An 84,435-nucleotide genomic window follows, 5' to 3' on the forward strand; every position below is an offset into this window, starting at 1 on the left:
GCGCCAGGACTCATCGATTCCGCCGGCGTCGACGGTGTCGAAACCGAGTTCCTCGATGAGCGCCATGACCTTGCGCTTCGCCTCCTGATCGTCGCCCGCCACGGGCAGCGCTATACGGTCGGCGGCGCCCTCCGGTCGGGCGCGATCCAGGATGTCCTGGGCGTAGGTGCCGTTGAACGCCTTGATGACGGGGTGCCCGATCTGCCGCTCGGTCCAGCGGCTCTCGGTCAGGCCCTCGTCCTCGATCCCGGCGATCCGCCCGTCACGCTGCTGGGGGTAGTAATTGCCGGTGTCGATGACCGCGACGCCCTCGGCCGCCGTGTCCAGCAGCCCGGACGGCAGGTTCGGCACCGCCTTCAAAGGGACGGTGACGACGACGATCTCGGCACCGTCGGCCGCGTCCTCCACTGGGACCGGCGAGGCGCCCGTTTCCTTGGCCAGGTCGGTCAGGGTCTGCGGGCCGCGTGAGTTGGCCACCGAGACGTCATGCCCGAGCGAGGTGAGACGGCGCGTGAGGTTGCCGCCGATATTGCCGGCACCGATGATGCCAATCTTCATGACAGGCCTTTCGGATCAGAGAGCTCGTGACCATGGCTGCAACCTGCGACCGGGCAGCGCTATTCCGAGCCGGAGACCTGGGGCTGGGCCTGAACAGATGACCTTGATTGCTCTTCACCGACGCGGCGAGATTTCGTAGGGTCCGATCCGTGGAAACTGAAAGCGGGGGGCGTGTGGCTGTTCCAGTGGCTCGGAGTCATGTCGTTCGTGTGATACGCGGCGTCGGCTCGTTTCTGAAAGAACTCGTGGAGGAATTTGCCGGAGAGGCAGCACTGACGCTGCTTGCGTGCCTTACTGCGCTGGGGCTGGCTGTGGCGTTCTTCTGGGGATGGGAGCGCAGCTCGCTCATTACTGGAGGCGTAGGCGGTGCCTTGCTGGCTTTCCTGGCCTATGGCGCCTGGGAGCTGATGCGTCCCGAGCGGACAGGACGGCGAATGCGACTCGCCGGAGCGGCGGCCGCCACGTTTGCCGTAACGGCCGTTCTTTTCGTCTACGCCCTGTCCTGCAATTGCTCGTGACCGTACGGACGACGACACCCGTATCCGCTCGGCATCGAAGCCGTAGTCGAGCGACAGGCGGGCTCAAGGCTTGCGGGCCAACCCGGCCGTGATCAGGTGCTCCCAGACGGTGAGTTCCCGTCCGCCGCAGCCGGTCCACTGAGTGTCGACCGCTTCCGGACGCCACAAGGGCGCGGGCACAATGCCGGGGTCGAGGATCTCCAGGCCGTCCAGCAGGCCCTCGATCTCCTCGTCGCTGCGCCACCTGCCACGGCCGAAGGTTCGTTGAAGGACCTTCTCCGCTTCCCTCGTCTCCGAGTTGTCGCCGGAGCGGAAATGACTGACGAAGAAGCAACTCCCGGACGGCACATGGTCACGCCAGTAGCGGACGATTCGCGCCGGGTCCTCGTCATCGTTGACGTGGTGGAGGATGGCGCTGAACATGACGGCCACCGGGCGTTCGAAGTCGATCAGTTCCCGGGTGTCCGGGTGTTGATAGACGTCCTCGGGATTGCGTACGTCGGCGGCGACGACGCGGGTCCGGTCGTTCTGCTCCAGCAGTGCGCGGCCGTAGACCAACACTTGGGGATCGATGTCGACGTAGACGACCCTCGATTCCGGAGCGTGTCGCTGTGCGACCTGGTGGACATTGTCGGCCGTCGGCAGACCGCTGCCCAGGTCGATGAACTGCCGTACGTCGGTCGTCGTCACGATCTCCTTTACCGCCCGCGTCAGCGCCGCGCGGTTGGCGAAGGCGATTCCCACCGAACCGGGTAGGTCCCGTTTGAACACATCGCCGATCTCCCGGTCTACGGCGTAATTGTCCTTTCCGCCCAACAGATAGTCGTAGACACGCGCGATACTGGGCGTGGTGGAGTCGATCGAGATGCCCTCATCCGTCATGACCACCATCTTCGCCCGGGACAGGGCCTTCTGACCACCTGGATGGGCGGGAACGGAAGGACCGTCAGGGGGCATCGGCGCACTGTCTGTTCGGCCGACCAGGCTCACTCCGTAGGGGTTAGTACTCCAGTCTGGTTTCGCGATCTTGTGGCGTCTTGACAGTGGCCAGTTGAGATTCCCCACTGGCGGCCAGTTGGCGGGGAGCGACCTGGCCGCCGATGATCACTCCGAGTAATCGCGACCCATGTTGGTTTGCTGTGGTGGAGTCCCGGTTTCACCGGCCCGGTATGTGCGCTGCCTCGAACAGGCGCTTGGTCATGCCGAGGTGTTCATACGTTGCGATGGCTGGTGCGTTGCCGGTAAGCACCATGAGCGCGGCGCGGCCGTGGCGGCGGACGAGGGCATCCAGGACGAAGCCGCAGACGGCTCGCGCCAGACCGCGCCCGCGGGCGGCGGGATGGGTGACTACCCCTGCCATGAATCCGCACCCGGCCGCAGACCACGCATCCGCCGCCACCGCCAGCGGCTCCGCCCCGGCGCCGCCGTTCACCGCGCCGACGACCCCGGCCCAGCGGCACACGCCAGCGCGTCCCGGCTGGGCGTAGGAGTCGGGGAAGAAGCGGTCGAACAGCGACGTCGCCTCTTTCTCGTGGCTGGCGTCCAGCCACCGCACGTCCGCGGCAGCAGCACCACAGGGGGAGGCGGTCTCCATCCAGAAGAAGGTGTGAACCGGCACCAGGCCGGGCAGCTGCCGCACCAGCGCATCGATCAGGGGAGCCTCCCCCAAGAGCCGGTAGGACGGGCCGACTTCGTCCAAGACCCGTCGCACCAGCACGACTGCGTCGGCACTGTCACCCCGGACCGCGAGCCGGTCCTGTTGCGGGCTCGGGCTTGCCACCGCCAGCGCCGCGCCATGGCTCCAGGCTCGCACCCCCGGGCCCAGGCTGTCGCCGCCCTGTCCCTGAGCGGCCCAGATCGGCTGCCCGTCGCCGGCCGCGGTCTGCTCGATGTCGCTGAGTCGTTCAAGTTCCTCCACGCCCCGTGCCTACCAGACATTCCCGGAGGCACGTTGTGACCCAATGCTCATCGAGAACGGACTGTGATCATGTATCTGGCCGTACTTGGGGAAATTCGAAGTGGCCGCCGACAGCGCCCCCGGCCGAGAACGGGTACGGCCACCGCGTGATCATCGGTTGGTGTGTGGACAAACGAAGATCTTGCGGTGGCCGCGGGCCATAGCGTAGACCCTGCCCGCTGGCGGGTGATGTTCGACCAGGTCATGGCCCGGATTGCGGGCCGCTTCGGTCGGGTTGAGCCGAGGGCGAGTGCCCGTGCCTATCTGCTCGGGCTGCTGTCGAAGGCGGAGCGGAAGAACTGCTGGCAGCTGGCCGAACAGGCCGGTCACATCCGGCCGGGGCCGATGCAGCGGCTGCTGCGCTACGCCTGCTGGGACGCGGATGCCGTCCGCGACGACATCCGCATCTACGCCGTTGAACACCTCGGCACCGAGGCAGGCGTCCTCATCGTGGACGAGACGGGCTTCGTGAAGAAGGGCCGCGCCTCGGCAGGCATCCAGCGGCAGTACACCGGCACTGCGGGACGTATAGAGAACTCCCAGGTCGGCGTCTTCCTCGCCTACGCCACCAGCCGGGGACGGACACTGATCGACCGCCGGCTCTACCTGCGCGAGCACTCCTGGTGCACCGATCCTGAGCGTCGCCAGGCGGCCGGGATACCCGACGAGATCGAGTTCGCGACCAAGCCCCGCCTGGCCTGGGAGATGATCAGCGCCGCCCGTCTGACGACTCCCGTTGAGCCCGCCGTCGCGCCGCATACCGAGCGATGAATGCCCCCCCCGCCGGCCCACCCGGCCGGTTCGCGAGGCGAGATGCGTCTATAGCGCTACCGCCTGCAGCAGGCAAGCACCGCTCACCCGAAGGTGTGACAACGTAGGGCAGACTCGGTAGCAGCCGCTGAACGGCGTACTGTCATATGCCGGTTGCCTGCGGCAAAGAGGCAATCGGCATCATCAGTCCAGGGGAGAGGACGGCATCACAGATGGCGGGCACCGACTGGAGTGAACGTGGACTGTGCCGCACTGCCGACCCTGACGACCTGTTCGTCGAAGGGGCGGCACAAAATCGAGCCAAGGCACTCTGCGGCGGCTGCGGCGTACGAACCGAATGCCTCGCCCATGCCTTGGACGAGCGCATCGAGTACGGCGTGTGGGGTGGCATGACCGAGCGGGAACGCCGGGCCCTGCTACGGCGGCGGCCGACGGTCCGCTCCTGGCGACGCCTCCTGGAAACGGCCCGTAGCGAACACGAGCGCACCGCTCGTGCAACGACCGTCACCCTCAAGGCGAGTTGAGCTGACCCCGAAGGGTCCGTATCAGGACGGGGCGAGGACGCAGAACTCGTGCCCCTCCGGATCGCTCAGGCACGTCCACGCGACGTCGCCCTGACCGAGGTCGAGGTTCGTCGCCCCCAGGGTCCGCAACCGTGCCACCTCCGCCGCCTTGTCGTCATCGGGATACGGCAGCAGGTCGAGATGGACGCGGTCCGGCACCGTCTTCACCCCGGGGGTGCGGAGGAACTCCAGATACGGGCCGACGCCCGCCGCGGAACGCAACACCGCCTGATCGCCGCTCACTTCGTGCACGGTCCAGTCCGTCGCCTCGCCCCAGAACCGGGCCATGGACCGAGGATCCGCGCAGTCGACCACGATCGCGGCGATCGGCCCCGTGTCCCGGTAGACCTCCCGGGGCTCCAGCACACAGAATTCATTGCCCTCCGGGTCGGCGAGGACCGTCCACGGAACATCGCCCTGCCCCACGTCGACCGGCTTCGCACCAAGAGCGCTCAGGCGCGCGACCAACTCCGTCTGATGGGCCTCGGAGGAGGTGGCGAGATCGAGGTGTATACGGTTCTTCGTCGCTTTCTTGGCCTCCGGGACAGGAACGACATCGATGCCGAGGAAGACCGGGTCCGGCCAGACGAACCCGCCGACGGGACCGACGTAGGTGGTCACCCCGGCGCTGTAGGCACTCCAGCCGAGCGCCTCCGCCCAGAACCGGCCGACCGCCGAGGCATCAAGTGCCTTGATGTTCACATGAACAGGTCGCAGTGCCATGCCGGTGATCCTATGGGCCCGCACAGCCGCCCGGCGGGCCGCCGACACGCACACGACACACCACCATCGGCTCGATCCCTGGCAGTGGTCGGACGGGTCCGGACGGGCCGAGCCGGACCAGCCCCGGCTCGGGCCCGTCGGTGCTGCGGGCCTTGCAAAATCCAGTGGACCTTCCGGTGCGGTCGAGGCACGATCCCCGAGGAACCGGGGCGAAGGGGAGCTTGTTTGGATGTGTTCGTGTGTGCAGGGTGTGGTGCTGAGTTGACCGCGCCGGTGTCGCGGGTCGCTCTCCCCGTCCACACCCACCACGGAGGTTGGGAAGAACTGCATCCTCCGCTGATGGAGCCCGCGACGTACGCCGTCGATCCCCGGCCCACCGGACCGCCCTGGCGACTGTGGGACGAGGTCGGAGAGGACGCGGCCGCCCAGCAGGACGTGTACGCCCGTGTGTACTCCGTCTCCTTCGGCGCGCGGAACAGGATCGTCATCGCTCCGGGAGACGCCCGGTCCATGGCCCTGATCCTCGAGAAGTGCGAGGGCTACTGCCGGGGTGTGGACGGCCGGGTCGGACCCAACCTGGCGTGCGAGGGGTGCGGGCGGGCCGTGGCGACCCGCATGGACGACTGCGGATTGTGGCAGACGGTGTGGCTGGAACCCGACGCGGTCGAAAAGCGCCCGTCCGGGCTTGCGGCAGGTCCGACTTCCGACTGGGACGACCTGGAACGCACCGAGCACCGAGTCCCGCCCGTCGACCCCGACGGGTCGTGGAGCCGCCGCTGGGAGGCGGCGGTCGGGGTCGCGATGGCCCACCTCGTGGCGGTCACCGAGGGCAGCCCTGTGACCCTTCCCGCCGGCCCCGTCGCCGAGTTGTTCGGGCACGCCGTCGACCGGTACCTCCCCGCCGGGCCCGCGGCCCGGTCGGTGGGGCTGGCCGGCCCGGGGATCCGTACGCCACGGCCCCGTCCCGACGTCCTGCTCGTACCCCGCCACCCCGTCACAGGTGGGCCCTGGCGCCCACCCGGCGACGACGGGGCCGTGGTGCCGTTGGACAGCGGCGTCTGGGCGTACCTGGCTCATCCGGGCGAGACGTCGCCGATCCCGGCGACCGGGGTGCTCCCGGAGGGCGTCCTGCGCGACGACTACCCTCTGCCGCCACGCCCCTGGCGCCCGCTGACTCCCCACCACCACGCCTTCGAATACACCCTGGTCGGGCTGCCCGCTGTACGTGCTCCTCGGTTGCGGAGGTATCGCGAGGCGTCGGCCGGTGGATAGATCTTGCCGCCGGGTGTTGACCGGGTGATCCCGGTGCGCCGCCGCACCGGCACCCCGGGCCGGTTTTCGGCCACGTCACCGAGGGCGAGAAACTGTTTCGTCGCTGCACTGCTGTGTGAGGTTGGTGAAAGTGGCGTCCCGCCCCGACTCCCTCGGATGACCCTTCTTCCTCTGGGCTACGGCTGACGCGCGGTCAGAAGCGTCTCGTCACTCGCTGGGGGAGAGTTGAGGAACCGGACCACACTGCGCGGGCGGCGTCGGCCTCGTACACAGGAGCCGACGCCGCCCGAGCGGTCGGAGCCGTGGTGGAAGAGGCATGCGCGGGTGCTCTGGCTCGGCGCGGGCATCCCGGTGATCGGGGCCGTACTGACCGCTGTCGCCCTCCAGTTGCTCGGCCTGGCCGGTGAGTCAGAGCCGAACCCGGCATCGGACAAGGCCGGCGTGTCCTCCGGGAGCCCTTCGGCGGCTCCGTTCGTCGTGACCGCCAGACAGGAGAACGAGGCCGGCTGCACGGCACTCCCACGGCAGGTCTCGTCGCCGGAGGACCGCGCCGAACTCGTGACCGGCGGCGATGTGAGCGCCGTCATCCGGCGTAATCAGGGCGCGCGGGTCGGAGAGTTGAACATCGGCCTGACCCTTGAAGGGGGCCCGGCCTCCCTCACGATCACGTCGATCGAGATCGACCCGAAGTCACCCCGCGCCGCCGAGCCGTTGGCCGGGACGCTGGTGTGCGAACCGGGCGCCGGGGGAGAGGACAAGATCCAGCTCTTCGCGGATCTGGACAGCCTGGAGCCCGCCTTTCGCACCGGACGGCACACCACCCAGAAGTACTTCAAGGACAAGGTCATCACGCTCGACCCCGGAGAGCAGGTCAACCTGTCGGCGACCTTCCTGGCCGAGAAGGGCTCCCGCGAATTCGGACTGCTCATCCGCTATGTACGCAACGGAGAGGACGGCACCGTGCCGGTGCCCGCTCCACGAGGCGGACGGTACGCGGTGACCGGCTTCGCGGAGCGGTACGGGGCCGTGTACGAGGGGTCGGCCGGGGGCGTCTACCGCCGGCTCGATGATCCTCGCCCTTGCCCATGGCTTCCCGCGTCACGGGGATGCTGACCGATCTCGACGAACGGGTGAGCGCAATGGTTTCGACGCATGCACGAATCGCCCGGCGCATCACCTGCGCAACGGTGGCGACCGCCAGCCTGGTGGCGCTGCTGGTGAGCGACGCGGGCACGTCGGGAAGGCCCCTCGAACGACCCAACACGCTTGACGTGGCGTGGTCATTGCGAACCTCCGGACGGGCGCTGGACGTGTCGGAGCAGCCGGCAGTCGTGGGTGACAGGCTGCTGGCGATCCCGCAGGGCGGCAAGGTGGCCATGGTGGACACCCGCGACGGGCGATTCCTCTCCACTGCGAGGAGTTCCGCGGACCGTTTCAGCCCCGTCGGGTTCTCCGGCGGTGTGATGCTCGCTGTGGAGGAGTGGTTCGGGCAGAACACCAAAGCCGTCCTCAACGCCTACGACCCCGCGACCGGACGCAAGCTGTGGCACAAGGCCGCGAGTTCGACGCCGCGCGAAGGAGAGGAGGACTCCTGGCTGGGACAACCGCCCTTCCTCCTGGAATCCGGACCTGTCACCCAACTCTCCGACGGCCGTCTCGTCGGCCTCGTGCCCCGGACCGGCGCGGTCCGCTGGAGCAGACCGACGCCGGAGCTGCCGCCCTGTGAGCGATCGGGCGCCGACGACATCACCCCGCCGGCCTCTCCTTTGAACGCGGCCGCGGCGGCACAGCACATCGCCCTGCTCCGGGGCTGCCCCGGGGAGACCGCGGAGATCGAGGTGGTGAACGGGGAAGACGGCCGCAGTGTGTGGAAGAGGTCCATGGGACGGGTGCGCGAGTCCGTCGGGGTCAGCGCGGCCGGCGGCGTGATCGGTGTGGGCCTGGACCACGACGTACGGCTCTTCGCGGCGTCGGGGAAGGAGATCCCGCGGCGTGGCGCCGACTCGAAATCCGGACTGTGGCCCGTGGGAGAGGCCGACGGCGTCGTCTACCTCTCGGAAGGCCACCCCGGCGTCCCGGCCGACGCCGGTTCGCTCCAGTCCCGCACCGTGCATGCCGTACGCGAGGACACGGGGCGAACCCTATGGAAACGCCCCCAAGGACCTCAGGCCCCCAGCAGTGTGACCGGCGAAGCCATCATCACCGAGGCCTACGTCGCCGGCGCATACGGCGGCGACCTGCGCTGGTCCCCCGGAGACGCCCGCCTTCAGGGACCGGGGGCGAGCAGCCTGCGGGACTTCGCCGGGCGGCAGAGCGCCACCGTCCCCTGGCCGGTGGCGGGGACGTACGTGGGAAGCAGCGGCGACCTGCTCATCGTCCGCAGCGAGGAGAAGGACGGCACCCGCTACACCGCCCTCCGGCCCGGCCACCGCACGGCGGACGCGGAGAGGCCGGTGGCGCTGGGCGGAGTCGAGCGGCGGGACTGGCCGAACGCCTGCGGCCTGGTCAGCGACGACTTCCTGGCCGAACTCGGCGAGAACTACGTCAAGTTGCCCGTGAAGGCCAGCCGTAAAGTCATGGGCACGAAATTGCCGAGTCCGAGCGTGTGTCGCTACGCCACGGAATCCGGATCCGACGACGGCATCTTCTCCGTCACCGTGCGCTGGGTGGCCACGGACGAAGCAGCCGCCGAGACCTACGCGACGAGCGTCCTCCCCTGGGGCTGCGACCCCGCGCTGGGCGGCTGCGTGACGGCTCGGATCACGCAGCCGCAGCGCGGCGTCCATCTGTACACCTACAGAACGGGATTGCAGCAACTCCCCGTCGCCCACGCGACCGTGGTGTCGGGCCGGTATGTCTTCGGAGTCAGCGCGGGCAACGACAAGACACGAACCAAGCAGCTCATACGACGTCTGGCCACGCATCTGACCGAACGATCCTGGGATGCCACTGACACTGCGAGTTCGCCGCTCAGGGCATCAACTTCACCATGACGCCGACGGGCAGTGAGGGGTTCGCCGCTGCCGCCTCCGCCACCTGATCGTCGTTGTCGGTGAGGAGTTCGATGATGACAGGTTGAGGCAGGTTCGGATGGGCGGCGGCCAGGGGACGGGCTCGTTGCTCGGTCAGGCAGACAAGTAGTGCGGGCGCCGGGGCGAGGGGGTGGCGGGTGACCTCGCGGAAGACCTTCCGTACCGGTGGCTGATGCCGGGTCAATTCCTCCAGCAGGGCGGGGGAGGCGTCCGGGTTGGCCGCCACCTTGGCGATCACCTGAACTGCGTGTCGGGCCACCATGGCGCGCAGGTGCGTGTCGGACAGGCCCGGGTGGGACGCGACGGACTTGGCCACCTTGGCGTCGGGGTCGGCGGCCAGCGTGTCCCGGATCTCGCCCGGCAGGTCGCGTCGTTGGGCCACGAGCATCCGTACGGCCGGGTCGGGCGACGCGGCAAGCTGTGCCGTCTCCTGCGGAGAGGCGGCGGCGATACGCGGCAACAGGGTGGCGCCGATCCTGGTCGCGTGCGCCAGGTCGGCCAGCACGTCGAGCGGCACGTTCGGATTGTGGGCCAGCCGACGCTGCACGTCATGTCCGCGGTCGGCCGCCAGCGTACGGATCACGGTGTCGTCGATCGCCGGGTTCTCGGCGAGTTCGGCCCGGACGCCAGGGATGGGGTCCACGGCCAGACGGGCGCTCACGGCCGACGGCAGGTCGGGGCGGGTCGCGAGGGCGCTGCGCAGCAGCATCGACGGGGCGTCGGCGAAGCGGACCGCGGCGTCGATCGGGGTGGCCGGGTTGAGCAGCGCCACGCGCTGGATCTCGTGCACGGTGGACTGGTGGGAGCCGTCACAGGCGGCGCCCAAGGGGAGATCGCAGTCGGGCCGCGGACAGGACCCCTCGTGCACGAACGGCGTCTCCTCCCGGTCGCAGACCAGGCACCGCCGCGCCGGTGGCAACCCTTCACCGGAGATCAGCATCTCCAGCACGTCCGATGGCGTCGAGTCGTTGGCCGCCGCCGCGAGGCGGACCTCGGCGTGCGGATGCCGCGCGAGCCCGGCCGCCGTATCGGGGGCGGCCCACAGCGCGAGTTCCGCGACCACCTGTATGTCCGGGTCGGCGGCGAGTGTCCGTACGACGTCCGGTGGCAGGCCGGGGCAGGCGGCGAGCTTCTCCCGGCACCGGGGGGTCGGGTGGGTTGCGAGGAGGGGCATCCACTCCTGCCGGCCGGCGCCTTCGTCGAGGAGGGCGAGCGCGGCGCAGGGCTGGGTGGCGGGGTCGATGTCGGCGGCGGTCAGTCGGCCCGCGTATGCGAGTTGGACGGCGATCTCCTCGCCGCGGGCGGCCAGCGTGGTCAGCTGTGCGGGAGTGAGGTCGGTGCGTTCGGCGAGTTCGCCGCTGAGGTCGGTGTCCGCGCAGCCGATGAGCTGGTCGAGCAGTTCGGGTGGGAGGGACGGGTTGGCGGCGAGTCCGTGCAGGACATGGTTCACGGGCACATCCTGCTTGGACTCCGGTCGGATGGCTCGTGGATTTCGAGGTGGAGGCGCGCCTACGGCCGTGCAGGCGCGCCCCCTTCCTCGCGGTTCTGGTCCTTTCAGTTCAGCGGTTCGACCCAGATGTTGCGGTACCGCACCTTGTTGCCGTGGTCCTGGAGGCGGATGGCCCCGGCTGACGGACCCTCCGGTCGGCCCCCTCCGGTCGGACCGTCGATCGTGATGTCGTCGTGGACCTTCTTGCCGTTCCAGACGACGGTGACCCGCGCGTCGGCCGTCTTGTTGCCGTCGGCGTCGAAGCGGGCCGCCCGGAAGGTGATGTCGTACGTCTGCCAGGTCTCCGGTGCCGTGGCCGCGTTGATGTCCGGAGCCTTCTTCAGGTAGATCGCTCCGGCTTCGTTCGTGTCGAGTGTCGTGTCACCGAAGGAGTCGAGGATCTGGAGCTCGTAGCGGTCCTGGAAGTAGACGCCGCTGTTGCCGCGGTCCTGGCCGGTGACGTCATCGGGCAGGAGTGGCACGCGGAACTCCACGTGCAGTTTGAAGTCCTGGTAGGCGTCCTTGGTGCGCAGGTCGCCGCAGCAGACCTCCATCGACTGCTCGTCGGTCAGCGGCCACTCCACGGCACGTCCGTCCGTGTGCTGCCACTGACCCTGCGACGCGGCGGTGCCGTCGAAGAGGGTGACGCGGGTGCCGTGCGGGCGGACGGTGATCAGATCCAGGTTGACGTGGCCGGTGTCACCGGCGTCGAAGCGGTAGGCGAGGGTGTTCTTGCCTTCGCGCAGGGTGACCCGCTCGGTCTGGGTGGACCAGGTGTCCCAGTCGCCGGTCGAGGCGAGCTTGGTCTGTCTCAGTTTCTGTCCGTTGGCGTACAGGGAGAGGGACTTGGTGCCCTGGAAGGGGTTGGGCCCGTTGGAGTAGCGCAGGTTGACGTCGTAGTCGCCGGCCTTCGGGACGGTGACCTCGAAGGTGGTGGCGGCCTTGCCTTCGGTGCCGTAGCGGTCGACGAACCCGCTGCCCGAGTAGCCGGTGTGGTCCCTGTTGATTCCGGCGGTCCCGGTCAGCCGCGCCTCCTCGGCCTCGTACAGCGTGGCGGGTGGCGGTTGCTTGCCCGGCAGGGCGTTGAGCGTGTACCAGGCCTCCGTGCTCCACAGCGTCTCACCGGACGTGGACGCGAAGGGGCGTGGTGAGCGGACGTGTACGACGCGGCCCGGCTTGAGGCCGTCGAGGCGCAGGGCGACCGTGCGGCCGTCGTCGGAGAGGGTGGCCGAGCGGACGGCGAGGCGCTCCTCGGCGATCTTCGGCCCTCCGTAGTCCGTGGTGGGGGTGTAGCGCCACTGTTCGGCCTGGTAGCGGGAGGCCAGCTTCTCCGCGGTGGCCTCGGACAGCGGCTGGGTGTATTCGAGGTCGAAGCCGCCGGGGACGGCCCGCATTTCCTTGATGTCGAAGGTGTTGCCGCCGTTGGGCATCAGTTTCTGGAGGCCGAACTTCAGCTTTCCTTCCTGGCCCCAGTTGCCGTCCGCGCCGAGCCCGCCCGCGTAGACGGCGCCGTCGGGACCCATGGTGATGCGGTTGACGCCGGCTTCGAGTCCCTGCGTGTAGCGGAACACGGCGCCCTGGTACTGGCCCTTCACCTTCTCCAGATAGGCACGCTGGAGTCCGCCGTAGGTGACGTCACCGATGAGCATCTGCCCGGCGAAGCGGCCCTTCTTCAAGTACAGAGGCGTGCTGGGGGAGTTGGCGATCTCGTTCTGCGGCAGCCACAGCACCGGCTCGGTCACCGAACGGTCGTCGAAGGGGCCCGACGGCTCGGTGTAGTGGTTGAAGAAGCGGTCCTGCTTGATGTGGACGAGCTTGGACGCGGGCAGCCAGCCGCCCTGGTTGTCGGTGGTGAAGATGTCACCGCCGGGGCCCCAGCCGATGCCGTTGGGCGTGCGCAGACCGCCCGCGACCGGCTGGATCTTCCCGGTCTTCTTGCTGACCTTGTACGTGGTCCCGCGGCCGGGCGCCGGCTGCGGAGTCGTGGTCGCGCCGCCGTAGTTGATGGCGACGGACAGGTTCACGTAGAAGTAGCCGTCGCGGTAGAGCAGCCCGAAGGCGAACTCGTGGAAGTTGCCGCCGTACGGCCAGGTGGCGACGGTGCGGTACTCGTCGGTGACGAAGTCCCGGTTGCTGTCGACGAGTTGGGTCAGCTCGTGCTTCTGCGACACATACAGCGAGCCGTCGACGTACTTGATGCCCATGGGCTCGCGCAGCCCGCTCGCCACCTTCTTCACGGTCACCTTGTCGCGGCTGGTGTCGCCGGTGACGTTGTCGAGGAGGTACACCTCGCCGGTGGTGGTCTGTGAGCCGCCCCAGGTGGTGATCGCCAGACGTCCGTCGGGCAGCCAGTCCATGCCGGTGACCTGGGGCTCGAAGCCGTCCGGGCGGAGGTCGGTGAGGGTGAGGTCGGGGCGTACGTCGGTCAGCGGGAGTCCGTCACCCGGGCTGTCCGCTCCCGACTCGCACTCCTTGCGTCCCGGAGCGGTGACCCGTACCACCCCGGCGTCGGTGCTCAGTGCCTCGCTCGGCACGGTGGTGAAGTCGCTCGCGGACGGTGGCTTCCAGGCCAGGGCGAGGCGCTGCTCGCCGCCGCGTTCGAAGTAGTCGATGCGGAACGGGTGGGATCCGGCGGTGAGTTGGACGGATCCGTCCTTCGGCTCGGCGCCGTGCAGTCCGTCGTGGTCGATGACCGTCCGGTCGTCGATGGTCAGACGGGAGCCGTCGTCGCTGGTCAGGCGGAATGTGTAGGAGCCGTCCTCGGGGATGACGAGATAGCCGGACACCTCGGCGGAGAAGTTGTCGGCGAAGCCGCCGAAGTCGCCGGTCGTGGACCAGTCCACGGTCGGCATCAGCTTGTCGTGGTTGGGGGTCTGCCCCGGCTTGAGCGTGCACAGCTTGCTGAGCGGGACCTGGGTGTCGAACACCCGCAGGGTCACTCCGGGTTCCTGGGGCGGGATGTCACCGGGGGCTGCGGAGGCAGGCGGCGCTGTCCACACGCCTCCGACGAGGAAGCTTCCGAGAAGCAGGGGGATGAGTCGTCTTCGGGCACGGCGGAACAACCGTTGATGCATCGGTCCTCCAGAACGGACCGGAGGCCGCCGGATCGCACTCCGGTCGAGTTACCCACTGCGCCGGGAGTGCGCAGAGGTGGTACTCGTGCGGTTGCGCCGATACCGTAGGGGACTTTCGTCGAGCGCGTCCATACTTTGTCATCAGTGAGTTCAAAGTCCTGTGGGTGACCAGGTCATGCACAGGATCGCCGCCGGGTGCAGACTGTGCCTGCCGTTCGCGCGCCGGCGGGTGCGGTGGCCCTTGGACGTGCACGGACCCGACGGAGACGCGATGGAACGACGTCAGCTGGAGTACTTCATCGCGGTCGTCGAGCACGGCGGATTCACGGCCGCCGCCAACGCACTCCATGTCGCGCAGCCTTCGCTGTCGCACGCGATCCGTTCCCTGGAGCGCGAATGCGGCGGGAAGCTGTTCCACCGGCTCGCGCAGGGCGTCAGTCTCACCCCGGCCGGTGAGGCCCTGGTGCGACCGGCCCGGCAGGTCCTGCGGGACCTGTCCACCGCCAGTTCCCTGGTACGGGAAGTCCTCGGGCTCAGCGGCGGACGGCTCGACATCGTTTCGCAGACGACGCTTTCGGTGGACCCCCTGGCCCATATGCTGGGCCGCTTCCATCGCGCGCATCCGAAGGTCAGCGTGCGCGTGGTCGACCCGGAGCGGGGACCGGCCGTGGCGCTGATGGTCGCGGCCGGACAGTGCGAACTCGGTCTGGTGGACGCCTCGGTGCCCACGGCGGACCTCAGCGGGATCGACCTGCCGGAACAGGAGATGCATGTGGTGCTGCCCGCCGACCACCCGCATCCGGCCGGCGACACCATCACCTCGCGTCAGCTGGCGGCGCTGGACCTGATCGTGACACCGCCGGGCACCGAGACCAGGGCGGCGGTCGACGACGTGTGCACCGCACTGGGTGTCGCACCGCGCATCGCGGTGGAGACCGCGCACCGCGCGATGATCGTGCCCCTGGTCCTCTCCGGCGTCGGCGCCGCCGTACTGCCGGCCTCCATGGCCAGGGACGCCGCGCTGCGCGGGGCGCGGATGCTGTCGCATCGTCCACGGCTGCTGCGCCATGGCCGGCTGGTGTGGCGTTCGGGCCAACTGTCCCCGGCCGCCGAGGCGTTCGTGGACCTGGCGTCCGCGCCCGACCCCGACGGACATGTCCAGTAGGTATAGAAAATCTCTACCGCCTTCATTCAAAACCGGTTCACGTCAATTCAAGCCCTCTCGTTGACCGGCCCGGCAGTGGCTGACACCTTGGCTGCATCGCAGGTCGGGGCATTTTCGAAGGTCCACCGATACCACCCGGCGGCGCCCGTATTCGCGCTGCGGAAAGGGTGTGGAGAGGGTGTGGATTTCCCCGCCGGCCATCGAATCGGAGAATTGAATGACTGAGTTCGACGCGGGACGGCACATACTTCCGCGGCCGGATAACCACCGGTCGCCGACGGTCGCGATGGACGTGCACGACCAGGAGACCGCCTTCACCCCCATCGGCCCGGTCCCGGCGCCCGAGGGCGCCCCGAACGTGGTGATCGTGCTCGTCGACGACCTGGGGTTCGGCACCTCCAGCGCGTTCGGTGGACCGTGCGAGATGCCGGCCGCGGAGCGACTCGCGGACAACGGGCTGCGCTATAGCCGCTTCCATGTGACGGCCCTGTGCTCGCCCACCCGCCAGGCCCTGCTGACCGGACGCAACCACCACTCGGTCGGCATGGGCGGCACCACCGAGATGACCACCGCGGCCCCCGGATACAACGGGTTCCGGCCGCGCAGCGCGGCGACCATGGCCCAGATCCTCCAGGGCAACGGCTACAGCACGGCCGCCTTCGGCAAGTGGCACCAGACCCCGCCGCGCGAGATCAGCCCCGTCGGCCCGTTCGACCGCTGGCCCACGGGGGAGGGGTTCGACACCTTCTACGGCTTCATGGGCGCCGAGATGAACCACTGGTACCCGCTGCTCTACCAGGGCACCACCCCCGTCGAGCCGGATCGCAGGCCCGAGGATGGCTACCACCTCTCCGAGGACCTCGTCGACCACGCCATCGACTGGGTGCGCACCCAGCGCACACTGACTCCGGACCGGCCGTTCTTCACCTACCTGGCACTGGGCGCCGCCCACGCCCCGCTGCACGTCGGCCAGGAGTGGCAGGAGAAGTACCGCGGACGGTTCGACCACGGCTGGGACCGGCAGCGCGAACTGACGCTGGAGCGGCAGAAGGACCTCGGGGTGGTGCCTGAGGAAGCGGAGCTCGCGCCCTGGGCCGAGGGCGTGCCCCACTGGGACGAACTCAGCGACAACCAGCGCCGGTTGTCGGCGAGGTTCATGGAGACGTTCGCCGCATTCACCGAACACGCGGACGTGCAGGTCGGCAGGTTCCTCGACGCGCTCGAAGAACTCGGCGAGTTGGACGACACGATCGTCCTCTACATCCTGGGTGACAACGGCGCCTCGGGCGAGGGCGGCATCGAGGGGACGATCGTCGAGCACCGGCTGGGGCACGGCGTGGTGGACGACCCCGACGAGATGATCGACCACATCGACGAGATCGGCGGCCCGCTCAGCTACCCGATCGCACCGGCGGGATGGGCGCTGGCCCTGAACACCCCCTACCAGTGGACCAAGCAGGTGGCCTCGCACTTCGGCGGCACCCGCGACGGCATGATCCTCCACTGGCCGCGCGGGGTCCCCGAGCGCGGCGGGCTGCGGCACCAGTTCTCGCACGTCATCGACGTACTCCCGACGATCCTGGACTGCGCGGGAATCCCGGCGCCGTTCAGCGTGGACGGGGTGCCGCAGCAGCCCATCGAGGGCACGAGCATGCAGCACACGCTCACCGACCCCGACGCTCCCGAGCACCGCCGGACCCAGTACTTCGAGATGTGTGGCAACCGGGGCATCTACCACAACGGCTGGATGGCGGTCACCCGGCACGGCGTCCCCTGGGAGATGGTGCCGGACAAGGACCGCCGGTTCGCCGACGACGTCTGGGAGCTCTACGACATCGACCACGACTGGAGCCAGGCACACGACCTCGCCGACGAACACCCGGAGAAGCTGCGCCGGTTGCAGGACCTGTTCCTGATCGAGGCGGCGAAGTACCAGGTCTTCCCCCTGGACGACCGGGTCACGGAACGGGAGAACCCCGCCGTGGCAGGCCGTATCGATCTGCTCGGCGAGCGGACCTCCATCACCTACCGCGCCGGGATGCGGCGGTTCACCGAGGAGACCACCCTCAACGTCAAGAACCGCTCGCACAGCATCACCGCGGACGTGGACCTGCCGGAGGCGGACGCCGAAGGCGTGATCATCTCGCAGGGCGGCCGCTTCGGCGGCTGGAGCCTGTATGTCACCGGCGGCAGGCCGGCCTACGCCTACAACTACTTCGGCATGAACCTGTACACCGCGCGCGGTGAACGGCCCCTGCCACCCGGACGGCACGAGATCCGGCTCGAATTCGGCTACGACGGCGGCGGACTCGGCAAGGGCGGCACCGCCGTACTCCTGGTCAACGGCGAGAAGCACGCGACCGGACGGGTCGAGCAGACCATCCCGTACTACTTCTCCTTCGACGAGACCCTCGACGTCGGCGTCGACCTGAGCACCCCGGTCACCGACGACTATCCCGCCCTCGACAACGAGTTCACCGGCACCATCCACACCGTGCGCATCGACCTGGACGACGAGAGCGCCACGTCGTCCGAGTTCGACGGAGGACTGCACCGGCGCGTGATGGGGGCACAGTGAACTGCTGCACGCCGTCCGGCGGCCGGGACACGGACCGGGCGCGGCCCCGGCCGACCGCCGTCCGGCAGGCCACGCCCGAGGGCATGGTGGCCGTCCCCGCCGGGCCATTCCTCATGGGCAGCCAGGACGAGCTCGCGTATCCGGCCGACGGCGAGGGCCCGGTACGCACGGTCCACGTCGACGCCTTCTGGATCGACGCCCGCACGGTGACCAACGCACAGTTCGCAAGCTTCACCGCAGACACCGGGTACCGCACCTCCGCCGAGCGCATCGGCTGGTCGTTCGTCTTCGCCGGGCTGCTCCCGGACGACTTCCCGCCCACCCGGGCGGTGGCGGCCGCGCCCTGGTGGCGGCAGGTCGAGGGCGCCGACTGGCGCCGTCCCGACGGACCGCACTCCACCTGGGAGACCCGGCCGGACCATCCCGTCATCCACGTCGACTGGGACGACGCCCGCGCCTACTGCGCCTGGGCCGGCAAACGACTGCCCACCGAGGCGGAGTGGGAACGCGCCGCCCGAGGGGGCCTGCACGCGAAGGTGTTCCCCTGGGGCGATGAGTTCGAGCCCGGTGGACGCCCCCGGATGAACGTGTGGCAGGGCGATTTCCCGAACCGGCACCCCACCGCCGACGGCTGGTACGGCACCTGCCCCGTCGACGCCTTCGAACCCAACGGCTTCGGCCTGTACAACACCACCGGCAACGTCTGGGAATGGTGCGCGGACCCGTTCTCCCCCTCCCACGGCGGACAACAGCGCGTCACCAAGGGCGGCTCCTACCTGTGCCACGCCTCCTACTGCCGCCGCTACCGGGTCGCCGCCCGGCAGGGCCTCTTCCCGGACTCGGCGACCGGCAACGTCGGGTTCCGGTGCGCCCTGGACGTGACCTGATGCCCCTTCACCCCACCATCCGCACGGCGCCAGGCGCCCGGCCCACAAGGAGCAGGACCATGCCACAACCAGTACGAAGGTGGCGCTCCGGCGTCGCGGCGACAGCCGTCCTCGGCCTCACCCTCACCGCGTGCGGCGGGGCGAAGGTCGGCGAGGACACCGGCGCGGCGGGCGGCGGTCCAGGGAAGTGCGGCACCTTCAACCTCGCGGTCAGCCCGTGGGTGGGCTACGAGGCGAACGCGGCCGTCATCGCCCACGTCGCCGAGAAGGAACTCGGCTGCGAGGTGGTCCAGAAGGATCTGAAGGCGGAGATCGGCTGGCAGGGCTTCGAGTCCGGCGAGGTCGACGCCATCGTGGAGAACTGGGGCCACCCCGACCTGAAGAAGAAGTACATCACCGAGCAGAAAACCGCCGTCAATCTCGGCCCGACCGGCAACAAGGGAATCATCGGCTGGTACATCCCGCCGTGGATAGCGAAGAAGTACCCGGACATCACCAACTGGAAGAACCTCAACAAGTACGCCTCGAAATTCAAGACGTCCGAGTCGGGCGGCAAGGGCCAGCTCCTCGACGGCGACCCGTCGTACCAGACCAACGACGAGGCCCTGGTGCAGAACCTGAAGCTGGACTTCAAGGTGGTGTACGCGGGCAGTGAGACCGCGCTGATCCAGGCCTTCCGGGACGCCGAGCAGAACAAGAAGTGGGTGATCGGCTACTTCTACGAGCCGCAGTGGCTCTTCTCGGAGGTGCCGCTGGCCCATATCGACCTGCCCAAGCACACGGCGGGTTGCGACGCCGATCCCGCGAAAGTCGACTGCGACTACCCCGTGTTCGACCTCGACAAGATCGTCAGCACCCGTTTCGCGAAGTCCGGCAGCCCGGCCTACGACCTGGTGAAGAACTTCAACTGGACCAACGACGACCAGAACACCGTCGCCAAATACATCGCGCTCGACAAGATGACGCCGGAAGCGGCGGCGAAGAAGTGGGTCGAGGCACACCCCGACAAGGTGAAGGGCTGGCTCGGATAGCGCCCACGGCCGATGCCGCTTGCCTTGTAGCCGCCGAACGGGCCGTACTCGGAGTCGTCGGCGAACATGGTCGGGGTGACGTAGTTGCCCTGTTTCAGGCGGGCGCCCTGGATGACGTACGCCGCCGTCAGGTGAGCAAGACACCCGTCTCTTCGCCCAGCACGCGCAGCAGGCGGTCCTGGAAGTTCTCGTTGTGCACTGCGGCGTGCGGTCGTTGGCGTTGCCGGTGGTACCAGTAGCCGCCGCTGGTCAGTGCCTGTGGGGCATCGGTGGAGGCGAGCCATGTCTGTGTCCGGTGGCCGAGTTCGAGATCGTCCGGCGCGCCGGGGCCACCCATCCTGGTGGGCACCCAGCCGGGGTCCACGGCGTTGCTCAGCACTCCGGGCCGCAGGCGGGCCACCGTGGCCGTGAGCGTCGTGACGAACAGCTTGCTGTCGGCGTACGACCCGGGCTTGTCTCCCCGCCAGTCGACGCCGTCCAGGGAGGCCCGCCCCTGGTAGTGCGAGCCGCTGCTCAGATAGACCAGTCGGCTTGGTCCGGGCAGCAGGGCCGTGAGCAGGTACGGCGCGATGATGTTGACCGGCATGACGGCGGGCCCGCTCCACACGCCCGCGTTGTGGATCACGGCGTCGAGCGGCGCGGCGTCGCTCAGCTCGGCGGCGATGTGGCGCACCGCGTCACGGTCGGTGAAGTCGCCGAGGACGATGTCGGCCCCGCGGTCGACCAGGTCCTGGACGGCGGCCGCGCGCTCCTCGTTGCGGGCGTGCACCACGACCTCGTGGCCCGTGGACAGCAGTTCGTCCGCCGCGGCTCTCCCCAGCCCGTCCGCGGAGCCCGTCACCAGGATCCGGCTCACGGTCACTCCGTTCCCTTCATGACCGCAGCTCCTCGCCGGCCGTGGCCTCGTGGGTGGCGGCCCAGGACGCGAGCAGGCGCAGGCTCTCCTCGGACGCCGAGCCGGGCTCCGCGGCGTAGATGGTCAGGGTCAGGCCGGGCTCGGCGGTCAGTTCCAGGCCTTCGTAGGCGAGGGTGACCTCGCCGACGACCTCGTGGTGGAAGCGCTTCGTTCCGGTTCCGTGGCGGCGGACGTTGTGGGCGCCCCACCGGGTACGGAACTCCTCGCTGCGGGTGGACAGTTCACCGACGAGGTCGTGCAGTTCCTTGTCGTACGGATTGCGGCCCGCCTCGGTGCGCAGGATGGCGACGGCTATGTCGGCGAACAGGTCCCAGTCGGGGTAGAAGCGCCGGGAGGCGGGGTCGAGGAACTGGAACCGGGCGAGGTTCGCCTGGTTGCCGGGGGTGGCGTAGATGTCGCGGTAGAAGGCGCGGGCGAGCTGGTTCGTCGCGACGATGTCCATACGGCCGTTGCGCACGAAGGCCGGTCCCGCGGTGATGGCATCCAGCGTCCACTGCAGGCTGCGGTGGGCCTTCCACTGCCCCTTGGCGCGCCGGTGCCTCGGGCGGCTGAGGGCGTCGGAGCCGTCGGCGGCCTGCGCCAGGTTCAGCAGATGGGCGCGCTCGGCGTCATCCAGCTGGAGCACCCGGGCGACGGCCTCCAGGACGGCGGGGGAGACACCGGCGAGATGACCGCGTTCGAGTTTGGCGTAGTACTCGACGCTCATGTCGGCCAGGGCCGCGACCTCGCTGCGCCGCAGGCCGGGCACGCGGCGGCGGGAGCCCGCGGGCAGTCCGGCCCGCTCGGGGCTGATCTTGGCGCGCCGCGAGGTCAGGAACTCGCGGACCTCGTCACGGTTGTCCATGCCTCGACGGTACGGCCCGCTGGCGGCCGGAGCGATGTACTGCCAGTACACCCCTCACCGGTGACTCGCTGCCCGCGCGAAGTGGCGGTTTCCTGGATGACGTGGCGCCCGGCGTCCGCTCCCCGGGGCGGACGAGGCGCTCGGCCCGGGACCGCGGCGCGCGACGCGTCGCCCGCACCGGGTCGGCAACCGCATCCGGCGGCTGTCGGCACACCGATCCGTGCGTCGGCCGCAACAGTACGTAAGGAACTCTTTTCATGCGCGGAGCAGTGATCCACGCCCCCGGTGACGTGCGTTTCGAGACCGTGGACGATGCGAAGATCCTCAAGCCGACCGACGCGGTCATCCGGACGGCCGTGACCTGCGTGTGCGGCTCGGACCTGTGGCCGTACCGCGGCGTGGTGCCGACGGGGCACGCCCACCCGATGGGGCACGAGTACGTCGGCTTCGTGGAGGAGGTCGGGTCCGAGGTCACCGCGGTCCGGCCGGGCCAGTTCGTCGTCGGCTCCTTCGCGACCTCCGACAACACCTGCGCGAACTGCCGCAACGGCTTCCAGTCCAGCTGTCTGAACCGAGAGTTCATGAGCACCTGCCAGGCGGAGTACGTGCGCATCCCCAACGCGCAGGGCACGCTCGTCGCCACCGAGGACATCCCGGACGAGCGGCTCTGGCCCGGCCTGCTGGCGGTCTCCGACGTGCTGGGCACCGGCTGGTGGGCCGCCGACGCCGCCGAGGTCAAGCCCGGCTCCACCGCGGTCGTCGTGGGAGACGGCGCGGTCGGCCTGTGCGCGGTGATCGCGGCCAAGGAACTGGGCGCGGAGCGGATCATCGCGATGTCGCGGCACGAATCCCGGCAGAAGCTCGCCCTGGAGTTCGGCGCCACCGACATCGTCAGCGAACGCGGCGAGGACGGCGTCGCCCGCGTCAAGAACCTCACCGACGGCATCGGCGCCGACTCCGTCCTGGAGTGCGTCGGCACCGAGCAGTCCATGCGGCAGGCCCTGCACTCCGCCCGCCCCGGCGGCAACGTCGGCTTCGTCGGCGTCCCGCACGACGTCGCCGTCGACGGACAGGAACTCTTCTACTCCCACGTCGGCCTGCGCGGCGGCCCCGCCCCGGTGCGCCGCTATCTGCCCGACCTGATCGACCGCGTCCTGACCGGGAGCGTCGACCCCGGCAAGGTCTTTGACCTCACCCTGCCGCTGGAGCAGGTCGCCGAGGGGTACAGGGCCATGGACGAGCGCCGCGCGATCAAGGCACTCCTCAAGCCGTGACCGCCACGGCCGGGCATCGCCCGACCGGGCACTTCCCCATCTCGGAAGGACTCACTGTGACCACGTTCGCTCTCGTCGGCGCGGGCTCGGGGCTCGGCCTCGCCAGCGCCCGCCGTTTCGGTGCCGCCGGCCACGAGGTCGCGCTGCTGTCGCGCAGCCCGGAGCACCTCGACCGGCTCGTCGCCGACCTCACGGCCGACGGCGTTCGGGCCCGCGGCTACACCGCCGACGTCCTCGACCCCGCCACCCTCACCACGGCACTCACCAATGCCGCCGAGGAACTCGGCCCGGTCGAGATCCTCCAGTTCAGCCCGGTGCCGCACGCCGACTTCATGAAGCCGGTCCTGGACACCACCGCGACCGGCCTCGACGATCCGCTCGCCTTCTCGGTCAAGGCGCCCGTCACATGCGTCCACGCGGTCCTGCCCGGCATGCGGGCCCTGGGACGCGGCACCCTGCTGTTCGTCAACGGCGGCAGTGCCGTACGACCGCACCCCGAGCGCGCCGGCACCTCGATCGCGTTCGCCGCCGAGAGCGCGTACGCCGCGATGCTCCACGAAGCGCTCGCCCCGGAGAACATCCACGCCGCCCAACTGATCGTCCCCGGCGCCATCCGCCCCGACTCCGAGCACTCCAGTCCCACCGCCCTGGCCGAACGCCTCTACGCCCTGCACACCCACCGCGACGGGTTCCGGCACTACGCCGAGCCGATGCCGGCCGCTTGATGCGGCGAGGGGCCGTAACCCGTACGGCCCTGTCCATCGCCGTGTTGTCGGCGGGGGTGACAGCCTGCGGCGGCACCGGCGCGGCATCGGCGACGCAGCGCCCCAGCGCCGAGCAGCCCGCGGCATCGGCATCGACGCCGCGAGCGCCGTCGGCGCCGTCCACGAGGAGCACGTACATGAACATCCGGCTGACCGTCGACGGCCGCGTCATCGAGGCCACGCTGAACGGCAGCGCCGCCGCGCGGGACTTCGCCGCGCTGCTTCCGCTGACGCTCGACCCGGACGACTTCCAGCAGACCGAACGCATCGCGGACCTGCCGAAGCGGCTGTCCACCGCCGACGCGCCGCCAGCAGCCGACCCCAATGCCGGCGACCTGGCCTTCTACGCCCCCTGGGGCAATCTGGCCCTCTTCTACCGGGACGGCCACCGCTCTCCGGGCCTGGTGATCCTCGGCCGCCTCGACCGCGGCGCCGACACAACACATCTCGCGCGGGCCGATCAGGTCCGTATCGACACCGTCTGATCGGGCCGCCCCGGCGGACGACCACCATCCGAACCGACAGGAAATCCAATGGAGTTCATCAAGTCCCAGCCCACCAGCAAGGCGCCGGCCGACTGGTTCACCGGCGACGTCTGGTGGGACGTCATCGTCGCCGGTCAGGAACCCTCCAGGATGCGGGCGAACCTCGTACGTTTCGCTCCCGGCGCCCGCACCAACTGGCACGCGCACGCCGTGGGCCAGACCCTGCACGTGGTGTCCGGCATCGCCCTGATCGGCACCCGCGACGGCACGGTCCTCGAAGCCCGCCCCGGGGAGACCGTCGGCTGCCCACCCGGCGAGGAGCACTGGCACGGTGCCGTCCCCGACCGCTTCATGGAGCACATCGCCCTGTGGGAAGCCACCGGTGACGGATCCCCCGAGACCCGGTGGGCCGAACCCGTCACCGACTCGCAGTACAACGGCTCTCGTAGCCGCAGCCGGTAACCCCCGGGCGGGGGCCACGAACGTCGCTACCGCTTCGGTCCCGCTATGGCGTACGCCGCGGTGCCGGCGGTCGCCAGGGCCAGGGCCGTCCAGGTGCCCGCCGCCGTGCCGGGTGGCAGCAGCATCCAGGTGGCCACACGCATCGGCGTACTCGTCGGCGGCGGGGCGAAGAACACGAACGAGAGCCAGGCGAACGGCGGCGTCCACGCGTACTGGCCGCCCGAGACCGCCGCGCCCAGGGCGACCAGTCCCATCAGGCCCGCACTGTCCCGGACGACGAACGCGGTGGTGGCCATGTCCTCGCCCACCGCCTGCACGGCCAGCAGCACCACGGCGACGACCGTGCCGGCGAGCAACACGTGCGCCGCTCTGCGGGGCACCCAGCGGATCGCGGCCGTCCGGTCCAGCGCGAGGTCCTGCCCGCTGAGTCCCGTCGAGGCCGCCATCGCGCCCGCGGCGAGGACGAGCACGGGCAGCCGCGGATCACCGGCCCCCGCGCCCCCGTCCCGGGCGAGTGCCCACACCGCCACCGCGCTGATCACCACGGCGGCGAGCGACGCGGGTACCTGACGCGAGCGCGCGTACAGCGTCAGCCACCTCACCGGGACTTACCGCCGTTCAGCGCGTCGAAGGCGTCGCCCTCGCACGAGTGGGCGGCCGCGCGTGCCGCGTTGATCCGCCTGTGCTGTTCGGCCGGCGCGAGCGCCTTGAGTTCCCGCCACACCGCTCGGGTTTCGGCGTCGACCTCGCGGCGCAGCTTCTCCGACAGCGTGCCGGGCAGCGGCTTGAAGTCGCCGAGGACCCAGCTCGCCGCGACGGTCTGCGCGTACAGGTCCCCTCCCACGCTGGTCCAGCCGACGGGGGTGCAGTCCGGCACCATGCCCTCGGCGATCAGGGACCGGGTCAGTTCCTCGTCCTTCGCAGCGGCGACGATGTCGTCGTCGAAGTCGAGGAGCACGGTCTCGGCGGACCATCGTGGTGTGGTGCCCTCCGGCAGTACTGCGGTGTTCTCGCGGACCGAGACCGGCGCCCGCTCACCCAGGGCACTGTGCAGCAGGTGCAGCGCCTCTTTGCCGGGACCCGCCAGGTCGGTGAGTCGGTCCTGGTGCGTCTTGGCCACGCACACCGGGCCGTCGCACACCAGCTCCGCGGCGGCCTCGTCGACGACGTACATCCGGCGCGGGTCGGAGGGGAGGACCAGCAGGGCGAGCACCGCGCCCGCCACGACGGGCGTCAGGGCGATCAGCCGGGCGCGTGGGGTCACGGCGACCAGCAGCGCGAAGCCGGTCGCGGCCATGCCGAGCAGCCAGATCGTCTGGCCGACGTGCACGGACGCGGAGAGCGTGAGGAGCACGTTGCGGACCTCTTCCACTTCCGGTGACAGCAGGGAGATCTGGTTCGGCTCCGTGCCGGGGAGTCCTTCCGCCATGGTCGTCCGCGTCCGGCCCAACGACATGTGCATCAGTGCCGTGAACACGAAGGCGCCCATGGCGAGCGCGGGCGGCGTGAGCACGGACGGCAGTGCCCGCGCGGCGCCCATGCCCAGCACGGCACCCGCGACCAGGAAGAGTGCCCCCACCAGCGAGATCGGCAGCCACCCGAGGTGCGTGTACTCGCTGTGGGCGAGCACCTGGACCCCGCCCACGAGGACGAGCAGCCCAAAGGCGGCGGCCAGGGTGATCGCCGTCGTGCCCGACAGCGCGGCCGCGCGCTGCCATGCGGGACGCGATGTGGTCGTCAGCAGCTCGGACATCTTCGAGCGGTGGTCGCGCAGGCCCTGAAGCGCGCCGAGCCCCACGGCCAGCGGCCACAGATAGAACAGCAGGGAGCGGGTCCACATGGCCAGGGACGTCCACTGGGCCGTCCACGCCGTGGTGCCGCTCCACCAAGCGCCGTTCAGCGTGTACAGGAACGCCAGCGCGGTCGTCAGGACGACGGCGCCGGCCCACGGGGCGACGGAGCGGCGCAACTCGATGCGAAGGACACGGAGGTTCACCAGGAGCCCCTTCCCTGGCGGGGGTTGAGCAGCATGGCCGAGTAGCCGCGCTCCAAGGGGCTGTCACCCTCGTGCTCCGGGCCGCCCACCGAGGCCAGTTCGTCCGGTGGGCCCTGGAAGACCAGCCGGCCCTCGGCGAAGAGCACCACGTCGGTGCAGGCGGCGGCGACGTCCTCCACCAGATGGGTCGACACGACCACGCAGGTGTCCGTGCCCAGCTCCTGCAACAGCTCGCGGAACCGCAGCCGCTGGGCCGGGTCGAGCCCGACCGTCGGCTCGTCCAGCAGCAGGATCAACGGGTCGTTGACGATGGCCTGCGCGATGCCGACCCGCCGGATCATGCCGCCCGACAGGGCCTTCATCCTCTCGTCCGCGCGGTCGGCCAGGCCCACGCGCTCCACGGCGCGCTGCACCGCCGCGGGGATGTCCGCCTTGGGCACCTCCTTCAGCCAGGCCATGTACTCGACGAACTCGCGCACCGTGAAGCGCTTGTAGTAGCCGAACTCCTGCGGCAGATAGCCGATACGGCGGCGCAGCGCACGGTGCTCGCCCCTGCCGCCGACGGACTCGCCGAGCAGCTCCAGGGTGCCCTCGGCGGGGCGCAGCACGGTGGCCAGCGCCCGGATGAGGGTCGTTTTGCCCGCCCCGTTGGGGCCGAGCAGGCCGTGTACGCCGGTGCCCAGCGACAGATCGAGCCCGTCGACGGCCATCCGTTTCCTGCCGACCCTGACCTTCAGGCCGGTGGCCCGGATCTCCCAGGCGTACGGCGTCGGCGCGAGGTCGGCCGCGGTCACCGCGGACATCATGTGGTGTTCCTTTCCGAGGGTCATCGATGGGCTCCCAGCACGGAGTACGCGCCCCTGCGGGCGATCACGACACCGATGCCGAGGGCGAGGATCAGCGCCCACACGGGCAGACCGTCCGCCTGGAGGGCGAAGGTGATACGGCGGGTGGCCAGCGTCGGCACGACGACCACCGCGGCCCACACGGTGGCCAGTCCAACGGCGGCGCGGGTCACGCCGACGACGCCACCGAGCGCCAGTGTCGTGGCGGTGAAGGCCAGGCAGGGCAACAGCCACTGAGCCACCATCACCCCCGTCGCCCATCCGCCCACCAGCAGAGCCGGGACGACCACGGCGAGTACGGACGCGGTGCGCCGCAGCACCAGATGGAGCCCGGCCCTGGGCACCGAGGCGGTCAGTTCGTACGCCGGGTCCAGCTCGCGTGACCACGACGCCGCGACGCCGAGCACCGGCAGGACCGGCGCGAACAGCAGCACCAGCGACACCTCGCCGGTACCGGTGCCGACCAGGTCGAGCAGCAGGGCCAGCAGCGTCACACCGACGACCATGGCGAGCCACGGCACCATCGCGGGCGTCATCCACCTCGACAGACGCGCCGACCAGGGTCGTCCGCGCGGCATGGTGGCGGTGACCGCCAACTGGGGTTCGAGGCCGGACCACACGGTGTCGACCAGCGACACCACGGCGGGCACCCCGGCGTCGACGGCGGCGGACAGCCGGTCACGACACCCCCGGCACGTCTCCAGATGGGCCTCGACGGCCCACACTTCGTCGGCGGCCAGGTCGGCGCCGCCACGCGCGTAACCCTCGATGATCCGCCTCGACGCGTGTTCCACACTCATGCCAGCGCCCTCCGCATCGCGATCCGGGCCCGGCGGGCACGGGTCTTGACCGTGCCCTCGGGCAGCCCGAGCAGGACCGCGGTCTCCCGGACCGACAGCCCGTCGAGCACCATGGCCTGCAACACCTGTCTCAGTTCCGGCGCGAGGCACCGCAACGCGTCCCCGACGTCACCGCCGACGGTCGCCGCGAGCGCCTCCTCCTCGGCGGCGGGCGCCGCGTCGGCCACGGCGGCGGCCGGCGGCGGCTCCGCGTGGTGGGCCCGGCGCCGGAACGCGTCGACCAGACGACGCGCCGCGATCGTCCACAGCCATCCGGTGGCCGTCCCGCCCACCGCGGCCCCGGCGAACGCCCCCGCCGCACGCCACACCGCCAGATAGGTCTCCTGCATGACCTCCGCGACGATCTGCTCGTCCCCGCACCGACGCCGCAGCCGCACCGCCAGCCACGGCGACGTCCGCCGGTACAACTCCTCGAACGCGGCCCGATCACCCCTCGCCACCAGCCGGACGAGACGCTCCTCGTCCACCTCGTGCACCGCTGCTCTCACTGATCTCACACCCGCTAGACGCCGGAGCCGGGCGGCAGGTTTTCGCGCTGATGTGATCCCCGCCACATGAGGGCGACGGCGGCGCCCGCTGGAGTTCCCGTCTGCTCAAGGCAGTTCGAGGAGAGGGCCGAGCGTCACTTCACACCACGAAGACGCCACCATCAGGCGAGGCCACGCGGCGTGACGAAGTATTACCGGGTTCCTTGCAGAAAGCCCCGGCGTTCACGCCGGGGATGAATGCATCTCAAGAGTGCTCTGACGTGCACTTCAGAGCGGACGTTTCTGCTGCTCGATGTATTGGCGGACGATCGCCATCGGTGCACCGCCGCACGACGCGGAGAAGTAGGAGGGCGACCACAGGTGCCCGTGCATGATGGCGCGGTTGATCCGGCCGGTGAATTCCTGCCGTATCCGCCGGGCAGAGACGCCCTTGAGGCTGTTGACCAGCTTGGAGACGGCGACCTTCGGCGGGTAGTGCACCAGGAGGTGGACGTGATCACGTTCGCCGTTGAACTCCTTCAGCTCCGCTTCGAAGTCCTCGCAGACCTTGCGCATGATCTCTTCGCAGCGCGTCAGCATCTCGTCGTCGAACACTCCGCGCCGGTACTTCGTCACGAAGACCAAATGCACGTGCATCGCCGAAACCACATGTCTGCCACGCCTGTGGTCGTCCAGCTCACCCATGAGACCAATCGCATTAGGATCTTGGTCATGCAGCTCCGCTACAACTACCGGGCCTACCCGGATGCCTCCCAGCGCCGTGCGCTGGCGAGGGCGTTCGGGTGTGCCCGCGTGGTGTGGAACGACTGCCTGCGTGACCGCAAGGAAGCGCACGCGGCAGGGCTGCCGTATGTGAAGTCGGCGGATCTGTCCCGGCTTCGCATCACCCAGGCCAAGCGCACCGCCGAGCGCGCCTGGCTCGCCGACGTGTCGGCGGTCGTCCTGCAGCAGTCCCTTCGGGACCTCGATGCCGCCTACAAGAACTTCTTCGACTCGGTCAAGGGCAAGCGGCAGGGCCGCAAGGTGGGGCCGCCCCGGTACAAGTCGAAGAAGGACACCCGGCAGCCGATCCGCCTCAACACCAACGCCTTCTCCGTCCAGGACAACGGCACGGTGTACGTGGCCAAGGTCGGCAACCTCAAGGCCAGGTGGTCGCGCCGGCTTCCGGCAGCCCCGACTTCTCTGACCGTCACCAAGGACAGCTCCGGGCGGTACTTCCTCAGCTTCGTCGTGGACACCGAGCCGGACGTCCTCCCCGAGGCGGAGACCGACGCCGGTATCGACCTCGGCCTGTCCGCCTTCGCCGTCCTGTCCGACGGCCGCAAGATCGACAGCCCACGCTTCCTGCGCCGGGCGGAGAAGAAACTCAAACGCTGTCAGCGGGAGCTGTCCCGCAAGGTCAAGGGATCGAAGAACCGGGCCAAGGCCCGCATCAAGGTCGCACGCCAGCACGCCAAGGTGACGGACCGGCGCCGGGACTGGCACCACAAGGCATCCACACAGATCATCCGCGACAACCAAGCGGTGTACGTGGAAGACCTCGCGGTGTCCGGTCTCGGACGGACCCGGCTCGCCAAGTCCGTGCACGACGCGGGATGGTCCGCGTTCGTCGGCATGCTGGAGTACAAGGCGGCTCTGCACGGTCGCACCTTCGCCAAGGTGGACCGGGCCTTCCCCTCCTCGCAGATCTGCTCGGCCTGCGGATTCCGGGACGGCCCCAAGCCCCTGCACGTCCGGGAGTGGACGTGCGCCGAGTGCGGCACCGTGCACGACCGCGACCACAACGCAGCCCGCAATATCCTCTTCGAGGGACGCCGTATCGTCGCCGCCGGACGGGCGGAGACGCCAAACGCCTGTGGAGCGCCGGTAAGACGGGCACCCGTGCCCGCGCAGCGCGGTGAAGCAGGAAGCCCCCGGAAGGGTCAGACGACCCAGCCCGGAATCCCCGGACTTTAGGCCAGGGAGCACGTCAATGGCTGGTCGGGAAGCTTGCCGTGGCCAGGAGGGTTCCGTCCGGGGCCGTGAGGCGGGCGCCGGTCAGGGTGGCCGGGTCGGTCGTGGCCGGTGCGCCCCAGTATCCGTGTCCGTCTTTGAGGGGGAAGGAGCCCACCGGGACGGTCGATCCATCGACGTGTACGAGGAGACAGCGCACCGGGCCCCGGCCGTTCCCGCCCAGGTCGACGGACATGTACACCCAGCCTTCGTCACCCGCGTGAGTGTAGATACGGCCCACCTCGTGACCGTCGGAGACCAGGGCCGCCTCCCGCAGGCCGGCGTCGGTGCGCTGTGTGACCGGCGGTGGCGCGGCCTCGACCACCGTGCCGATCGCCCATCCGCCGAAGCCGCAGGCGAGGGCCGCGGCCACGGCGGCGGCCGCCAGCCGTGGGCGATGCCTGCGCCGTTTCGGCGTGGGCACCGGATCCAGGGCCCGTACGACTCGGCTCTCGAAACCGACCGGCGGCTCGGCGCCCGGCAGCAGCGCGAGCAGACCGTCGCCGACCGCCGTCAGCCGCTCGACGTGCTCCCGGCAGTCCGGGCAGCGGTCCAGATGGGCGACCGCCTCGGCGCGCTCGCGGGCCGGCAGGACCCCGAGCGCCAGCTCGGCGTCCAGCTCCCGCAGCCGCTCGCACTCCATGCCGCTCACCGCTTCTCCGCCGCTTCGAGGAGGGCCCGTACCTTGAGCGTCCCGGTCCGGATCCGGGTCTTCGCCGTGCCCAGCGGAATGTCCTCCGTGTCCGCGACCTCCCGCGCCGTCATCCCGTAGATCCCGGCCATCACCAGGGCCCGCGCCTGTTCCCGGGGCAGCTCCGCCACCGCCCGCCGGACCCGCTCCGCGCTGTCGTCGGCGAGCGCCCGCCGCTCGGGCGTCTCGGTCACGGTGCCGAGCAGCGCGTCCAGATCCTGCGGGTCGAGGGGGCTGGCCCGCCGGGCCCGTACCGCGTCGATCGCGAGGTTGTGCGCGATCGACGTCAGCCAGGACCGTACGGAGCCGCGCCGGGGATCGTAGACCTGTGCGTGGCGCCAGGCCCGCTCGAAGGTCTGCTGGGCGATGTCCTCGGCGAGCTGGGGGTCGCCGAGGACGGCGAGGGCCACGCCGAAGACCGTGCGCTGGAATCGGCGCACGAACGCGACGGCGAGCTCCGGATCGCCCGTCGTCAGACCGGTGAGCAGTGCCTCGTCGGGGACCCGCCCGAGGGAGAGGCCCATGCGCCACATACCAGGCATACGTTCCGCCGCCCGGAAGGGATTGCCTTTATGTCCATTCTCCGCCCGCGCGATCCCGCAGGGGCGCAATCCCTTGGCCCGGCAGCGCCGTACCCCTTGCGGGGGGCGATCCGGAGGACCGACTCATGACCACCCCGCACATCCGCCACCGCCTGCTCCTCGGCGTGGCCGCCGGCGGCCTGACCGCCGTGCTCGCCGCCTGCGGAGGCGGCGGAAACGGCAGCAGTAGCAGCAACAGCACCAGCGGCAGCACCGGTGCCCCGGTCACGGCGCAGCTGTCCGACTTCCACATCAAGCTCTCGACGGAGAAGTTCCGGCCCGGCCCGTACACCTTCACCGCGACGAACACGGGCTCGCACGAACACGCCCTGGAGATAGAGGGCCCCGGCGGCGAGAACCGCAGCAAGACGGTGGAGCCGGGCCAGTCCACGACCCTCACGGTGACGCTTAAGTCCGGCTCGTACGAGGTCTACTGCCCCATCGACGGACACAAGGACCTCGGCATGAAGACGCACATCACCGTCGGTGGAGCCCCGGCGCCGTCCGGCAACAACACATCTCCGGGCGATGGCTACTGACCGAGGGGCCGCGACGCTCGTCCTGCGCCTGGCCGGCGCCGGGCTGACGGCGGCGATGGCCGCGATCCATCTGCGCCTGTGGGCCGAGGGCTACCGGGACCTCGCCACCATCGGGCCACTCTTCCTGATCAACGGCGTCGTCGGCATCCTGCTCGCCCTGGCGCTGCTGGTCGCGCCCGTGCGAGGGCTCGGCCCAATCGCCGCCGTCACCGCGCTGTTCACGGCCGGCACGCTGGGCGCTCTGGTCCTGAGCCTCACCGCGGGCCTGTTCGGATTCAACGAGTACATCGACGCGGAGCTGGTCCGCCCGACCCTGTACGTCGAGACGGCGGGAGTGCTCGTCCTGACCACCCTGGCGGTGAAGACCCTCAGCCTCAGCCTCAGCCACCGCCACCGTCCTCGTCGCTGATAGTGCCTCGTTACGTCGCGTGATCTCGCCTGGTGGTGGGCCTCTTCGTGGCGTGAAACTGGGGGAAGTGGAACGGCTCCGCAGAGAGTTGGCGGGGTTCGTTGCGGATGTCTTCGGGTCGGTTCCGCGGCGGGATCAGCGGCGGTGGGCGGGTGTTGTCTGCGGGCGCTGATGCTGGGCGGCCGTCGCAAGTCGATCCAGCCGATGGCCGAGCGGCTGCCGGACGGCAACGCGCAGGCTTCGCAGCAGTTCGTGAACCTCGGGATTTCAGTCGAGTCGGTGACCTGCGCGGGGTGTGACTGAGCGCGGTACCTGTCACTGCGCCCTACGGCCAGAGCCCCTTTCCGCGGGCTGCTTCGGTCGGAACCTCAAGGCCTGCGCTGCTGCGAAGGGCCTCACCGAAAGGCTGGCTCGCCGCCTGGCAGCGCTCAAGCCTCCGTCCCGCATCCGGGGAAGCCTGGCGGCATGTGGCAGGCAACCAGCATGTTGTCCGGGAAGGACAGGCAGCGGTCCGGGTCTGTGGCCCATTCGGGCATGGTCATCAGCAGGGTCATGATCATCGGCGCCTCCGGGGCGCGCCGCATCAGCGCCTTGAGGACGACGGTCGCCTTCGTGCAGGTGCGCCTTGCATGGCAGAGGCCGATGTCAGCGGCGCCGCCGAGGAGCAGCCGGGCATCAAGCTCCGACAGGGCTCGGTGGGAGATGTTCGGGAGGGTGGAGCGAGACACCAGCCGCCGTTTCAGGGCCGCGACAAGGGCCTCCCGCAGCCGCTGGGCGCTGTCCGGGATGTCGTCGACGGCCCAGAAGACCCACGCCCACCACCCGATGCTGCGGCCGGCCCGTGCGTTGCTCGCAAGCCACAGGGCCCGACCCATGATGAGGGGAGGGACCGTGGGGAGGCGGGCTCGAACCAGGCCGAAGACTTGGAGAGCCGGCCCTGTCACTGCCGGCGTTCCGCTTCCGAAGTCCTGCTGCCGGTACGCCCGGCAGCGTAGCCCGGGCGGGTGAATCCGGCGCGGTGCTGCGCCTCTATGGGCTCACGCCCTCTCGCGCGAACTGCAGGAAACCTCGCGGGGGCTCCCGTCCATCCGACGTGGCCGCCTCTCGTGCAGGCCCCCGACCAGGAATGAAGCCGGACCGGCCTGAGTCTTAAGAAAAACACAAAAGGGCCCCGAGGGCGCCAGTACGTCCACGCCATGGGCGCGGCGCGCTGGTGGTCCAGGAAGCGGCGTCCGGTGGGACCCCGTCCCGCGACCGGTCGGGGGCGTGGGGCGAAAGTCCGGGTCCGGCAGTGGGGTCGTCGGCTTGAGGCAGGACCGAGACGTGTCTGCGAGCCGTATCTCCGACTGGTGGATGCACCGTCGCCCGTAAGCTGTATACAGAAAAGTGTGCGGTAGGGATGGACAGGGAGTCTCATGGCCCGGGCGACTGGCAAGAGCGAGGCGGTCTACGAGCGGCTCAAGGGCGACATCGAGTCGCTGCGGCTGCGGCCGGGGGCCAAGCTCGGCGAGGTCCAGCTGGGGGAGGAACTGGGGGCTTCGCGGACGCCCGTGCGGGAGGCGATCCGGCGGCTCGCGGGGGAGGGGCTGGTCGACTTCGTGCCGGGGGAGGTGGCCCGGGTGGCCGCGATCTCGCTGGGCGGGGTCCGGGCGCTGTTCGAGTTCCGGATGCTCCTGGAGCCCCGCGCGGCCGCCTCGGTCGCCACGGTGGGCGCCGCGGATGAGCGGACACTGGTGCCGTTCCGTGAACTCCTTGTCCGTCTTGAGGTGTTCGACGAGTCCTTCCGTGCGCTGGACTCCTCCGCGCAGGCGGGCTCCTACCAGGAGTTCTACGGCATCACCGAGGCGTTCGACCAGGCGGTCATCGCGGCCTGCCGTAACCCGTACCTGGCCCGCACGATTCGCGACCTGCGCAGCCAGACCGTACGTCTGCGCCATCTCTCGCACAGCGGTCCGCGCCGCATGCTGACCTCCCTGGAGGAGCACCGCGCGATGCTGAAGGCGGTTACGCACGGGGACGCCCAAGCGGCGGAGGCGGCCTGCCGGCACCACCTCGCGCAGACCCTGCAGGCGCTCATCGACAGCCTGACCGGCCTCGATCCGACACTCGGTACGGATGTGTCGCTGGACGTCGCAGGCTGAGGCACACCATCGGGGGCTGCCTGTGGTGCCACTGTATCGAGTGCTGTATACAGGAGTGGATACATCACTCGGCGCATACATCACTCACTTCTCGATGCGAGAGGCCGCCTCATGCCGCACACCGTCGGCGCCACCGACCTGCTGGGCTTCGCCGCAGCCACCGCCGAAGCCCACGGAGTCCCGTCGGCGGACGCCCGTCTTCTCGCGGACACCCTGGTGACGGCGGAGCTGTGGGGCCACCCGTCCCACGGGATGCTGCGCCTGCCCTGGTATCTGAGCCGTGTCGCCGGCGGAGCGACCGCCGCGGTCGCGACCCCCGAGGTCGTGAGCGACAACGGCGCCGTGGTCGTGGTCGACGGCCATGACGGTCTCGGTCAGGTGCTCGCCGACCGCGCGACGCGCTGGGGTGTGGAGCGGGCCCGCGAGCACGGCATCAGCGCCGTCGCGGTCCGCAACTCAGGTCACTTCGGGACCGCCGCATACTTCACGCGCAAGGCCGCCGAGCAGGGCTGCGTCGCACTGCTGGCGACCAACGCCAGTCCGGCGATGGCCCCGTGGGGCGGCCGGGAGAAACGGGTCGGTACCAACCCGTGGTCGATCGCGGCGCCCGGCGGCCGCTACGGCACTGTTGTGATGGACATCGCCAACACGGCCGTGGCGCGCGGCAAGATCTACCACGCCAAGGAGCGCGGCGAGCCGATCCCCGAGGGCTGGGCGGCCGACGCGGACGGTGTGCCGACCACGGACCCGCGGCGCGCGATCGAGGGCCTGATCCTGCCGATGGCCGGTCACAAGGGCTACGCGATCTCCTTCATGTTCGACGTGCTGGCGGGCGTGCTGACCGGCAGCGCCTTCGGCTCGGCGGTCGTCGGCCCCTACCGGCCCACCGGGCGCAGCGGCGTCGGCCACCTGCTGATCTGTATCGACATCCGCTCGATGGCCGACCCGGCCGACTTCGAGCAGCGGATGGAGGCCCTGATCGAGGAGACCAAGTCCACCCCCGTCGCCCCGCACACGGCCGAAGTCTTCGTCCCCGGCGAGCCGGAGACCCGCACCGCCGAGCGCCTGCGCACCGAGGGCATCACGCTCGCCGACGACACCTGGACCGCCCTCGAACGCATCGCCGCCGCCACGGCCGTACCCCTGCCCCTCCCCGCCAACTCCCAGGAGCTGCCCGCATGATCGCCCTGACCGTCTCCCTCCAGGTCACCCCCGGCTGCCGGGAGGACTTCCTCGCGGCCATCAAGGAGAACGCCGAACGCTCCTTCACGGACGAGCCCGGCTGCCGCTACTTCGACGTCGTCTGCGACCTGACCGACGACCACCACTTCGTCTTCCACGAGATCTACGAAGATGAGGCGGCCGTCGAGACCCACCGTTCCGCACCCCACTTCAAGGTCTGGCGCGAGGCCGCGGCCAAGTACGTCGTCCCTGGCACCCAGGTCAACACGCTCTCCCGCCGCCTGTTCCACCACTCCTGAACGGAGCCACCGCCATGTGCAGCGACCACCTCCTCATCCACCCTGACAAGGTCGAACGCTTCGACCGCGGTGGCGGTGTGGCCACCGTCCCCTACGTCGGCAAGTGGAACTCGGCGACGGCCGTGATCACCACCGGCCAGACCGTCTTCCGGCCCGGCACCGGCCTGCCCCTGCACAGCCACAACGTCGAGGAGTCGGTCCTGATCCTCGAAGGCGAGGCGACCGCGGAGATCGACGGCGAGTTCCTCGACCTGGAGGTCGGCCAGGCCACCTGGGTCCCGGCCGGGATCCCGCACCGCTTCATCAATCGCGGCGAGGGCGTCCTGCGGATCTACTGGGTCTACGGCGGCCGGGACGTCACCCGCACCATCACCGCCACCGGCGAGACCTTCGAGCACCTCTCGGAGCACGACAAGGGAGGGGCACCCACCGCATGAGCAGGATCATCCAGACCGTCGACCCGTCAACCGGCGAGCTGACAGCCACCTACGACGGCTGGGACGCGGACCGTATCGAGACCGCGGTGGCGCGGGCCCACGCCGTGAGCCGTGTCTGGGCCCTGGTGCCGGTCACCGAGCGTGCCGCGCGCCCAGCGACTTGTCCGGACCCTGCGCGAGCACAAGGATCACCTCGCTTCCCTCGCCGTCACCGAGATGGGCAAGCCGGTGGCCGAGGCCGAAGGTGAGATCGAGAAGTCGGCGGTCACGGCCGAGTACTACGCCCGGCAGGGGCCCGGCATCCTCGCCGACGAGCGCGTCGAGGTCGACGGGGCGGAAGCCTGGGTGGCGTATGAGCCCGCCGGACTCGTCCTGGCCGTGATGCCGTGGAACTTCCCCGTCTGGCAGGTCATGCGCTTCGCCATCCCCTCCCTGGTGGCGGGCAACGGCGTCCTGCTCAAGCACGCCCCCAACGTCACCGGAAGCGCGCTCGCCCTCCAGGATCTCTTCGTCGACGCCGGTTTCCCGGAACACCTGGTGACCACGCTGGTGATCGCCGACACCGACGTGCCCGACGCGACGGCCCGGCTCATCGAGGACGACCGGGTCGCGGCAGTCACCCTCACCGGAAGCAACCGGGCGGGCGCGGCCGTCGGCGCGGCGGCCGGGCGCGCGGCGAAGAAGTCCGTGCTGGAACTGGGCGGCTCGGACGCGTTCGTGGTCCTGGACGACGCCGAAATCGAAACGGCCGCGGCGGCCGCGGTGAAGGCGCGCTTCACCAACTCCGGGCAGAGCTGCGTGTGCGCGAAGCGCTTCATCGTCGCCGCCTCCGTGGCGGACGCGTTCACCGCCGCGTTCGTGGCCGGTGCCGAAGCGCTACGCGTCGGCGACCCGCGTGACCGGCAGACGCAGGTGGGCCCGCTCGCCCGCGACGATCTCCGGGCGGCGATCCAGCGGCAGGTCGAGGAATCCGTAGCCGCCGGAGCACTGCTACTGACGGGCGGCAAGCCTGTGCCCGGCGACGGCTTCTACTACCAGCCCACCGTCCTGGCAGGCACCGGTCCGGGCATGCCCGCCTTCGACGAGGAGACCTTCGGCCCGCTCGCCGCCATCGCGGTGGCCCGGGACGACGAGGACGCCGTAAGGCTCGCGAACGCCACAGCGTACGGGCTCGGCCTGAGCGTCTGGACGACCAACCCCGGCCGTGGCGTCGCCCTGGCCCGCCGGATCACCAGCGGAGCCGCCTTCGTCAACGCGATCGTCGCCTCCGATCCCCGCGTGCCCTTCGGCGGCACCAAGCGCAGCGGCCACGGCCGCGAACTGGCCGCCGCCGGCATCCGCGAGTTCACCAACACCCGCACCTACTGGGTCACCGCCTGACCCGATCTCACCCTGCCGGAACACGGCACATGATCGGACGGTTGCGCACCCGACCGGACAACGTCCGCGCCGACAAGGCCGTAAGGCTCCCGAGCGAACGGCGGACCTCTTCAGGTGCGGTTTCCGGGCCGGAGCCTCAGCAGTTGGCCAGATTGCGGCCGAGGAGGGGAAGCAGGTGGTCCCAGTGAAGCTGCAATGCCGCGGGGTTGAAAGCGTCGGTGTCGGCCATGGTGAAGCCGTGCACGGTGTCGGGGTAGATCTCAGAGGTGTAGTCGACGCCCCCGGCGTCCAGGACCTGGTTGAGCTCGGCGAGGGCTTCGGGCGTCAGGTCGGTTTCGGCGTGGCCGAAGTGGGCCTCGGCGGTGAGGCGGCGCAGGCTGTCGGGCCCGGCGGCGCCCACGGGGGCATGGAAGCCGGCGACGGCGGCCACCTGGCCGGGGTGGGCCACGGCGGTGCGTACCGCCAGGAGGCCGCCTATGCAGTAGCCGGTCACCGCGACGGGTCCGGCGCAGGCCTCGGGCTGGGTGGTGAGGAACCTGAGGTAGGCGTCGGCGTCGCGCTGGGTCCGTTCGACGGTGTGCGCCTCAATCAGGGGCATCAGCTGACCCATGACTGCGGTCCGGGCCTCTTCTCCGATGTGCTCGGGAAGTTCGAACACAGGTGCCGGGCCGTGGCGGTAGAAGAAGTTGGGGACGAGCACGTAGTACCCGTGGCCGGCCAGTTCGCGGGCCATATCCCGCAGCACGGGCCGGATGCCGAAGCCGTCCGCGTACATCAGCACCCCTGGGTGCCGCTCGCCATCGTCGGGGAAGGCGGCGAAGGCATCGGCCTGGCCGTCCGCGGTGGGAATGTGCAACATCTTGGTGGGCATGAACTCTCCTGTCGTGGTTGATGTGTCCTGTGATCAACACGACGGAGGCGGCGCCCGCGCAGCAGCGCAAGATCCTGGATCGAACAACGGGCCCGCACCGACCCGTACGGCGCTCAGAAGAGCACCGGGTCACCGATCCGTGTGTGGCGCGATGCCGTCCCGGTAGTCATCCCCGCAACCTAGTCCACCGAACAAAGCCGACGCCAGCACCCCCAGCACAGAGCAAGAGCCTTGCCGCTCTGGCCCTTGCGATCAGGGCGCCGTGAGGAGCGCCTACCATGCCTCCGTGACGCGCCCCTGGACGGTACGAAGGATGGCCGATCAGTTTGTTGAGCTGCTCGGAACGGCTCCTGCCGGCATCGATGGCGGCACGCTGACGTTCGTCCGAGGAAGCCTGTACAACACGCTTTCGATCTGGAAGGACCGCTACGACCGATCGGTGGGTGGGCCCGCGGGCAGCGCGCCCCCGCACCTGCGGCCGCATCTGTCTATTTCCCTACGCGCGGTGTCCTCCCCGGTGGCATGCCCGGTCGGGTGTTCGGGGTTCGGTGTCCGTCAGCGTCGTCCGGCCAGTGCGTGGTCGGCGTTGGCCAGTTGGGTGCGTATGTCTTTCTTGACGGCGGCGAGTTCCTGTTGCTTCGCAGCCATCTCTCGTCGCTGGTACGCCGCGTCGACCGACGACCAGACTCCGATGACGTTCGTCTCCCGTTTGCAGGCCACGTCCGTGCTCGCGAGCGCGAGCTCGGCCCGGCCGGCCGTCGGACCGTTGAACTTGGGGTCCTTGCCGGGCGCTTGGGTCGGATCGGCGTAGGTGTAGTCGTTGTTCTGCCGCTTCATACACCGTGACCAGGCGCGGAAGACCGCCACCACACGAGGGTCGCGTTGTGAGGCACGGTAACTGCCGATGTTGATCGCGGCGACGAGCTCTCGGTTCCCCAGCCTCTGCGGGTCCCCCGACAGCGCCTTTGCGGCCTCACCCTGGCAACCGCCTGCGGGGAGCCGACGACCACGCGAGTCAGCGACCGACGGCGTACCGTCCTGGTTCAGCCCGCGCAGTACGAGCATTGCCTCCGGCCCCAGCCCTGGCTGAGGCGTGGGCTTGCTCCTGACCTGCGGTGGCGCGGAGCCGGGGACCGGGTGGTAGCCGTAGCGTGCCGCCTTGGCCGGGTCGGTGATGCCGTACCGGTGCGCCGTGTTGGCCGGGTTCAGGGTGCCTGTCTCCGGGATGGGACCGGTGGGGGCGGGCCAGGAATGGCCGAAGCGCCGCATGCACGACTCGGTCAGTACCGCCTTGGCCCGGAACAGGCGCCCGACCTGGCGATCAGTGAACAGGTAGGGCTCGATGGGCAGTACCAGGGAACTGACATCGAGCATTTTCGGCACGGTGACGACGGGAAGCGGCCCGGAAGCCTTCGGTGTCCCGGATGGAGTGAGCGCCGGTTTCGACTCCGCCGCCTGGCCCTGCGCGCACCCTGCCGTGACCGCGAGCAGAATGATGGCCACCCCGAGACGTCGGGTCCTGTGATCATTTCGCGCCGACATGCTGTCGTATCCCTTCCGGGGTGCGGGTGCGGCAGAGACCATTGCGGGCCCGCCCGCTCGCCGCTGCGCGGGCGGGCGGGCCCGGGCAGACGTCAGCCGGCGTAGTACCAGCCGAGCGAGGCGTTGTTGTTCTGTACCCCGGAGTTCAGCGGGCGGGACTCTCCGGGCCAGACGTCGTCGTAGGGTGCGTTGCCGCTGGCGTTCTGGTTCTCGTTGTAGAAGATGCGGGCCCTGAAGCTCGGGTCGTTGTTCCAGGCGCGGTACACGTTGTTCTTCACGTACTGGCCGTGACCCTCGCCGTCGGCCGCGAAGGTGTGCCCCGCGAAGTCATTGACGCCGGTGCCGTACTTGCTCCAGGAACTGTTGCTGGAGGCGCTGTAGTAGAGGTAGACGTTGCCGTCCCAGTCGGCTGCCTGGGCCTGGGCTTGGGCGGGTGCGGCTTTCCCCTTCGCGGCAGCCGGCGCGGTGGCCAGCGCGGTGCTGCCGGCGATCAGTGCAGCGGCGACTGCGATGGATCCCACCATGCGACGTGCAGTTGTCACGATGCTCCTCCCGATGGTGTGCGGAACGGGGTGACGCCTGGGCAGGAGTCGGCCGCCTGCGTGAGCTTTCCCCCGTGTTGATCGGCCCTGAGACTAGGCCGGGCGCGGTAGGTGACGGTCCTGACAGATGTCAGGACCGGGCTGTGCGCCAGCCGGCGGCGACACCAGAAATCTGGTGCGTGCGCCTCGTACGACTCACCGGCAGGTACGCACGGTGTGGAACGAGGAGACCGATCGCGTCGCCGGGACCGGACCATCCGTAACGGCGCCTGCGCACGCAGTGGCTCGATCCCCGAGGGCATGTCGCTGGTGGTGAACTGGCAGCGCGTCATCGCCTGTGCCAGCCGCAGATCAGAGCGTGATCACCAGTGGTGGTACGGCTGCTGGGGGGCGGGCCGCACGAGAACGGATCTTCGAGAGCCTGGTGTCGGCGCTCGACGGGCAGGCCGGGCCTCGGGAAGGGATCAACTCGTTAGACGCCCGGGCAGGGCAGGTGGCACGCTCCTGCGCGTGAGCGCCCTTGACGTTCTGGTCCGGTTCGGCTGCACGGCAGCCATCGGTCCGCTGCGCTGCGGCGCGGCTGTCGACGAGGCGGTGGAGGCGTTCGGGCCGCCGTGGGAAATGGGCCCGGTGAGCCGGCGTCGGCGCTGGCCCCGTCTATTCGCCTACGGGGACGCTGAGTTCTGCGTCTGCCGCTGCCGTCGTATCACGCTGATCAGCGTGCAGACCTGGCGGGACGTCATCGAGCTTCCCGTCCCCGGGACGACGGCACTGGCCACGTTCGCAGGATCCCTCACCCGCGCACAGGTCACGGCGGAGCTCGGCGCGGTCGGTTGCCGCCTGAGTCCCGTGACACTCGGCCAGCCACCCGGACAGATCGCCCTGCGGGCCGGGGCGAGTGGTGTCGTTTTCACTTTCCGGGCCGAGGCCGGCTGCGAGCCCCTGCTGGAGAATGCCGGCCACTGGTCCAGCTGCCACGTGTGCACACCCCCGGCAGTGGGCGCTGCGGATCACGGCTTCGGCGTATGAGTGGGGATCCGACCCGGCCGACTGATGGAATGCGACGTTGCCGAAGCGGGCCGGTGATCAGCCAGGGCAGCCAGAAGGGCCGGCGTCCGCTCCGACCCGCCCGCCGCCAGGAACGAGGACTGTCGAGTCAACTTCACCCGAGCCCTGAAGGGCCGGGTTTGGAGGTAGCGCCCAACTGGCTGCTGGGTTGGCTCCTCCGTCCAGACACCCCGCTATGGGGTGGCAGGGACGCGTGACTCACGCCCCGCTGTCCACGCGTTCTCGCCGCGGTGGGCGATCGTGCGGGAAGCATTCCGGTCGGCGTGGGCAACGACCCCGCACCTCCGGCAGATGAAGCGGGCCTGATCGACCCGGTTGCTCTTCTCGATGTGGTGGCACTCGGCGCATTCCTGGCTGGTGTACGCCGGATCGACGTACACCAGCGGGACACCGGCACGGCGGGCCTTGTACTCAAGGAACCGGCCGAGCTGGGCGAAGGCCCAGGAGTGGAGCGTGACCCGTTGGGGCCTTTTCAGCCGTGCCCTCTGCCGGATGCCGCCCAGGTCTTCCAGGGCGATTCCGCGCGAGGTGCGTTCAGCCTCGGTCACGATCTTCTTCGCGATGATGTGGTTGGTGTTCTTGACATGCCGCGCCTCGCGGCGGGCGCGTTCCTTGAGCCGGCGCTTGGCGCTCTTGGTGCGCTTCTTCTGGAGCTTGGCCCGCAGGGCGAGCTGCCGCTTGCGGTACCGGTTCAGGCCGCGCCCGGCGGCCTGGTAGCCGGTGGACGTGGTGGCAATGTTCGCGATCCCGAGATCCACACCGATGAAACCGTCCGGCTTGTACTGTGCGGTCTCAGGAACCTCGGACGTGGCGATCAGGAACCACATGCCGTCACGGTGGACGAGGTCGGTTTCGCCCTTGCGATGCTCGGCGAGGAGCTTGCGGCCCTGCTCGGAGCAGTCGAACCGCACCCCACGAATGCGCCCGGACGTGGTCCAGATGCTCACCGTCTGCTCATCGACCTGCCAGGACAGGCAGCGATCGTCATACGGCTGCGCAGCATCGGGGCGGAAGGTGATCGGCTTGGACTCGGCCTTACGGCGGCGCCTACTGCCGGGCCTGCCGAGATTCCCGTTCCGGATGTTCGCCTTGAGTGTCGTGTACGCGTCGGCGACCTTCCGCAGCACATGCAGCGCAGGCTGAGCCGACAGGCCCCGGTCTTTCAGATCACGGTACGCGAAACCCTGCAACGCCTTACGGGACATCTCGCCCCGCCCGTGGGCCTGGCCGGACAGCCAGTTCGCCGCCTCATTGCAGGCGCGCAAGGTTGCCTCAAGCGCCGACGCCACCTCGGGCCTCGGCATGAGGCGAACCTGCACGACGATCTTCATGCCAGGCACTCTAGCATCGTGTCTATGTCACCGAGATGGGAACCAAAACCCGATATCCGTAGGGGCCGCAGCGTCATCCACACCCTGCACGCACATCTGGTCTTCGTCCCGAAATACCGGCGTGGAGTCTTCACCGACGAGATCCTGACGCGCTGCGAAGAGATCATGCGGGAGGTGTGCGCCAAGGCGAACGCGGAGCTGCGCGAGTTCAACGGTGAACGCGATCACGTCCACCTGCTCATCCACTACCCACCGCAGGTCAAGCTGTCCGCCCTGGTCGGCTCCCTCAAGGGCGTCTCCGCGCACTACCTCCGCAAGGAGTACGCCGACCACATCCGCGAGTACCTGTGGGGCGACCACTTCTGGTCGCCGTCCTACTTCGCGGCCTCCGCCGGGGGCGCACCGCTCGCCGTGGTCAAGGAGTACATCGAGAACCAGAAACGCCCCGACTGAGGTCAACAGTGCAGACCCGCGCTCACGGTGCGGGTCACCCCTATCCAGAGAAGCCATTCCTCCCGAGCCCTGAAGGGCCGGGATTCCTGGCTAGATCTTGTTGAACACCGATGCCGGTCCCGAGCACCCGGCCCGCGATCTCAGCACCTGGACGATCGAGTGTCTTCACCAGTTCGCCCAGGACGCCCGGGGCCGGCAGCTTGAGGTGGTACGTGTCGTCGCGCAGGGCCATGCCCATCGCGCCGACGAGCCCTCCGAAGCCCGACGGCAGTGGGCCAGGCTGTCTTTGCAGGCCAACCGGCGCCTGCACGGCGACAGTGTGTGGGACCAGGCACGAGCGGCTCACCAGGACTTCATGCTCCGGATGTGGTTGATCGACAAGCTCGGCCCTGACACCGAGGACCATGACTTCAGCCCCGAGGCACTGGCAGTCGACACGGTCACCGCGCTCGCCCTCACTCCTGGCGAGGCACATGCCCTGGCCGGCCACTGGCGCGACCTCGCGGTCGAGCAGATCGGCGAGCTGCGGCGGCACAGAAATCTGACGGCCCATGTGGACAGGCTCGTCTGTCACTTGCAGCCCGGCCCGATACGGGATCGGCTCCTGGCCTGGACAGAGATCCGTCGGGATCTGCCCTGACCGGTAGCTCGCGTCCCCCCGGCTCCCGACTCCGATCGCAAAGTTCATCGAAGAGAGGGTCAGGGGGTTGACGGACGGATGGGATCGAAGGTCTCGGTACCTGCTTTCGCCCACCAGGCGCCCCGTGAGGGCATCGTTGCCCAGCCGGTGGGCCGTCCATGGGGCATGGACGTATCCGTCGGCCACGTCGGTATAGAGCCTCGTGCAACATGCTTTAGGACGTGGCGTTCTCGGGACGCGGGTAACAGCAGGTCTGCCCAGCCCGCAACTGCCCCGCACTCGCACCGCGAGGGCGTCCAGAAGCCTCTGGTGGCGTGTTGGGCTGTTGGACTACCCGAGCGCCCCGACGTCGCCGATTCGCCAAACACGCCCTAGGCGCGCGGTCCCGTCCGTGGTTCAGGGGAATGTCGTCCAACGCGGCGCCGTTTCCGCCCACTTGGATTCCCACTCGGCCATGTTGTGACGGTGCAGGACGTGGGCCGCGGTGCCGTAGGCGGCGGTTCCGGCCAGGGCGACGGTCAGGAAGGCGAGGAGGGCCCAGCCCATGGTGCGGCTGCGGATCTGTTCGGCGGTCATGGGCGGGTCGGTGAGCGCTCCGTCCGTGTCGACCCACACCTCGACCTTGCTGTCGGCGGTCAGTCCGGGCAGCACGTCGGTCTTTGCGGTACGGGTTCTGCCCTGCGGGTCGGTGAAGCGGACCGTGGCCGGGTAGCGGGTCTTCTTCGCCTCCTCCGACCCGGGTTCGGGGTGACGTGGGGCGTCGTGCGTGAGTACGGCGGTGGTGAGGTGCCGGGTCTGCTTCTGGTGGGCGGCCGTCATGACGTAGTGCCGGTAGGCGACGTCACCGATGGCGAACGTGGCGACCAGGCCGAGGAACGGCACGAGGAGCAGCAGGCCGAGTGCGATCCAGCCCTGGAGACGGTCGCTGCGCCGGCGCAGTGGGTTGTGCCGCCAGTGCCAGAGCGACAAGGGGTGCACCCAGGGGTCCCGGGGGCCGGGGGGCGGCTGCGCGGGTGGGATCGTGCCTGACACGGTTTACTCCTTCCGGGCGCCGGGGCGGGCAGCGGTGGTTGGGCGGCAACACACGAGACCCCGATGGGCGGCGATGCCGGAGTGGCCGCCACGGCCAGCGGAACGGCACCGGCCGTGGCGGGTGGGGACGGGGCCGGGGTCAGTGGGTGTGCGGGCCGGGATCGGGGCCGCCGGGTGGGTGAGTGGCCCTGGCCGAGGGGTGGGCGTGTGCGGATTGCAGGAACTTGGCGGCACCGCGGATCGCGGCGGTGTGCGGCGCGGGGACGGCCCGCAGGGGCGCGTGCAGGCTCCCGGTGAGCCGGTAGATCAGGTCGGGACGCAGCGCGCCGCCGCCCGCCAGGAGGGCGCCCCGGCACAGCGCGTCGGCGGTCACGGATGTGCGGTCCTGCCGGAGCATCGACGTGATCATGGTGGTGACTGCCTCGATGATCTCCGCCGAGGTGCCGGGCATCGAGAGGTCGGTGGTGCCCAGGGCGGTGCGGCGGGCGTCGAAGACGGCGCCGTCGACCAGAAGGACCACTTCGGTGAGGTGGGCGCCGATGTCCACCACGAGCAGCGGCCGGGACAGGTCCGCGTTGGCGGTCAGTGCTATGGCGCGCGCGGCGGGGACGGTCAGCACCGCGCGCGGACGCAGCACCTCCACCGCCGCACGGGCCCGTTCCCGGTAGGCGGGCCCGTCGAGGACCGGCGTGGTGACCACGACTAGCGGGCGGGTGAGGCGCGGCAGACGGTGGCCGAGCAGCCGTTCGAGCATCCGGGACGCTCCCGGGACGTCGACGATCGTGCCGCGCTGGATCGGATACACCGCCCCGGCGCCCGGGAAGGTGATCGTGGGGACGTCCAGGATCATTCCGCGGCCGGCGATCCACGCACGGGTACGGGCGCTGCCCATGTCGAGGGCGAGGCCGCAGCACTGCCGGCACAGTGGCCAGGGCCGGTGCCGGTGGCCGTCGGAACCGCCGGTGCGGGGACGGGGAACGAGGGTCATCGTCCGGCCTCGCGCACCCGCTGGCACCGCGTGCAGTAGCGGGCCTGCGGAACGATCGTCAGCCGTTCGCGGTCGATGGCCCGTCGGCACAGATGGCAGCTGCCGTAACTGCCGTCGGCCATGCGTCCGAGGGCCGCCTCCACGTCGGCGAGCACCATGCGCGCGGACGCGGCGAGTTTGACGTGCACCTCGGCCTGCGCCGCGGAGCGCCGGCCGCGCAGGTCCTCGGCGCGCGGCGCCGCGGTGATCTGCCGTAGCTGGTCCTGGCGGAACAGGCGCTGTTCGTGGAGGTTTTCCCGGAGCGCGGCAAGGTCCTCGGGCGACAGGTGTGCGGCACGGTCGCCGACGGTCTGGTGGTTCACGACTTCACCCCTTTTGAGCAGGGCAGGAGAGGAAGGCGGGTCAGGACTAGTCCGAGAAGCCGCCGATCACACGGCGGCCCGACCCTGGCAGGGAACGCAGTACCGGGTGTACGGGAGGATCTCCAGGCGCTCGGCGGGGACGGGCTTGGCGCAGCTCAGACAGGAGCCGTAGGAGCCGTCGTCGACGCGGGCGAACGCCTCGTCGATCTCCTTCAGGACCCGCTGGATCGCCCCGGCCTGGGTCGACAGCAGGTGGTCGTCCGCGCTTTGGCCGGTCTCGCTGAGGGCCTGGAGCTGGGCCAGCCGGCTGTTGCGCGCGTGTTCCAGACGCTGGCGGACCTCATGAGCTCCCGGCCGGCCGGGACGGGGATCCGGCTGCTGGGAGTGGGCGGGCGCCTGAGGGGGCTGGGAGGTGGGAGAGGCGTCGAGCGGCACGACAGGGTCCTTTCTCAGCAGGTGACGGGCGCAGCAACGGCCGCCCGGTCCGCCGGTCCGCGGGCTTCCGTGGAGACCGCGGGCCGGGCGGAACCGGACGGCCCTGACACCCTCGACTCTGCTCCGCGCGGCGCCGGAAACCCATCGGTCACAGGCCCCATTCGCCGGGGACAGCGATGCCCATACGGCGACCGCCCGGGGCAGCGATACCCACGCGGCGACCGCCCGGGACAGCGATACCCACGCGGCGACCGTCAGGGAGCGCGATGACCATCGGCGGGCGCATGGGTACCCCACGGCCCGGGATATGGGGACCAGACCCCATCGACCGCGCGCGTGAGGTGGGGCAGGCTGGCCGGGTTCGATCAGGCCCGGACGCCGCGGCTCGCGGGCAGGGGGTGTGATGGCTGTCGGCCGAACTGGTTAGGGTCGGGTCGTAGAGGGAGGAATCACCCGGTGTCGTTGTTCTGGCGGATCTTCGGGCTGAACGCCGTGGTCCTGGGCATCGCCACGGCGCTGCTGCTGTGGGCGCCGGTGACCGTCTCCGTGCCGGTGCTGCTGACCGAGGCGATGATCCTGGTCGGCGGCCTGGCCGTGATGCTGGTCGCCAACGGTACCCTGCTGCGCTGGGGCCTGGCCCCGCTGGACCGGCTGACCCGCCTCATGACCACCGTCGACCTGCTGCGCCCCGGTCAGCGGCTGCCCGTGCCCGGTGCCGCCGGCAGCGAGGTGGCCGAGCTGATCCGCACCTTCAACGCCATGCTCAACCGGCTGGAGCACGAGCGCGCCACGTCCAGCGCCCGAGCGCTGCTGGCCCAGGAGGCGGAACGCCGCCGTATCGCCCAGGAACTGCACGACGAGGTCGGGCAGAGCATGACCGCGATCCTGCTGGTGCTCAAGCGCACCGCGGACGACGCCCCCGAGCCGCTGCGCGAGGACCTCCAGCAGGCCCAGGAGATCACCCGGGAGAGCCTGGACGAGGTGCGGCGCCTGGTACGTCGCCTGCGCCCCGGCGTCCTGGACGATCTGGGCCTGGTCAGCGCACTGACCTCGCTGGCGCAGGACTTCGCCACCCACACCGGGCTGCGTATCGTGCACCGCTTCGACAATGCCCTGCCCGCCCTCGACCACGAGAGCGAGCTCGTCCTGTACCGGGTCGCTCAGGAGAGTCTGACCAACGCGGCCCGGCACGCGGACGCCCGTCGCGTGGAGGTCACCCTGCGCGGCGCCGACGAGGCGGTGACGCTGGAGATCGCCGACGACGGCCGCGGCATGGAGGCCGTCTGCGAGGGCGCCGGGATCCGCGGCATGCGGGAGCGGGCGCTCCTCGCCGGCGCCACCCTGGACATCGCCTCCACACCCGGCACCGGAACCCGGGTCCGGCTCACCGCCCCAGTCCCCAGGAAGCAGCCCTGACCATGCCCGATCCGATGCCGCCCGAATCCGCCCCGGCCGAGACACCGTCCTCGGCCACCTCGGCGCCGCCGACCGCCGCCCCGACGCCGATCCGCATCCTCCTCGCCGACGACCACGCGCTCGTTCGCCGCGGTGTACGCCTCATCCTCGACCGGGAACCCGACCTCCAGGTCGTCGCCGAGGCCGGGGACGGCGCCGAGGCCGTCGAGGAGGCCAGGAAGCAGGAGATCGACCTGGCCATCCTCGACATCGCCATGCCCCGCATGACCGGCCTGCAGACCACCCGCGAACTGAGCGCGCTCAAGCCGGACCTGCGCATCCTGATGCTGACCATGCACGACAACGAGCAGTACCTGTTCCAGGCGCTCAAGGCCGGTGCCTGCGGATACGTGCTGAAATCGGTGGCCGACCGCGATCTCGTCGCCGCCTGCCGCGCCGCGATGCGCAACGAGCCCTTTCTCTACCCCGGCGCGGTCACCGCGCTGATCCGCAACTACCTCGATCGCGTGCGGCACGGCGAGGAGGACGCCGATCGCCTCCTCACGCCCCGCGAGGAGGAGGTCCTCAAACTCGTCGCCGAGGGCCACTCCTCCAAGGAGATCGCCGAGATGCTGTTCATCAGCGTCAAGACCGTGCATCGCCATCGCGCCAACCTCCTGCATAAACTCGGTCTGCGCGACCGCCTGGAACTGACCCGGTACGCCATCCGCGCCGGGCTCATCGAACCCTGACCTTCCGGATCCGACCATCGCGAAAGGGGGATGGTGCATGCGCCCGGCGTCCCGCACCATCCCGACCGCCGCCCAGCGGCTGGCCACGACGCTGACCGTCCTGTTCGCCGTGCTCCTGGCGCTGGTCCCCGCGCACGCCGCTTCCGGCCCGGGGCACAGCCCGGCCGTGGCAGCCACCAGCACACAACTCGCGGACACCGCACCCCGCGCCGACGACCCGTGCGCCGCCGGTTGCGCGACGCAGGCCAGGCCCCGGCACGACCCCCTCGGTGAGCGCCCACACCACCCGGATCACCACGCCACCGCCCCCGGCTGTGTCGTCGCCGCCCGCCCGGATGCCGCCACACACACCCCGGCGGCATCCGCGCACACCCCCACCTCTCCCTGCCGTTCGGCGCACGACCGCGGCAGGGCCCCTCCGGCGCCCACCGGCATCTGAAGCAACAGCCCATCACCCTTCACCCCGTCGCGGCCACGCGTGCCCCGCACCGCTGTCCGCTGCCGCGACGTGCCTGCCGGAGGCCCGTGTTGAAACGCCGGAAGAACTCCCTGCGCACGCGTGCGCTGCTCGCCCTCACTGTGATCGCCGCATCGCTGGCCATCGCCCTCACCACACCCGTCCGCCTCGGCCTCGACCTGCGAGGCGGCACCCAGATCACCCTGGAAACCCGCTCCACCGCCACCACCAAGGCCGACCGAGAGGCCACCGACCGCACCATGGAAGTGCTGCGGGGCCGCATCGACGCACTCGGCGTCGCCGAACCGAACCTCGTCCGCTCGGGCGACCACCGCATCCTCGTCGAACTCCCGGGCGTACAGGACCCGAAGAAGGCCGCCGACGTCCTGGGCCGCACAGCCCAGCTCACGGTCCACGAGGTCCACGGCCCGGCCGACACCACCACCCCGCCCGGCACCGATCCCGCCGATCCCGCCGATCCCGCCGATCCCGCCAAGGAGCAGACCCTGCCGGACGAGTCCGGACAGCCCCTGCGGCTCAAGACCGCCACCCTCACCGGAAAGGACGTCAAGGGCGCCGACGCCCGCTTCGACCAGCAGAGCGGCACCGGCTGGCACGTCACCGTCGACTTCACCGCCACCGGCCGCGAGGCATGGGCGGACGTCACCGCGCAGGCCGCCTGCCACCCGGCGGGGGACCCGCAGCGCCGGGTCGCCATCGTCCTCGACGGCAAGATCATCTCCTCGCCGCAGGTCGACCCGTCCGTGTCCTGCGGTACGGGTATCCCGGGCGGCACGACCCAGATCACCGGCTCCTTCGACGACGCCGAGGCCCGCGAACTCGCGCTGCTCATCTCCGGTGGCGCCCTGCCCGTACCGGTCGAGACCGTCGAACAGCGCACCGTCGGCGCCACCCTCGGCGACGAGGCCATCGAGGCCGCGGCCCGGGCCGCCGTCATCGGCACGGCCCTGACCGCGCTGTTCATCATCGCCGTCTACCGGCTCATGGGCCTGCTCGCGACCGCGGCCCTGCTCTGCTACGGCCTGATCTCCTACGCCGCCCTGGCCGCACTCGGCGCCACCCTGACCCTGCCCGGCCTCGCCGGGTTCGTCCTGGCCATCGGCATGGCGGTGGACGCCAACGTCCTGGTCTTCGAACGGGCCCGTGAGGAGTACGCCGCCCGCAACCGCCCCACCCCGCGATCGGCCCTGACCGCCGGATTCCGCGGCGCGCTCAGCGCGATCGCCGACTCCAACATCACCACGCTCGTCGCCGCCGGCCTGCTGTTCGCGTTCGCCTCCGGCCCGGTCCGCGGCTTCGGCGTCACCCTCGGCATCGGCGTCCTCGCCTCCATGATCAGTGCCCTGCTCGTCACCCGCGTCCTCGCCGAGTACGCGGCGGGTCGGCCCGGCGTCCGCCGACGTCCCCGCCTCACCGGTATCGCCGACACCGGACGCGTCCGCGACGGACTGCTGCGCCGCAACCCGTTCCTGATGCGCCGTCCGCGCCGCTGGCTGGCCGCCTCGGCAGTGCTGCTCGTCGTGGCCGCCTCGGGCATCCTGGTCCGCGGCCTCGACTTCGGCGTCGACTTCACCGGCGGCCGGCTCATCGAGTACTCCACGGCCAGCGCCGTCGACCCGGACCGGGCACGCGACGCGCTCACCGACGCCGGATTCCCCCGCGCGGTCGTACAGTCCTCCGGCGACACCGCCCTGACGGTCCGTACCGAGACCCTGACCAACACCGAGGCGACCACCGTCACCGAGACGATCAGCGCCCTCGGCGGCGAGACGACGAAGGTCCGTGACGAGCTGATCGGCCCCAGCCTGGGCGACGAACTGCGCCGTAACGCGATCATCGCCCTCGGCCTCGCGCTGGGCGCCCAACTGCTCTATCTGGCGGTCCGGTTCCGCTGGACGTTCGCGACGTCGGCCGTCGGCGCGCTCGTCCACGACGTGGTGATCCTCGTCGGTGTCTTCGCCTGGCTGGGCAAGCCGATCGACGGGGTCTTCCTGGCCGCCCTGCTGACCGTCATCGGCTACTCGGTCAACGACTCGGTCGTCCTCTTCGACCGCGTCCGCGAACTGCTCGCCCGCGACCGCACGACACCACCGGCCCGCCTGACGAACCAGGCGATCCTCCAGACCCTGCCCCGCACGGTCAACACCGGCATGGGAGCCGCCATCATCCTCACCGCCCTGGCTGTCCTCGCCGACGACACCCTCACCGACTTCGCCCTCGCCCTGCTCATCGGCCTGGCGGTCGGCACGTACTCCTCCGTGTTCACCGCGGCGCCGCTCACCATCAGCCTCTCTCCGGGCGCCCGGCCGGACCGGCGGAGAGAAGCGCGGTGAAGCGACGCTGTGCTGATCCTGAACGAATTCAGTTCAGGATCGGCGGAGCCGTGCGCCCCCTCACGGGACCACTACCGCCCGCCCATACACCCCGCCGGACCGCAGTGCTGAGATCGCGTCGAGGGCGTCGGACAGGAGGAACTGTTCGATCGTGACCGTGAGGGCGCCGGTGTGGGCAAGGGCGATGACCTCTTCCAGGTCGGGCCGCGTGCCCCAGAACGGCAGGGAGATCCGCAGGCCCGGCGGCAGTGCGCCGGGCTTGCGGACCAGTAGTTCCCCGCCCCCGCTGCCGACGAGGGCGAGCGCTCCGCCCGGGCGTACGGCACTCACCCCGAGCCGGAGCGTGGCAGGTGTGCCGACGAAGTCGAGGACGGCGTCCACCCCCACGCCGCCGGCCCGGCTGCGCAGTGTCCTGGCCGTGTCCGGCCGTACCAGCGTGCTGAAGTGGGCTCCGGAGTCGGCGGCGAGGGCGAGCGCTTCCTCCCGCACGTCCACCGCGAGCACCTCGGCGGAGGTGGTGGCGCGCAGGATCTGGACCGCCAGGTGCCCCAGGCCGCCGACACCGATGACCGCCACCCTCGCGCCGCCTCCCGCGGTGGCGTCGAGCGTCGGTCGGATCCCGGCGATCGCGTGGTACGAGGTGAGTCCGGCATCGGACAGCGGCGCCGCCTGGGCGGGGGAGAGATCACGGATCGGGAGGAGGAGGCGTCCGGAGGGGACGAGGAGGAATTCGGCCAGGCCGCCGTCGCGTCCGAGTCCCACCCCGGTGCCGGCGCGGGAGGCGTCCAGCTCGGAGCGCCGGTCGCAGTAGTTCTCCGCCCCGGCCGCGCAGTGGCCGCAACGCCCGCAGCCCCAGGGGCCGTAGACCACGACGCGCTCCCCGGTCTCGGGACCCGTGGCGTCCGGGCCGCGCTCGGTCACGCGGCCGGCGACCTCGTGGCCGAGGGTGAAGGGTGTCCGGTAGGGCAGGGCGTCCGGTGCCGCGTCGATGACGTGCAGATCGGATCCGCACAGCCCGGCCGCCTCGACCTGGACGAGCACCTCCTCGCCCCGGGGTGAGGGGCGTTCCGCCTCGGTCATCACGGGTGGGCCGCCCCAGCGCGTCAGCCGGACCGCTCGCATCATGTCCTCCCCACGCCGCCCGTTGACAGCGGCCCACACACCGTAGCAAAAATGAAGTCAGTTCAGTACGGTTGGCGAGTGGCGAAAGGCCGGGTGGCGTGGATGGGTGAGGTCGGTGCCGAGCGCGGCGCGTTCACCGGGCGGGTCGCCCTGGTCACCGGAGCGGGGTCCGGCATCGGCGCGGCGGTCGCGCGCGGACTGGCGGAGCGGGGCGCCGACGCCGTCGTCCTGGCGGACATCGACGACGGTGCCGCGGGAGCGGTGGCGAACGGGCTCGCCGTGGCGCATGCGATGGCGCTGGACGTGGCGGACGCCGAGCAGGTCGACCGTGTCGTCGGACAAGTCGTGAGCGCTTACGGGCGCTTGGACGTCCTGGTGCACGCGGCCGGCGTCGACGATCCCACCGTGAAGCAGTGGCTGGCCGACGCGGTGCTGGCCGGCCGGTCACCGGAGGTCACCGCACGACTCGACGACGCGGCCTGGCGGCGAGTCCTGCGGGTCAATCTGGACGGCACCTTCCATGTCCTGCGCGCCGCCCTGCGCGCGATGTGCCCGAACCGCTCGGGGGCCGTGGTCACCTTCGGCTCCTCCGCAGCCTTCGACGCCCTCACCGGATACCCGCACTACGCGGCCGCCAAGGCCGGGGTGCACGCGCTGAGCCAGTCCGTCGCCAAGGAAGCCATCGCTTTCGGCGTGCGCGTCAACACGGTCGCCCCCGGGCCGACCGAGACCGGCATGGCCGCCCACACCCCGGCCGTGCTGCGCGAGGGCTTCGCCGACCCTCGTGTACGCCCCTACGCCACCCCGGAGGAGATCGCCGACGTCGCCCTGTTCCTGGCGAGCGACGCGGCGGTCAACCTCGTCGGCGCGGTGCTGCTCGCCAACGGCGGGAGGTTCACGGCGTAGCGAGCGGGCGCCCGTGACCACCCGTGGCGCTCGGCGGTCGGTGCCGCTCGGTGATCGGTACCGCATGCGACCCGGGGTCCACACACGACGTGACTGCGAATTGCGGGAGGCCCTGATGATCCAGCTGGATGTCGACCCCGAGCTGCTGCGGCAGACGGACGAGCAACGACAGTTGCGGGATGTCCTGCGCGAGTTCCTGGCTCAGACGTGCGGGCCAGAAGAGGTGCGCGAACAGTCGGCCGGTCCGCGCGGGTTCGACCGGTCGCTGTGGGACCGGCTGGCCGGGGAGATCGGTGTACACGGGCTGGCGCTGCCCGAGGAGTACGGCGGCGCCGGCGGCTCTTTCCGCGAACTCGCCGTGGCTCTGGAAGAGACCGGGCGCGTCCTGTGTCCCGCCCCGCTGCTCTCCTCCGTCGTCCTAGCCGCCCACGCCTTGCTGGCCTCCGGCGACCGACGGGCCTGCGAACGCTGGTTGCCCGGCATCGCCACGGGCACCCTCACCGCCACCGTCGCCGGGTTCCTGCATTCCGGGACGGTGGTGGCCGAACGCGGGCCCGACGGCTGGCTGCTGCGGGGTGAGGCGGACTTCGTGCCGGACGGCGAGGGCGCGGACCTGCTCCTGGTGGCGGCCCGGGCGCCGGACGGCCCACGGCTGTTCGCCTGCGAGTCGGACGCCGGAGGCGTCGACCGTACGCCGCGCCGGTTGCTGGATCCCACGCGCCGCCAGGCGTTGCTGCGTTTCCGTGGGGCGCCCGCCGTGCCCGTGGGCGACGCGGGGGAGGCCCCCGGTGTCGTCGAGGGCGTGCTGGACGCCGGGCGCACAGGGCTGACCGCCGAACAGTTGGGCGGCTGCGCGCACGCGCTGGACGCGCTCCTGGAGTTCGTGGTGCAGCGAACTCAGTTCGGTCGGCAGATCGGATCGTTCCAGGCCGTCAAGCACCGGCTGGCCGATCTGCTGGTCGAGGTCGAGGCGGCCAGGTCCGCGTCGACGTACGCCGCTCTCTGTCTCGCGGACCCGGACGCCGGCGAACCGCGCGTGGCGGCCGGCGCCGCCGCGGTCGTCTGCTCGGCCGCCTATCGACGGGCGGTGGCCGAATATGTGCAGTTCCACGGGGGAATCGGCTTCACCTGGGAGCACCCGGCCCATCTGTATGTGCGCAGGGCGCGGGCCGACGAGGCGCTGTTCGGTACGTCCGACGACCACCGGCTCAGGCTCGCCGGATTCCTCGGCCTCGTAGGGGATCGAAGTCAGGTGGTTGACAGGGCGGCGAGCCACCCCGAACATTAAGTGAATTCAGTTCAGTCGATGGTTCTGAGTAGTCAGTCAGTAGTTCCGTCCGTAGTTCGGTCAGAGGGAGGCGCCGGATGGCTGTCGAGGATGAGATCCAGTTCGAGCGGGACGGCCATGTGGCCCGTGTCTGGCTCAACCGGCCGCACAAGAAGAACTGCGTGACCGTGCCGATCCTGAATCGGCTGGACGAGATCATCACCGAGGTCGACGCGGACCCCGAACTGCGCGTGCTGGTGCTGCGCGGCCGGGGCAACACCTTCTGTTCCGGGTTCGACCTCGACGAGCTCAAGGCGGACTTCATCGGCAGCTCCACCGCCATCGACGTCGCCGTGCTGTCGGCGAAGGTGTGCGACCGGCTGTACTCGATGAGGACTCCGTCGATCGCGGTGCTCGAAGGGCATGTCACGGCGGGCGGGTTCGAGCTGATGATCTCCTGTGACTTCGCGATCGCGGCGGACGACGCCCTGATCGGCGACTTCCACATCCGCCGAGCCCTGTTCGGCGGCGCCGGCCCGATCTACCGCGTGCCCCGCATGATCGGCGTTCGCAAGACCAAGGAGCTCATGCTCACCGGCAAGCTCCTGACCGGCGTCGAGGCGGCCCGGTTCGGCCTCATCAACGATTCGGCGCCCGCCGACAAGCTCGACGCGACGGTCGAGGAGTTCGCCGACCAGCTCACCGACAAGAGCCCGTTCACCATGTGGATCACCAAGATGACCATCGACCGGAGCCTGGACGCCGACATCCAGTCCCTCATGGTCATGGAGCACCTCGCCGTCGGCGTGATGCTCAACTCCGAGGACGCGGCGGAAGGCGTCGCGGCGTTCCTGGAGAAGCGCGAACCGCAGTGGAAGGGGCGCTGACGGCCGTGTCCGCTCCCGCGCTGCGCGGCTCCCGCTGCCCGCGCTGCGAGGTCGCCGTCTACCCGGCCGACCCCGCGTGCCCGAACTGCGGAGGACCGGCCGCACCGGTGCGCCTGTCCGGCACGGGCACGCTGTGGACCTGGACCGTACAGCGCTACGCGCCCAAGTCGCCGCCCTACGAGACGCCCGAGGACGGCTTCCGCCCCTTCGTCGTCGGGTACGTCGAACTGCCCGAGGGCCTCAGGATCCTGGCCGTCCTGGACGGTGTTCGCCCCGAGGGCGTGCGGATCGGCATGCGGGTCACTCTCGCGGCGGGCGCCGGGGTGCCGCACGCCCGCCCGGCGGGGGTGACGGTGTGAGCGGGGCGGGCGCCGCCGACGTCCTGGTCTGCGGCGTCGGCATCACCCCCTTCGGCCGCTCGGAGGCCACCGGGCTGGACCTCGCGGCGCAGGCCGTGCGCACGGCACTGGCCGACGCCGGGGTGCCCTGGCCCCGGGTGCGGGCGGCGTTCGGCGGCAGCGACGCCGCCGGCAACGCCGACACCCTCGTCACCCGGCTCGGCCTGACCGGAATCCCCTTCGTCAACGTCCGCAACGGCTGCGCGACCGGCGGCAGCGCCCTGGTGTCCGCCGTCAACGCGATCCGCTCGGGCGCGGCGGACGTGGCCCTCGCCGTCGGCTTCGACAAGCATCCGCGCGGGGCCTTCGACCCACGGCCCGCCGACTGGGGGCTCGACGAGGCGTACGGCGCCGAGGGGCTCATGGTGACCACGCAGTTCTTCGCCATGAAGATCCAGCGGTACATGCACGATCACGGCATCACCGCCCGCACCCTCGCCCTGGTCGCCGAGAAGGCGTACGCCAACGGGGCACGCAGTCCCCACGCCTGGCGCCGCGAACCGCTGGATGCCGACGCGATCCTGGCCTCCGGCATGGTCAACGACCCGTTGACCCGGTACATGTTCTGCTCGCCTGGGCAGGGCGCGGTCGCCCTGGTGCTGTGCGCCCGCTCGGTCGCCCGCGAACTGCCCGCCGCCGACCCGGTCGCCCTGCGTGCGGCGGTCGTACGCAGTCGGCGGTTCGGTTCCTTCGAGGTGTTCAGCCCCTGGGCGCCGGGTGGCATTCCGACCAGCGTGAGTGCGGATGCCGCCGGGGCCGCCTTCGAGGAGGCCGGGATCGGCCCGGACGACATCGACGTGTGCCAGCTCCAGGACACCGAGAGCGGCGCCGAGGTGATGCACCTGGCCGAGTGCGGATTCTGCGAACACGGCGAACAGGAGCGGCTGATCGCGGCCGGGGCGACCGCCATCGGAGGCGCGCTGCCGGTCAACACTGACGGCGGCTGCATCGCCAACGGCGAGCCCATCGGGGCCTCCGGACTGCGCCAGGTGCACGAGATCGTCCAGCAGTTGCGCGGCAGGGCCGGTGATCACCAGGTGCCGGGAGGCCCGCGCACCGGCTTCACCCACGTCTACGGAGCGCCGGGTGTCAGCGCCTGCACCGTACTGACCCGCTAAGGGGAGGGACACAGTGACCAGAGCGAACCGGGCGCCGACGCCCGAGGAGTTCCGCACCGCGGCCCGACGCTGGCTGTCGGGCGTGGCGCCGCGGCGGGACTCCGCGGGCCAGGAGTGGGGCAGCGGCGACGACTCGGTGGCCGTGTTCGAGAACTGGACCGCGGACGAGGAACGCGCCCACACCGAACGCATCCGCGCCTGGGAACGCACCCGCTACGACCAGGGCTGGGGCGCCCTCGGCTGGCCCGAGGAGTACGGCGGACGCGAACTGCCCGCCTCCTACGAGCAGCTCTACCGCGCCGAGGAGGCCGCCTTCGACGTACCCCGGCGCACCGAGGTGTTCCCCGTCACCCAGCAGCTGGTCGCCCCCGCGATCCGCGTCTGGGGCACCGAGGAGCAGCGGCGGAGCCTGCTGCGCCCCATGCTGCGCACCGACGAACTCGCCTGCCAGCTCTTCTCCGAGACCGAGGCCGGCTCCGACCTCGCCGCCGTCCGCACCAGCGCCGTCCGCGAGGGCGAGGGCTGGATCGTGCGCGGCCACAAGGTCTGGACGTCCGGCGCCCGGGTCGCCACCTGGGGGGTCGCCGTCTGCCGCACCGACCCGGACGTGCCCCGGCACGCGGGCATCACGGTCTTCCTGATCCGCATGGACGCCCCCGGCGTCACCATCCGGCCGATCCGGCAGATGACCGGGGGATCGAGCTTCAACGAGGTGTACCTCGACGACGTCCGCGTCCCCGACGGCGACCGCCTCGGCCCGGTCGGCCAGGGCTGGCGGGTGACGCTCAGCGTCCTCGCCGCCGAACGGCTGGACTCCGGCGCCCTCGGCCTCGACAACGCCGATCGCGCCCTCGCCCTCGCCCGCAACCTCCCGAGGCCCCTCACCGGCGGCGAACAGCAGCAGGCGGCCGACCTGGTCGTGCGCACCCTCGTCCAGCGGCTGATCGGCCTGCGGGTCACCGCGGCCCTGGTCGCGGGCCGGGAGCCTGGCGCGGAGGCGTCCGTCGGCAAGCTCTACGCCACCGCGACCATGCGGGCCACCACCGACCTCGTCCAGCAGCTGCTCGGCCCCCGGCTCGCCGCCGACACGGGGGAGTGGGGCACCTTCGCCTGGACCGAGCATCTGCTCGGCGCCCCCGGCTACAGCATCGCGGGCGGCAGCGACGAGATCCAGCGCAACATCCTCGCCGAGCGCGTGCTGCGTCTGCCCAAGGAACCCAAGTACCCCGAGGGGGAGGCGCGTTGAGCACACTGACCGAGGTGAGCGAACTGGCCGCGCGGGTGCGTGAACGGCTCACCGCACTCCACCCCGGCGCACCGGTCGGGCAGCTGCGGACCCTGCCCGGCGGCCATTCGGGCCTCACCTTCGCCATCGACGCGGGTCCCGCCTCCTACGTCGTCAAGGCCGTGCCGCCCGGCCGGCGTCCACTCGGCCGCGACGACGTCCTGCGCCAGGCCCGTGTCCTGCGCGCGCTCGCCACCGCCGGTTCGGTGCCGGTGCCGGCGGTCGTCGCCGTGGACGAGCGCCAACCCGCCTGGTTCGCCATGGAGTTCGTCACCGGGGAGGCGATCGAGCCCGTCCTGGACGAGCACCGGCTCTATGCGGAGCTGTGTCGCGGCAGGATGCTGGGGCTTCCGGCCGTCCTGCGCGAGCTGCACCGGTCCGGGCCGCCCGGCCTGGAAGCGGCCGACCCGCTCGACCCGGCCGCCGAACTCGACCGCTGGAGCCGCACCATGCGCGCCGTACCGCTCGAACTGCGGGACGGCACCGAGGAGTTGATGGCGGGACTGGCCGCGCGTGTGCCCGCGGGCCTGCCCCCGGTCCTCACCCACGGCGACTTCCGGCTGGGCAACGTCCTGTGCGCCGAAGAGCGGCCCGTGGCCGTCGTCGACTGGGAGATCTGGGCCTACGGAGACCCGCGCGTCGACCTCGCCTGGTTCCTCCTCTTCGCCGACCACCACAACTTCCCCCGGCTCGGCCGGGAGATCCCCGGCCTGCCCACCGAGGACGAGCTGCTGGCCGTATACCTCGACGGCCGTCCGCACCTGCCCGACCTCGACTGGTTCCGCGCCCTGGCCCGCACCAAGATGGCCGCGATCATGGGCCACAACCTGCGCCGCCACCGCGAGGGCCGGCACCACGACCCCGACCAGGAAAGGCTGCCGCCGACCATCGAGGCGATGATCCGCACCGCGCGGGACATCCTCGGCTGAAGGAGCCACACCCATGGACTTCGAGTTCTCCCCGAGGGCACGCGAACTGCACACGCGGATGAGCGCCTTCATGCAGGAGTACGTCCTGCCCGCCGAGGCCGTCCACCACCGGCAGCTCACCGAGGGCGACGACCCCCACCGACAGCCGCCCGTCATGCGGGAGTTGCAGGAGAAGGCCCGCGCCGAGGGTCTGTGGAACCTCTTCCTCACGCACGGCAACTGGGGCGCGGGGCTGACCAACCTCGAATACGCCCCGCTCGCCGAGCTGGCCGGGCGGTCGGTGATGGGCCCCGAGGTGTTCAACTGCTCCGCCCCGGACACCGGCAACATGGAACTGCTCGCCCTCTACGGCACCCCCGACCAGCAGGACCGCTGGCTGCGGCCCCTGCTCACGGCCGGCATCCGGTCCTGCTTCGCCATGACCGAACCCGAGGTCGCCAGCTCGGACGCGCGCAACATCCGCACCCGCATCACCCGTGACGCGGACTCCTACGTCGTCAACGGCCACAAGTGGTACACCTCCGGGATCCTCGACCCCGACTGCGCGCTGATCATCCTCATGGGCGTCACCGACCCGGACGCGAAGACGTACCGGCGGCAGAGCATGCTGCTGATCCCGCGCGACACCCCCGGCGTCACCGTCCTGCGCGACCTGCCGATGTTCGGCTACACCGACCGATGCGGCCACGGCGACGTGCTCTTCGAGGACGTACGCGTACCGATCGGCAACCTGCTCGGCAGGGAAGGGGAGGGCTTCGCGCTCGCCCAGGGCAGACTCGGACCCGGACGGATGCACTACGCGATGCGCGCGGTCGGCTTCGCCGAACGGGCCCTCGACCTGATGTGCCGCCGCACCCTGAGCCGGACCGCGTTCGGCGGTCCGCTCGCCGAGCAGGGCGTCGTGCGCGAGTGGATCGCCCGCAGTCGCATCGAGATCGAGCAGCTGCGGCTGCTGGTCCTGAAGTCGGCCTGGCTGATGGACACCCACGGCAACGCGGCGGCCCGCACCGAGGTCGCCGCCATCAAGGTGGCCGCCCTGGAGGTCGCGCACCGGGTCGTGGACCGGGCCGTGCAGGCCCACGGCGCGGCCGGCGTCAGCGACGACACCGTACTGGCCAGGCTGTACGCGATCACCCGGGCCCTGCGCATCGCGGACGGGCCGGACGAGGTCCATCTGCGCACGGTGGCCCGGCGGGAGCTGGCCAAGTACACGTCCCCGACGTCCCCGAAGTCTCCGACGTCCCCGAAGGAGGAGGCGTGAACGCACAGCCACTGCGCGGCCGGGTCGCCGTGATCACCGGCGGCTCGCGGGGGATCGGCCTGGGCATCGCCAGGGCGTACCGCGAGGCGGGCGCGCATGTCGTGATCGCCGCCCGCAAAGCGGATGGGCTCGCCGAGGCGCGTGCGGAGCTGCTGCGGACGAAGGGCGACGGCGACGTCCACGAGGTGGTCGCCAACGCCGGGGAACCGGACCAGGCCGAGCGGTGCGTCGCGGAGACCGTGGACCGGTTCGGCCGGCTCGACGTCCTGGTCAACAACGCCGCCACCAACCCGTATATGGGCGATCTGCTGGACCTCGACCTGCCGCGCGCGGAGAAGACCGTACGCGTCAACCAGTACGGGATGATCGCCTGGACACGGCACGCGTGGCGGGCGTGGATGGCCGAGCACGGGGGAGCGGTGGTCAACATCGCCTCCGTCGGCGGACTGGTCGTCGACCCCCACATCGGCTGGTACAACGCCACCAAGGCGGCGATGCTGCATCTGACCCGGCAGCTCGCCTTCGAACTCGGGCCCCGGGTGCGGGTGAACGCCGTCGCGCCGGGCCTGATCAAGACCGAGCTCGCCAGGGCCGTATGGGAGCCCAGGGAGCCGATCCTCACCGCGCGGCTTCCGCTGCGCAGGCTGGGCACGGTCGAGGACGTGGCGAACGCGGCGCTGTTCCTCGCGGCCGACACATCGTCCTGGATGACCGGCCAGACCCTCGTCCTCGACGGGGGAGCCACCGTGCTGCCGATCGGGGTGGAGGAATGACGGCGGCGGCCGGACTCCTGTCGCTGGAAGGCCGTACGGCCGTGGTGACGGGCGCGTCCTCCGGGCTCGGCGCGCGGTTCGCTGCCGTGCTCGCCGGGGCCGGCGCGACCGTGTTCGCCGCCGCGCGGCGGCTGGAGCGGCTGCGGGAGCTGGCCGACGACGATCCCCGGATCTACCCGGTCGGCTGTGACGTCGCGCGGGAGGAGGACCGCGTGCGGCTGGCCGAGACCGCGTTCGCCGTGACCGGACGGTTCGATGTGCTGGTCAACAACGCGGGCGCGCCCGGCGCGGTACGGGCCGAGGACGAGAGCGCCGACGACTTCGCCGCCGTCCTCGCCGTCAACCTTGTCGCCCCTTTCCACCTCGCCCGGTTGATGGCCGAGTCCACCGATCCGGATGCGGGTGCGGACGGCGATGCCGCCGGCCGGTCCGTCGTGAACGTCTCCTCCGTCCTGGGCCTGGTCGCCGGGGCCCCGCTGGGCGGCGCGTCCTATGCCGCGTCGAAGGCGGGTCTGATCGGGCTGACCCGTGAACTCGCCGGCCAGTGGGGCCCGGCGGGGATCCGGGTCAACGCGCTCGCCCCGGGCTGGTTCCACTCGGAGATGACGGAGGGTCTCTTCGCGGACGACCGCTCCCGCCGCTGGGTGGAGCGCGGCACCATGCTGGGCCGGGGCGGCCGGCCGGGCGAACTGGACGGGGCGCTGCTCTTCCTCGCCTCGGACGCCTCCTCCTACTGCACCGGCCAGGTGCTCACCGTCGACGGCGGCTGGACGGCGCGATGAGCGAGGTCACGGTCCGTATCGACGGGGACGGCGTGGGGCATGTCGAGCTGTGCCGCCCGGCGGCGGGAAACGCCATCGGGCTGGCCCTGGCGACCGGTCTCCTCGACGCCGCCAGGGCCTGCGAGAAGGCCGACGGGCTGCGGGCGGTGCTGCTCACCGGACGCGGGCGGTCCTTCTGTGTGGGAGGTGACCTGCGGGAGTTCGCCGACCTGCCGGGCGACCGGCTGGCCGCGCACCTCGGCCGGGTCACCGACGCCCTGCACGGCGCGCTGCGGGTGTTCGCCGCCCTGGACGCGCCGCTGGTGGCGGCCGTACAGGGCGCCGCCGCGGGTGCCGGGCTGGGGCTCGCGGTGGCGGCCGATCTGACGTTGGCCGCGTCCGACGCCGCCTTCGTCGCCGCCTACACCGGCGTCGGCTACTCCCCGGACGCCGGCGTCAGCTGGTCGCTGCCCCGGATCGTCGGTCCCAAGCGGGCGCTGGACCTGCTGCTGACCAACCGCAGGGTCACGGCGTCCGAGGCGGCCGAGATGGGTCTGGTGAGCAGGGTGGTCGCGGCGGGCAGCCTGAGCGAGGATGCCATGACGGCCGCCCGGTCGCTCGCCCGCGGCGCCACCGGGGCGTTCGGGGTGACCCGCAGACTCGTCGCGGCGGGGCTCTGCGCGGGCCTCGACGCCCACCTCGACGCGGAGGCCCGCCACCTCGCCGGCACCGCGGTCTCGTCCGAGGGCCGGGCGGGCGTGGCGGCCTTTCTGGCCGGGCGCGGGCCGGATCAGGGTCCGCCGGGACGCCTGACTTCGTAACCGAGTTCAAGTAGGTCTACCCTCAGACATCCGATCGGCGACCGGCGCCGGTCATGGAGCGCAGGGAGAGCCGATGGCGAGGGCGCGGATCGTGGATCCGGACGAGGGGCCCAGGTCGAAGCGTGCGGCCATTCTGGAGGCCGCGGTCGAGTACTTCGGCGAGGCCGGCTACGAGAACACGAAATGGTCGGACGTGGCCGACCGGGTCGGCATCGGGCAGACCGCGCTCTACCACTACTTCGAGTCCAAGGCCCACTGCCTGCTCACCATCATGCGGCTGGAACTCCAGCGCTCCCACGACATGTTCGCCGAGGCGACCGCCGACCTGGACGACCCCGTCGAGGCGCTCAGGGCCGGGGTCCGCGCGGCCTTCGCGGTGTCGGAGCACGAGATCCGGCAGATGCGTGTCCTCCAGGCCAACATGTCGCTGCTCGCCACGCCGCGGAAGTCCAAGCGCGAGGAGACCGAGCGGGTCGCCGCCCGGCAACTGGTTCAGATGGTCGAGCGGGACTGGACGAACCTGCTGATGCGCGGCATGGCGAAGGGCGCCTTCCCGGTGCGCGACGCCCATATGCTCGGGCTGGCCGTGCTCGGGATGATCGTCAGCGTGTGGCGGTGGTACCGCCCGAGCGGGGCGATCCCGCTCTCGGAGATCAGCGATCTGATCGAGGGCAGCGTGGTGCGCATGGTCGGCGAGTAGCGGTCGAGCCGGGCCGAGCCGGTTGTGCCCCGCCCCTTGTGGGGGCGGGGCACCCCCATTAAGCTCAAACTGAACTGAACTCAGGTTGAAATCCGGTGCGGAAGGAGCGAAGACCATGGTGCTTCGCGCGTACATGGCCCGAATGGACGGTCACGACCCGGAGAAGGCCCTGGAGCTACTGGAGCCCGAGTTCCGCTTCCTCATCGCCCTGCCGAGCGGCGAGCGCACCGGCGAGTCGAAAGCCGACTTCGCCGCGTACATCGCCGGCCGCGACGCCGTGGACCGGGTGCACGAGATCGTGCGGTCCTCGGTGGACCGGGACCTGGAGACCGTCTACGGCTTCGTGGTGGAGGCGGGCACGACGACCGGCGCGTTCCTGTCGGCCGCCGTCATCTCGCCGAACGGCCTCATGGCCCGCTACCAGTCCTTCTTCACCCCCGTCTTCCACCTGGTCGAACGGTCCTGAGCAGGAGGCGCACAGCAGATGCCCGGCACACCGACACCGCCGTCGACACCCGCGCCGTTCCTGAGCGCCTGGTTCGCGCTCCTGGACGGTCCGGAGGCGTCCCGGATCCTCGATCTGATCAGCGACGACTTCTCGTTCTCCATTCTCTTCTCCACCGGCGGCGACGGCGCCACCGACTTCCACGGCGGCCGGGCCGAGATGGAGGGCTACCTCGCCCAGCGCGAGCAGGGCACCCGTACCCATCACCTGCTGACCGGCAGCGCGGACGGCCGCGACGAGCTCTTCCTCGGCGAGGTCCGCCGCTCCGGCGTGCCGGAGGCGACCTTCGTGGCCTCGGCGCGCCTGGACGAGTCGGGCAAGGTCCGCCGGCTGCTCATCGGCCGCTCACCGGCCGTGCTCTTCACCTGACCCGGCCACTCATCGGCCGTGCTCCTCGCCCGACTCGCCCCCTCGCACCGGGAGATGCCATGTACAACCTCGTTCTGCTGGCCTCGCGCCCGCCCGACTGGACCCATGAGCGCTTCATCGACTGGTGGCGGGGCGAACACGCCGAACTGACCCGTCGGCTCCCGGGGTTGCGCGCCTGGCGGCACACCGAGATCGACGCCGCCCTGGAGCCGCGCTCCGAAGGCTGGGACGGGATGTCGGTCCTCGGCTTCGACTCGGCCGAGGATCTGCGGCGGGCCCTGGACAGCCCGCAGTGGGCGGCGGCCGTCGCCCAGGTCGGCGACATGAAGGGCCGCCGGATCGCCGTCATGGGTGGCGAGCGGGAGATGTACGCGGGCTGAGGCGCACCACGAGCGAGAAGGCAGGAGCCGGATGCGACAGACAGTGCGGGAGTTCCAACAGCTCGCCGAGCGGGGCGACTTCACCGCCGTCATCGACGAACACGGCCGCCACACCGCGCGGGCGCTCCTCGACGCCGCCGTGACCCTGGCGGAGGCGATGACCCCCAACGGGACACCCGGCGGCACGGTGCTGGTACAGGCCGACAACTCCTGGCGCACCGTCGTGGCCACCCTGGCCGTGGGGATGACCGGCGGTGTGCTCGCGGTGGTCAACCGGCACACCACGGCCGTCGAGTTCGAGGCGGCCCTCGACGACATCCGCCCGGACGTCGTCGTCGCCGAGCCCGCCGCGCTGCGCGAGTGGCACGGACCGGGCCTGCCGGCCGGTGCCGAGGGGGAGGCCCTCGACGGCTGGACCGTGCTGGCCCGCCGGGGGCCGAGGGACGTCACCCGCTGGAAGGGCGGTGCCGTCATCGGCTTCACCTCCGGCTCCACGGGGCGCCCCAAGGGCGTCGTCCAGTCGGAGGCCGCCCTGCGCTACGCCTGCGCCCGCACCCGTGACATCAACGGCCTGGACACCGGCGACGCCGTCGCCGCCGTCGTCCCGCTCTCCTCCACCGCCGCGTACTGCTTCGGGGTCTGCATGTCCCTCATGCTCGGCGGGCCGCTGGTGCTGCCGGGCCGCTGGGATCCGGGCCTCGCCGTCGCGCGGATGGCCGAGCACCGGGTCCGGTGGACCATGTGCGTCCCGACGATGGCCCTCCAGATGGGCTCCGCGGCCGCGGGCTCGAAGGCCCTCGCCGGAGTCCGCTCGATCACGGTCGGCGGCGGCCCCATGGACCGGGGCGCGCTCGCCCGCGCCGAGCGCTCGCTCGGCACGCGCATCCTGCGGGTCTTCGGCATGTCCGAATGCCTCGGCCACACCTCGCCGCGCCCCGACGACCCCGAGGAGATCCGGCTCGGCCGCGACGGCCGCCCCTTCCCGGGCACCGAACTGCGGGCCGTCGGCGCCGACGGAGCCGTCCTCGGGCCTGGCGGGACCGGACGCGCGCAGGTGCGCGGCCCGTCCCTCTTCCTCGGCTACGCCCGCGCCGGCGCGGTGGAACCGCCCGCCCTCACCGCCGACGGCTTCCTGCCCACCGGGGACCTGCTCATGGGCGCCCCCGACGGCACCGTCACCATCATGGGCCGGGAGAAGGACGTCATCATCCGGGGCGGCCGCAACCTCGACATCACCGAGATCGAACGCGCCGTCGCCAGCCACCCGAAGGTGGCCAGGGCCTGTGTCGTCCCGGTCCCGGACCGCCTCCTCGGCGAACGCCCGGCCGTCCTCGTCGTCTCCGAGGACGGCATCGGCGAACTCCGCCTCGACGAGATCACCGCCCATCTGGAACGCATCGGCCTGTCCAAGGCCAAATGGCCCGAATTCGCTTTCACCGTGCCCGAGTTGCCGCAGACCAGAGTCGGCAAGCTCGACCGGGGCGGCGCCGGGGAACTCGTACGCGACCTGTACGAGCGCCGCGCCGGCGCGCACTTGGAACACCATCGACTGGGAGACCAATGACGACCCGTTTCGACCGAGGACAGTGGGCACAGGGCGGAGCCCAGACCGTGCGGCCCGGGGTGCACCGCGTACCGCTCCCGCTGCCGGAGGACGGACTGCGGGCCGTCAACGTCTATGTGCTGGAGGAGGACGACGGTCTGATCCTCATCGACGGCGGATGGTCGATCCCCGAGTCCCGCAAGGCACTTGAGGACGCGCTCGCCGGCCTCGGCCACGACCTCGCCGAGATCAGCCATGTGCTGGTCACGCACATCCACCGCGACCACTACACGCAGGCCGTGGAACTGCGCCGGCTGCTCGGCTCCCGCGTCTACCTCGGCTCCGGCGAGCGGCGCGGCCTGGAACTGCTCGACGAACTGCGCACCGACCAGCCGGTGGGGTCGCTGCGGACGTTGCGCCTGGCGGGCGCCCATGAACTGGCCGACCGTATCGAGGCGATGGACCACGGCGGCTTCGACCCGTCCGTGTGGGAGGCGCCCGACCGCTGGCTGGAGGCGGAGGAGCTGCGCTTCGCGGGCCGTACGCTGCGTGTCGTCCCGACCCCCGGCCACACCCGGGGCCATGTGGTCTACCTCGACCAGGCCCGGGGCCTGCTGTTCTCCGGGGACCATGTGCTGCCGCACATCACCCCCTCCATCGGCTTCGAGCTGGGCGACGGCCCCGGACTGCCGCTGGGCGACTACCTCGCCTCCCTGCGCCTGATGACCACACTCGCCGACGCGACGCTGCTCCCCGCGCACGGACCCGTCGGCGACAGCGTCCACGGCAGGGTCGCCGAACTGCTCGCCCACCATGACGACCGCCTCGACGAGACGCTGGCCGTGCTCGGCGCCCGCACCCTCGACGCCCACGCCGTGGCCCGGGAACTCGGCTGGACCCGGCGCAAGGTGGCGTTCGAGGACCTGAACCCCTTCAACCGGATGCTGGCGGTCAACGAGACGGCGGCCCACCTGGACGTCCTGGTGGACCGGGGCCGTGCCGAACGGTCCACGGCCGACGGCGTCCACCGCTACACGCGCCGCACCGAGGCGCACGAGCCGCTGTCCGCGTAGCCCGGCGGTCCGTGCGCGCGGCTGAGACGCCCCCTGGACCCTGCGCGTGGCTGGGGCGGCCCGCTCAGCGCGCCGTCCAGCCTCCGTCGACGTACAGCTCGGAACCCGTCATGAAGCCGGCGTCGTCCGAGGCGAGGAACGCCACGGCCGCCGCCACCTCCTCGGTCGTGCCCAGCCGGCCGAGCGGCGTGCCCTCGATCATCGCGTCCAGCCGCGGTGTGCCCCGCCACAGCTCCCGGGACAGCGGCGTCTCGATGAACCCGGGATGCAGCGAGTTCACCCGCACCCCCCGCTTCGCCCAGTGCAACGCCGCGTTCTTCGTCATCAGCCGTACCGCACCCTTGGCCGCGTGGTACGAGAACTGCGCGCCGAAGCCGCCGACCGTGCCGAAGATCGAGGCGACGTTGACGATCGAGCCGCCTCCGGAGCGCTCGATGGCCGGGCCGCCGTGCTTCATGCCGAGCCATACCCCGGTCTGCGTCACCCCGACGACCCGGTCCCAGGTCTCCCGCGTTTCGGTCTCCACGGTGTTCATCGTGGCGATCCCCGCGTTGTTGACCAGCACCGAAAGGCCGCCCAGCCGGTCGGTCACCTCGGCCACGAGCGACTCCCAGGCCGCCTCGTCCGTGACGTCCAGCCGCCGCCCCACGGCGCCGCCGGGCAGCTCCCCGGCGACCTTCCCGCACCGCTCGGCGTCGAGATCGGTCACGACGACGGTCGCGCCCTCGGCGGCCAGCCGCCGCACGATCGCCTCACCGATGCCGCCCGTGGCCCCCGTCACCAGCGCCACCCTCCGCGCGAGCCTGTCCTGCGCGACCATCGCTCACATCCCTTCTCACCGGCGCCGGACATCGACCGACAGGCCGGCGCGCACCAGTGCGGGCACGGCCGAGCCGACCCGCTCGAAGCCGGGGCCGACGGTGCTCCCGGCGAGATGGCGGGCGTGGACGCCCTCCGCGACGACCGCCAGCTTGAAGTAGCCGAGGGCCAGGTGAAAGGGGAGCGCGGAGACATCGCGGCCGGACCGGGCCGCGTACCGCTGTGTCAACTCCAGCGCGGACAGGAAGCCCGGGTTGGCGGCCGGGACATGGCCCCCGCCGAGGACCGGCTCACAGACCGGGTCCCAGTAGACGAGCAGCAGACCGAGGTCGGCGAGCGGCTCGCCGAGCGCGGCCATCTCCCAGTCGACGACCGCGGCGATCCGGCCAGGGTCCCCGGGGCACAGGATCACGTTGTCGAACCGGTAGTCCCCGTGGAGCAGCGCCGGCGAGGTGCCGTCATCCGGCACGCCGGGGAGCATGTTCTCCAACTTGCCGTGCAGCGCGTCCATTTCGGGCAGCTCGCGAGTGGCGACCCGGTCCCACTGGCCGCGCCACCGCCGCACCTGCCGTGCCAGATATCCGGCGGGGCGTCCGAACGCGCCCAGGCCGATCTCCCGCGGATCGAGCGCGTGGAGCGCGGCCAGCTGGTCGACCAGCGCCTCGGAGCACCGCCGCGCGTCGTCGACGGACAGCTCCGCCGCCCCTCGGGAGCCGCGCAGTACGTCGCCCTCGACGAAGGAGACGACCGTGAACGGCGTCCCGATCACCGTGGAGTCGGCACACGACACCACGGTCCGCGGCACCGGCACCTCGGTGCCGGCGAGCGCCGCCATGGCCCGGAACTCGCGGTCCATGTCGTGCGCGGTCGGTGTGAGCGTCCCCAGCGGCGGCCTGCGCAGCACCCACGCGCGGGTGCCGTCCGTCACGCGGTACGTCAGATTGGACCGCCCGCCGAACAGCGGACGGACGCCCAGGCCGCCGGCGTACCCCGGGACCTCGCGCTCGAAGAAGCGCCGGAGCGCGGGCAGGTCGACCCCTGCCACGGTGGCCGTCACAGCGCGCCCCCGCGCTCGCGGGCCGCACGGACCGCGCGTTTGGCGATGGCCCACCGATGGGTCTCCGACGGTCCGTCGTACACCCGGAACGGCCGCACCTCGCGGTAGAGGGCGGCGAGCGGGGCGTCCTCCGAGATGCCGAGCGCCCCGCAGATCTGGACCGCCCGGTCCACGACCCGGCCCACGGCCTCGGACACGAAGGTCTTCGCGATGGAAGTGACCTGGGCGCCCCGCCTGCCCTGGTCCAGTTCCCAGCAGGCCCGCCACAGCACGGCCCGGCCGGTCTCGATGTCGATCTCCGAGTCGGCCAACTGCTGCTGGACCATGCCGAGTTCGGACAGCGTCCCACCGAAGGCCCGGCGCTGCGAAGCCCGGTCGAGGGCGATGTCCTGGGCCCGGCGTGCCACTCCGAGCCAGCGCATGCAGTGGGTCAGCCGCGCGGGTCCGAGGCGCACCTGCGCGTACGCGAAGCCCTCGTCGACCTCGCCGAGCACCGCCTCGTCGGTCACCTCGCAGTCCTCGAAGAGGAGTTCGGCGTGCCCGGCGAACAGGGCCCGGTCGAGGGTCCCGATGTTCCGGACCACCTTCATCCCCGGATTGCCCGCCTCGATCAGGAACATGGTGGCCCCGCCCGGGTCGCCGGGCTCACCGGCGGTCCGCGCCATACAGATCGTGAACGCGGCACCGTCCGCGCCGCTGATGAACCACTTGCGGCCGTTGATGCGCCAGCCGCCCGGCACCCGGACCGCCGTCGTGGCCAGCGCCCGGGGATCGGCGCCGGCGCCGGGGGAGGGCTCGGTCATCGCGAAGCACAAGCGGGCTTCCCCGGCCGCCAGCGGTGCGAGGAACCGCGCCTTCTGCTCGTCCGTGCCGACCGCGTCGAGCAGATGCATGTTGCCCTCGTCGGGCGCGGCGCAGTTCAGGGCCAGCGGCCCCAGCAGCGCGTACCCGGCTGCCTCGAAGACGACCGCCTGCCCGCGCAGATCCAGCCCGAGCCCTCCCCACCGGGGCGCGACATGGGGTGCGAACACCCCTGCCGCACGGGCCGCCTCCTGGAGGCCGCGCCGCAGCGGCTCAGGACCGGCGTGGACGTCACCGTGGCACTCCTCCTCCACGGGCAGCACCGTCTCACGGACGAACGCGGCGGTCCGCCGGGCGATGCCGGCGACCTCCTCGTCGATGCCGAACTCGATGGCCATACGGCCCCTCTCCGAACGTCTGTCACTCACGGACCCCGCGCCACGCCAGCGCGCCGCCGTCGACGACGTATGCCGCGCCCGTGATGAACGCCGCGTCGTCGGAGGCCAGGAAGCAGGTGAGCCGTGCCACCTCGTCCGGCCGGCCCGGCCGGGGCACCAGCTGCGGCGCGGTCAGTTCCCGTTCCATGGCGTCGCGGTCGTCGGCCGCCGCGATGAAGTCCCGTGCCAGAGGCGTCTCGATGACGCCGGGACACAGGCAGTTGCAGCGCACCGGCGCCAGATCGACGGCGGTGACCTTGGTGAGATGGATGACGCCCGCCTTGGTGGTGCCGTAGACGGGGGCCCGTGCGAAGCCCGTCAGCCCGGACACCGACGCCAGGTTGACGATCGACGGGCCCCGTGTGGAGCGCCGCAGATGGGGTGCGGCGAACTTCGTGGTGAGCCAGACGGCCTTCAGGTTGACCTCGTAGACCGCGTCCCAGACTTCCTCCGGCAGGGTGTCCACCGCACGGTCCTGCGGCCGGTCCACGAAAGCCGACTCGATCACGCCGGCGTTGTTGACGAGGACATCGAGCCCGCCGAAACCCGCCACCGTCCGCGCCACCATGCTCTCGATCCGCGCCCGGTCGCGCAGGTCGCAGCCGATCGCCTCCGCCTCGGCACCGGCGGCACGCACCAGACGGGCGCTCTCCGCCGCGGACGTCTCGTTCAGGTCGGCGACCGCGACCGCCGCCGCCCCCTGGCGCGCCATCTCCACGGCGATCGCCCGTCCGATGCCCTGCCCCGCGCCCGTCACCAGACACGTCCGGCCGTCGAGCGAACCGATGCCCATCTACGCCCTCCGCCCTTGTGCTCAGAGCTTTTCGAAGATGTCGGAGCCCGCGACCGCCATGGCTACGAAGACCCCCGCCGACGTCACCAGCGTCATGACGAGCGCGATCGCCGCCACCAGCGGATAGGAGCCGTTGGACCAGTAGTCGAACAGGATCGTGCCCATCACCTGGGTGGTGGGCGCCCGCACCAGCAGCGAGGCGGTGAACTCGTGTGTGAGCAGGACGAACATCAGCGCGGCGGCGCCCGCGAGCGTCGGGCGCAGCAGCGGCAGCACGATCTCGGTGTTGGTCCGCAGCGCGCCCGCCCCGCTGGTGCGGGACGCCTCCAGGTAGGTGTCGCCGAGCGCCACCATGCCGGACAGCTGCATCCGGGTGGCGAACGGCAGCATCAGGGTCACATAGACCAGGACGATCACCGTGCGGGTGCCGTACAGGATGAACGGTTCGCGGCTGTACGTCAGCAGGAAACCGGCGCCGAAGACCACGGCCGGGATCCCGAGTGGCATCGCGACGATGAAGTCGACGGCCGCCCTGATGATCCGGAATCGGCGGCCCTTGAGCAGCAGCGAGGCGGCGACGAAACCGAGCGGCAGCGCGATGGCCACGGAGATGACCGACGTGGTCAGGCTGTTGACGATGGCGTCGGTGATCCCCGACTCCTGGAACACCCGCCGGAAGTTGCCCAGGGTGAATCCGTCCGGGTCGATCCTCCCGCTCCAGAACGCCGACAGGGATACGACCGTGAGCGCGGCCAGCGGCAGCGCGAGCGCCACCAGGGCGTACAGGACGATGCCCGCGACGGCCACCCACGAGGGTCGTCCGCCGGAGCGGAACGCCTTGCCGCCGTGGGTGACGAAACGGCTGTGGTCGCCGAGGATCACCTTCTGGAAGAGGACGACGGCGATCCCGAACAGCAGCAGCGGCGAGCCGATGGCCGCGGCCCGGCCGTAGTCGACGGGGCTCTGGGACACGGCGACGTACATGTCGGTGGTGAGGACGTCGATCCCGTTGCTGCGGCCGAGCAGCAAAGGACCCGTGAACTGGCCGAGTCCCAGCAGCAGCGCGACGAAGCCGCCGTACACCAGAGTGGGGCGCAGCAGCGGCAGGGTCACCCGGAAGAACACCCCGGCGGCCGAGGAGCCGTTGACCTGTGCCGCCTCGATCAGCTCGGCGTTGATGTTGCCGAAGCCGGCGCTGACGAACAGATACACGAAGGCGGTCAGCCCGAAGCCGGTGATGAGCACGATCCACGGCAGTGTGTAGATGTCGACCGGCCCTTCCTGGAGGTGGTTCCACCAGGGCAGTCGGCGCAGCGCCGCGTTGAGGTAGCCGGGTCGGGGCGAGAACAGGAACGCCCAGCCGGTCACCGACGCCACGGCCGGGATCACGATGGGCAGGACGGGCAGCACGCGCAGCAGCCGCAGTCGGCGGGGCAGCCGGGTCGCCGCCCAGGCCAGGAAGGTGCCGAGGACGAGCGCGATGGCCAGCGAGCCCAGCGCGAGACCGGCCGTCGTCCACAGCGTCTTCGCCATGTCCGGGTCGTCGAAGGCGGTGCTGTAGCCCCGGGTGTCGTTCTCGAACGCCAGCCGTTGCAGCCCCACCAGCGGGGCGACCACGAGATAGCCGATCCCGGCGAGGAAGAGGAGCGCGCCGAGCCGGGGCAGTTGGCGCCGCAGACGTGTCAGCGGGGCGGGGCGCGACGGGTGCGGCGGTGGGGACGCGGTGGGGGAGGGCGCGGATACGGCGGGTGCGGTCACGGCGTCACGCCCTCACCGCGGCGGGGGCGTGCGCGGCCGTCCGTACCCCGTCGGCGTCGTAGTAGAGGGCCGTGTCCTTGGCGAACCACGCGGTCACCCGCTGTCCGCGGGCCAGCTTCCGCGCCCAGGGCGCGCCGGTGAGCGGTGCACGGGCGTGCAGCCGGCTGTCCGCGATCGTGACGACCACGTCCATGTGCCGCCCGCCGAACTGGGCGTCCACCACCTCCGCGGCGAGACCGACACCCTGGGCCGGCGGCTCTTCCTCGGCCGGGCGGAGCAGGAGGTCGTCGGGGCGCAGTCGGACGGCGACCTCCGCGTGCGCACGCGGCACGGGAAGGTCACCCGTTACGGCCGCCCCGTCGGCCACCGTCCACCCCTCGCCGGCCCGCCGCAGCGCGATCCGGTTCGACATGCCGATGAAGCCGGCGACGTACTCCGTGGCCGGCTCCTCGAAGACCCGCTCAGGTGTGTCGAGTTGCTCGATCCGCCCCGCCTTCATGATCGCCAGACGGTCGCCGAGGGCCAGCGCCTCACTCTGGTCGTGGGTGACGAACACGGCCGTGAAGCCCAGCCGCGCGTGCAGTTCGTGCAGTTGGGCGCGGACCTGGTCACGCAGCCGGGCATCGAGGTTGCTCAGGGGCTCGTCGAAGAGCACCAGGTCGGGTCGGGCGGCGAGACCTCGCGCCAGGGCGACCCGTTGCTGCTGACCGCCGCTGAGCTGGGCCGGATAGCGGTCGAGGAGGGCGGCGCAGTCGACGAGCAGGGCCGCCTCCTCGATGCGCACCCGTGCCTCCTCCCGTGGCACCCGCCGGGTGCGCAGCGGATAGCCGATGTTGCGGCGCACGGTCATGTGCGGCCACAGCGCGTACGACTGGAACACCATCCCGATGTTCCGTTTGTTCGGCGGAAGATCGACCTTCTCGCGCAGGTCCAGCACGGTCCGGTCGCCCAGCGAGATGCGTCCCTCGTCGGGTGTCTCCAGACCGGCCAGACAGCGCAGGGTCGTGGTCTTCCCACAGCCGCTCGGGCCGAGGAGCACGATGAACTCGCCCGGCTCGATCTCCAGTGACAGGTTGTCCACGGCGACCGCGGGCGGCTTGCCGGCGAACCTTTTCGTCAGACCGTCGATGCGCACGTGGGACACGGAGGACTCCTTACAGAAGAGGGACTTCTACTGGAAAAGGGACTTCCACTTCTTCTGGTACGCCGCCACGGTGTCCGGGGTGAGCTTCGCCGGGTCCTGGATCCGCACCTTGTCGTTGGTGATCACGGTGCCGGGGACGTTCGGCAGCACCGAACCGGCCGACGGGGTGATCAGCTTCTGCCCTTCGGCGGTCACCATGAAGTTGGCGAAGAGCTGGCCGGCGTTGGGGTGCGGCGCGGTCTGCAGCACCATGCCGTAGTACCGGGCGCCCCAGGCGCCGTCCGGCGGCATGCGGTAGTCGACCGGGGCGCCCTTCTTCTTGGCGGGGTCGAGCGCGATCGGTGCGACGAAGCTTCCGGCGGCGATCTCACCGGACTGCAGCGCCTCGCCCATCGGCAGGGAGCTGGGATAGACGCGTGGCTTCTGGGCGGCCAGCTTCTTCACGAAGTCGGCCCCGTACGTCTCCTCCAGCCACAGGTAGAAGTCCACGATCGACGGGGCCGTCGGCTCGATGACGCCGATCTTCCCGCCGGCCAGCGCGGGATCCAGCAGGTCCGTGTAGTCGGTCAGCCCCTCGGGGTGGAGCTTGGTGTTCCAGCCGAACGTGAGCACCGCGGAGTTGGTCTCGAAGTAGTTGCCCTTATAGACGTACTTCTTGGCGTCGTAGGCGCCCTTGCCGGTCAGCTCCGGGCCGACGGGCTTGAGGAACCGCCCCGCCTTCGCCTGCGGCTCCACCCAGGACAGGCTCGCGCTGACGTACAGGTCGGCGATGCCCTTGCCGGTGTTGAACTCCGTCTCGACCTTCACCCCGAGGTCGCCGTCGACGCCCCGGACCGTCTTGACGTCGATCCCCGGGTACTTGGCCTCGAAGGCCTTGGCGAGGTTGTTGAGGGAGGTCAGATCCTGCGCCGAGTAGACGGTGATCTGTCCTTCCTTCTTCGCCGCGGCGACCAGTTCGTCCATGCTCGCCGAGGCGGGTACGACCTTGGACTGGGCGTCGGTGTCTGTGCCGCCGCCGCACCCGGCGGCCAGCAGGGTGGTGATCGACAGCAGGATGAGCACCCCGCGCCGTCGCGGATCGGATGTCATTCACGGCTCCCTTGCCTGAAGACCGCACGGCCAAGATTTCAGTGGAAATTACCAAACTGAACTAGGTTAGGCAATAGAGTGCGCAAGCCCTTGAGGGTGCTCCGTGGGAGTGGTCATGCCCGATGGGGCCAGCGTTCAAGTGCGGTGGCGGTGGCGTGCGGAGGTCTCGGACCAAGAGGGCGTCGCCGGGGAGGTTGCCGGGGCGTTGCCGGGACCCTTATCTGAACTCATTTCAGTTTGTGATTGTTCCCGGGTCGGATCAGTGGCCGACGCTCTCACGATGCGGGACGTCCTCGATCCGCACAAGCGTCTTGCCCGTGTTGTCGCCGCGCAGCAGAGCCGCCAACGCCGACGGCGCCTGCGCCAGCCCGTCGACGATGGTTTCGCGGTGGTTCACGCGGCCCTCCCGCAGCCATGAACCCATCCGCTGCCTCATCTCGGGCAGCAGATGGGCGTGGTCACTGGCACGGAAACCGCGGATCGTCAGACCCTTGGTCACCGCCAGCATGAGGTTGCCGGGACCGGGTGGCGGCGCCTGCGCGCCGTACTCCGAGATCATCCCGCAGATCGCGACACGGCCCCCTTTCCGCAGCGCCCCGAGAGCGGCCTCCAGATGGTCGCCGCCCACGTTGTCGAAGTACACGTCGATGCCGTCCGGAGCGACCTCGCGCAGGAGATCCGGCAGGGGACCGTCCCGGTAGTTGAACGCGGCGTCCACGCCGAGGTCGGTCACGAGGTGACGCACCTTGTCGTCGGAGCCGGCGCTGCCGATGACCCGGTGCCCTCTGATCTTCGCCAGTTGCGCGACCAGGCTGCCGACGGCGCCGGCCGCGGCGGAGACCCACACCACGTCCTTCTCGGCGAGGCCCGCGACATGCAGGAGGCCGGCGTACGCGGCGAGCCCGTTGGCGCCGAGCGGACCGAGGTGGGCCTGCGGTGGCGCGTCACGTACATCGAGTTTGGTGAGCGTGCCGATTCCGCCGAGTGCCGGCGTCTTCGCTTCGACGAGCGCGTAGTCGCGCCAGCCGCCGGCGTGCCACACCGAGTCACCGGGCGCGAAGCCGTCGGCGTGGGACTCGACGACCTCGCCGACGGTCATGATGCCGTCCATCGGCTCCCCCAGGGGGAAGGCCGGGAAGTACCCCGGCGGCGCCTGTTCACGAAGCCGGAGCCTGAGGGCGGCGTCGACGGACGTCCAGGTGTTCCGGACCAGTACCTCCCCCGGCCGTGGCGGCCGGACCTCGACCTCGACGACACGGAAGTCCGACGCCCGGATCTCGCCGCGGGGATAGGAGATGGGCCGAACCTCGCGGCTGGTCGTCGCCATTCGGCTCACTGCTTCTCGCGGGACTCGGCCCGGGGTGTCGCGGTCTCGGTGGCCCGGGTCGTCGCGGTCTCGGCCGCGGTGAGTCCGAACACGAGGGCCGACGCGATACCGCCGGCGTAGGCCCGGTGCCACAGGCCCCCGGTGTCCGAACCCGCCGCGAGGAGCCCGCCCACAGGTCGTCCGTCCTCGCCCAGGACGCGGGCCCGGTCGTCGATGCGGACCCCGTGGAACGGGAAGGTGATGGCCGGGACCGCCTCGACCACGTAGTACGGAGGCTGATCGAGCGGCGTCCGGTCCCGTAGCCGACGCGGCGTCGGCTGCTCGCCCGCCGTCGCCAGGGCGTTGAAGTCCTCGACGGCCGCGCGAACGGCCGGTCCTTCATAGCCCCATTCCTCGGGAAGGAGGTCCAGTTCGTCGAGAGTCCCGGCCAAGCCGACCCGTCCGCCGCGCTTGGCGGCCAGCGCGAACTTGTCCACGGCGACCGCGCCCTTCACATACGACCCGACCACCCAGTCGCGGAAGACACGGGCGTCGGCGATGAGCAGCCCTCGGCTCTCGGGCTGCTCCAGCAGCGCCATGGCCGTGAGGTGGTCGCCCAACGTCTCGTCGGTGAACCGCTCCCCGCGCAGATTGAGCAGCAGCGCGTGCTCGCTGTAGTACAGGGAGAGGTCGACGAAATCCGCCGGGTCCGTGAACGGAACGCCGCTCGGGACGAGATGCCCGTAGAAGCCGGCTCCGGCGGACCCGGTCACCGCCCCGGCCGAAACGGCCAGCCGGTAACCGCCCCCGCGGCTATGGGGGTTGGAGCGCAGCTCCATGCGGTCGGCTTGCGGATGGACGAACTCCTTCCGGAGCTCCGTGTCCCCCTGGAAGCCCCCGGTGGCCAGCAGCGTCGAGGTCGCGCGGACAGTACGGCGCGTACCGCCGCGGGTGACGAGCTCGGCCCCGGCCACGGATCCGTCCTCCAGCAGGAGCCGCTCGGTGTCGGTGCCGGTCAGAACCTCGCCTCCCGCCGCGACGACCATACGGCGGCATGCATCGACGTAGTGGTTCGTGTCGATCTGGTGCCCCTGACCGAAACCGAGGATGGGCTGAGCGCCCTTGACCTCGACTCCCGTGCTCCTGATCCAGGCGACGCCGCCCTCGAAGCGGTCCACGAGGGCGCGCTTTAGGGAGGCTTCACCGTGCGGATTGTGCCGCTCCATCACCTCGTGGCTCGGCGCGGTCCAGACGTACCCGGCGTAGCGCGCGGATCCCCCGACCTCCTCACCGATCTCGGTGACCACGACGGACAGGCCGTCGCGTACGGCCCTGGCGCCTGCGGTCAGCCCTGCCATCCCCGCCCCGATGACGAGGAGATCGACTGCCTGTTGATCCGGCATCCGTACAGCCCTTCGCATCGGCCAAAGTTGACTTCATGTCGTGCATGGGGGTGACCCGCTGCTGCGGGTGCCCGAAGCAGCTGTATCAGGGTGCATGACGGCGCGGGGGAGCGCCAGCGTTGGGAGGGTATTGAAGTGAATTCACTTTTATCACGCTGTGTGCGGCGGGGGGTGAGACTAGATACCGGGATCACGGCGCTGTTCCGCGTCCATGCCGGGGGCGACCAGTTCGTAGGTGGGTGTCGGTGTTGCTCATCAGCGGCCTGGAGCCGAATGATCGCCGGCTGGGTACCATCGACAGGTCGTAAGGGCCGAAGAGGAGGTGGGCGGCCCGGAAGGCGCCGGTGATGCCGTGCCGGTCGCGCAGGCGCAGTAGCGTCAAACCTGAGGAGGCCGACGAATTGGCTGCCGTGGTGCTCGTTCACGGCCTGTATCACCGTCCCGAGCACTTCGCCGTGGTGGCAGAGAGTTTGAGGACCGCAGGAACCGAGGTTGTCGTTCCCGAGCTCCACCGGGGCTCGTTGCCCGCTGACACAGCCGTGGTCCAGGCTGCCATCGACTCGCTCCAGGAGCCTCCGATCGTGCTCGGTCACTCCTACGGCGGATCGGTGATCACCGGCCTACGCGGGGCGGGGCACTTGGTCTACCTGGCGGCCTTCGTGCCGGATGTCGGCGAGAGCGCGGCCAGTCTGGGTGGGGCGTCCCCACAGCTCAAAGACGCGATCACCCCTGAGCCCGACGGCTCGACCAGCCTGCACCCCGACCGCGCTGTCGACACCCTCTATGGCGACTGTCCTGAACCTCTCGCCGCCCGGGCGGTCGACCTACTGCGTACGCAAGCACCCGGCTGCGGGAGAGGAGTCCCAGAGCGCCAAAGCTGGAAGCACACTCCCTCTACCTACGTCGTCTGTGGACAGGACCAGGCCGTCGACCCCGGCCTGCAGCGGAAGATGGCCTCGCGCTGCACCGACGTACACGAATGGCAGACCGGCCACTCCCCGTTCGTAGGACAGCCCCATCTCATCGTTGAACTCCTGCGGCAACTGCCCTGGTCGTCCGAGCCGGGAACCGACGACGGTACCTCGACGACGAAGAACAGGAAGCAGGGTTTGGTCGAAAGGTCGCCGAAGCCGTCGGGGAACAGTCCGTTGAACGTCCAGTCGAAGCCGTAGCTGGTGGTGGCAGAGCAGTCAGACCGAGGATCCTGGAACGTAGGCCACGAAGGGGTGGTCCACCGATCCGATCAACCGCAGAGCCTGCTCACCCGGCTGGTGGAGGTGGTCCGGTGCCCGCGTCCACTACGACGAGAGCTGTCTGCCCGATGTGCGGCTGGCTCCACCCGAATTGTCAGCGGGCGCCATCTGCCCCGCGCCGAGAAGCAGCTCCAGCACCGTGTCACCGGCTGACGAGATGAGCCAGGGTTCCTGATCCACGCCGTACCGCCCAGCCACGGCAGGCGCGGACGATCCCGTCAACGCCCCGACGTCCTCTACGCCGATCGCGGCTACGACCACAACGTCTGCGTAATCATCTGCCGGCGGTGCCTCAAAAACAGTGCTGATCTGAGCCCTCAGCCCTCAGCCCGAACCGGCGACCAGCGCCTCGCCGAGCGGGGTGCGCCGGTAGAGCACCGACCGTCCGGACCGGGCGCGGACGAGCAGCCCCGCGTCTCGCAGGATGGCGAGGTGGTCCCCGACCGCGCCGGGTGCCATGGCGAGGCTACGGGCGAGGTGGCTGGTACTGGCCGGGGCGTCCAGCGCCAGCAGCAGCCGGGCTCGGGCCCTGCCGACCAGAGCGGTCAGCGCGTCCGGTTGGGGGACGGTCTCCTGTTCGCCCCACAGGGCGGCGGTGCCGCGGGCGCGATAGACCAAGGTCCTGGGCCAGGGGTCTTCCAGGTGGGCGGCGATGTTCGCGACGAAGACCGAGGGGATCAGCAAGAGTCCGTCGCCGGCGAGTCGGACTGTTCCGACTTCGGGGAAGTGGCCGATCTCGATGCCGCCGGCGCGCCAGGCGATGCTCGGGTGCAGGCTCTCGATGGTCGTGGCCCATCCGTGTTCGCCGATCACACCCACCCGGTGCACGACATCGCGCTCGCAGATCGCGCGCAGTTGCGGCCAGTCCGTGGCGAGCAGTTCGTGCCACGCCTGGTCCATCGCCTCGGCGATCCTGGGGACGGCGTCCGTGGAGTCCAGCACCGTGCGTGCGCGGGGATCATGGGCGGACGGGCCGGTCGCGGTGGTAGCGATTTCGTGGCGGGCCGCTTCCAGCGGTGTGGCCCGGATCATGGCCAGGTCGTCCGCCCAGGTCTGGGTGAGGCCGCGCGGGGGAGGAGCGACGAAGTTCGGTCCGGATCGCGGGGTGTGCAGGGCGAGGGCGGCGTCCAGTTCGGTCTCGCGGCGAAGCCGTTCGAACGCCGGCAGGAGCCGGGTGGCCCAGGCTCGCGACAGCGGTCGGTGCTGGCCGGCGAGGGAGCGAAGCAGCAAGCAGAGGTCCATCGCGGGCGAGAGCGCGAAGCGGCTGCGCAGCAGGTCCTCGACGGAGACTTCGAAGCGCAGCACCCTGCGATGCTACCGCCGGAGGTCTGCTTCGATTCGTCCAGCGACGAATCATTGGTGGGTGGCGTGGGCGTACGGCGAGGCTGCGTCATGATCCCAACCGCCGAACCCGCGCAGGGCAACCACCGTGCCACCTACCGGGAGGTGCTAGCCGAGCCGCGTTTCCGGCTGCTCTTCTCGACCCGCGCCGTCGCGATCACTGCGGGCTCGCTTCGGATCACCACGTTCTCGGTGCTGGTCTTCGCGGCCACCGGCTCCGCGCTGCTGAGCGCACTGGCCTTCGGCATCGGCTTTCTCCCGCAGTTGTTCGGCTCGCTGCTGCTGGGCTCACTGGCCGACCAACTGCCGCCCCGCGCGCTCATCGCCGGCGGCTACGCCTTGGAGTGTGCCGCCGCCCTGCTGCTCGCCCTGGTGCGGATGCCGATCGCGGCAAGCCTCGGTGTCGTGGCGCTGGTCGCCCTGGCCACACCGGTGTTCGGCGGCGCGTCGAGTCGGCTGGTCGCGCAGTGGCTGAAGGGGGACGCCTATGTACTGGGCCGTTCACTGAACAACATCGCCTCCTCCGGCGCGCAATTGTTCGGTCTGGCGCTGGGAGGCGCGGTCGTCGCGGTGCTCGGCCCGCACCGGGCGCTCGCGGTGAGCGCCGCCCTCTACCTCGGCTGCGCGCTCGCCATCCGTATCCGGCTGCCCCGGCTGGAGCCGGGAGAGTTCGGCGGCACACCGGGCGGCGCTCAGGGCGGTGGCTGGGCCGTCCGGGCCAGCCTGCATGGTGCCGGCCTGCTGCTGCGCGGACACACGGTACGACGACTGATGCTGGCCCAGTGGCTACCGCCCGCGTTCGTGGCGGGCGCGGAAGGTCTGATCGTCGCCTACGCGGGAGGACGCCACTTCGCGCCCGGCTGGTACGCGGTGCTGATGGGCTGTCTGCCGGTCGGCATGCTTGTCGGTGACCTGCTGGTGGGTCGACTGCTACGGCCACGCACCCGGGAGCGACTGGTAGTCCCGTTGATCGCGCTGACGGGACTGCCGCTGCTCGGCTTCGCCACCGAGCCCGGAGTGGGCGTCTCGTCCTGTCTGCTGCTGCTCTGCGGCTTCGGATTGGCCTACGGTCTCGGCCTGCAACGGCCGTTTCTGGACGCCCTGCCGCGGGACGGCCAGGGCCAGGCCTTCGGTCTGCTCGGCTCCGGCAGCATGACGCTGCAGGGCGTCGGCCCGGCCTGCTTCGGCTCGCTCGCCGCAGGCATCGGAACAGGCGGCGCAATCGCCCTGGCAGGCGGCGCGGCGGTGCTTACCGCCGGCTGGATTCTCACCTGGCACCCACCCACCTCCCCGGTCCCCGCCCCGAACCACTCGACAGGATCAGAGAACGGCACCGAACAGCACGCGTGCAGTTCTCCCGCGCAGTAGCCGTCGAAGGTCGCTCCGCCAGCCGTTGCGGACCACGTACGGGATCTTGAAACCACGAACAGGCCATGGAAGGTTCATGCCGCATGATCGATGAATTCGCGAAGGACAGCCTGCACAGGAGACTGCGGCGGGACCGCGAGGCGCTGCTCTGGAAACTCGACGGCCTGTCTGAATACGACGCCCGTCGACCTTTGACAGCGACCGGGACCAACCTCCTCGGCCTGGTCAAACACGTGGCCACCGTCGAGGCCAGGTACTTCGGCGAGGTCTTCGACCGCCCATCCCCTGAACCGCTGCCCCGGTGGCAGGACCACGACGGCAGCGACCAGTGGGCGACCGAGGACGAGACCCGCGATCAGATCATCGGGTTCTACCGGCGCACATGGGAACACTCGGACGCGACGATCAACGAACTTCCCCTCGAGGCCCCCGGCCACGTGCCGTGGTGGCCAGAGCCCTCTCCCAACACGAACCTGTTCGCCATCATCGTCCACGTCCTCGGCGAGACCATCCGGCACGCCGGGCACGCCGACATCCTGCGCGAGGGCATCGACGGCCGGACCGGGGTGCGCGCCGAGTACGAGCAGCAGATCGACGAGGAAGCCCGTGCGGCCTACTGCGCGAAGATCGAGCAGGCCGCCAGATCGGCCGCACCAATCAAGACCTAGTCGGGCGTATTGGGCAGTCTGGCATCAGCTCCCCTACCGGCACTTGCGATTTCCGAGCACCCGGCCACCTGATATGCCCGCGTCACCCGATGGGGGCGTTCAGTCCGCGCCTTCGTCGTCCTCGTCCAGCTCGAGTGCGTCCGCTTCGCTCAGGGGGAGCAGGGCGCCGACGGCCGGGGTCGAGGCGGTGAAGCTGTAGCGGCTGAGCAGGTTCAGGTTGCGGTGCTTGAGAGGGAGAGCCGGGTGATGTCCTCCTCGCGGATCGCGTGGCCCGCGGCCTGGCATCCGGACGTGGATGGCGGCATACAGTTCCTCAGCCGCCTGCGCCAGTCCGAAGTGTTCCCGCAGGTCGTGCAAGAACTGATCCCGAGGCCCGGCTTCCGACCTGTCTGCGGCGGTCAGGCGACGCGGTGCCTCGTCTGCGTGTTCGTGCTCGTCGGCGAATTCCGTGGCCCGCTCAGGGAATGCGGGCCGCCGGTCGACGGGAGTGTCATCGAGATCAAGCAGTGCCAACCGCTGCACAGGCGGCATCCACCCCCACACGCACAGTCTGCCCGGTCCAGCCCCGTGCGCTCGCCGACATGGGCCCAATCCTCGTTGTCGGAGCATGGCACGGAGATCGCCAAGTGGGGCCAATTTCATGCTGGCGAATTCCAGTGAGCGTCGCAACACTGG

At 70.6% G+C, this 84,435-nt stretch carries 85 protein-coding genes and 3 pseudogenes (1 of these 88 only partly in view); 51 read left to right on the top strand and 37 right to left on the bottom strand.

Annotated elements, in window-relative coordinates; all coding sequences use genetic code 11:
* A protein-coding gene (locus tag IE325_RS37910; RefSeq protein ID WP_190074708.1) for an NADPH-dependent F420 reductase crosses the window boundary here: on the bottom strand, positions 1 to 558 show its 5' portion. 105 nt of this gene lie to the left of the window's left edge; only the first 558 of its 663 coding nucleotides appear in the window; its start codon is at positions 556 to 558; its stop codon lies beyond the left edge, outside the window.
* Between the two features lie 149 nt (positions 559 to 707).
* On the opposite strand from IE325_RS37910, the gene IE325_RS37915 reads away from it, so the two are divergent.
* Positions 708 to 1,076, top strand: a complete 369-nt coding sequence (locus tag IE325_RS37915) for a hypothetical protein (protein ID WP_190074709.1) — start codon at positions 708 to 710, stop codon at positions 1,074 to 1,076.
* 63 nt (positions 1,077 to 1,139) lie between these two features.
* Here IE325_RS37915 and IE325_RS37920 read toward each other — a convergent pair whose 3' ends face one another.
* Together IE325_RS37920 and IE325_RS37925 are read right to left on the bottom strand one after the other, a co-directional pair.
* Positions 1,140 to 1,958: an SAM-dependent methyltransferase gene (locus IE325_RS37920; protein WP_190074710.1), complete on the bottom strand. Its 819-nt coding sequence runs from the start codon at positions 1,956 to 1,958 to the stop codon at positions 1,140 to 1,142.
* A gap of 274 nt (positions 1,959 to 2,232) precedes the next feature.
* Complete coding sequence (locus tag IE325_RS37925) at positions 2,233 to 2,994, bottom strand: GNAT family N-acetyltransferase (RefSeq protein WP_190074711.1); 762 nt, start codon at positions 2,992 to 2,994, stop codon at positions 2,233 to 2,235.
* A gap of 243 nt (positions 2,995 to 3,237) precedes the next feature.
* Here IE325_RS37925 and IE325_RS37930 point away from each other — a divergent pair, with 243 nt between their 5' ends.
* Both IE325_RS37930 and IE325_RS37935 read left to right on the top strand, forming a co-directional pair.
* Positions 3,238 to 3,804 carry an IS701 family transposase gene (locus IE325_RS37930; protein WP_434095397.1) on the top strand — a complete coding sequence of 189 codons (567 nt, stop codon included), beginning with the start codon at positions 3,238 to 3,240 and terminating at the stop codon, positions 3,802 to 3,804.
* 212 nt (positions 3,805 to 4,016) lie between these two features.
* The gene (locus IE325_RS37935; RefSeq protein WP_190074712.1) at positions 4,017 to 4,328 is read left to right on the top strand and encodes a WhiB family transcriptional regulator; all 312 of its coding nucleotides are present in this window, start codon (positions 4,017 to 4,019) and stop codon (positions 4,326 to 4,328) included.
* A gap of 21 nt (positions 4,329 to 4,349) precedes the next feature.
* Here IE325_RS37935 and IE325_RS37940 read toward each other — a convergent pair whose 3' ends face one another.
* The gene (locus tag IE325_RS37940; protein WP_190074713.1) at positions 4,350 to 5,090 is read right to left on the bottom strand and encodes a VOC family protein; all 741 of its coding nucleotides are present in this window, start codon (positions 5,088 to 5,090) and stop codon (positions 4,350 to 4,352) included.
* 225 nt (positions 5,091 to 5,315) lie between these two features.
* On the opposite strand from IE325_RS37940, the gene IE325_RS37945 reads away from it, so the two are divergent.
* The 3 genes from IE325_RS37945 to IE325_RS37955 all read left to right on the top strand — a co-directional run bounded on the left by IE325_RS37945 (position 5,316) and on the right by IE325_RS37955 (position 9,355).
* Positions 5,316 to 6,362: a hypothetical protein gene (locus IE325_RS37945; RefSeq protein WP_190074714.1), complete on the top strand. Its 1,047-nt coding sequence runs from the start codon at positions 5,316 to 5,318 to the stop codon at positions 6,360 to 6,362.
* Positions 6,363 to 6,686: 324 nt separating this feature from the next.
* Positions 6,687 to 7,475 carry a hypothetical protein gene (locus IE325_RS37950; RefSeq protein ID WP_190074715.1) on the top strand — a complete coding sequence of 263 codons (789 nt, stop codon included), beginning with the start codon at positions 6,687 to 6,689 and terminating at the stop codon, positions 7,473 to 7,475.
* A 74-nt stretch (positions 7,476 to 7,549) separates the two neighbouring features.
* Entirely contained in the window at positions 7,550 to 9,355 is a 1,806-nt protein-coding gene (locus tag IE325_RS37955) for an outer membrane protein assembly factor BamB family protein (RefSeq protein WP_190074716.1), read from the top strand.
* Here IE325_RS37955 and IE325_RS37960 read toward each other — a convergent pair.
* Both IE325_RS37960 and IE325_RS37965 read right to left on the bottom strand, forming a co-directional pair.
* On the bottom strand, positions 9,333 to 10,844 hold the full coding sequence (locus tag IE325_RS37960) for a hypothetical protein (protein WP_190074717.1): 1,512 nt from the start codon (positions 10,842 to 10,844) through the stop codon (positions 9,333 to 9,335). The genes IE325_RS37955 and IE325_RS37960 overlap by 23 nt on opposite strands.
* Positions 10,845 to 10,948: 104 nt before the next feature.
* Entirely contained in the window at positions 10,949 to 13,957 is a 3,009-nt protein-coding gene (locus IE325_RS37965; RefSeq protein WP_190074718.1) for a 3-keto-alpha-glucoside-1,2-lyase-like domain-containing protein, read from the bottom strand.
* 271 nt (positions 13,958 to 14,228) lie between these two features.
* Between IE325_RS37965 and IE325_RS37970 the strand changes: the two genes are divergently transcribed.
* The 4 genes from IE325_RS37970 to IE325_RS37985 all read left to right on the top strand — a co-directional run bounded on the left by IE325_RS37970 (position 14,229) and on the right by IE325_RS37985 (position 19,618).
* Positions 14,229 to 15,122, top strand: coding sequence for a LysR family transcriptional regulator (locus tag IE325_RS37970; RefSeq protein WP_190074719.1), 894 nt, complete (start codon positions 14,229 to 14,231; stop codon positions 15,120 to 15,122).
* A 217-nt stretch (positions 15,123 to 15,339) separates the two neighbouring features.
* Complete coding sequence (locus tag IE325_RS37975; RefSeq protein ID WP_190074720.1) at positions 15,340 to 17,700, top strand: arylsulfatase; 2,361 nt, start codon at positions 15,340 to 15,342, stop codon at positions 17,698 to 17,700.
* Between the two features lie 83 nt (positions 17,701 to 17,783).
* Positions 17,784 to 18,587, top strand: coding sequence for a formylglycine-generating enzyme family protein (locus tag IE325_RS37980; protein WP_190074838.1), 804 nt, complete (start codon positions 17,784 to 17,786; stop codon positions 18,585 to 18,587).
* A 59-nt stretch (positions 18,588 to 18,646) separates the two neighbouring features.
* Positions 18,647 to 19,618, top strand: a complete 972-nt coding sequence (locus IE325_RS37985) for an ABC transporter substrate-binding protein (protein WP_190074721.1) — start codon at positions 18,647 to 18,649, stop codon at positions 19,616 to 19,618.
* Between the two features lie 127 nt (positions 19,619 to 19,745).
* Here IE325_RS37985 and IE325_RS37990 read toward each other — a convergent pair whose 3' ends face one another.
* Together IE325_RS37990 and IE325_RS37995 are read right to left on the bottom strand one after the other, a co-directional pair.
* On the bottom strand, positions 19,746 to 20,474 hold the full coding sequence (locus IE325_RS37990; RefSeq protein ID WP_190074722.1) for an SDR family NAD(P)-dependent oxidoreductase: 729 nt from the start codon (positions 20,472 to 20,474) through the stop codon (positions 19,746 to 19,748).
* A gap of 16 nt (positions 20,475 to 20,490) precedes the next feature.
* Positions 20,491 to 21,378 (bottom strand): helix-turn-helix transcriptional regulator, encoded by an 888-nt coding sequence (locus IE325_RS37995; RefSeq protein ID WP_190074723.1) that lies wholly within the window; start codon positions 21,376 to 21,378, stop codon positions 20,491 to 20,493.
* A gap of 257 nt (positions 21,379 to 21,635) precedes the next feature.
* Here IE325_RS37995 and IE325_RS38000 point away from each other — a divergent pair, with 257 nt between their 5' ends.
* The 4 genes from IE325_RS38000 to IE325_RS38015 all read left to right on the top strand — a co-directional run bounded on the left by IE325_RS38000 (position 21,636) and on the right by IE325_RS38015 (position 24,363).
* Positions 21,636 to 22,652 (top strand): zinc-dependent alcohol dehydrogenase family protein, encoded by a 1,017-nt coding sequence (locus IE325_RS38000; protein ID WP_190074724.1) that lies wholly within the window; start codon positions 21,636 to 21,638, stop codon positions 22,650 to 22,652.
* A gap of 56 nt (positions 22,653 to 22,708) precedes the next feature.
* Positions 22,709 to 23,377, top strand: coding sequence for an SDR family oxidoreductase (locus tag IE325_RS38005; protein WP_190074725.1), 669 nt, complete (start codon positions 22,709 to 22,711; stop codon positions 23,375 to 23,377).
* A gap of 176 nt (positions 23,378 to 23,553) precedes the next feature.
* Positions 23,554 to 23,901: a cyclophilin-like fold protein gene (locus IE325_RS38010; RefSeq protein ID WP_190074726.1), complete on the top strand. Its 348-nt coding sequence runs from the start codon at positions 23,554 to 23,556 to the stop codon at positions 23,899 to 23,901.
* 48 nt (positions 23,902 to 23,949) lie between these two features.
* Entirely contained in the window at positions 23,950 to 24,363 is a 414-nt protein-coding gene (locus tag IE325_RS38015; protein WP_190074727.1) for a (R)-mandelonitrile lyase, read from the top strand.
* A gap of 26 nt (positions 24,364 to 24,389) precedes the next feature.
* Here the strand turns inward: IE325_RS38015 and IE325_RS38020 are convergent, their stop codons facing one another.
* From IE325_RS38020 to tnpA (IE325_RS38045), 6 genes are all read right to left on the bottom strand, one after another.
* The gene (locus IE325_RS38020; RefSeq protein WP_190074728.1) at positions 24,390 to 24,965 is read right to left on the bottom strand and encodes a hypothetical protein; all 576 of its coding nucleotides are present in this window, start codon (positions 24,963 to 24,965) and stop codon (positions 24,390 to 24,392) included.
* Positions 24,962 to 26,359: a hypothetical protein gene (locus IE325_RS38025; RefSeq protein ID WP_190074729.1), complete on the bottom strand. Its 1,398-nt coding sequence runs from the start codon at positions 26,357 to 26,359 to the stop codon at positions 24,962 to 24,964. The genes IE325_RS38020 and IE325_RS38025 overlap by 4 nt, the downstream gene beginning before the upstream one ends.
* Positions 26,356 to 27,189, bottom strand: coding sequence for an ABC transporter ATP-binding protein (locus IE325_RS38030; protein ID WP_190074730.1), 834 nt, complete (start codon positions 27,187 to 27,189; stop codon positions 26,356 to 26,358). Before IE325_RS38030 ends, IE325_RS38025 begins: the two co-directional genes overlap by 4 nt.
* Positions 27,186 to 28,004: a zf-HC2 domain-containing protein gene (locus tag IE325_RS38035; RefSeq protein ID WP_190074731.1), complete on the bottom strand. Its 819-nt coding sequence runs from the start codon at positions 28,002 to 28,004 to the stop codon at positions 27,186 to 27,188. Before IE325_RS38035 ends, IE325_RS38030 begins: the two co-directional genes overlap by 4 nt.
* On the bottom strand, positions 28,001 to 28,552 hold the full coding sequence (locus tag IE325_RS38040) for an RNA polymerase sigma factor (protein ID WP_373315296.1): 552 nt from the start codon (positions 28,550 to 28,552) through the stop codon (positions 28,001 to 28,003). Before IE325_RS38040 ends, IE325_RS38035 begins: the two co-directional genes overlap by 4 nt.
* Positions 28,553 to 28,819: 267 nt before the next feature.
* Entirely contained in the window at positions 28,820 to 29,236 is a 417-nt protein-coding gene (gene tnpA, locus IE325_RS38045; RefSeq protein WP_190074733.1) for an IS200/IS605 family transposase, read from the bottom strand.
* Between the two features lie 27 nt (positions 29,237 to 29,263).
* Here tnpA (IE325_RS38045) and IE325_RS38050 point away from each other — a divergent pair, with 27 nt between their 5' ends.
* The gene (locus IE325_RS38050) at positions 29,264 to 30,508 is read left to right on the top strand and encodes an RNA-guided endonuclease InsQ/TnpB family protein (RefSeq protein WP_190074734.1); all 1,245 of its coding nucleotides are present in this window, start codon (positions 29,264 to 29,266) and stop codon (positions 30,506 to 30,508) included.
* Between the two features lie 13 nt (positions 30,509 to 30,521).
* Here IE325_RS38050 and IE325_RS38055 read toward each other — a convergent pair whose 3' ends face one another.
* Together IE325_RS38055 and IE325_RS38060 are read right to left on the bottom strand one after the other, a co-directional pair.
* Positions 30,522 to 31,187: an anti-sigma factor family protein gene (locus tag IE325_RS38055; RefSeq protein WP_190074840.1), complete on the bottom strand. Its 666-nt coding sequence runs from the start codon at positions 31,185 to 31,187 to the stop codon at positions 30,522 to 30,524.
* 5 nt (positions 31,188 to 31,192) lie between these two features.
* Entirely contained in the window at positions 31,193 to 31,768 is a 576-nt protein-coding gene (locus IE325_RS38060) for an RNA polymerase sigma factor (RefSeq protein ID WP_190074839.1), read from the bottom strand.
* Positions 31,769 to 31,902: 134 nt separating this feature from the next.
* Between IE325_RS38060 and IE325_RS38065 the strand changes: the two genes are divergently transcribed.
* The 3 genes and pseudogenes from IE325_RS38065 to IE325_RS38075 all read left to right on the top strand — a co-directional run.
* Positions 31,903 to 32,355 (top strand): plastocyanin/azurin family copper-binding protein, encoded by a 453-nt coding sequence (locus IE325_RS38065; protein WP_190074735.1) that lies wholly within the window; start codon positions 31,903 to 31,905, stop codon positions 32,353 to 32,355.
* A complete protein-coding gene (locus IE325_RS38070) occupies positions 32,345 to 32,764 on the top strand; it encodes a hypothetical protein (RefSeq protein ID WP_190074736.1) in 420 nt (139 codons plus the stop codon). Before IE325_RS38065 ends, IE325_RS38070 begins: the two co-directional genes overlap by 11 nt.
* Before the next feature lie 52 nt (positions 32,765 to 32,816).
* A pseudogene (locus tag IE325_RS38075) lies at positions 32,817 to 33,022 on the top strand (transposase); the annotation flags it as partial.
* Between the two features lie 170 nt (positions 33,023 to 33,192).
* Here IE325_RS38075 and IE325_RS38080 read toward each other — a convergent pair.
* A complete protein-coding gene (locus tag IE325_RS38080; RefSeq protein WP_190074737.1) occupies positions 33,193 to 33,639 on the bottom strand; it encodes a hypothetical protein in 447 nt (148 codons plus the stop codon).
* A 540-nt stretch (positions 33,640 to 34,179) separates the two neighbouring features.
* Between IE325_RS38080 and IE325_RS38085 the strand changes: the two genes are divergently transcribed.
* The 5 genes from IE325_RS38085 (at position 34,180) to IE325_RS38105 (ending at position 38,203) form a co-directional block, all read left to right on the top strand.
* Positions 34,180 to 34,905 carry a GntR family transcriptional regulator gene (locus tag IE325_RS38085; protein WP_190074738.1) on the top strand — a complete coding sequence of 242 codons (726 nt, stop codon included), beginning with the start codon at positions 34,180 to 34,182 and terminating at the stop codon, positions 34,903 to 34,905.
* A gap of 111 nt (positions 34,906 to 35,016) precedes the next feature.
* Positions 35,017 to 36,087, top strand: a complete 1,071-nt coding sequence (locus tag IE325_RS38090) for an Ldh family oxidoreductase (RefSeq protein ID WP_190074739.1) — start codon at positions 35,017 to 35,019, stop codon at positions 36,085 to 36,087.
* Complete coding sequence (locus IE325_RS38095; protein ID WP_190074740.1) at positions 36,084 to 36,386, top strand: putative quinol monooxygenase; 303 nt, start codon at positions 36,084 to 36,086, stop codon at positions 36,384 to 36,386. The genes IE325_RS38090 and IE325_RS38095 overlap by 4 nt, the downstream gene beginning before the upstream one ends.
* Before the next feature lie 14 nt (positions 36,387 to 36,400).
* A complete protein-coding gene (locus tag IE325_RS38100) occupies positions 36,401 to 36,823 on the top strand; it encodes a cupin domain-containing protein (protein ID WP_190074741.1) in 423 nt (140 codons plus the stop codon).
* Positions 36,824 to 36,964: 141 nt separating this feature from the next.
* Positions 36,965 to 38,203 carry an aldehyde dehydrogenase family protein gene (locus tag IE325_RS38105; protein ID WP_229912306.1) on the top strand — a complete coding sequence of 413 codons (1,239 nt, stop codon included), beginning with the start codon at positions 36,965 to 36,967 and terminating at the stop codon, positions 38,201 to 38,203.
* A 136-nt stretch (positions 38,204 to 38,339) separates the two neighbouring features.
* Here the strand turns inward: IE325_RS38105 and IE325_RS38110 are convergent, their stop codons facing one another.
* The 3 genes from IE325_RS38110 to IE325_RS38120 all read right to left on the bottom strand — a co-directional run bounded on the left by IE325_RS38110 (position 38,340) and on the right by IE325_RS38120 (position 41,158).
* On the bottom strand, positions 38,340 to 39,074 hold the full coding sequence (locus IE325_RS38110) for a dienelactone hydrolase family protein (protein WP_190074742.1): 735 nt from the start codon (positions 39,072 to 39,074) through the stop codon (positions 38,340 to 38,342).
* Between the two features lie 555 nt (positions 39,075 to 39,629).
* A complete protein-coding gene (locus IE325_RS38115; protein ID WP_229912307.1) occupies positions 39,630 to 40,448 on the bottom strand; it encodes a hypothetical protein in 819 nt (272 codons plus the stop codon).
* A gap of 260 nt (positions 40,449 to 40,708) precedes the next feature.
* The gene (locus IE325_RS38120) at positions 40,709 to 41,158 is read right to left on the bottom strand and encodes a hypothetical protein (RefSeq protein ID WP_229912309.1); all 450 of its coding nucleotides are present in this window, start codon (positions 41,156 to 41,158) and stop codon (positions 40,709 to 40,711) included.
* A 510-nt stretch (positions 41,159 to 41,668) separates the two neighbouring features.
* Between IE325_RS38120 and IE325_RS38125 the strand changes: the two genes are divergently transcribed.
* Positions 41,669 to 42,187, top strand: coding sequence for a hypothetical protein (locus tag IE325_RS38125; protein ID WP_190074744.1), 519 nt, complete (start codon positions 41,669 to 41,671; stop codon positions 42,185 to 42,187).
* Positions 42,188 to 42,399: 212 nt separating this feature from the next.
* Here the strand turns inward: IE325_RS38125 and IE325_RS38130 are convergent, their stop codons facing one another.
* On the bottom strand, positions 42,400 to 43,557 hold the full coding sequence (locus IE325_RS38130; protein WP_190074745.1) for an RNA-guided endonuclease InsQ/TnpB family protein: 1,158 nt from the start codon (positions 43,555 to 43,557) through the stop codon (positions 42,400 to 42,402).
* 24 nt (positions 43,558 to 43,581) lie between these two features.
* Between IE325_RS38130 and tnpA (IE325_RS38135) the strand changes: the two genes are divergently transcribed.
* Both tnpA (IE325_RS38135) and IE325_RS38140 read left to right on the top strand, forming a co-directional pair.
* Positions 43,582 to 44,010: an IS200/IS605 family transposase gene (gene tnpA / locus IE325_RS38135; protein WP_190074746.1), complete on the top strand. Its 429-nt coding sequence runs from the start codon at positions 43,582 to 43,584 to the stop codon at positions 44,008 to 44,010.
* A 97-nt stretch (positions 44,011 to 44,107) separates the two neighbouring features.
* Positions 44,108 to 44,650 (top strand): hypothetical protein, encoded by a 543-nt coding sequence (locus IE325_RS38140; protein ID WP_229912311.1) that lies wholly within the window; start codon positions 44,108 to 44,110, stop codon positions 44,648 to 44,650.
* Positions 44,651 to 45,046: 396 nt separating this feature from the next.
* Here IE325_RS38140 and IE325_RS38145 read toward each other — a convergent pair whose 3' ends face one another.
* The 4 genes from IE325_RS38145 to IE325_RS38160 all read right to left on the bottom strand — a co-directional run bounded on the left by IE325_RS38145 (position 45,047) and on the right by IE325_RS38160 (position 47,359).
* Positions 45,047 to 45,682: an Rv1733c family protein gene (locus IE325_RS38145; RefSeq protein ID WP_190074747.1), complete on the bottom strand. Its 636-nt coding sequence runs from the start codon at positions 45,680 to 45,682 to the stop codon at positions 45,047 to 45,049.
* 139 nt (positions 45,683 to 45,821) lie between these two features.
* Positions 45,822 to 46,670 carry a rod shape-determining protein gene (locus IE325_RS38150; protein ID WP_190074748.1) on the bottom strand — a complete coding sequence of 283 codons (849 nt, stop codon included), beginning with the start codon at positions 46,668 to 46,670 and terminating at the stop codon, positions 45,822 to 45,824.
* The gene (locus IE325_RS38155; protein ID WP_190074749.1) at positions 46,667 to 47,032 is read right to left on the bottom strand and encodes a TraR/DksA family transcriptional regulator; all 366 of its coding nucleotides are present in this window, start codon (positions 47,030 to 47,032) and stop codon (positions 46,667 to 46,669) included. The genes IE325_RS38150 and IE325_RS38155 overlap by 4 nt, the downstream gene beginning before the upstream one ends.
* A 66-nt stretch (positions 47,033 to 47,098) precedes the next feature.
* The gene (locus tag IE325_RS38160) at positions 47,099 to 47,359 is read right to left on the bottom strand and encodes a TraR/DksA family transcriptional regulator (protein ID WP_229912341.1); all 261 of its coding nucleotides are present in this window, start codon (positions 47,357 to 47,359) and stop codon (positions 47,099 to 47,101) included.
* A 564-nt stretch (positions 47,360 to 47,923) separates the two neighbouring features.
* Between IE325_RS38160 and IE325_RS38165 the strand changes: the two genes are divergently transcribed.
* From IE325_RS38165 to secD, 4 genes are all read left to right on the top strand, one after another.
* Positions 47,924 to 48,883, top strand: a complete 960-nt coding sequence (locus IE325_RS38165) for a HAMP domain-containing sensor histidine kinase (protein ID WP_190074751.1) — start codon at positions 47,924 to 47,926, stop codon at positions 48,881 to 48,883.
* A 2-nt stretch (positions 48,884 to 48,885) separates the two neighbouring features.
* On the top strand, positions 48,886 to 49,614 hold the full coding sequence (locus IE325_RS38170; RefSeq protein WP_190074752.1) for a response regulator: 729 nt from the start codon (positions 48,886 to 48,888) through the stop codon (positions 49,612 to 49,614).
* A gap of 37 nt (positions 49,615 to 49,651) precedes the next feature.
* Positions 49,652 to 50,053 (top strand): hypothetical protein, encoded by a 402-nt coding sequence (locus tag IE325_RS38175; RefSeq protein WP_190074753.1) that lies wholly within the window; start codon positions 49,652 to 49,654, stop codon positions 50,051 to 50,053.
* Between the two features lie 86 nt (positions 50,054 to 50,139).
* Positions 50,140 to 52,425, top strand: coding sequence for a protein translocase subunit SecD (secD, locus tag IE325_RS38180; protein WP_190074754.1), 2,286 nt, complete (start codon positions 50,140 to 50,142; stop codon positions 52,423 to 52,425).
* A 60-nt stretch (positions 52,426 to 52,485) separates the two neighbouring features.
* On the opposite strand, the gene IE325_RS38185 is transcribed toward secD, so the two are convergent.
* Positions 52,486 to 53,550, bottom strand: coding sequence for an NAD(P)-dependent alcohol dehydrogenase (locus IE325_RS38185; protein WP_229912315.1), 1,065 nt, complete (start codon positions 53,548 to 53,550; stop codon positions 52,486 to 52,488).
* Between the two features lie 99 nt (positions 53,551 to 53,649).
* Between IE325_RS38185 and IE325_RS38190 the strand changes: the two genes are divergently transcribed.
* The 17 genes from IE325_RS38190 (at position 53,650) to IE325_RS38270 (ending at position 68,523) form a co-directional block, all read left to right on the top strand.
* Entirely contained in the window at positions 53,650 to 54,453 is an 804-nt protein-coding gene (locus tag IE325_RS38190) for an SDR family NAD(P)-dependent oxidoreductase (RefSeq protein WP_190074755.1), read from the top strand.
* A 115-nt stretch (positions 54,454 to 54,568) separates the two neighbouring features.
* The gene (locus IE325_RS38195; RefSeq protein WP_190074756.1) at positions 54,569 to 55,741 is read left to right on the top strand and encodes an acyl-CoA dehydrogenase family protein; all 1,173 of its coding nucleotides are present in this window, start codon (positions 54,569 to 54,571) and stop codon (positions 55,739 to 55,741) included.
* A gap of 77 nt (positions 55,742 to 55,818) precedes the next feature.
* Complete coding sequence (locus IE325_RS38200; protein WP_190074757.1) at positions 55,819 to 56,607, top strand: enoyl-CoA hydratase/isomerase family protein; 789 nt, start codon at positions 55,819 to 55,821, stop codon at positions 56,605 to 56,607.
* Between the two features lie 5 nt (positions 56,608 to 56,612).
* Positions 56,613 to 56,966: a Zn-ribbon domain-containing OB-fold protein gene (locus IE325_RS38205; RefSeq protein WP_229912317.1), complete on the top strand. Its 354-nt coding sequence runs from the start codon at positions 56,613 to 56,615 to the stop codon at positions 56,964 to 56,966.
* Entirely contained in the window at positions 56,963 to 58,123 is a 1,161-nt protein-coding gene (locus IE325_RS38210) for a thiolase family protein (protein ID WP_190074759.1), read from the top strand. Before IE325_RS38205 ends, IE325_RS38210 begins: the two co-directional genes overlap by 4 nt.
* Positions 58,124 to 58,136: 13 nt before the next feature.
* Positions 58,137 to 59,369 carry an acyl-CoA dehydrogenase family protein gene (locus tag IE325_RS38215; RefSeq protein ID WP_190074760.1) on the top strand — a complete coding sequence of 411 codons (1,233 nt, stop codon included), beginning with the start codon at positions 58,137 to 58,139 and terminating at the stop codon, positions 59,367 to 59,369.
* Positions 59,366 to 60,337, top strand: a complete 972-nt coding sequence (locus IE325_RS38220; RefSeq protein WP_190074761.1) for a phosphotransferase family protein — start codon at positions 59,366 to 59,368, stop codon at positions 60,335 to 60,337. The genes IE325_RS38215 and IE325_RS38220 overlap by 4 nt, the downstream gene beginning before the upstream one ends.
* Positions 60,338 to 60,350: 13 nt before the next feature.
* Positions 60,351 to 61,598: an acyl-CoA dehydrogenase family protein gene (locus IE325_RS38225; protein WP_190074762.1), complete on the top strand. Its 1,248-nt coding sequence runs from the start codon at positions 60,351 to 60,353 to the stop codon at positions 61,596 to 61,598.
* Positions 61,595 to 62,371, top strand: a complete 777-nt coding sequence (locus IE325_RS38230; RefSeq protein ID WP_190074763.1) for an SDR family oxidoreductase — start codon at positions 61,595 to 61,597, stop codon at positions 62,369 to 62,371. Before IE325_RS38225 ends, IE325_RS38230 begins: the two co-directional genes overlap by 4 nt.
* A complete protein-coding gene (locus IE325_RS38235; RefSeq protein WP_190074764.1) occupies positions 62,368 to 63,153 on the top strand; it encodes an SDR family NAD(P)-dependent oxidoreductase in 786 nt (261 codons plus the stop codon). Before IE325_RS38230 ends, IE325_RS38235 begins: the two co-directional genes overlap by 4 nt.
* Positions 63,150 to 63,953 (top strand): enoyl-CoA hydratase/isomerase family protein, encoded by an 804-nt coding sequence (locus IE325_RS38240; protein WP_190074765.1) that lies wholly within the window; start codon positions 63,150 to 63,152, stop codon positions 63,951 to 63,953. Before IE325_RS38235 ends, IE325_RS38240 begins: the two co-directional genes overlap by 4 nt.
* 73 nt (positions 63,954 to 64,026) lie before the next feature.
* The gene (locus tag IE325_RS38245; protein WP_190074766.1) at positions 64,027 to 64,653 is read left to right on the top strand and encodes a TetR/AcrR family transcriptional regulator; all 627 of its coding nucleotides are present in this window, start codon (positions 64,027 to 64,029) and stop codon (positions 64,651 to 64,653) included.
* Between the two features lie 115 nt (positions 64,654 to 64,768).
* The gene (locus IE325_RS38250) at positions 64,769 to 65,119 is read left to right on the top strand and encodes a nuclear transport factor 2-like protein (protein ID WP_190074767.1); all 351 of its coding nucleotides are present in this window, start codon (positions 64,769 to 64,771) and stop codon (positions 65,117 to 65,119) included.
* Between the two features lie 18 nt (positions 65,120 to 65,137).
* Positions 65,138 to 65,527, top strand: a complete 390-nt coding sequence (locus IE325_RS38255; RefSeq protein WP_190074768.1) for a hypothetical protein — start codon at positions 65,138 to 65,140, stop codon at positions 65,525 to 65,527.
* 59 nt (positions 65,528 to 65,586) lie between these two features.
* Complete coding sequence (locus IE325_RS38260) at positions 65,587 to 65,907, top strand: EthD family reductase (RefSeq protein ID WP_190074769.1); 321 nt, start codon at positions 65,587 to 65,589, stop codon at positions 65,905 to 65,907.
* 31 nt (positions 65,908 to 65,938) lie between these two features.
* Positions 65,939 to 67,471: a class I adenylate-forming enzyme family protein gene (locus IE325_RS38265; RefSeq protein WP_190074770.1), complete on the top strand. Its 1,533-nt coding sequence runs from the start codon at positions 65,939 to 65,941 to the stop codon at positions 67,469 to 67,471.
* The gene (locus IE325_RS38270) at positions 67,468 to 68,523 is read left to right on the top strand and encodes an MBL fold metallo-hydrolase (RefSeq protein WP_190074771.1); all 1,056 of its coding nucleotides are present in this window, start codon (positions 67,468 to 67,470) and stop codon (positions 68,521 to 68,523) included. Before IE325_RS38265 ends, IE325_RS38270 begins: the two co-directional genes overlap by 4 nt.
* 64 nt (positions 68,524 to 68,587) lie before the next feature.
* Here IE325_RS38270 and IE325_RS38275 read toward each other — a convergent pair whose 3' ends face one another.
* From IE325_RS38275 to IE325_RS38315, 9 genes are all read right to left on the bottom strand, one after another.
* Positions 68,588 to 69,343 carry an SDR family NAD(P)-dependent oxidoreductase gene (locus tag IE325_RS38275; protein ID WP_190074772.1) on the bottom strand — a complete coding sequence of 252 codons (756 nt, stop codon included), beginning with the start codon at positions 69,341 to 69,343 and terminating at the stop codon, positions 68,588 to 68,590.
* Between the two features lie 15 nt (positions 69,344 to 69,358).
* The gene (locus tag IE325_RS38280; protein WP_190074773.1) at positions 69,359 to 70,399 is read right to left on the bottom strand and encodes a phosphotransferase family protein; all 1,041 of its coding nucleotides are present in this window, start codon (positions 70,397 to 70,399) and stop codon (positions 69,359 to 69,361) included.
* Complete coding sequence (locus tag IE325_RS38285) at positions 70,396 to 71,598, bottom strand: acyl-CoA dehydrogenase family protein (protein ID WP_190074774.1); 1,203 nt, start codon at positions 71,596 to 71,598, stop codon at positions 70,396 to 70,398. The genes IE325_RS38280 and IE325_RS38285 overlap by 4 nt, the downstream gene beginning before the upstream one ends.
* 22 nt (positions 71,599 to 71,620) lie before the next feature.
* Positions 71,621 to 72,430 carry an SDR family NAD(P)-dependent oxidoreductase gene (locus IE325_RS38290; protein ID WP_190074775.1) on the bottom strand — a complete coding sequence of 270 codons (810 nt, stop codon included), beginning with the start codon at positions 72,428 to 72,430 and terminating at the stop codon, positions 71,621 to 71,623.
* Positions 72,431 to 72,451: 21 nt separating this feature from the next.
* Entirely contained in the window at positions 72,452 to 74,188 is a 1,737-nt protein-coding gene (locus IE325_RS38295) for an ABC transporter permease (protein ID WP_229912319.1), read from the bottom strand.
* A 4-nt stretch (positions 74,189 to 74,192) separates the two neighbouring features.
* Positions 74,193 to 75,332: an ABC transporter ATP-binding protein gene (locus IE325_RS38300; protein WP_190074776.1), complete on the bottom strand. Its 1,140-nt coding sequence runs from the start codon at positions 75,330 to 75,332 to the stop codon at positions 74,193 to 74,195.
* A gap of 27 nt (positions 75,333 to 75,359) precedes the next feature.
* On the bottom strand, positions 75,360 to 76,421 hold the full coding sequence (locus tag IE325_RS38305) for an ABC transporter substrate-binding protein (protein WP_190074777.1): 1,062 nt from the start codon (positions 76,419 to 76,421) through the stop codon (positions 75,360 to 75,362).
* Positions 76,422 to 76,680: 259 nt separating this feature from the next.
* Positions 76,681 to 77,748 (bottom strand): NADP-dependent oxidoreductase, encoded by a 1,068-nt coding sequence (locus IE325_RS38310; protein WP_190074778.1) that lies wholly within the window; start codon positions 77,746 to 77,748, stop codon positions 76,681 to 76,683.
* Between the two features lie 5 nt (positions 77,749 to 77,753).
* A complete protein-coding gene (locus IE325_RS38315) occupies positions 77,754 to 79,130 on the bottom strand; it encodes an FAD-dependent oxidoreductase (RefSeq protein WP_190074779.1) in 1,377 nt (458 codons plus the stop codon).
* Between the two features lie 401 nt (positions 79,131 to 79,531).
* Here IE325_RS38315 and IE325_RS38320 point away from each other — a divergent pair, with 401 nt between their 5' ends.
* Together IE325_RS38320 and IE325_RS38325 are read left to right on the top strand one after the other, a co-directional pair.
* Positions 79,532 to 80,302 carry an alpha/beta hydrolase gene (locus IE325_RS38320; RefSeq protein ID WP_229912321.1) on the top strand — a complete coding sequence of 257 codons (771 nt, stop codon included), beginning with the start codon at positions 79,532 to 79,534 and terminating at the stop codon, positions 80,300 to 80,302.
* Positions 80,303 to 80,554: 252 nt separating this feature from the next.
* A pseudogene (locus IE325_RS38325) lies at positions 80,555 to 80,650 on the top strand (IS5/IS1182 family transposase); the annotation flags it as partial.
* A gap of 57 nt (positions 80,651 to 80,707) precedes the next feature.
* Here IE325_RS38325 and IE325_RS38330 read toward each other — a convergent pair.
* On the bottom strand, positions 80,708 to 81,688 hold the full coding sequence (locus IE325_RS38330; RefSeq protein WP_190074780.1) for a winged helix-turn-helix domain-containing protein: 981 nt from the start codon (positions 81,686 to 81,688) through the stop codon (positions 80,708 to 80,710).
* Between the two features lie 87 nt (positions 81,689 to 81,775).
* Between IE325_RS38330 and IE325_RS38335 the strand changes: the two genes are divergently transcribed.
* Complete coding sequence (locus tag IE325_RS38335) at positions 81,776 to 83,092, top strand: MFS transporter (protein WP_190074781.1); 1,317 nt, start codon at positions 81,776 to 81,778, stop codon at positions 83,090 to 83,092.
* An 83-nt stretch (positions 83,093 to 83,175) separates the two neighbouring features.
* A complete protein-coding gene (locus IE325_RS38340; RefSeq protein ID WP_190074782.1) occupies positions 83,176 to 83,760 on the top strand; it encodes a DinB family protein in 585 nt (194 codons plus the stop codon).
* Positions 83,761 to 83,859: 99 nt separating this feature from the next.
* On the opposite strand, the pseudogene IE325_RS47155 reads toward IE325_RS38340, so the two are convergent.
* A pseudogene (locus tag IE325_RS47155) lies at positions 83,860 to 84,041 on the bottom strand (hypothetical protein); the annotation flags it as partial.
* Positions 84,042 to 84,435 lie beyond the last annotated feature (394 nt).

Source organism: Streptomyces lanatus, assembly GCF_014655715.1.
Lineage (GTDB): Bacteria > Actinomycetota > Actinomycetes > Streptomycetales > Streptomycetaceae > Streptomyces > Streptomyces lanatus.

Coding starts and splice junctions, on each gene's coding strand:
- IE325_RS37920 (WP_190074710.1), bottom strand. CDS start 1,958: ATGACGGATGAGGGCATCTCGATCGACTCCACCACGCCCAGTATCGCG.
- IE325_RS37930 (WP_434095397.1), top strand. CDS start 3,238: ATGGCCCGGATTGCGGGCCGCTTCGGTCGGGTTGAGCCGAGGGCGAGT.
- IE325_RS37935 (WP_190074712.1), top strand. CDS start 4,017: ATGGCGGGCACCGACTGGAGTGAACGTGGACTGTGCCGCACTGCCGAC.
- IE325_RS37940 (WP_190074713.1), bottom strand. CDS start 5,090: ATGGCACTGCGACCTGTTCATGTGAACATCAAGGCACTTGATGCCTCG.
- IE325_RS37965 (WP_190074718.1), bottom strand. CDS start 13,957: ATGCATCAACGGTTGTTCCGCCGTGCCCGAAGACGACTCATCCCCCTG.
- IE325_RS37970 (WP_190074719.1), top strand. CDS start 14,229: ATGGAACGACGTCAGCTGGAGTACTTCATCGCGGTCGTCGAGCACGGC.
- IE325_RS37975 (WP_190074720.1), top strand. CDS start 15,340: ATGACTGAGTTCGACGCGGGACGGCACATACTTCCGCGGCCGGATAAC.
- IE325_RS37980 (WP_190074838.1), top strand. CDS start 17,784: ATGGTGGCCGTCCCCGCCGGGCCATTCCTCATGGGCAGCCAGGACGAG.
- IE325_RS37985 (WP_190074721.1), top strand. CDS start 18,647: ATGCCACAACCAGTACGAAGGTGGCGCTCCGGCGTCGCGGCGACAGCC.
- IE325_RS37995 (WP_190074723.1), bottom strand. CDS start 21,378: ATGGACAACCGTGACGAGGTCCGCGAGTTCCTGACCTCGCGGCGCGCC.
- IE325_RS38000 (WP_190074724.1), top strand. CDS start 21,636: ATGCGCGGAGCAGTGATCCACGCCCCCGGTGACGTGCGTTTCGAGACC.
- IE325_RS38010 (WP_190074726.1), top strand. CDS start 23,554: ATGAACATCCGGCTGACCGTCGACGGCCGCGTCATCGAGGCCACGCTG.
- IE325_RS38015 (WP_190074727.1), top strand. CDS start 23,950: ATGGAGTTCATCAAGTCCCAGCCCACCAGCAAGGCGCCGGCCGACTGG.
- IE325_RS38030 (WP_190074730.1), bottom strand. CDS start 27,189: ATGACCCTCGGAAAGGAACACCACATGATGTCCGCGGTGACCGCGGCC.
- IE325_RS38035 (WP_190074731.1), bottom strand. CDS start 28,004: ATGAGTGTGGAACACGCGTCGAGGCGGATCATCGAGGGTTACGCGCGT.
- tnpA (WP_190074733.1), bottom strand. CDS start 29,236: ATGGGTGAGCTGGACGACCACAGGCGTGGCAGACATGTGGTTTCGGCG.
- IE325_RS38050 (WP_190074734.1), top strand. CDS start 29,264: ATGCAGCTCCGCTACAACTACCGGGCCTACCCGGATGCCTCCCAGCGC.
- IE325_RS38055 (WP_190074840.1), bottom strand. CDS start 31,187: ATGGAGTGCGAGCGGCTGCGGGAGCTGGACGCCGAGCTGGCGCTCGGG.
- IE325_RS38060 (WP_190074839.1), bottom strand. CDS start 31,768: ATGTGGCGCATGGGCCTCTCCCTCGGGCGGGTCCCCGACGAGGCACTG.
- IE325_RS38065 (WP_190074735.1), top strand. CDS start 31,903: ATGACCACCCCGCACATCCGCCACCGCCTGCTCCTCGGCGTGGCCGCC.
- IE325_RS38070 (WP_190074736.1), top strand. CDS start 32,345: ATGGCTACTGACCGAGGGGCCGCGACGCTCGTCCTGCGCCTGGCCGGC.
- IE325_RS38080 (WP_190074737.1), bottom strand. CDS start 33,639: ATGGGTCGGGCCCTGTGGCTTGCGAGCAACGCACGGGCCGGCCGCAGC.
- IE325_RS38085 (WP_190074738.1), top strand. CDS start 34,180: ATGGCCCGGGCGACTGGCAAGAGCGAGGCGGTCTACGAGCGGCTCAAG.
- IE325_RS38090 (WP_190074739.1), top strand. CDS start 35,017: ATGCCGCACACCGTCGGCGCCACCGACCTGCTGGGCTTCGCCGCAGCC.
- IE325_RS38095 (WP_190074740.1), top strand. CDS start 36,084: ATGATCGCCCTGACCGTCTCCCTCCAGGTCACCCCCGGCTGCCGGGAG.
- IE325_RS38100 (WP_190074741.1), top strand. CDS start 36,401: ATGTGCAGCGACCACCTCCTCATCCACCCTGACAAGGTCGAACGCTTC.
- IE325_RS38110 (WP_190074742.1), bottom strand. CDS start 39,074: ATGCCCACCAAGATGTTGCACATTCCCACCGCGGACGGCCAGGCCGAT.
- IE325_RS38115 (WP_229912307.1), bottom strand. CDS start 40,448: ATGCTCGATGTCAGTTCCCTGGTACTGCCCATCGAGCCCTACCTGTTC.
- IE325_RS38130 (WP_190074745.1), bottom strand. CDS start 43,557: ATGAAGATCGTCGTGCAGGTTCGCCTCATGCCGAGGCCCGAGGTGGCG.
- tnpA (WP_190074746.1), top strand. CDS start 43,582: ATGTCACCGAGATGGGAACCAAAACCCGATATCCGTAGGGGCCGCAGC.
- IE325_RS38150 (WP_190074748.1), bottom strand. CDS start 46,670: ATGACCCTCGTTCCCCGTCCCCGCACCGGCGGTTCCGACGGCCACCGG.
- IE325_RS38170 (WP_190074752.1), top strand. CDS start 48,886: ATGCCCGATCCGATGCCGCCCGAATCCGCCCCGGCCGAGACACCGTCC.
- IE325_RS38175 (WP_190074753.1), top strand. CDS start 49,652: ATGCGCCCGGCGTCCCGCACCATCCCGACCGCCGCCCAGCGGCTGGCC.
- IE325_RS38185 (WP_229912315.1), bottom strand. CDS start 53,550: ATGATGCGAGCGGTCCGGCTGACGCGCTGGGGCGGCCCACCCGTGATG.
- IE325_RS38190 (WP_190074755.1), top strand. CDS start 53,650: ATGGGTGAGGTCGGTGCCGAGCGCGGCGCGTTCACCGGGCGGGTCGCC.
- IE325_RS38195 (WP_190074756.1), top strand. CDS start 54,569: ATGATCCAGCTGGATGTCGACCCCGAGCTGCTGCGGCAGACGGACGAG.
- IE325_RS38200 (WP_190074757.1), top strand. CDS start 55,819: ATGGCTGTCGAGGATGAGATCCAGTTCGAGCGGGACGGCCATGTGGCC.
- IE325_RS38225 (WP_190074762.1), top strand. CDS start 60,351: ATGGACTTCGAGTTCTCCCCGAGGGCACGCGAACTGCACACGCGGATG.
- IE325_RS38235 (WP_190074764.1), top strand. CDS start 62,368: ATGACGGCGGCGGCCGGACTCCTGTCGCTGGAAGGCCGTACGGCCGTG.
- IE325_RS38240 (WP_190074765.1), top strand. CDS start 63,150: ATGAGCGAGGTCACGGTCCGTATCGACGGGGACGGCGTGGGGCATGTC.
- IE325_RS38245 (WP_190074766.1), top strand. CDS start 64,027: ATGGCGAGGGCGCGGATCGTGGATCCGGACGAGGGGCCCAGGTCGAAG.
- IE325_RS38250 (WP_190074767.1), top strand. CDS start 64,769: ATGGTGCTTCGCGCGTACATGGCCCGAATGGACGGTCACGACCCGGAG.
- IE325_RS38255 (WP_190074768.1), top strand. CDS start 65,138: ATGCCCGGCACACCGACACCGCCGTCGACACCCGCGCCGTTCCTGAGC.
- IE325_RS38260 (WP_190074769.1), top strand. CDS start 65,587: ATGTACAACCTCGTTCTGCTGGCCTCGCGCCCGCCCGACTGGACCCAT.
- IE325_RS38265 (WP_190074770.1), top strand. CDS start 65,939: ATGCGACAGACAGTGCGGGAGTTCCAACAGCTCGCCGAGCGGGGCGAC.
- IE325_RS38270 (WP_190074771.1), top strand. CDS start 67,468: ATGACGACCCGTTTCGACCGAGGACAGTGGGCACAGGGCGGAGCCCAG.
- IE325_RS38275 (WP_190074772.1), bottom strand. CDS start 69,343: ATGGTCGCGCAGGACAGGCTCGCGCGGAGGGTGGCGCTGGTGACGGGG.
- IE325_RS38285 (WP_190074774.1), bottom strand. CDS start 71,598: ATGGCCATCGAGTTCGGCATCGACGAGGAGGTCGCCGGCATCGCCCGG.
- IE325_RS38290 (WP_190074775.1), bottom strand. CDS start 72,430: ATGGGCATCGGTTCGCTCGACGGCCGGACGTGTCTGGTGACGGGCGCG.
- IE325_RS38305 (WP_190074777.1), bottom strand. CDS start 76,421: ATGACATCCGATCCGCGACGGCGCGGGGTGCTCATCCTGCTGTCGATC.
- IE325_RS38310 (WP_190074778.1), bottom strand. CDS start 77,748: ATGGCGACGACCAGCCGCGAGGTTCGGCCCATCTCCTATCCCCGCGGC.
- IE325_RS38315 (WP_190074779.1), bottom strand. CDS start 79,130: ATGCCGGATCAACAGGCAGTCGATCTCCTCGTCATCGGGGCGGGGATG.
- IE325_RS38335 (WP_190074781.1), top strand. CDS start 81,776: ATGATCCCAACCGCCGAACCCGCGCAGGGCAACCACCGTGCCACCTAC.
- IE325_RS38340 (WP_190074782.1), top strand. CDS start 83,176: ATGATCGATGAATTCGCGAAGGACAGCCTGCACAGGAGACTGCGGCGG.